We start from the raw sequence: 115,343 nt of genomic DNA on the forward strand, positions 1-115,343 counted from the left end.
ATGACTTCTTTGCGCATCACCGGCGGCGTTCCGCTGTCGGGTCAGGTGACGGTACGCGGCGCCAAGAACCTGGTTCCCAAGGCCATGGTGGCCGCGCTGCTCGGCTCCACTCCTTCCACGCTGGGCAACGTGCCGGAGATCAAGGACGTCAAGGTCGTCACGGACCTGCTGAGCCTGCACGGTGTGGAAGTCACGCGCGACGACGCCCGGGGTGAGTTGACGCTCGACCCCACCAACGTGACTCGTGCCCGCCATGCGGACATCGACGCCCACGCCGGCGACTCGCGGATCCCGATTCTGCTGTGCGGCCCGCTGTTGCACGCCCTGGGAGAGGCGTTCATCCCGGACCTGGGCGGGTGCCGGATCGGTGACCGACCCATCAACTACCACCTCGAGGTGCTGCGCAATTTCGGCGCCAAGGTGGAGAAGCTCGATTCGGGGATCCGGATGAGTGCACCGCACGGGTTGCAGGGCGCCAAGATCGACTTGCCGTACCCGTCCGTGGGGGCCACGGAACAGGTGCTGCTCTCCGCCACGCGTGCCGAGGGCCATACCGAGCTGCGCGGTGCCGCGACCGAGCCCGAGATCATGGACCTGATCGCGATCCTGCAGAAGATGGGCGCGCTCATCACCGTGCAGACGGACCGTGTGATCCGCATCGAGGGCGTTCCTGAACTCACGGGGTACGTGCACAGCGCGCTGCCCGACCGCATGGAGGCGGCGTCGTGGGGTTCCGCGGCACTGGCCACCGGTGGTGACATCTTCGTGGCCGGCGCCAAGCAGGCGGACATGATGACCTTCCTCAACACCTTCCGCAAGGTGGGCGGTGGGCTGGACATCCGCGAGGACGGCATTCGCTTCTACCACCCGGGCGGGGACCTCAACCCCCTGATCGTGGAGACGGACGTGCACCCCGGATTCATGACCGACTGGCAGCAACCGCTCGTGGTCGTGTTGACCCAGGCCAAGGGCGTGTCGATCGTGCACGAGACCGTGTACGAGAACCGTTTCGGCTTCACGCGCGCGCTCAACCGCATGGGCGCCGTGATCCAGTTGCACCGCGAGTGCCTGGGCTCGGTGCCGTGCCGCTTCGGACAGCGTAACTTCCTGCACTCCGCCGTGATCTCCGGCCCCACGCCGTTGCACGCCACCGACATCCACATCCCGGACCTGCGCGGCGGGTTCTCCCACCTGATCGCGGCGCTGTCCGCGGAGGGCGTCTCGCACGTGACCGGTGTGGAACTGATCAAGCGCGGCTACGAGCACTTCACCGACAAACTGGGTGGGCTGGGCGCGAACTTCACCGTCGACGAGCGGTGAGCCCCCGCCCGCACCGCACGGCTCACCCGATCGAGGGAACTGCAATCCGTCCAGCAAGGAGTGACAGCCCGGATGAGTAGGACCTCGCAGCGTTCCACGTTCCGCGTCCTCGCGGGGATGGTGATCCCCGTCTACCGACTGTTCGCCAGATCCCACTGGCGTGGCCGGGAGAACTTCCCGGACTCCGGCGGTTTCGTGGTTGTGGCCAACCACCTCACGGAGCTCGATCCGATCACCGTGGCCTACCCGGTGTACGCGTCCGGGATCATGCCGCGGTTCCTGGCTAAGGAGTCGTTGTTCCGGGTCCCGGTGGTGGGCACCATCATCGCGAAGATCGGGCAGGTCCCCGTGTACCGCGGAACCTCGCGCGCCAAGGACTCCCTGGTGGCCGCCCTGGCCGAACTCGACAGCGGCGGCGCCGTAATCGTGTATCCGGAGGGCACCATCACGCTGGACACCGAGATGTGGCCCATGCGCGGGCGCACGGGAGCCGCTCGTCTCGCGCTCAAGGCCGGCGTCCCGGTGGTGCCCATGGCGCACTGGGGGGACCAGGAGATCCTGTACCGGGACCCCAGCGGTCACCGCACGGTGAGCCTGTGGCCCCGTAAGCGCGTGGACGTGCTCGTGGGAGAGCCGATGCACCCGGAGGACCTCGTCCCCGGCGGTCTCCAGCGCCCTGGTCATCCGTCCTCCGACGAGCTCACGAAGGCCACCGAATCCATCATGGGTGCGATCACCGATCTGCTGGGTGAGTTGCGGCAAGAAGAAGCACCGCGCGAGCTCCTCGACCCGCGAGCCGGGAAGGTGGCCCCGTGACGCCGGATCCGAACGGTCCCCGCAAGGTCACCGTGCTGGGAGCGGGTTCGTGGGGCACCACGTTCGCCAAGGTCCTCGCGGACGCCGCCGCGGATGCCGGCGCCCAGCGCACCGTGTGTCTGTGGGGCCGCGATCCCGAGTCGATGCAGCGGATCGCCCGCGAGCACCGCAACGACCGCTACGTCCCGGAGATCGAGCTACCGGAAACCCTCGAGTATTCGAGCGACCTGCGCTCGGCGCTCGCGGGAGCGGACCTCGTGGTCGCCGCGATCCCCGCCCAATCGCTGCGCGCGCAACTGGGCGCGGCGGCGTCGTACGTGGAACCGGAGGCCGTGATCCTGTCCCTGGCCAAGGGACTCGAATCCGGGGCCGGGCTGCGGATGACCCAGGTGATCGCTCAGGTGCTCGCCGAACACACGCAGCGCACCGCGGAGGAGTGGGCCCGGCGTACGTGCGTGCTCTCGGGGCCCAACCTGGCCATGGAGATCGCGCGGGAGGAACCCACGGCGTCCGTGGTCGCGGCCACCGATCACGACACCGCCGCGTGGGTTGCGCGCTGCTGTGCCGCACCCTATTTCCGGCCCTACACGAACACGGACGTGATCGGCACCGAGATCGGCGGTCTCGTGAAGAACGTGATCGCCCTGTGCGTGGGGATCTGCGACGGCCGCGGCTACGGGGACAACTCCAAAGCTTCGGTCATGACGCGCGGCCTGGCCGAGACCACACGGCTGGCCCTGGCGCTGGGCGGCGACCTGACCACCTTGTCGGGGTTGTCCGGGATGGGCGACCTCGTGGCCACGTGCTCGTCCTCCCTGTCCCGCAACCACACGGCCGGTAGGCTCCTGGGGGCCGGACTGAGCCTCGAGCAGGTGCAGGACGCCATGACCCAGACCGCGGAGGGGATCAAGTCCGCCCCCGCGGTCCTCGCCCTCGCGCGCCACCACGGCGTGGACATGCCCATCACGGAGGCCGTGGTGAGCGTGCTGCGCAACGACGTTCCGGTCCACGAACTGGCGCCCAGGCTGTTGGGCCGCGATCTGAAATCCGAAGGGAACAGCGCATGAGCACCACCCACGAGAACCCCGAGTCCACCGCCGCGGGCAGTAAGCCGTGTGTCGCGGTCGTGTTCGGCGGGCGCTCGTCGGAACATTCCGTCTCCCTCATCACGGCGCGCTCGGTACTGCGGGCCATCGACCGTGACACGTGGGACGTGGTGAGTGTGGGGATCTCCACGGACGGCGCATGGTTCCTGTACTCCCAGGAGGAACTCGAGGCGCTGCTGGACGAGCAGCCCATGGCGCAGCTGCCCGTGGGGCGGCGACGAGTGAGCCTGCCCCTGCAGACGGGGGACAGCCGGCTGCTGATCCACGATTCGGACGAGCACGGTGCCGCCCTGACCCGCGGCCGCCACGTGGACATCGTCTTCCCGTTGCTGCACGGTCCGTTCGGTGAGGACGGGACCCTGCAGGGGCTGCTCGAGCTCGCGGACCTGCCGTACGTGGGGTGCGGCGTGGCGGCCTCGGCGATCGGGATGGACAAGCACTTCATGAAGCTCGCGTTCCAGGCCGCCGGACTCGAGGTGGGTCCGTACACCGTGGTCCACGACCGCACGTGGCGCACCAACCCGCAGGGCGTGCACCGCGCCGTCGCCGAGCTGGGCTTCCCGGTCTTCGTCAAGCCCGCGCGCGCCGGGTCGTCCTTCGGGATCACCCGGGTGGACGACCCCTCCGGACTGGACGCGGCCATCGAGACCGCGCGCGAACACGACCGCAAGCTCGTGATCGAGGCGGGCATCGACGGCCGTGAGATCGAGTGCGCCGTCCTGGGTGGCCACGGCACCGACGATGCCCGCGCATCCCTGCCCGGGGAGATCGAGGTGCAGGGTCACGCGTTCTACGACTTCGAGGCCAAGTACCTTGAGGACGACGGCGCTGCACTTTCGTGCCCCGCGAAGCTCCCGGAGGACGTGATCGACACGCTGCGCCGCGAGGCGGTGCGCGCATTTCACGCCGTGGACGGTGAGGGGCTCGCACGCTGCGACTTCTTCGTGACGCCCGATCACCGCGTGATCATCAACGAGATCAACACCATGCCCGGGTTCACCCCCATCTCCATGTACCCGCGCATGTGGGACGCGAGCGGGCTGCAGTATAGTGCACTGATCGACGAGTTGATCACCCTGGCGCTCGAACGGCCCGTGGGGCTGCGCTGAATCCGCCCACGCACGCCGCGTGAGGGTCGCGTGAACGCCGGGGTCGGAAGGGGCACCCCGTGTGGCACAAACGCGATGACATGATCGTCCACGAGACCGACCCGTACAACGCGGAACCACCCCGGTCGGGACTCCACGATCCGATCACGACCCCCGATTCCTTCTACGTGCGCAATCACGGCCAGGTGCCCGAGAACGACCCCGGGGACTGGGCGGTCACGGTCGACGGGCTCGTCGACGAGTCCGCGAGCTTCACGCCGGAACGGTTGCGGGAGGAGTTCACGCACCACACGCTCACGGCCACGATGCAGTGCGCGGGCAATCGCCGTGCCGGTTTCCTGCCCGTGCGTGACATCCCGGGGGAGGACCCGTGGGGACCCGGGGCCACCTCCACCGCGCTGTGGACCGGGGCTCGATTGTGCGACGTCCTGCGGTCGGTCGGTGTCGCGGACGGCGCCCGGCACGTGGAGTTCACGGCCTCGGACGTCTCCGACCTCGCGGATCCCCCGCAGGCCTACGGCGGGTCGATCCCGCTCGCCAAGGCGTTGTCGTCCGAGGTGCTGCTCGCGTGGACGATGAACGGCGAACCCCTGCCCGCGGTGCACGGGGCGCCCGTGCGCGTTGTCGTCCCCGGGTACGTGGGGGCGCGCAGCGTCAAGTGGTTGCGCGGGATCACGGTGCGCGCGGACCCGTCCGAGAACTACTTCCAGGCCACGGCCTATCGCGTCCTGCCGCCCGAGGCGGACCCGGATCACGCCGGGCCGGGGGACGGCATCACTCTGGGATCCGTCGCGTTGAACTGCGACATCCTGAGCCCGGGGGAGCACGAGCACGTTCCGGGCGGTCCGGTGCGCGTCACCGGGTACGCGTACGCGGGGGACGATCGCACGGTGGCGCGCGTGGACGTCTCCGGGGACGACGGGCGCACGTGGCACCAGGCCGAGCTGGATGCGGCGGCCTCCCCGTGGGCGTGGCAGCACTGGGAGGCACTCGTCCCGGTGACCGGGGCCGGGTCCCACGTCCTGATGGCCCGCGCGTGGGACAGCACCGGCGCGTGCCAGCCGGAGTCACCGCGAGCGCTGTGGAACCCCAAGGGTTACGTGAACAACTCGTGGGCCCGGGTGGAGGTCACGGTCGAGTGAGGCCGCCTTCTAGGGGCGGCCCTGCTGCTCCAGGGTGTCCTTGACGGACAGGCACTGCCGGGTCTGCTCGATGTTCTGCATGGCGGATCCCGTGTCCACGAGCGCGGTCGAGGACGGCACGCGGCTGCTGTCGAAGAGCACCTCCACCGCGGGGGAACGGCCGTAGGTCACCGCGCGCCACTGGTCCTTCTGATCCGGCACCTCGGAGATCAGCCAGTCCACGCCGTTGACGTTCGTGCACGGGTCCGTGGTGGGTCCCGGTTCCTCCGCGCCGCAGCGCACGATCATGGCCGACGGGTCCCCGTAGGCCGTGGTGCCCTGGCTCGAGGTCTCCCGCTGATCCATCCCGCTCACCGACTCGGGCATCGCGAGCATCACGGACGCGCAGTCGGGGTTGGCGTTGTCCGGGGCGCCGTCCACGGTCACGGTCGAACCGCACCCGGTGAGCACGAGCGCACCCACCACAGCCGCGCCGGCCACGCGGCGGCGGGACGACGACGTCGCTCGCGCCCTCCCGCGCCCCGCGGCGGCGTCGTGCCCTGCGCCCCGTACGACGCCGCGCAGCCGCGGCAGAGTCCCGGGGGCCTGCGCGGCGGATGTGGGCGTGGACGGGTGCTGCGAGGCCGGGGGAATCATGGCACCCAGGATAGGTGCTGCACCCGGGAGTTCGGTGACTGTGCCCGTCGGAGTGGCTCGCTAGTGTAAGGGACATGACGCACGAGCCCGCCGCCCCGCCCGGGACCACCGTGTCCCAGCTCAGCGAGACCGAGCTGCTGGACGCGTTCCTCCCGGGCGCCACCACGGACGGACCGCACGTCCTGGTGGGACCCGGGGACGACTGCGCCGTGATCGCGGCCCCCGGCGAGCGGGTCGTGGTCACCACGGACACGCTGACCGTGGACCAGGACTTCGCGACCGTGTGGCCGTGCGGTTACCGCACCACCGGCGCGGACGTGGGGCACAAGTGCGCCGCGCAGAACCTCGCGGACATCGCCGCCATGGGGGCCGTGCCCACGGCCATGGTCGTGTCCCTCACCATGCCGGGGGACACCCAGGTCGCATGGGTTTCCGAGTTCGCGGCGGGACTCTCGCGGGCCTTCGGTGAACTGGGCGCGGCGGAGTGCGCGCTCGTGGGCGGGGACCTCGGGTGGGGGCGGGAACTGTCCGTCACGGCCACGGTCCTGGGCAGGCTCGAGGGTGAGCACGTACTGCGCAGTGGGGCCGGACGGGGCGGGACCCTCGTGCACGTGGGCGTGCTCGGCCGCGCGGCGGCCGGACTGGACGCCCTGCAGACCCCCGTGCCGGGGCGCTGGGATGGCGTCCCCGAGCCCGAACGGACCGCGCTGCACCGCGCCCAACTGCGACCGGCCCCGCCCGTTTCCGTGGGGGCGGAACTCGCTCGGGCGGGGGCGATCGCCATGCTCGACATCTCGGACGGTCTGTTGCGCGATGTCCGCCGGATCGCACGAGCGAGCGGCGTGAGCATCGACCTGGACCCGCAGGCCCTGGAACCCGCGGTGCACACGCTCGCCCACGCGGGGGAGGCCGTTGGGGTGGACCCGTGGCAGTGGGTGCTCACGGGGGGTGAGGACCACGGTCTGCTCGCCGTGCTCCCTGTGGATTCCCCGCTGCCGTCCGGGGTCCGTGCGATAGGCTCGTGTGCGCCCTTGCCCCGCGGGGACGGCCCCCGGGGCGGTGGCTCGTCAGCAGGGAACGGAGCACGGCAGCGGCGCCACGAGCGCGGCACCGTGACCATTGCGGGCCGGAGCCCACGGCAGTGGTTCGGTCGCGACGTCGTCGAAGGATGGGATCACTTTGAGCCATAGAGCCGGCTCGTCCACCACCGAGATACGCAACTGGCTCGACGCCGCGCACCGTCGGCTGCGCGAGCACGCGGACGTCCTAGACGATCTCAACGTCTTCCCCGTCGCGGACGCGGACACCGGGGCGAACCTCAGCGCCACGGTGGGATTCGCGGCGGAGGCCGCGCACCTGATCGAGGGCAGGGACGTGGGCGAACTGCTCGTCTACGCGGGCCAGGCCGCCCTCGAGCAGGCCCGCGGGAACTCCGGCGTACTGGCCGCGGTGGCGTTGACCGCCATGGGCCAGGCGGTGGAGGGTTGCGTGCGGCTGACCGCCGCGCAGCTCAAGGCGGCGCTCATGGCAGCCCAGGTCCGGTGCTGGTCCGCACTCACCGAGCCCGTTCCGGGGACCATGATCTCCGTCCTGCAGGCCGCCGGGGAGGTACCCGTCCCGGACACCGCCGCGGAAGGGTCCAATCAGCAGCTCGTCGAGTGGCTGGACCTCATGGTGCGGGCCGCCACGCAGGCCGTTATCGACACCGTGGACCAGATTCCGGTGCTCTCTGAACGCGGCACGGTGGATTCCGGCGCGCTCGGCATGCTCGTCATCCTCGCGGCGCTGCGCACCGAACTCAGCGGGGAGGACTCGGCCGCGGACCCCGTGCAGGACATCGTCCGGGACCACGCGCTGCCGCTCACGAGTGACGAGCAGGAGCCCTCGGAGGGGTACGAGGTCATGGGCACCATGGACCTCTCCGCCCTGGACGCCGCCGAACTGCGCCACGAGCTCGACGACGCCGGGGACAGTGTGATCGTCAGCGCGGTCAGTGAGAACGAGAACGGGTACACGTGGCGCGTCCACGTGCACGTCGCGGACCCGGACACCGCGCTGGACCTCATGCGCCGGCGCGGCACCGCGCGCAATGTGACAGTGACGTCCCTCGCGGCGGAGCCACGGTGACCAGCCACCGGCCGGACGGGGATGCGCCTGCCGCGCCGCAGGGGTTGCCCGCCTTCGCGGACCTGCTGGACCAGCCCCTGACCCGTTACGTCCCCGGGAAGTCCCCGCGCTCCACGGTGTCCCTGCTGGCCCAGGACTTGGGGATCACCACGGTGGGCCAACTGCTGGACCACGCGCCCCGGCGTTACATCCGCCGGGGGAAGATCCAGGCGCTCACGGACCTGGTGGCGGGGGAGCGGACCTCGTTCGTCGCACGCGTCGAGAGCACAAGCACCCGGCGCATGCGCAGTGATCCTCGGCGCAGTCTCACGGACGTCACGGTCTCGGACGACTCCGGTGCCTACCTGAAGATCACGTTCTTCAACGCGTACTCCGCCCAGAAGGACCTCCCCGTGGGGGCGCTCGCCCTGTTCACGGGGAAACCGGAGTTCTACCGGGGGAACCTGTCGATGGCGGGCGCGGACTACGCCCTCGTGGACACCCCCGAATCGGTGTCCCGTGCCACCTCGGACTCCGGTGAGCTCATGCCCATCCCCGTGTACCCGGAGTCCGGCAAGCTCACCACGCCGCGGATCGGAAAGGTGGTCCAGCAAGTACTGCTCACCGCGGACTTGGACGCGATCCAGGACCCGCTGCCGCCCGACGTCGTCGCCGCGCAGGGACTGCCGGAACCGGGACAGGCCTACCGGGATCTGCACGTTCCCGAGACCGTGGCGGCCTACGAACGGGCGCGCAATCGGTTCCGGTTCCAGGAAGCGTTCGTCCTGCAGGCCGAGCTCGTGCGCCGTCGCGCGGAGCACGCCGCGCATCCGGTGGCCCCGCGACCCCCGCGGGAGGACGGCCTGTTGGCCCGCTTCGACGCCTCCCTGCCCTTCGCCCTGACCCCTGGCCAGCGGGCGGTCGGGGAGGAGATCTCCCGGGAGATCGCGGGCACCGCACCCATGAACCGGTTGCTGCAGGGCGATGTGGGCTCCGGTAAGACCGTGGTCGCGCTGCGGGCCATGCTCCAGGTCGTGGACCACGGCGGTCAGGCGGCCATGCTCGCCCCCACCGAGGTGCTCGCCGCGCAGCACCACGAGAAGATCACGGCCGCGCTGGGCCCCCTCGCCATGGCCGGGCAGCTGGGTGGGGACCCGGAGGCCACACGGGTCACCCTGCTCACCGGCAGCATGTCCGCACCCGCCCGCCGTAAGGCCCTCCTGGACATCGCCAGCGGCGCCGCGGGCATCGTGGTGGGCACCCATGCCCTGATCCAGGACGCGGTGCAGTTCGCGGACCTCGGCTTGGCCGTCGTGGACGAGCAGCACCGCTTCGGCGTGGAACAACGCGACGCCCTCCGGGACAAGGCCGGCCAGGCCCCGCACACCCTCGTGATGACGGCCACACCCATCCCGCGCACCGTGGCCATGACGGTCTTCGGCGACCTGGACGTAAGCACACTGCGGGAGTTGCCGGGCGGGCGCCAACCCATCGGCACGTTCGTCGTGGGCCTCGCCGAGCACGGCCCGGCCTGGGAACGCCGCGTGTGGGCGCTCGCCGCGGAGCACGTCGCGCGCGGTCGGCAGGTCTACGTCGTCGCGCCCAAGATCGGCGATGACGCCGCGGTGCCCCCCTTCGAGAGCCTGCGCGATTCCATCGAGACGCAAGAGGAAGATCTCGAGCCCGCGACCGTCACGTGGCTCACCGAGCTCGTGGCCGCACAGCCCGAACTCCGGGGCGCCCGCGTGGCCGTGCTGCACGGGCGCCAGGACGCGCCACTCAAGGCTCGCACCATGGCGGACTTCGCGGCGGGGAACACCGACGTACTGGTTTCCACCACGGTGATCGAGGTCGGGGTGGACGTCCCCAACGCCACGCTCATGATCATCGCGGACCCGGAACGGTTCGGGATTTCCCAACTACACCAGCTGCGCGGGCGGATCGGGCGCGGTGAGCACCCGGGCACGTGCTTGCTCGTGACCCGCACACCCCCCGATCATCCCGGGCGCGCGCGTCTCGACGCCGTGGCCGCGACCACGGACGGCTTCGATCTCGCGGAAGTCGATCTGAGCCTGCGCAAGGAGGGGGACATCCTGGGCGCGTCCCAGTCCGGGGGCCGCTCCGGCCTACGGTGGATCAGTGCACTGCGGGACGAGGCCCTCGTCGCACGGGCCAGGGCCGCCGCGGAGATCGTGATCCACGACGACCCGCAGCTCACCGAACACCCCGCCCTGCGTGCGGCGATCACACGGGTCCTGGACGAGGACCGACAAGCATTCCTGGAGCGAGGATGACACGGATCATAGCCGGACGAGCCGGCGGCCAACGCCTGAAGTCGGTGCCCGGCTCGGCCACACGACCCACGACCGACCGGGTCAAGGAATCACTGTTCGCCCGGCTCGACGCCTGGGGCATGTGTGAGGGCGCACGCGTCCTCGACCTCTTCGCGGGCTCGGGCGCCCTGGGCCTCGAGGCGGCGAGCCGCGGAGCCGCGACCGTCACGCTCGTGGAACGAGCGGCCGTGGCGGCGGCGGTGTGTCGGGAGAACGCGACGCTCGTAGCGGCGTCGTGCCCGGACACCAAGATCACCACCGTGCAGTCCGCCGTGGCCGGGTACCTGGGTCGCGCCGCGCACCACCGCTGGGACCTCGTGCTCGCCGACCCGCCCTACCCTCTGGACAACGATGAGCTCGCCCGGACGCTCTCGCGGCTCGCGGGTCGGCTGGGGCCGGGCGGGGTGATCGCGGTCGAGCGTTCCACACGCACCGAGGAGCCCGCGTGGCCCCGCGGCCTGCGCCGTTTCGAGGACGGCGAGCATGGCGAGACCCGCTTGTGGTTCCTCGAAGCGGACGACGACGCGCCCGGTGCCTCGGACGCGGACTGACCTCGGCGGTACCCCGGCCCGGGCGTCGTCGACCCGGGCCCCTGCGCGGTCGACCTGGTCAGCTGCACCGGCTCAGGCACCTCGCGAGCCGGAGCTGCGCGAGGCCGAGCGCGCCGTCGTCGGCGCCCGGTAACGGCCTGTCAGACCGCGGCGGCGAGTCCCGCCATGGCCCCGCGCAGCACGTCCGTGCGCTTGCAGAACGCCAACCGCAGCCAGTCCGCGTACAGCCCCCGGTTCGCGGGACCCGCGAACGCCGAGACCGGGATGCCCACCAGACCCGCGTTCTCGGCCCAGTGCCGGCCGAGGTCTGTGGCGTTGTCCACCCCGGCGAGCGCGTAGTGATCGCTCACGTCCGCGACCGCGAAGAACGTGCCCTCGGGAACCGGCGGGGTCAGCCCGGCCTCCCGCAGCCCGGCCACGAGCACGTCTCGGCGCTCGCGGTAGTCCTCGAGCAGCGCATCGTAGAACGCGGGCGGGAAACTCAGTGCATGGGCCACGGCGTGCTGCAGCGGGGCGGCCGCGCTGTGCGAAAGATAGCTCTTCACGGCGATGACCCCGCGCATCAGCTCGGGCGGGCCGCTCACCCAGCCCACGCGCCAGCCCGTGGCGGAGAACGTCTTCCCCGCGGAGGACACGCTCAGGGTGCGCTCCGCAGCCCCGGGCAGGGAGGCGATGGGCTCATGGGGCCCGGCGAACCGGAGGTGCTCGTACACCTCGTCGGTCACGATCACGGCGTCGAACTCCGTGGCGAGCTCCACGAGCAGTTCCTTGAACTCGCGGGACGCCACCGTGCCCGTGGGGTTGTGCGGGTCGTTGAGTATCACGGCGCGGGTGCGGGGGGAGAACGCGGCGCGCACGTCGTCCGGGTCCGGCGTGAAGGTCGGGGGGAGCAGGGGGACGGGCACGGGTGTGGCCCCGGCGAATTCCACGACCGCACCGTAGAGGTCGTAGCGCGGCTCGAACACGACCACTTCGTCCCCGGGTTGCAGCACGGACAGCAGTGCGGTGGTCATACCCTCGGTCGCGCCCGCGCTCACCGCGATCTGCGAATCGGGGTCGAGGTGCAGACCGTAGTGGTCGCGCTGGTGCTTAGCCACCGCCTGGCGCAATGCGGGGACGCCGATGATGGGCGCGTACTGGTGGTGCCCGGTGTGCAGGGCGGCCACCGCGGCGTCGACCATGGGCTGCGGCGGCGCGAAATCCGGGAACCCCTGACCGAGGTTCACCGAGCCGGTGCGCGTGGCGAGCGCCGTCATCTCTTCGAAGACCGTGGAACGGAGGGCCCCGGAGGGATCCAGCAGCCCGCCGCCTGCGGCCATGCGCTGCCATGGCTGGGCGCCGGGCAGCTCCCGGGCGGGATCGGCGCGGGGTGCGGCCGCGGGCGAGTGGTCGTGAGCGTCTGCGATCATGGGCCCAGTCTAGGAACCCCTGCCGCTAGGGTGGTGCCATGCGACGCGCCATCTGCCCGGGGTCGTTCGACCCGCTGCACCTGGGACACTGCGCGGTGATCCACCGCGCTGCCCGCCTGTTCGACGAGGTGATCGTGGCCGTGTCCACGAACCCCCACAAGACCCACCGCTTCAGCGAGGACACCCGGATCAAACTGGTGCGCGAGGTGTTCGCGGACGAACCGGCCGTGATCGTGGAACCGCTCGCATCGGGGCTGATCGCGGACTACGCGGAGCGCCGGGAGGCGGTGGCCCTGATCAAGGGACTACGCAACAGCGCGGACTACGACTACGAACTGCCCATGGCCACCATGAACCGTTCCCTCACGGGCGTGGAGACGGTGTTCCTGCCGGGGGAGCCGTCCCTGTTGCACGTGTCCTCGTCCCTCGTGATGGAGGTCGCGGCACTCGGGGGAGACGTCGCGTCGTTCGTTCCCGACCCCGTCCTGCGGGCCATCGAACGGCGCTGAGGGGCCCGGCGGAATTGCCAGGTTGGGCATGGCCGCGGGGTGGTAGAGCTCGACCCCGTTGATCGAGTCCCTGACCAGCACCTCGGTGGAACGCACCGTGGAAGTGATCCTGTCCGTGTTGCTGTTCATGGACGCTTTGGACATCCGCGACGCCCCGCGTCGCAGCCGCACCCCGGTGCTGCGCGTGCTGTTCCTGGCCCTGCCCCTCAGTCTCATCGCGGTGTTCTTCGCCGCCATGTACCTGCTGCCGGACGTCCGGTTGTCCCTGTGCCTCGTGCTGGCCTGCATCCTGGTCCCGAGCGACCTGGCCCGAACGCGCCACGATCGCGTGGCTGGATCCGCGCGGGATCGATACGCAGATCGGGATCATCCTGGATTGTGTGGTCATGGTCGTGTTCTGCTCCGTGATGCTGCATGGTCTCACCGCGCCGCTGATCGGGCGGGCCGTCGCCCGGCGAGAGCCCGCGGATGCCACGGCCGTGCGTCCGGAGGGCATCCGGACGGGGCCCGTGGGATGAACCGACGAGGGTCGGCATGCTAAGGTGGTCTGTCGGCCAGTGTCGTTAGCCAGGAGTTTCGTGAATCACCGCAACAGTTCAGCCCTCACGTTCAACGTCAGGGATCTCGAACACCGACCGGGGACCATGGAAACCCTGGATGTCGAGGCACCCGCACCGAAGGACTTCGGTACGGCGCTCATCGGCTCGCCGGAGGGCGCGCCCATGGATTTGCAGCTGCGCCTGGAATCCGTCCACGACGGTATTCTGGTGTCCGGAACCGTGATCGTGAGCGTTCACGGGGAATGCAGTAGATGCCTCGACCCCATCGACTACGAACTACCGGTCGACGTGCAAGAACTTTTCGTCTTCGATCCGTCCCCCCAGGGTGACGAGAACGTCGAGGACGAGCAAGTGTATGAAGTGCGGGACGAGGAGATCGACCTCGAACCGATGCTTCGGGACGCAGTGATCACACAACTGCCGTTCCAACCGGTGTGCCGGGCTGACTGCCCGGGCCTGTGCGCCCAGTGCGGCGCACGGCTCGAGAACGACCCGGACCACCACCACGACGTCCTGGATCCCCGCTGGTCCGCCCTGCAGGGGCTGACGACCGAATCGGGGGATCCGCAGGCGTCGGAGCCGACAACCGATACGAGAGAAGAGAGATAGCCGTGGCTGTTCCCAAGCGGAAAATGTCCCGCGCGAATACCCGGATGCGCCGCTCCCAGTGGAAGGCGCAAGCCCCCAAACTGGTGAAGACCGTGGAGAACGGCAAGGTCAGCTACAGCCTGCCGCACCAGGCCAAGCTGGTCTCCGATTCCGCCGGCACCCCCTTGTTCTACGAGTACAAGGGTCGCAAGGTCGCTGACGCGTAAGGTGACCATTTTGCCGGATCCCGGCGAACTGCTTGAGCGTCTCGGTGTCGACCTCGACACCGAGACGCTTCGCATTGCGCTCACACATCGTTCGTACGCGTACGAGCATCCCGGGGAAGTCCACAACGAACGCCTCGAGTTCCTGGGGGACGCGGTCCTGCAGCTCGCGGTCACGGACGAAATCTTCCACCGTTACCCCGAGTGGGACGAGGGGAGCCTCGCGAAACTGCGGGCATCCGTGGTCTCCGCCCGCGCGCTCGCCGCGGTCGCCAAGACCCTCGGCCTCGGCCCCCACATCCGCCTGGGCAAGGGCGAAATCCGCACGCACGGGGCCGAGAAGGCCTCCATCCTCGCGGACACCACCGAGGCCCTGATCGGCGCCGTCTACGAGGCGTGTGGGCCGTTGCCCGCGCGCGATCTCGTGCTGCGACTGATCGTCCCCCTGCTCGAGGACACCCGCGTGCTGCACGAGGGCCGCGACTGGAAGACCCGCGTGGTGGAACTCGCCTCCCAGTACGAGCTGGGGACCGTGCGCTACGAGGTCGAGGGCACCGGCCCGGACCACGCGCGCCGCTTCACCGCGGACGTCGTCGTACACGGTGATGTCCTGGGACACGGCGAGGGGACGTCCAAGAAGGCCGCCGAACGCGCGGCCGCCGCGGTCGCGTGCGAGGCAATTGTCGAACGTTTCGCCACCGAGAACTGAGCGCGCCGTGCCTGAGTTGCCCGAAGTGGAAGTGGTGCGCCGCGGCGTCGCACGCTGGGTCGTGGGGCGCACCCTGGAGGACGTGGAGGTCGTGGACCCCCGGTCCCTGCGGCGACACACCGACGGTCCGGAGGACTTCCGCCGCGAATTGACCGGGGTGACAGTTGTCGACGCGTGCCGGCGCGGCAAGTTCCTGTGGTTGCCCGTGCGCGCTGCGGATGGGTCAGAACCTTCCCGCGCACTGCTCGTGCACCTGGGGATGAGCGGGCAACTGCTCGTGTCCTCCCCGGAACACCCCAGGCCGCGCCACGAGCGCATCCGGCTGGAGCTGTCCCCGGCGCTCGACGAGTCCGGGCAGCCGTTGCCAGAGCAACTGCGGTTCGTGGACCAGCGGATCTTCGGTGGGATGCTGCTGGATCGTCTGGTGCCCGCGTCGGACGGCCACGGCACGGTCCCGGAACACGCCGTGCACATTGCGCGCGATCCGCTGGACCCGCTCTTCGACGTCGCGGCCTTCCACGCGGCGCTGCGGCGTCGTCGGACCGGGCTCAAGCGCGCGCTGCTGGACCAGGGGCTGATTTCCGGGATAGGCAACATCTACGCGGACGAAGCGCTGTGGGCGGCGCGCCTGCACTGGGCCGCGCCCACCGAAACCATGACCGCGCCGCGCACATACACACTCGTGGCGGCGTGCCAGGAGGTCATGCGTCGCGCGCTGGACGCGGGCGGCACGAGCTTCGACTCGCTGTACGTCAACGTCAACGGCGAGTCCGGGTACTTCTCCCGGTCACTCAACGCCTATGGCCGTGCGGGCCAGCCGTGCCCTCGCTGCGAGGCCGGCGGGGACGACGGCGTCATCGTGCGTGAGCGCTTCGCCAACCGTTCCTCGTATCGCTGCTCGCGGTGCCAGCGGCGGCCGAGACGTTTCCGGCCCTGACGAGAGACCCCGCGGGCGGCACGCCCGTCGGGGGTCGAGACCGGCATCGATGTCCCCACACCGCCCAGGCCATCCGGATCACCCGCTGGCCCCGGGGCGACTCCGAGAGCCAATGACGAGAATTGTGCCCATGAACGCTCCCAGTGCACCGGACGAAAACCCGGGGAAGGCGCCCGGCGCCTTCGATGCACCCCGGGTCCGTCGAGCGGTGCTCACGGTCGCCCTCCTGAACTTCGGGTACTTCTTCGTCGAGTTCTTCGTCGCGCTCGGTTCAGGGTCGGTGTCGCTGCTGGCCGACAGTGTCGACTTCCTCGAGGACACCTCGATCAACCTGTTGATCTTCGTGGCGCTTGGCTGGGCCCTGGCCAAGCGCGCCGTCATGGGCAAGGTCATGGCCGTCGTGATCCTCGCTCCGGCCGCGTTCGCGGCATGGGAAGCAGTTCAGCGGTTCGCCGAGCCTATGGCACCGGACGTGCTGCCCGTCGTCCTCGCCTCGCTCGGCGCCATTGTCATCAACGGGACGAGTGCTCTCGTCATCGCCCGCGTCCGCAACCACGGCGGCTCCCTCGGCCGCGCCGCGTTCCTCTCGGCCCGCAACGACGTGCTGGTGAACGTGGCGATCATCGTCATGGCCTTGATCACCGCATGGACGGGCTCGGGAGGGCCGGACCTGGTCCTCGGATGTCTGATCATCCTGCTCGCGTTGCACGCCGCCTACGAGGTGTGGGAGGTCAGCGAGGAGGAGCGCCTGGCCGCCAAGGCCCTCGCCGGCGAAGAGATCGATTGATCCGGGCATCGGTCCCGACCCTGTCCGGACGTCGTACCCGGCCACTCACGCCAGGATGCACCGGAGGCAGAGGCGCGTGGTCGAGGAGAATCACTGCCGAACACCGGCTGGTCTACATGGTCGTGGGTGACGATCTCATCATCCTGCAAGCGCGCTCCCACTACTGAGCAACCGCACGCGGAGGCCGGATAGCGGGGCCTGCACCCTGGTTCGCATCGTGCCCGCGGCTCCACGCCGCGGGCACGACAGCGCCTACTGTGCGCGCACGATCTGCAGGTCGTTGCTCGTCCCGCTCTCTTCTTCGGGGGCGATCGAGGCGTCCTCGGCGCGGATGCGCTGGTCGTCGGCGACCTCCACCACGCGTGACACCGCGACCGATCCCGTGTTGCGCTGCGGGCGCGGTTTGTCGGAGTAGTACGCGGTGAGCCGCGCGAAGCCCTCGTCCAGGCTCACGGACGGCGTCCAGTCCAGCAGTTCGCGGGTCTCGCGCTGGTCGAACCAGTGGGCCGTGGACAGCTGCTCGGCCAGGAACTCGGTCATGGGCGGCTCGCCGTCCCCGCCGCGGAACTTCGCGGGCAGGTACGGCCAGACCTTCTCGATGACGCGGCCGGCGAAGCGTGCCACGCCACCGGGGATCGAGCGCGTGGGCGCGGGGGCGCCCGCGGCGCGGCACATCCGCGCGATGAGTTCGCCCACGGGGCGGGGCTCACCGTTGGTGATCACCAGCGCGCGTCCGCGCACGGTGTCAATGCGCTCGAGCGCCCGCACGATGCCCTCGGACGCGTTGTCGATGTAGGTGGTGTCGATCATGGCCGCACCGTTGTCGAGGTACGGCATCCGCCCGGCCGCCGCGCGATCCGCGACGCGCTCCACGAGCTGGGTGTCCCCGGGGCCCCACACGATGTGCGGGCGCACCGCGGCCACCTTGAGATCGCGCTGGCCGTCCATGCTCAAGGCGAGCAGCTCCGCTGCGGCCTTGGAACGCGCGTAGTTCCCGCGCGCCGTCTGGGGGTTTGCGGGTTCCGCGCCCGCGCCCTCGATCGACACGCCCGCGTGGGCCACGGACGGCGAGGACACGAAGACCACGTTCTGCACCCCGGCGTTCTGCGCCTGGCACAGCAGCACACGCGTCCCGGTCACGTTGACCCGCACGAAGTCCTCCCAGTCCCCGGTGAAGGAGACCTTGGCCGCGAGGTGGATGACGTCGTCCACGCCGTCAAGCGCGCGCGCCACGTCGTCGGGATCGGTCACCGAACCGAGCACCTCGTCGACGCCTTCGCGCTCGGCCACGGATGCGTGACCCCGCTGGAAGACGCGCACGCGCCAGCCGCGCGAGAGCAGGACGCGGGCGACGTCCCCACCGAGCATCCCTGACGCGCCGGTCACCAGCACGGTGCGGCCGTCCCCGGTCAGCTCACCCTGGGTCGCGGTGGCGCCGCCACGCTCGGGATCCGCGATCTGCGCGACACCGGGAGCAGTGTCCTGCCGGTCCCCATTCGTTGCGTTTGCATCGGAATTCCTTGCGTTCTCGTCGTTCCGGGGAGCCGACGACGCCGCCCCGGCCGCGGCGGCCCCGGGAGCCGGCGCAGCGGCGTCGTGATCGTCGGCGCGGCGGCGGCCGGCGCCGGAGCGGTCGGGAGCGGGGGTCTGGTCGTGGCTCACAGGGCACTCATCTTTCCGGTGGCCAGGGCCTGCTCGGCCCAGTCACTCAATTCGGCGCGGTCGATCTTGGAGTTGTGGCGGATGTCCGTGGGCTGCTCGGGGATCACGAGCACGGCGCTCACAGCCAGCCCGGTCGCGAAATCGATCGTAGCGCGCACGCGCTCGGCCAGATCCGCGGGGGCCACGTGGGGCTTGGCGGCCGGGGGCACCGTTTCGATCACGGCCACGGGGGACTGGGAACCGCGGGGGCCCACACCCACGACGGCCACGCGGCCCACACCGGGAACCGTCTGGGCGGCGTGCTCCGCCGCGACGGAAGACACCGGCCCGTCGGACATCGTGATCACATGGGCCAGGCGGCCCTCGTACCACAGCCGCTCACGGGCGTCGAAGTGCCCCACGTCCCCGGTGCGGTGCCAGCCGGGGGTCAGGTCGGAGGCGCGCTCCGTGATCCACAACCGGTCGTAGTGGTCCTTGGCGTGCGGGGCGCGCGCCACGATCTCGCCGGTGACACCAGGGGTGGTCACGATGTCGGGGGAGACGGAGCCGTCCGCGCGCAGCGGCAATACGCCGAGCTGCGCTCCCTCGACCGGGGTGCCCACACACACGCCGCGGCCCGCACCCTCGACGCCGCTCTGGGCGTCCTCCCGTGCCGCGCGGATCACGTCCAAGCTGACGTCGGTCAGGGGCAACGCCTCGGTCATCCCGTAGGGGGTGTGCAGCTCGGCCGCGGGCATCAGCTCCTGCAACCGGGCGAGCAGCTCCTCGGGGATCGGCGCTCCGGCGGAGAGCATGAGGTCCACCCGGGCCAGCGCATCACGCTCGGCGGGGGACAGCTCGTCCGCGGTGGCCAGGACGTTGGCGATGGCCGCGGGGGACGCGAATACCGCGGTGGCGCCGATCGCCATCGTAGCTTCGGTGAGCGCCTGTGCGGTGAGCGTCTTGGGGCTCGTGACGTCCATGTCCGGCGTGACGGACGCGGCACCGAGGGCGGGGCCGAGCAGCGCGAACGGCGCGAACCCGGCCACGAGTCCGGTTCCGGCCCGCAGCCCGTAGGTGTCCCGGATGGTGTCGCGCATCCCGGCCATCTGGCGGTGGGTGTAGACCACGCCCTTGGCGGGTCCGGTGGAGCCGGACGTGAACAGCACGGCGGCCGCGGCGTCCGGGTCCACGGCGGGGATGTCCTCCGGGCGCACGGTGGTCACCGAGTCCATGAGCTCGGCCACGGTGTGTTCCACGCCCAGCAGCTTCTTGGACACGGGGTCCAGCCGGTCCGCGGAGATCCGGCGTCCGGGCCAGCCCAGGGCGCGCGCACCCATGAGGGCCTTGCGGATGCCGATGAACCAGTCGGGGGACGAACCGCGCAGCGCCCGGGTCAGTCCCTTGCGGCCCAGCCCCTGGTCCGCGACCACGATCACCGCGCCCATGCGCAGGCACGAGTAGATCAGGGTGGTGAGCATGGAGCCCGGGGGGACCATGAGGTTCACACGGTCCCCGGGGCGCATGCCCGTGCGCAGCAGGGCCACCGCGAGCTGGTCCACGGACGTGCTCAGCTGGGCCCAGGTCACGGTGCGTTCCACGTTGAGCGCCGGTGCGGAACCGTCCACGGTTCCCATGACGGGTCCCATGTCCACGACGGCGGGGGAGGCGTCGCGGCGTCGTGCGTCGAGTTCGGCGAAGAACGGCACGAAGTCCCCGCGACCGCGCGCGCGGCGCTCACGGTGGGCCTGCACCACGGGCTCGTCCTGACCGAAACGCTCACCGAGCCACGTGAGGATCGCTGGGGCGATGTCCCGGGCCTCGGGCAGCAGGTGCTTGGCGCCTTCGAAGCGGTGGACGTCCGCGTGGGGCGCCCGCCGCATGAGGTCCTCGAGGTAACGCTGCTGGAACACGGGATCGTTGGTGCCCCACAGCAGCAGCGTGGGGACCTCGCGCGCGCTCATCCGCCCGGCGATGCGCTCGTACGCCGCGTTGGAGGGGTGGCCCGGTTCGGCGGGGATGTCGGCGACGAAGTGCGCGATGCCCTCGCGGCGCTCGCGGGAGGTGTACGGAGCCTTGTAGGCCTTCTTGAGGTCCTTGGCCGGGGCGGGATCGCACAGGGCCAGGGTGGTGTCCAGGAACGCGGTGGTCCCGGAGGTGAGGGGTTCGTGCACGGCGCGGTTGAGCGCGAGCCGCAGGGCCGAGGGGATGGGCTCGGCGTTGTCGTGGTGAACGGCGGTGTTGGTCATGATGGTCGCCGCGTGGAGCTGCGGGTGTTCCTGTGCCCAGCCCTGGGAGATGAGCCCGCCCCAGTCGTGGGCCAAGGTGACCACCGGCAGTCCGGCATCGTCGATGCCCAGCGCGTGCGTGAGGTCCCCGAGGTCCCGGACGCGGTCCTCGAGCCGGCGGAACAATCCCGTGCGCTCGGAGAAGCCCATGTCCAGCTGGTCCACGGCCACCACGCGCCACGGCTGCTCGGCCGTCTGGCCGGCGCGCACCACGTCCCGCCACAGGTAGGACCACGTGGGGTTGCCGTGCACGGCCAGGATGATCCCGCGGGGACTGCGGCCCGCCTCGGTGATCGCGTCCCCGTTGTCCAGCACGTGCCAGCGGCGCTTCCTGCCGGGCACGGGTTCCACGACCGCCGTGGTCGGGACGCTCACCGTGGTGGACCACGCGGGGTCCACACCCGGCAGCGGGGTGTCGGTGAAGGGCAGACGCACCGTGGTGGTGCGTTCCGGGGAGGGTGTGGAGAGCACGTTGCTCCTCCGTTCTGTGAGGCGGTGACCGGGGGCTACGGGCGGGCTACCAGGCGATCTCCATGAGGGTCGTGTTCAGGCCCGAGCCCACGCCCAGGCACAGCACGCGCTGGCCGGGTTCGAGCCGCTCGGCCTCGAGCGCGAGTGTCATGGGCAGGGCCGCGGCGGCCACGTTGCCCCAGTACGGGAAGGTGAGGGGGACACGGTCCGCGTCCAGGCCCATGTCCTGGATGAGCTTGTTGGTGTGCGAGTTGGAGACCTGGTGGGTCACGTAGGAGTCCATGTCCCGCCACTGCCAGCCGTCCTTCTCGGCCTCGAGCCACGCCTCGACCACGAGGCCCACCCCGTGGTTGAGCAGCCCGGTGGCGTCCGTGAACATGCCGTCGTCCCCGCCGATGCACAGGTGGTTGAACTCCGTGCCCGCGCGCGTGACGGATCCCACGATGCGGTGCCCGTTCGGGTGGCGGTCCGCGGGGCCCACCACGGCCGCGGCGGCACCGCACCCCAGCGTGAGCGTGGCGAACTCCTGCACCACCTGTTCGCGGGTGATGTCGTCCCCGCGCAACCGTTCCACCGCTGCGTGGTGCCACGGGGAGGGGTCCTCACCGGCGACCACCAGGGCGTACTCGATCGCCCCGGCGTCGATCATGGACGCCGCCACGGTGAGGGCATTGACGAAGCCCAGGCACGCGTTGGTCATGTCGAAGTTCAGCGCGGAGCTCGGCAGGCCCAACCGGTCGTGGATGCCCACGGCCACGGCGGGTTCGAAGTTGTCGCGGGTCACGGACGCGTTGATGAACAACCCGATCTGCTCCGGGGCCACCCCCGATTGCCGCAGGGCCTCCTGGCCGGCCTCCGTGGCGCCGTCCGTGAAGTGGCGTCCCGGTGCCCAACCGCGGCGTTCCTTGATCCCGGCCAGTCGCTCGAGCAGCCCCTTGGGCATGCGCAGCCGCCGGAAGGTCTCTGCCAACTCCTCATCGAACCGAGTAGACGGGATGACCACGTCCGCCTCCGTCTTGGTCACGGATAGGACTGCGGCATTTCGGTTTCTGATGGTGGAGTTACCGGTCAATGTGGCGCTTTCGATCAGACGCCACCCGTACCGTCAAGGAATCGATCGTGAGAGGAGAGCCTCGGCGCTCGGGTGAACTAGCGGGTTGGACCGGCTCAGTCTAACGGTCCCGACTGACAGCTCCCTTCGGATGTACGTGGCGTTTCTCTGCGGGCGCAGGCCGTTCCGGCCCCGGTGAGCCGCGGGTGTGAGCCCCCGCACGCGCCCCACACCGCCGCGGGGCCCGCCCCGGGTAGACTCGGGGGCTGCCCCCGCGCTCGCGATCGCCCAGGTCGGCGCGCCCGTCACCCGCCGGTGCGGGCGCCGAGGGGCGGCGTAAGCGACAACGACATTGGAGACCCCCGCGTGCATCTGAAGACCCTCACCGTGCGTGGTTTCAAGTCCTTCGCGTCCGCCACCACGTTCCACATGGAGCCCGGGGTCACCGCGGTCGTGGGGCCGAACGGGTCGGGTAAGTCCAACGTGGTGGACGCCCTCGCGTGGGTCATGGGGGAGCAGGGTGCCAAGTCCCTGCGCGGCGGGAAGATGGAGGACGTCATCTTCGCAGGCACCTCCGGTCGCTCCGCCCTGGGCCGCGCACACGTGTCCCTGACCATCGACAACGCCGACGGCGCCCTGCCGATCGAATACTCCGAGGTCACCATCTCGCGCACGCTGTTCCGCTCCGGGGGCTCCGAATACGCGATCAACGGCCGTTCGTGCCGGTTGCTGGACATCCAGGAGCTGCTCTCCGACTCCGGGCTGGGTCGGGAGATGCACGTGATCGTGGGGCAGGGGCAGCTGGACCGGATCCTGCAGGCCACCCCCGAGGACCGCCGTGGGTTCATCGAGGAGGCCTCAGGGATCCTCAAGCACCGCCGCCGCAAGGAGAAGACCCTGCGCAAGCTCGAATCGGTGCAGGCGAACCTGGACCGGCTCGAGGACCTCACCGGTGAGATCCAGCGTCAGCTCACGCCCCTGGGCCGGCAGGCGCGCACGGCTCGTAAGGCGCAGCGGATCCAGTACGACGTCCGTGATGCGCGCGCCCGTCTGCTCGCGGACGATCTCGTGGCGGCGCGCGCCGGGATGGACACGGATCAGGACGCGAGCCGCGCGGCGCGCGAACGCAAGGCCGAACTCGAGACCGCGGCCGCGGATCTCGCCCAGCGGCTGCAGGAGACCGAGACCCGTGCCGCGCGCACCACCCCGGAACTGAACGCGGCCCGCACGAGCTGGTACGAACTGAGCACGGTGCGCGACCGCTACCGGGCGCTGGCGGCGCTGGCCGAGGAGCGCCGTCGGCTGCTGGGCAGTACCGAGGAAACCGCCGCCACGAACCGGGACGCGCAGACCCTCGAGGAACAGGCCGCCCGGACACTCGTCGAGGCTGAACAGCTGGCCGAACGGGTCGTGGGGGCGCGCGAGGACCTCGACCGTGCGCATGCGGCGCGTGAGGCCGCCGAATCGACCGCGCGGGACGCGGAAAAGGAATCGGCCGCGCTCGTGCGCCGTGCCGCGGACCGACGCGCGGGGCAGGTCCGGCTCGCCGCGGCGGTCACGGCCGCGCGGTCGGCGCTCACGGCCGCAGAAGCGGACGTGGAGCGTGTTCGCGGGGAGCTCTCCGACGTCGTGACCCGCGCCGAGAGTGCCCGTCTGGACACCGCGTCCCTGCGCGAGACGGCCGAGGCCACCGCGGTCGAGGCGCAGCGCCTCGGGGAACGGGCCCGCGAAGCCCAGGAAACGGCCGACGCCGCTCGCGCCCGCTCGCGGGAGGCGGACGACCACCGACAGCAGACCGCGAGCGCGCTGCACGCCCACATCGTGCGCCTCGAGACTCTGCGCGAGTCCGTGCGGCAACCGGACGGCTCGTCCTCGGTGGCGGACGTCGTCCCCGTGCTGGGGGAGGTGCCGCGGGCCGTGCGCGTGAGCCCGGGGTGGGAACGTGCCGTGGCGGCCGCGCTGGGCCCGTGGTCCGACGCGCTCGCCGTGGCGTCCCACACCTCGGCCGCCCGGGTCTTCTCGCGGTTGCGCGATGCCGGGTCGGGTCGCGTGCACCTCGTGATCGCGCGGGAGGACGGCGCGGCCACCGAAGTCACCGGTCCAGCGCTGCCCGAGGGGTGCGTGCGCGCCACGGAGGTCCTCTCCTCGGCCCCGGAGGAATCCGACACCACGGGCCACGCGGCCGTCGTGGCCGCGGTGCGGGCCGCACTCGCCACCACGGTGCTCGTCCCGGACGCGACCGCCGCGCTCGCGGTCCTCGACGCCGCGGCGCAGGACGGGCGGGCCGACGCCGCGTGGCGCGTGGTCACCCGCGACGGTGACGTGTACGGCGTCCATCGGGTCCAGGGCGGAGCCACGGAAGCGGCCGGCAACCTCGAGATCCTCGCGTTGATCGACCGCGAGGTGGAAAAGACCGCGACCTTGCGGGACGCCGCAGAGACCGCGGCGGAACGGGCCCGGGAGGCCGAGGAACAGCGCGCGGGCGCGGAACGGGAAGCCCGCGAGACCGGCCGGGCCGCGCAGCGGGCCCAGCAGGAGGCCGCGGCGGCCGGGGCGGCGTCGAGCAGGGCGGAGGCCACGGCGTCGTCGGCGGATTCCGAACTGGAACGGCGCCGCGGTGTCCTGGCGACCGCACAGCAGCGTTTGACCCAGCGGGATGCGGAGCTGCGCGAGGCCGTGGAACGCGCCGAGGCCGCGGAGACCGGGGACGAGGAGGACCTCGACCGCGAGCAGCTCGCGGCCGCGTCCGCCAAGGACCGCGCCGAGGAGCAGGCCCGGACCGCCCGCGAGGTCGAGACCGAGGCGCGGCTCGCGCTGCGCGGGCTCGAGGAACAACATCGCCACGCCGAGTCCCGGGCGCAGGCCCAGGCGCGGGCGGCGCGTACCGAACGTCTCGCGCAGGCCGAGGCCGCGCGGCGTGCGGAGCGTCGCCGCGTGCAAGCGGTCGTGGCGCGGGCCGTGGGGGAGGCCGCGCGCTATCTCCGGGAACGCGCCGACGACGCCGCGGCGCGGGCGGCCGCCCAGCGCGACGCCATCGAGACCAGCAGGGCCGGGCTGGACGAGGTCGCGCAGCGATTGCGCTCCGAACGTGACGAGCTCGCCCGGCGGATCGGCGAACTCACCGAACAGCTGCATCGTGCGGAACTGGACCTCGCGCAGCGCCGGGCCCGGCTCGAGGGGCTCGAGACCACGGCCCTCGAGGAGTTGGGGATGACCCCCGACTTCCTCGTGGACTACTACGGCCCCCACCTGCCCGTCCTGGACGCGGACGCAGCGCTCGAGGCGGCCCAGCGCGCCGAGGAGGACGGCGCGCCCGTGCAGCTGGCTCTGCCCCGGATGACCGATGCCGGGACCCCGTTCCGACGCGAGGAGCAGGAGACCCGGTTGCAGCGCGCGCAGAAGCAGCGCAAGGCGCTCGGCAAGGTCAACCCGCTCGCGCTCGAGGAGTTCGCCGCGCTGGAGGAACGCCACAAGTTCTTGGTCACCCAACTCGAGGACGTCAAGAATTCCCGCACGGATCTGCGCAACATCATCCGGCAGGTGGACCAGCACGTCGAAGAGGTCTTCGCGCAGGCCTACCGGGACACCGCGGAGCAGTTCGTCTCGGTGTTCGCGACCCTGTTCCCGGGCGGGGAGGGGCGGTTGCGCCTGACCGACCCGGACGACATGCTCAACTCGGGGGTCGAGGTCGAGGCCCGGCCCGCCGGGAAGAAGATCAAGAGGCTCTCCCTGCTCTCCGGCGGCGAGCGCTCCCTGACGGCACTCGCGTTGCTCGTGGCCATCTTCAAGGCCCGGCCGTCCCCGTTCTACGTCATGGACGAGGTTGAGGCCGCGCTGGACGACCGGAATCTGGGTCGGTTGCTCACCATCTTCGAGCAGCTCAAGGAGAGCTCGCAGCTGATCATCGTGACCCACCAGAAACGCACCATGGAGATCGCGGACGCGCTCTACGGAGTCTCGATGCGCGGCGACGGCGTGAGCCTCGTCGTGGGCCAGCAGCTCTCGCAGTTGCGCTGAGGTCTTCCGCCGACGACGCCGCTCGGCCGCCCAGGGTGGGACGGCTCAGCTTGTCGCCGAGCGGGTGCGGCGCAACATCGCGGTTCCGCAGCGGCGGAAGGTCAGGTCACTCCCGATCCTCGCGGTCAGCGCGGTGCCGTCGGAAGTCAACTCGGTATCGGGATGGGAGAGGGTTTCCCGGATCCGCTCCGGGGCCACTTCCGGTGTCAGGGACGGAACACCATGGCGAGCACGAGCACCGGCGTGGTGATGATCCCGCGGTCCCGTAGCTCCGTGAGGATCGCGTTCGCGACGAATATCGACACGAAAACGACCGTGAAGAGTACCGCCGTGGAACGGGGACGACGTCGCTCGGTTGCCGCCACGGGAGCTCACTTCCGTCGGGGGGCGGGGCCCTGGGTGCGTGGCTCCGGGGGCAGGGTGTCCCTGACCGGAAGCCACGCGACGGCGGCGAGGAGCATGAGCGCTCCCGAGATCCCAAAGGCCCAGCCGAAACCGGCGGCGTCCGCGAGCGCGCCCGCGAGCACGGGGCCGGCGATCTGGCCCGCGTCCGCGCACATCTGATACCGGGACAGTACCCTGCCGCCCGCTCGATCCGGGCCGATGACATCCGCCACGGCGGCTTGCTGCCCCGGGTTGAGGGTTCCGGAGCCCACCCCGGAGAGCAGGGACAGTACGGCGAACGCCACCACGGACGTGCTCAGCCCCACCCCAATGGTCGCGAGGCCGCACACGAGCAGGCCCGTGAGCACGAGCGGTTTGCGCCCCACGCGGTCGGTGAGCCGCCCCGTGACGGTCAAGGCCGCAGCGTTGCCCACGGCGAACAGTGCCAGCGCGAGCCCGGCGACGGCCGGACCCTCACCGACCACCTGGACGGCCAGGAGAGGGACCAGGGCCACGCGTACGCCCATGGCCGTCCAGCCCGTGGAGAAGCTGGACGCGAGCGCGGCACGGTACGCTCCGGCGTCGAGCGCTTCGCGGACGCGCATGGGCGGCTGGGCCCGGCCGGTGCGTCTGGCGCCGATCGTCTCGTCCTTCAGCCGCAGGTACACCACGAGGACGGCGACCAGCAGAGCGCCGGCGTAGATCAGGAACGGGGCGTGCATCCCGAGACCCGCGAGCAGTCCGCCGAGCACGGGCCCCAGGATGCCGCCCAGCAGGAACGCGGTCGCGTAGTACCCGGAGACCCGCCCGCGCATGGTGGGCGGGGCCAACCTCACGATCAGGCCCATCGCGGACACCGTGAACATCGTGGACCCGATGCCCCCGAGACCGCGGAAGATCAGCAATTGCCCATAGGTCTGCGCGAACGCGGTCGCGGCCGAGGACAGTGCCACCACGATCAACCCGATCAGGTACGTGGGCCGCTCACCCAACGTGTTGACCACCGCACCGCTCGCGGGGGCGAAGACGAGCCGGCACAGGGCGAACGCGCTGATCACGGCGGAGGCCGCGGCCACGCCCACGCCGAAACTGGCCGCGAACTGCGGCAGCACGGGCGCCACGATCCCGTAGCCCAGGGCGATCACGAAGGCCGCAGCGATCAGGACCTTGATGGGCTCGGGGACCCTGCCGCGCGGCGCGGGTTTTCCGGCGGCGTCGTCCGATGCAGTGGACGCTGCTGCGGCGGCGTCCGACGCGGTCGCAGCAGCGCGCGCGTCGTCGGGGGAGGCGGGGACGGGATGCTCGGCGGGGTCGCGGGGATCGGGGCGGGACACGCCCTGCAGTTTATGGGACATTAGGAGGGTGATCACGACTGACCTGATGTGGATACTCATTGTCGCCGCCGCGGTGGTGGTGCTGCTCGTGGTGTTTGGCATCCTGCTGCTGCGCCGACCCAAGGCACCGCGGGGAGGTTACACGGACACACGGGACCTGGACGACGTCCCGGAGACCGAGGGCGACACCCTCGTCGAGGACAGACCGGTCAGCACCCTCGAACGCCCGGAGTCCGCCCGCGGGCGCCTGGCCCGGTTGCGCGGACGGCTGGCCAAGTCCAACACCATGCTCGGCAAGGGTCTGCTGGTCTTGCTGTCCCGCGAACGCATCGATCAGGACACGTGGGACGAGATCGAGGACACGCTGCTCATGGCGGACCTCGGCACGGACGCGTCCCTCGAGCTCGTGGAGAACCTCAAGAAGCGCGTGCGGGTCGAGGGCACCAAGGACCCCGCGCAGTTGAAGTCCCTGTTGCGTGAAGAAATGCTCGCGCTCGTGGACCCCACCCTGGACCGTTCCCTGCGCACCGAGTCCGCCCCGGGCAAGCCCGCGGTGGTCCTGGTGGTGGGTGTCAACGGCGTGGGCAAGACCACCACGGTCGGCAAGCTCGCGCGCGTGCTCGTGGCCGAGGACAAGGACGTCTTGCTCGGTGCGGCGGACACGTTCCGCGCGGCCGCCGCTGACCAGCTCGAGACCTGGGGAGCCCGCGTGGGCGTGCCCACGGTGCGCTCCGAGCAGGAGGGCGCGGACCCGGCCTCGGTGGCGTTCGATGCCGTCAAGGCCGGCATCGACCAAGAGGCGGATGTGGTCCTCGTGGACACCGCTGGCCGGCTGCAGAACAAGGCCGGTCTGATGGACCAGCTCGGCAAGGTCAAGCGCGTGATCGAGAAGGCCGCCGAGGTGGACGAGGTGCTGCTTGTGATCGACGCGACCACCGGGCAGAACGGCATGACCCAGGCAAAGGTCTTCGCGCAGGCCGTGGACATCACGGGCATCGTGCTCACCAAGCTTGACGGCACCGCCAAGGGAGGGATCGTGGTCGCCATCCAGCGCGGCCTGGGCGTGCCCGTCAAGCTGATCGGTCTCGGCGAGGGCCCGGACGACCTCGCACCCTTCAACGCCGAGCAGTTCGTGGACGCGATCATCGACTGAGCCTGCTCCCTCTCGCGACGACGACGGCGCCCGCCCCCTTCGTGGGAGTGGGCGCCGTCGTCGTCGGAGCACCGGCACGTGCACTGGCCCCGCCACTGCACTGGAACCGGCATCGACACCGGTACCTGAGGAGTTAACACGATCGTCACACGCGGACGTGACGTGAAACACCGGCGTCACGAACCCGCGCTGTCGCGGTAACACCCGCCCCGTTGACTGTGTGCAAGAGGCGCAAAGGCTGTGCCGACACGAGACAGGGACGAGGTGATCCGGGTGGAGTTGACCGCCGGACACGTGTGGACCGTGGTGGCCGCGGGGTTGGTGTTCTTCATGACCCCCGGACTTGCACTGTTCTACGGAGGCATGACCCGCGCCAAGGGTGTGCTGAACATGATGATGATGAGCTTCGCCGCGCTCGGCGTGGTGGGCGTCGTGTGGGTGCTGTGGGGCGGTTCCATGCTCGCCGGGGACCCGGTGCTGGGCGGCCTCACCGCGGATCCGTTCGCGCACTTCGGTCTGCACGGCCTGATGGGCACCGAGGACTTGCTGTCCTCGGACTTCTCCGTGACGTTCGCGATCATCACCGTGGCCCTGATCTCCGGCGCGATCGCGGACCGCACCCGGTTCGGCACGTGGGTGGTCTTCACGCTCGTGTGGGTCACCCTGGTCTACTTCCCCCTCGCGTACATGGTGTGGGGTGACGGGCTGTTCTCCGAGGACGGCGCCCTGGGCCGGATCTTCGGCGAGCCGATCGACTTCGCCGGCGGGCTCGCCGTGCACATCAACGCGGGCATCGCGGCTCTGGTGCTCATCCTGCTCATCGGCGCCCGCCGCGGCTTCGGCCGCGACTCGGGCCAGCGCCCGCACAACCTGCCGCTCGTGATGCTCGGCTCGGCCATCCTGTGGTTCGGCTGGTTCGGCTTCAACGCCGGCGCCGCAACCACCGTGGAGCAGGCCGCCCTGATCTGGACCAACACGCTCGTGGCCCCGGCTGCGGCCATGCTGGCCTGGCTGCTCACCGAGCGTATCCGGGACGGGCACGCGACGTCGCTGGGTGCGGCGTCGGGCGTCGTCGCCGGGCTCGTGGCCATTACCCCGGCGTGCGCCGACGTGACCCCGCTCGGCGCGATCCTGCTCTCCGCCGTGGCCGGTGCGTGCTCCGCGATCGCCGTGGGCCTGAAGTACCGGATCCACCTGGACGACTCGCTGGACGTGTGCGGCGTGCACCTGGTTTCCGGCATTGTCGGCACCGTGGCGCTGGGCTTCCTGGCGATCCCCTCCGAGGGCCGGGCCGGGCTGTTCTACGGTGGTGGCTGGGGCCTGCTGGGCACCCAGCTCGCCGCGACCCTCTTCGTGACGCTCTACACCAGCGTCCTCACGCTGGTCATCGGGCTCGTCCTGAAGGCCACGATGGGGCTGCGGATCACCCGCCGGGACGAGGTCATCGGCGTGGACCTCACCCAGCACGCGGAGTCCGCGTACTCGCTGAAGGACGAGGCCACCGGCTACTTCGCCGGGCAGGCCCCCGCGCGGCCCCTGCCCGGGACCGCCGAAGCCCCCGTGCCCGCCGCCAGCAAAGGAGACAACCAGTGAAGCTGATCACCGCAGTGGTGCGACCCGAGAAGTTCAGTGACGTCAAAGACGCCCTGGAGAGATACGGCGTGCAGGGCATGACCGTGCTGACCGTCCACGGCTACGGCCGCCAGCGCGGGCACCGCGAGGTCTACCGCGGTGCCGAGTACACGGTGGACCTCCTCGAGAAGGTGCGCATCGAGACGGTCGTGGAGGACGGCGAGGTCCAGGACCTCGTGGACGTCATCGTCACCTCCGCACGCACGGGCGAACCCGGGGACGGCAAGGTGTGGGTCACTCCCGTGGAGAACACCGTGCGCGTGAGCACCGGCGAATTGGGTGACGTCGCGCTCTGAGGTCGCACGCGACGTCGTCGGCACAGGCCCCGTCCGGGCGACCGGGCGGGGCTTCGCTTGCTAACCTGGGACACTGAATTCATCCGTTGTCAGACGAAAGCAGCGACCACCCCGTGTTCAATTCACTGTCCGACCGGCTCACAGCGACCTTCAAGAACCTGCGCGGCAAGGGCCGGCTCTCGGAGGCCGATGTCGATGCCACCGTCCGGGAGATCCGCCGGGCCCTGCTCGAGGCGGACGTGGCCGTGCCCGTGGTCCGGGAGTTCACGGCGATCGTGAAGGAGCGCGCGCTCGGTGCGGAGGTCTCCGAGGCGCTGAACCCCGGCCAGCAGGTCGTGAAGATCGTCAACGAGGAGCTGCAGAACGTCCTCGGCGGCGAGACCCGGCGGATCAACCTCGCCAAGACAGGGCCCACGGTGATCATGCTCGCGGGCCTGCAGGGTGCGGGCAAAACCACCCTGGCCGGCAAGCTTGGCAAGTGGCTCACGGACCAGGGCCACAAGCCCGTGCTCGTGGCCTCCGACCTGCAGCGGCCCAATGCCGTCACCCAGCTGCAGGTCGTGGGTCAGCGCGCCGGGGTACCGGTCTTCGCCCCGGAGCCCGGCGCCACCTCGGAGTTCGACGACCCCACGGGGGATCCCGTGAAGGTGGCCCGCGACGGCGTCGACTTCGCCCGCTCCAAGCTCTACGACGTCGTGATCGTCGACACCGCCGGACGCCTGGGCATCGACCAGGCGCTGATGAACCAGGCGCGCGACATCCGCGACGCCGTGGACCCGGACGAGGTCCTGTTCGTCATCGACGCAATGATCGGTCAGGACGCCGTGAACACCGCCAAGGCGTTCGACGAGGGCGTGGATTTCACCGGCGTGGTGCTCTCCAAGCTTGACGGCGACGCCCGCGGCGGCGCGGCCCTGTCCGTCCGCGCAGTGACCGGCAAGCCCATCATGTTCGCGTCCACGGGCGAGGGCGTGCGAGACTTCGAGCAGTTCCACCCGGACCGGATGGCCTCGCGCATCCTGGACATGGGTGACGTCCTCACGCTCATCGAGCAGGCCGAGCGACAGTGGGACAAGACCGAGGCCGAGCGGATGGCCAAGAAGTTCACCGATCAGGAGGACTTCACCTTCGAGGACTTCCTCGCGCAGATGCAGCAGCTGCGCAAGATGGGGTCCATGAAGAAGATGCTCGCCATGATGCCCGGCGCCGCCGGGATGCGCGAGCAGCTCGAGAACTTCGACGAGCGGGAGATCGACCGCGTGGAGGCCATCGTGCGCTCCATGACCCCGCACGAGCGCGTGGCCCCCAAGATCATCAACGGCTCGCGCCGCGCGCGCATCGCGAAGGGTTCCGGCGTCTCGGTCTCCGAGGTCAACCAGCTCATGGAGCGCTTCGCCCAGGCGCAGAAGATGATGAAGCGCCTGGCCCAGGGCAAGGGCGTGCCCGGGATGCCCGGCGGCATCCCCGGGATGGGCGGCGCCGGCGGGGGTGCTGCCAAGAAGGGCAAGTCCAAGAAGAAGAGCTCGCGCTCCGGCAACCCCGCCAAGCGCGCGCAGGAGAACGCGGCACTCGCCTCCGGTCAGAAGCCGGCGGCGCCGGGCAGCGCGTTCGGTGCCCAGGGCAAGGACCTGGACGCCGAGTCGCTGAACCTGCCCAAGGGCTTCGAGAAATTCCTCGGAAAGTAGGCGGTCATGGGTTCATACCTCCCCGACGACGAACTGCGCAGCTTCATCGCGTCGCTGCCCACCCGGCGGCTCGCGTCCGCCGCGATCATCCGGGACGAGAGCGGTCGCGTGCTCACGGTCGAACCCAATTACAAGGACGACTGGACCCTGCCCGGCGGCACCGTGGAGGCGGGGGAGGATCCCCGCACCGGGTGCTTCCGCGAAGTGGTGGAGGAGGTCGGCCTGCACCTCGAGGGCGGGCGGCTGCTCGCGGTGAGCCACGGCGTGGGCATGGGCATGTGGGGGGACTCCGTGTCCTTCCTCTACGACGGCGGGCAAATCCCCTCCGACACCCCCATCACGGTGCAGGAGGAGGAACTGCTCTCGTACCGGTGGGTGGCACCCGAGGAGCTCGAGACCGTGCTGAGCCCCGGCCTGGCGCAGCACATCCGCGCGGCTCTGGAGGCCTTGCGCTCCGGGACCGTGGTCGAACGCGTCATGGACGGCGGCCGGCGCGCATGAGTGCCGCGCCGCGCACCGCGCTGATCGTGCACGCGGACGCCCCGCAGTTGCCGTTCATCGCCACCGCTCTGGGGACCAGGTTCACGGCGCTCGCGCGCAACGGATGGTCAGTCGTGCTGGTCCCGGACGAGTTGGACCCCGGGGCCCTCGCTGCAGCCGCGGACCCTGACGCGATGGCCGTCCTGATCTCCTCGGACGGGGAGAGCCGCAGCCTGCGGATCTACCCACCCGTGAACTCGTTGAACGCTCGTGAGTCGTGGAGTGCCCAGTTCGCGCGGATCGCGGACGATTCCACACTGCGCTGGGAACCCGCGGAGTCCGCGACCGACCTCGCCCTCGAAGCGCTCCGGGGGCAGGCGAGCCCGGTGCCCACGGCCCAGCCTGCGCGTGACGCGCAGGACACGAACGGCGCTCTGGATTTCAGCGGTGCCCCCGATACCGCCAGCGCCGCGGGCGCGGACGACGCCGCGTCGTCACCCGCCGCGGGCACCGCCGAGGCCCGCATGCTGACCACGGTGGAGTTCATCGCGTCCCTGACCGAGCTGGACGCCGCCGCCACGGCCCGGCTCGAGAACTACGCGCGCACGCCCAGCTCGGGGCTGCTACTGGAATCCGTCCTGCAGCTGCTCGGCCTACCCACCGTGGCCGCGAAGCTCGTGGAGTCCCAGCGCGAGCTGCACGAGGTCGACGGTGTCTCGGACTTCGAGCCCCGGCCCCTGGGTCTGTCCATGCTGGCCGCCGCGAGCGTGGAGCCCAGCGGCGGGGACGTGCTGTCCCGGATCCAGCGGGCCTACGTGCGCAGGCCGGGACTGCTGCTCGCGATCGGGGGAGCGGAGATCGCCCTCGGCGCAGGGCTCGCGGGTCTCGCAGCCCGCGGGGGACGCCGTGCCGCCGTGCTCGGTTCGGCGTCGGCGGCGCTGTTCACGGACGCCGCCCTCCAAGCCGCCCTGTGGGCCTCGGTGCGCGCACGCAAGAACCGCTGACGCGTTCGCCCCGACCGCCCGCGGTTTGACACGTATGGCACAATGGTCGGGTACTCGACCCGTGCGGACCCTCTCACCGCGCGTGCTGTCGCGTCCACAGGAAATCCATTCACGGCCCGCCCCACGGGCAGGTGTGTGCGATGTCCGATTCCATTCGAAACAGGAGTAACCACACAAGTGGCAGTCAAGATTCGTCTCAAGCGTATGGGCAAGATGCGTGACCCTCGTTACCGCGTGGTCGTCGTGGATTCCCGCAAGAAGCGCGACGGTCGCGTGATCGAAGAGGTCGGTGTGTACCAGCCCACCGAGCACCCCTCGTACATCAACCTGGTGTCGGATCGCGTGCAGTACTGGCTCGGTGTGGGTGCGCAGCCCTCCGAGGCCGTGCTGTCCCTCATGAAGATCACCGGTGACTGGCAGAAGTTCAAGGGTGAGCCGGGCGCCGAGGGCACCCTCAAGCAGCCCGAGGCCAAGGCCGAGTTCGTGGCCCCGGACAACGGTTCCGTGATCATCCCCGAGGCCATCACCGCCAAGGCCGACAAGGCCGAGGAAGCTCCCGCCGAGGAGACCGCGGCCACGGAGGACGACGCCGAGAAGGCAGAGTGATCATGCTCGCCGAAGCGCTCGAGCACCTGGTCCGTGGCATCGTGGACAGCCCCGACGACGTGTCGGTGCGCTCCCGCGACGGCCGGCGCGGTCAGACGCTCGAGGTGCGAGTGCACCCGGACGATCTGGGTCGCGTGATCGGGCGATCGGGACGCACGGCCAAGGCCCTGCGCACCGTGGTCTCGGCACTGGCTTCCGGCGAGAACGTTCGCGTGGACGTGGTCGACACCGACCGGCGTCGCTGACGCGAACACACGAGACACACGTATCACGGCCCCCGTTCCTCGCACCGAGGAGCGGGGGCCGTGGTCGTTGCCCGCGCGGTAGCATGCGGGCCCCACACAGCACGAGTCGCCACGAGGAGATGCCATGAGCGTTCGGGTAGCCCGGATCGGTAAACCGCACGGGGTGCGGGGAGAAATCACGGTGGAGTTGTTCACGGACGACCCGCGGGCGCGGTTCGCCCCGGGCTCCGTGCTCGAGGTGCAGCCCGCCCGTGAGCGGGGCAGGGGCGGGGGCAATGCACCGGCCGGGGCCGGCTCCCCGCAGCTCGAGCACGTGACCGTGAGCGGTTCCCGGTGGAACAAGAACGTGCTGGTGGCGCGTTTCGAGGAGATCGAGGACCGCACCGCGGCGGAGGCCGCGCGGGGTCTCGAACTGTTCGCGGAGGCCGCGGACCTCGAGCTCGACGACGACGAGTGGCACCAGGACGACCTGCTGGGTCTCACGGCGGTGGACATCACACGGGACGACGCCCGGATCGGGACGGTCAAGGCGCTGATCCAGGGTGTCGCCCAGGACCTGTTGGAGATCACCCCGGACGGCGGCGGGCGGCCCGTGCTCATCCCGTTCGTGGAAGAAATCGTCCCCGAGGTGGACCTGGACGCGGGCGTCGTGCTGGTGAGCCCGCCCCCGGGCCTGCTCGAGCTCGCGGAAGCGGAGTGAACCGTGCGTATCGACGTGCTGAGCATCTTCCCCGAGTACCTGCAGCCCCTCAACCTGTCACTGATCGGTAAGGCCGTCACGGACGGGGTCCTCCACCTCGCGGTCACCGATCCCCGCGACTTCACCACCGACCGGCACCGCACCGTGGACGACACCCCCTACGGCGGGGGCGCGGGCATGGTCATGAAGCCCGAGCCATGGACGCTCGCCCTCGAGTCGGTGGTGCGCGCAGGGGGCGACGCCGCGGCGTCGTCGTCCGCTCGGACCGCACCGGAGGCCCCGGAGACCGCGGTACCGGCTGTCGTGACGAACCCTGCGCAGACCACAGAGCCGGGTGCCGCAACGTCGTCCTTGACCGTCGGGAAACACTCCGCGGCACCCGTGCTCGTGGTCCCGTCCCCGGCGGGGGAGGTGTTCACGCAGCGGATCGCGTACGAACTGGCAGCGGAGGAACACCTGATCTTCGCGTGCGGGCGCTACGAGGGGATCGACGAGCGCTTCATCGACAACGCTCGGACCGAGGTGCGGGTGCGCCCCCTGAGTCTGGGCGACTACGTGCTCAACGGGGGAGAGGTCGCCGTGCTCGCCATGGTCGAGGCCGTGACGCGGTTGATCCCCGGCGTGATCGGCAATCCGGAATCACTGGCCGAGGAGTCCCACACGGGCGGGCTGCTCGAGTACCCCGTGTACACGAAACCCGCGGTGTGGCGGGAGCGGGCCGTGCCCGAGATCCTGCTGTCCGGTCACCACGGGCGGATCGAACGGTGGCGGCGGGACCAGCAACTCTCACGCACCGCGCAGCGCCGCCCGGACATGATCCTGGCCCTGGACCCCACACAGCTGGACAGGGCGGACCTCGCGGTGCTCGCCGAGACCGGCTTCCACGTGACGGGTGGATCGTGGCGCCGTGACGGCGGGCACGCGGCCACGGAAGGCACGCCGGATATGGCATAATAGAACGCTGTGTGTGCGTCGGGCACGCCCCTGCCGCAGGGGGGAGAGCGACCAACGACGCACCACCCGGCACGGCCATCCCAAGTTCCGTCCCGGATCCTGGAGCGATGCCACCCCGCGCGGGGTGACACGCGGACCACACGTGGGAGACCTGCGGCGATCACGAGGAGTTATGTCATGAACATTCTTGACCAGCTTGATGCCAAGTCGCTGCGCAACGACGTCCCGGACTTCCGTGCCGGTGACACCCTCAACGTGCACGTGAACATTGTGGAAGGCAACCGCTCCCGTGTTCAGGTGTTCAAGGGCTTCGTCGTGGGCCGTCAGGGCTCCGGCGTGCGCGAGACCTTCACCGTGCGCAAGGTCAGCTTCGGTGTGGGCGTGGAGCGTACCTTCCCGGTGCACTCCCCGATCATCGAGAAGATCGAGCTCGTGAGCCGCGGCGACGTGCGCCGTGCCAAGTTGTACTACATGCGCGATCGTCACGGTAAGGCTGCTCGCATCCGCGAGAAGCGCGACTCGAGCGCATCGAGCAAGTAAGACACACCGGGTGCCACAGCACACGGAACACGCGGAGGGCCCGGCATCTGCCGGGTCCTCCGCCGTGAAACGGCCCGTTTCCACGCGCCGGTGGTGGTTGTGGGTCGTGGCCATCGCCCTGCTCACGGCCTTCGTCCTGGCCTCGGTCGTGCGCGGTTTCGTGGCGGACGTCTACTGGGTCGGTTCCGATTCCATGGAGCCCACGCTCCAGGGCGGGGACCGGGTGCTGGTGGACAAACTCGTCTCGGGGAACGACGTCGCTCGGGGCGAGCTGGTGGTCTTCGATGGCCGCGGTTCCCTGGACCCGCTGCACTCAACGGACCCGTGGCACCAGCAGGTCGCCCACACCCTGGGCCGCTGGCTGGGCGTCACCGGTTCAGACACCGCGTACGTCAAGCGGGTCATCGGGGTCGCAGGGGACACAGTGTCCTGCTGCACCGCGGACGGACTGGTCACCGTCAACGGCCGGCCACAACACGAGGACTACGTCTTCCGCGGGGACGAGCCGTCCCGGATCCCGTTCACGGTGCACGTGCCCGAAGGACGGGTGTGGCTCATGGGTGACCACCGCAGCGTGTCCGTGGACTCCCGATCGCTGCTGGGCTCGCCGGGCGGCGGCCTGATCCGCACCGAACGCATCGTGGGCACCGCCGAGCGTGTCGTGTGGCCCCCGGAGCGTGCCCGTACACTGCGGGAGTGACGGTCTCGGTGCTCCGCCCCGCCCCGCGCACCCCCGCGCGGACGGCATCCCAGGCGCGAGCGACGTCGCCAGGCAAACTCCCGCGCGCGAACACGCAACCGTGTCCGTGGGACCCGAGAAGAGGAATGCGTAGTGGCTGAGCAGCATGGATCAGGTGTCGAGGGCGTTCCCGGACCGGGTGAGCCCGCACCGCAGCGCGACCCCGGCGGCGCGGCGGCACCCCGGGACGCGCGGGCGAGCGAATCCGGCGCACGGCGCCGCGGCCACCGGGAGGCCAAGGAGCCCACGACCGGGTGGGGCGCGGTCAAGGAGATCCTGATCGTGGTGGCCCTCGCGCTCCTCATCGCGTTCCTGGTCAAGACCTTCCTGATCCGCGGCTTCTTCATCCCCTCCGGGTCCATGGAACAGACCCTGGAACTCAACGACCGGATCTTCGTCAACGTACTGGACGGCCGCACGGGCAACATCGACCGCGGCGACATCGTGGTCTTCGAGGACACCCAGGGTTGGCTGCCCGAGGCGCCCCGGACCGCGGCCAACCCCGTGCGCGGCGCGCTCGAGTTCGTGGGCCTGCTCCCCGACAACAGCCAGCAGGCCCTGGTCAAGCGCGTGATCGGCGTGGGCGGGGACCACGTGACGTGCTGCGACGCGTCCGGGCGGGTCACGGTCAACGGCGAGGCGCTCGATGAGCCCTACTTGTACCCCGGGGCAGCGCCGTCCGACATCTCGTTCGACGTCACCGTGCCCGACGGCAAGCTGTTCGTGCTGGGTGACCACCGCAACGCCTCCGCCGATTCGCGCTACCACATCGCCACCGGCACCGGGTTCGTGAGTGAGGACGACGTCGTGGGCACCGCGTTCGTGATCGCGTGGCCGCTCGATCGCTTCCAGTTCCTGCACAACCCCGTCGAGGTGTTCCAGGACGTCCCCGCGGCCGGCGGGCAGTGAGCTCCGCGACGCCGCGCACCGTGCCCACGCTCGAACTGGAAACGGAACTCGCGCGCGCCGGGCACCGCTTCGTGGCCGGAATGGACGAGGTGGGCCGGGGAGCCCTCGCGGGCCCCGCGAGCGTGGGCCTCGCGGTCCTGGACCTCGAACGGATGACCGGGGGAGCGCCGTCGGACCCGCCGCCGTGGCACGGCGTGCGTGACTCCAAGGCCCTGAGTCCAGCGCGGCGTGCGGCCCTCGCGGGCACGATCGCGGCGTGGGCCGTGGGCACCGCGGTGGGGCACGCGCAACCGCGCGAGATCGACCAGTTCGGTGTCACTGCCGCGCTGCGCTTGGCCGGGCTCCGGGCACTGGCCACCGTGGCCGCACACGGCACGCGCGTCGATGCCTTGATCCTGGACGGTTCCCACAACTGGCTGGACGCACCCCCGGTGCTGGGGCAGGACGCCGACGACGCCGCGTTGCCGCCGGTCGTGCGCACATTCGTCCGGGCCGATGCGCACTGTGTCAGCGTGGCGGCCGCGTCGATCCTGGCGAAAGTGGAGCGCGACGAACTCATGGTCTCGCTCGGCCGCGAGTTCCCCGTGTACGCGTGGGAGTCCAACAAGGGCTACGGCAGTGCTGTGCATCGCGCGGCGCTGCTCGAACACGGCACCACGCCGCAGCACCGGCTCAGTTGGAACCTGGGCGCGCGGTAGTCCGCTGGTCACCCGCATTCCTTCGCAGGTGAGGTGGGGGCCTGGTACTCGAGGGCCCATAGCGCGTCCTGGACGGATCCGCCCTGCACAGGCGCGCCCCGGCCATGGCCAGGAGTGTCGTCGCGCATCACAGTGGGTCCATGACGACTTCCACTTCTGCCCATGTGCCACGCAATTCCGGTCGTCCGGGCACCGCTCCGCCCGATACCGCCCCGCCCGACACCGCCCCGCCCGACGCCCCGGTCGCGGCCCATGTGAGCGTGGGGAGGGCGGGGGAGGAACTGATCGCGGACCTGTTACAGCGTTCGGGCTGGCGGATCCTGGACCGGAACTGGCGCCCCGCCGTTGGGCCCGGGGCGCCCCGCGGTGAGCTGGACGTCGTCGCCGAGCGACAGGGAACCGTGACCGTGTTCGAGGTCAAGACGCGCTCGGGCGGGGACTTCGGACATCCCGCGGAGGCCGTGGGGTGGGAGAAGCTGCGGCGACTGCACGTCCTCGCGCGCGCCTGGGCCAGGGAACACAGGGCTGTCGCGATCCCCGGCGTGGACGTCGTGGCGGTCCACTGGCCCCGCGGCGGTACCCCGCGCGTGGAACACATAGGCTCCCTCGGCTGGTTGTGAGGCATCCGCGCGATCCGTGCCACGGGGCCCGTTCGCCGCCGACCTCCACCGGGGAGTCACACTCCGGGTCGTCACCGAGAGCATTATGAATTTCCCCCTCCCCGTGCCACGGTATTTTGTGGGATGAGTACAAAGGCTCGGCGATCGGGGGACGCATGAAGAGTCCGGCGTGGCTTCCTCACGTGTTGTCGGCCACGGCATTGGCCGCGGCCGCCTCGCTGATGCTCGTCTCGTGCGCGGACGAGGAGCCGCCCGCCGGATCCGACGCCTCCGCGTGTGCCACCTCAGCCGCGGGTGACCGGGGTCTGCATGCCGGGATCTTCCGGGCGCACCTCCCCAACGGGGCGTCCGTGCGCATCACGCTCCCCGCGCGGGAGATCCCCGATCCTGAACTCGACGAACTGCGCAAGGATGCCCGCGTCAAGCGCGCGACGTACGCCACCGTGGAGATCGACAACGAACGGGGAGATTCCCCCGTGTCGGTGAGTCGTATGATCCTCAAGGCCTCCGACGGCGGGTCCTACCAACTGGAGAACGTCTCACGGGCCCTGGACCGGTGGCGGCCCCGGACGTCCGGGGACCAGTACCGCGCCCATGACGGGTCGCCACTGACCGAGCACGAGGCCCGGCACCTCAAGAATCGCATCGAGGAGGCGGACCGGACCGCCGCGGGGGACATCGCCGCGGGCGAGCGCGGTACGAACATCCTCGTGGGGGACATCTCCCGTGTTCCGGAGAGCTTCGAGAGCCTCGAGCTGATCCCCTCCATCGGTAACCGGGAAGTCACCCCCGTGCGTGCCCAGCCCGAGGACACCGATGACACCCCGAGCGGCGACGGGCCCGCGGGCGGCGGACGATCGGGCAGCGGGAACGGATCGGACGGCGCCGGGGAGAGTGCGAGCCCCGATGCCCCCGCGGAATCGGCTGCTCCCGGTCTCCCCGCTCCGGACGTCCCCGAACCCTCGGCATCGCCCACCGCGGACACCCCTCAGGTGCCCGGGGATCCGGGTGCACCCGCGGTTCCGGACCCCGGGGCGCCCGTTCTCCCGGATCCGGGAGGGATCCCGCCGGTGAATCCCGATCCGGGCGGTCCCGTGCCTCCGAGCCCGGCGCCCACGATCCCGATCCCGCCGGTACCCGCGCCCGACACCTCCGTCTCGCCCCACCCGGCGGTGACCGATCCCATCGTCTCGGTGCCCACGGTGTCAGCACCGGTGATCCCGGACCCCGTGGACCCGGATCCGGGGATTCCGGGCCCGGGATCCCTGGAGCCCGCAGCCCCGGCGGAGTCGCAGGACCTACAGCTCGGTCCCATGAACCTGGAACTGCGGGCCGGAGCCCCGGTCACGGAGCTACCCGACAGCGCCGTCTCCGTGGTGCCGGTGTCGGTTCCCACTGACGTGCTGCCCGTCGAGGACACGGACCCGGCAATTGCCGTCCCCGTGCCCCTGGAGGACCCCGCGCCCGCTGCTCTCTAGTGGGCCGTTCGTTGGGATTCGCCCCGGTACACGGTTCTGTTCAGGGGCGCCTCGCGACGTAGTCTGCTGCGCCCGGCCGGGTCACGGGTCCGCCGTGCCGGCGCTGTTAGGGGCCTCCGCGGGTGATCGTGTTCCACCGGGTCTCTCGGGTCGTGCCTCGCCCGTCTGGCCAGTTCATTTCCGCATTCGGGCCGCGGCATCTGGGCTGCACACTGCTGGGCTGTGCTAGGGCCCGGCGGCCCGGGCGGGAACGCTGGACCCATGATTCGAGATTCGGTGACGTGCAGCGCCAACCCATGGTCCGGACGTGGCTCGTGAACGGGTTCGCGCGCAGCCGCAGTGTGGCGCTGGTCGGGTTGGCGGGGCACCTGGTGGAGGTTGAGGCGGACATCGGCCAATCACTGCCGGCGTTCACGATTATCGGCCTGCCCGATCAAGCGGTGAACGAGTCCAAGGAGCGGATCCGTTCGGCCGCGCGCCATGCCGGGGCCGCCCTCGCACCGCGCAAGATCACGGTGAACCTCTCCCCGGCCACGCTCCCCAAGCGGGGGTCGCACTTCGACGTCGCGGTCGTGATGGCGGTGCTCAGCGCCCAGGGTGTGGTGCGGGTGCCGCCGGACACGGTGTTCTACGCCGAGCTCGGTCTGGACGGTTCCCTGCGTCCGGTGCGCGGTGTCCTGCCCGCCGTGTTGGCAGCGGTGCGGGCGGGGTATCCCCGAGTGGTCGTCGCCGAAGCCAATCGGGCGGAGGCCGAGCTGGTGGCCGGCGCGGACGTGAGTTCCGCCGCCCACCTGTCGCAGCTGCTCGTCGCCCACGGAGCGGATCCTACGTTGCTGGCCCGTGCGACGTCGTCACGGGCCGAAAGCGCGCCGGAGGGCGGGAACCCGCAGGAGCCGGAGGGAACGGCCGTGCCAGACCTGCGGGACGTGGTGGGGCAGGTCGAAGGGCGTCAAGCGCTCGAGATCGCCGCCGCCGGTGGACATCATCTCCTGATGGTGGGTCCACCGGGAGCGGGCAAGACGATGCTCGCGGAACGGTTGCCGGGGATCCTGCCGGACCTCGCGGACGATGACTCCCTGGAGGTCACGTCCGTGCATTCGCTGCGAGGCGACGACGTGTGTTCGTCCCTCATACGGCGGCCCCCGTTCCAGGCCCCACACCACAGCATCACCATGCCCGCGCTGTGTGGCGGAGGCAGCGGGATGCCACGGCCCGGGGCCATTTCCCTGGCGCACCGGGGCGTATTGTTCCTGGACGAGGCCCCTGAGTTCGACCGCCGGGTGCTGGACGCCCTGCGGCAACCGCTCGAATCGGGAACGGTCACGATCGCCCGGGCACAATCCGTGGCCCACTATCCCGCACATTTCCAATTGGTCCTGGCGGCGAATCCGTGTGCGTGCGGCAACGCGGGCGGCACGGACCAGGCATGCACATGCACGGCGGTGCAGCGCCGCAGGTATTTCGGCAAACTGTCCGGGCCCCTGCTCGACCGTGTGGATCTGCAATTGCGGGTCCCCGCCGTGACCTATCACGAGCTCAGCGGGGGCCACGGCCGGACCCCCGAGGACAGCGCAGCCGTCGCGGAGCGGGTTGTGACCGCCCGGGCCGCCCAGGAGGAGCGGCTGCGCCGCTGGGGGTGCCGACTGAACAGCGCGGTTCCCGGTTCACTGTTGCATCGCACCCTGTCACCGGGCACTCGATCCGTGCTACCGCTCAAGGCCGCCATGGACAACAAGACCCTGACGGCCCGTGGATTCGTGAAGGTGTTGCGTGTTGCCTGGACCCTGGCGGATCTGGTCGGGGCCACGGTTCCCAGCCCCGAGCACGTGCAGCTGGCCCTCTACTTCAAGACGACGGTGACGACATGACGGAACACCACCCCGCCGGGTCTGAAAGCTACGAAAGCTCGACAGAGCACCACCCAGCCGGGTCGGACCGCCGCGGCAATATGACGGATCTAGGGGCAACCGCGGGGGACACTGCCGGGGTCGGCACCCCTGGCGATCCATACCACGCCGTCCGGGCGTGCCGCATGCGCTTATCGCGCATCATCGAACCCGGCGACACCGCGGGCTTGATCCTGCTGGCAGCCCTAGGCCCTGAACTGTTGTGGCGCAGCATCGTGGAATTGCAGGCCCCCAGTCCCGCTCTGTGTTCCGTTTATCGCAAGGCCGCCGAGGAGCTGGCGCCGGACTCGTCGGTCCCGAATCTCCTCAAACGGTTCGCGGCCTGGCGCTCGCGGCTGCCCGTCCCGGAGCCCCGCGTGGATGCCCGGCACGCCGAACAGATCGGTGCGTGGACACTCATCCCGGAGGATCCGGAGTGGCCCGCGCAGCTCGACGACCTGGGCCTGCAGCGCCCGGTGGTCCTGTGGGGCCGGGGTCATCGTGATGCGCTGTCCCGGCTGGATCGCAGTGTGGCCGTGGTGGGCGCACGCAACGCGAGCGGTTACGGGGCCGCGGTGACCCGACAGATGGCCCATGAACTGGCCGCTGCCCACTGGTGTGTGGTCTCGGGCGGCGCGTACGGGATCGACGCCGTGGCGCACACGGCCGCCCTTGAAGCAGGCACCGGGGACGGGGCCACGATCGCCGTTCTGGCGTGCGGTGTGGATCGGTTCTACCCGGCGGGCAACGCGGACCTGCTGCATCACATCACGCAGCGTTCAGTGGTGCTGAGTGAGGTCCCCCTGGGCTGTGCTCCCGCGCGCTACCGGTTCCTGCAGCGCAACCGCATCATCGCGGCTCTCACGCGAGCCACGGTGGTCACGGAGGCGGCGTGGCGTTCCGGATCGCTCAACACCGCACGCCACGCAGCGGGGCTCTCGCGGGAGGTCGCCGCGGTCCCGGGGGACGTGCTCGTGGGAGGATCGGCGGGCTGCCATCGCCTCATCCGCGACGATCACGCGGTGCTCGTGAGCAATGCTGCCGAGCTCCTGGAACTCGTGGAGCCCCTGGGCAATGCGGTGGCCCAGGATGCACACCGGGCGGCGAGTACCCGTGACGAGCGCCCCGAGGACGTCCTGGATCCCACGTTGTTGCGCTTGTTCGACGCGCTGCCCCTGCGCACCGACGCGGACCCGTCCCATTTGTGCGCGGTGTCCGGGTTGAGCCCGGGGGAGGTGCTCACGGGTCTCGTAAGGCTCCGTGACGCCGGACTGGCCGCGGACTCGCTGCTCGGATGGCGGCGGGTAGGCTCGCCGCATGGGCGCAGTAAAAGACCGGACGGTCGAATGGGAACCTGGGCACGCGGCGTCGTCGGGCGCGCAGGGGACACCGGCAGCAGGCGCGAAGGATACCCCGCCCGGGCCGCTCGAGGCCTACCTCCCGCAGTTCCGGGCGTATCTGAGCCTTGAGCGGTCCCGCAGCGACCACACCGTGCGCTCCTACGTCAACGACGTCTCGGACCTCTCGCACTGGATGCGGGACCACGGGATCGACGCCATGGACCTGCTGGACCGGGACACCCTGCGCGGCTGGCTCGCCCAGCGCCACCACCGAGGACTCGCCCGCAGTTCCCTGTCCCGGGGGATCGCGGCCGTGCACACGTTCTTCCGCTGGGCCGTGGACACCCAGGGGCTGCGTCACGACCCGGCCGCGGGGTTGCGCGGGCCGCGCCCCGCCAAGCACCTCCCGGACGTCGTGGGCGCCACGGCACTCAACGACATGCTCGACGACCTCGGGGACGTCGCCCTCGGTGGGCACGACGACGCTCACGCGGCAGCGCTCGCGGCGCGCGACTGGGCACTGCTCGAACTGCTCTACGCCACGGGCGCTCGGATCAGCGAGCTCGTGTCCCTCGACGGGTCCCACGTGGACGCCGTGAACCACGTCCTCACGGTCACGGGCAAGGGCAACAAACAACGCCGGGTCCCGTACGGGGAGAGCGCGGGGGAGGCGCTGGCCCTGTGGGGACATCGGCGCGCGGAGCTCGCGGCACCCGAAGCGGGTGACGCCGTCTTCGTCGGGGCCCGCGGTGCCCGGATCGACGCCCGGGTGGCCCGCAGGGTCGTGGCCCGTGCGTTGGAGACCATTCCGGAGACCACCGCCCGTGGGCCGCACAGCCTGCGGCACAGCGCTGCGACCCACTTGCTGGACGGGGGAGCGGACCTGCGCACCGTGCAGGAAGTGCTGGGGCACGCGAGCGTGGCCACCACCCAGATCTACACCCATGTGTCCGTGGAACGGCTCAAACGTGCCTACTCCCAAGCGCATCCGCGAGCTTGACATTTCAGCGCGAGCAGTGATTCGGGTTGACCGGTGAGTAGCCCTGCTGGACAATGAAACGGAATGAGCCACCCTCGCGGCCTCGAATCCGCGAGGGTGTGTACATCAGGTCGCCGAACACCGACCGGACAACTTCATACGGGCGCCGAAACACATAGACCGGGGCCTCCGAGCAGGACGTTGGGGAAGACGTACCTACACAACGGAGGAACAGGCTATGTCTTCACCCACCACGCGGGGTGTGCTGTACGTGCACTCCGCGCCGCAGGCGCTGTGCCCCCACATCCAGTGGGCTCTGGAATCCGTCTCGCGACAGCGCACGGATCTACAGTGGACACCGCAGAACGCCGAGCCCGGTTGCGTGCGCACCGAACTCGAGTGGTCCGGCCGCGCAGGCACGGGGGCGCTGCTCGCCTCCGCGCTCCGGACCCTGGGGCGGGTGAGGTTCGAGGTGACCGAGAACGCGAGCCGCGGTAACGACGGCTCCCGGTGGTCCTTCACGCCGGATCTGGGGATCTTCCACGCGACCACGGACGTCGCCGGGAACATCTGTGTGAGCGAGGACCGGATCCGGTTCGCGTTCGAGGCCTCCGGTGGGGACCCCTCCGCCGTGGTCGCGGAGCTCTCCCTGGCACTGGGGGAGGCCTGGGACGAGGAGCTGGAACCGTTCCGTCACGCCGCCGAGGGCGCACCCGTGCGGTGGCTGCATCGCGTCGGATGACCCCCGCCAGATAGCCACCCGCCGGTAGACCCGCCGGATGACACGGCTCGCCCCGGAGAGGCGTTACCGATGCGGCGTGACGTGGTGGGTGACCTACCCGGGGACCCCCGATGGGTGCCACCCGTACCTACAAGTTTCCGATCTCAGAACTCTCGCTCCGAATCCGTTGCGGAGCACGAACGAACCCCGGTGTCCCACCTCCACAGGGTGGGCCACCGGGGTTCGTCGCTGGGGTGGGCGCCCGCTACAGGGAGCGGAACGCCGCCACCGAGTTGTGCCCGCCGAAACCGAACGAGTTGGAGATCGCGACCATGTCCCCACCGGGGAGATTCCGGGCGGTGGTCACCACGTCCAGATCGATCCGGGGGTCCTGGTTCTCCAGGTTGATGGTGCACGGGGCCTTGCGCTCGGATAGGGCCAGGACGGTGAGTACACCCTCCACGGCTCCGGAACCACCGAGCAGGTGACCCATCATGGACTTGGTCGCGGACACGGCCATGTCGTCCACGGCGGACCCGAATGCGCAGCGCAGTGCGCCGGCCTCGGGGATGTCGCCCACGGGGGTGGAGGTCGCGTGCGCGTTGACGTGCTTGATATCCGAGGGGGCGATGTCCCCGGACTCCATGGCCTCACGCAGCGCGCGGGCGGGTCCGCCCTCATCCCCGGTGGCGGGAGCGGTGATGTGGTGGGCGTCGGCACTGAGACCCGCACCCGCCAGTTCGGCGTAGATCCGCGCGCCGCGGGCCTTCGCGTGCTCCTCGGACTCGAGCACCACGGCACCGGCACCCTCACCCATGACGAACCCGTCGCGGTCCACGTCGAACGGGCGGGAGGCGCGCTGCGGATCGTCGTTGCGCCGGGACAGGGCCTGCATGGAGTTGAACGCGGCAATGGTCATGGGGTGGATCGCACTCTCGGCGCCGCCCACGATCACCACGTCGGCCTTGCCCGAGCGGATCAGATTCAGACCCTGGAAGAACGCCTCGGTGCCGGATGCACACGCGGAGACCGGGGTGATCGCGCACGCGCGGGCCTTGAACTCCATGCTCACCGAGGACGCATTGCCGTTGGGCATGAGCATGGGCACGGTCATGGGCTTGACGCGGCGGGGCCCCTTGGCGAGCAGGGTGTCCCACGCATCCAGGAGGGTCCACACACCGCCGATACCGGTACCGAACGCCACGCCCACGCGGGTGGGGTCCAACTCGTCGCTCGAGTCGGCGTCGGCGCCGGAGAAACCGGCGTCCGTCCACGCCTCACGAGCCGCTGCCACGGACAGCTGACCGGAGGGGTCCAGACGCTTGGCCTGCACCCGGGACACGGCATCCTCAGACGGCTTGGGGGAGGTGGCGCCGATGCGCACAGGGAGGTCGTACTTCTCCACCCACTCCTGTTCCAGAGCGTGGACACCGGAGACACCCTTGAGGGCGTTCTGCCAGGTCTCCTGGACGTTCTCACCGATGGGAGTGATGGCACCCAGGCCGGTGACGACTACTTTGCGGGACATGTTGTGCACTTCCTCGTGTCCGGGGTCGCAGATGTTCCAGGGCTTGCTCGGTCGGCCGCCTGGTGTGACGTGAGGTGACGTGCCCCGCTCACGCTGGAGGGCACGCCACCTGACACCTGGGGATCAGTCCTGGGCGTTGTCGATGAAGTTGACGGCGTCCTCGACGGTCTTCAGGTTCTTGACCTCTTCGTCCGGGATGGTGACGTCGAACTTCTCCTCGGCGTTGACCACGATGGTCATCATGGAGATGGAGTCGATGTCCAGATCCTCGGTGAAGGACTTGTCGAGCTGCACGGCGTCGGTCTCGAGGCCGGTCTCTTCGTTCACGATTTCTGCCAGGCCGGCCAGGATTTCGTCTTTGCTCGCCATATCGGCTTCCTTTCCTTACAGTCGCGGTGCGCGACCTTACTGGGTGAGCACGGGGTTCGGGAGAACTACCGTGCGGACCGCCCGAGTGCTCGAACGGTCCGTGGACAAGAGGTGTGCGGTCTAACCCTACGGCACGCCACGGGTGGGATCAGGGCAGCAGCACCACTTGGGCGCCGTACACGAGACCCGCCCCGAAACCGATCTGCAGGGAGGGCTTCCCGGACAGTTCCGGATGCTCCGCGAGCAAGCGGTGGGTGGCCAGCGGGATGGACGCCGCGGAGGTGTTACCGGCCTCTGCGATGTCCCGGGCGATGATCACGGAGTCGGGCAGCTTGAGCACCTTGGCCATCTGATCGATGATGCGCATGTTCGCCTGATGGGGCACGAATGCTGCGAGGTCCTCGGGCTCGAGCCCGGAGGCCTCGAGGGCTTCCTTGGCCACGCGGGCTCCCTCCCACGAGGCCCACCGGAAGACCGTGGGTCCGTCCTGGCGCAGGGTGGGCCACATGGTGGCGTCCGGGCGCATCTCACCGGTCTCCGGGTCCGCGAGGTCCTTGGCGAAGGTCCGCTCGCCACCCTTCTCGACCGTGCGGATGTCGGTGAGCGGGTGGGTCATACGGATCGCATCCCACTTGGATCCGTCCGAACCCCACACGGACGGGCCGATCCCCGGGACGTCGGACGGGCCGATGACCACGGCGCCGGCGCCGTCGCCGAGCAGGAAGGAGATGGAACGCTCGGTGTTGTCGATGACGTCGGAGAGCTTTTCCACGCCGATCACCAGTACGTTGGTGGAATCCCCGGAGCGCACGAGCGCGTCCGCCTGGGCGATGCCGTAGCAGTAGCCCGCGCACGCCGCGGAGATGTCGTAGGCCGCCGCAGGTGTGGCCCCCAGGCGGTCCGCGAGCTGGGCGGCGAGGGACGGGGTGAGGTACGGGAAGGACACGGTGGACACGATGATGGTGTCCAGCTGCTCACCCGTGAGACCGGCGCTCTCGAGTGCTTCGCGGGCCGAGTGCTCGGCCATCTCCAGGACGGTGACGTCCGCCGGGGCACGGTGGCGGGTGTGGATGCCCGTGCGCTTGACGATCCACTCGTCGGAGGATTCGATCCACTGACAGACGTCGTCATTGGTCACGATCTCGGACGGGCGGTAGGCGCCGATACCCAGGATGCGTGTGTGGGCGTTGGGGGTGTTCTGTTTGATGGTCGCCACGGGAGGCCGACTCCTTACCTGGTGCAGTTCACGAGTTGTCCGGGTGCGTGCGCACACTTGTCAGCTCAGAATACTCCGCACCGTCTCCAGGTCCTCCGGTGTGTTGACGGCGGTTGCGGGCACGCCCTTGAGCCCGCGCTTGGCCAGACCCACGAGGGTCCCGGCCGGCGGCAGTTCCACGATGTGCTCGACCTGCAGCTCGGCCAGGGTCTCCATGCACGCGTCCCACCGCACCGGGCGGCAGACCTGCTCCACGAGCGAGTCCACGGCCGCTGCACCGCCGTCGACCCGGGCACCATCGAAATTGCTCAGCAGGGGGTGCTTCGGATCGTTCGGGGACAGCTGCGGCACGAGCTCACGCAGCGGCTCCAGCGCGGGCGCCATGTGCTCGGTATGGAACGCGCCAGCGACCTTGAGCTTGATGACCTTTGCCCGCGCCGGAGGGTTCTCCGCGAGGGCGTCGAGCTGCTCGATCGTCCCGGCGGCGACCACCTGGCCACCGCCGTTCGCGTTCGCGGCGGTGGCGCCGACGGCGGCGATGGCCTGAGCGACGTCGTCTGGCTTACCGCCCAGCACCGCGGCCATCCCCGTGGGGGAGACGGCGGCTGCGCGGGCCATTTCCTTGGCGCGCACGCGCACGAACTGCATGGCGTCCGCCTCGCTCAGCACGCCGGACAGCGCGGCGGCGGTGATCTCACCGACGGAGTGCCCCGCGAAGACGACGTCGGAGCGGTCCTCCAAGCTCGGCGCGAGCAGCCGCCCGGCCACGAGACCCGCGGCCACGATGAGGGGCTGGGCCACCGCGGTGTCCTTGATGGTCTCCTCGTCCGCCTGGGTGCCGTAGTGCGTGAGATCTAGCCCGGCGGCGTCGGACAGCTCGCTCAGGTGGTCGGACACTCCGGGAACGGACAACCACTCGGTGAGGAAACCTGGCTTCTGGGACCCCTGACCGGGGCAGACAACTGCAATCACCCGTTCATTCCACCAAGAGTGGACCGCGCCACGGACTGGTCGGTGTCACCAACCTGGGGGACGAGCTTTGTGGGAGGTCTACAAGACCATGTCATGGCTGACTGTTCAGCCGGCCCGCGAGCACGGCGCAGTGCAGCACGAACGCGTCCCGGGGCAGCAGGGGGTCCCACCCGGTGATGTCACTGACGCGGCGCAACCGGTAGCGCACGGTGTTGGCGTGGACGAACAGCTCGCGCGCGGTGGCCTCGAGCGAGTGCCCCACGCACAGGTAGGTGGTGAGGGTGTCCACGAGTCCGGTGGAGGACGCCGAGAGCGGTTCCCACACGGCCTCCACCATGGAGCGCAGCGCGAGCGGGTCCCCGCTGATGGCGCGTTCGGGCCACAGGTCCTCGGAGTAGACGGGATGCGGTGCCTGGGGCCAGGCCGCGGCGGCGCGCAATCCTGCCTGGGCGCGATCCGCCGATTCCTTGACCTCGAACACGGAGGACACCGCGGGCCCGTGGACCACCGGCCCCTCACCGAACACCGCCGCGAGCTTGGTCAGGGAACGCATGCGGTCTCGGAGCCCGCCAAGCACGAGTACGAGCCGGTCGGTCTGGATGGCCACGAGGCATTCCGTGGCATGGCGGCCGGCCGCGCGCCGGATGCGTTCCACACCGGCGGGTCCGGTGGTGGCGGGCGCGGGGCCCACCATGACCGTGACGTCACCCTGGTCGGTCCAGCCGAGCGCGGAGACCCTGGAGCGCATGGAGTCGGAGTGGTCGCCGCGCAGGATCCCGTCCACCACGAGCGATTCCAGCCTCGCATCCCACGAGCCTCGGTTCTCGGCGGCCTTGGCATAGACGTCCGCGGCGGCGAAGGCGACCTCGCGCGAGAAGCGCAGCACGGCCTCGCGCAGCGCCACCTCGTCGTTGTGCTGGGCGAGCTCGGGGACCTTCTCCTCGACCACGTCCACGACGATGCGCAGCACCTGCAGTGCGTTCTGCAGCGTGATGGAGCGGGTCAGTTCCGTGGGGGCCTGCTTGAAGATCTCCGTCAGCACCCACACGGGTTCCTGCGGGTTCTCGTACCACCGCACGAAGGACGCGATACCGCGCTGGGCGAGCAGCCCGAGTTCCGAGCGTTCGTCCGCGCGCAGCTGGGAGAACCACGGCAGGGACGTGCTCAACCGCTGCACTGCCACGGTCGAGACCTGCCCTAGATTGGCCGTGAGGTTGTCCAGCGTCTTGGGGTGCGGTGTGCCCTGTTGCCGACTGCGGAGCGGCCAGGTCACCCGGCGCGTGGAGCGTGCTTTGCGGGCGGCGGAGCCGGAGGTGTCGGAGGGCATGAGTCGAGGGTAGTCCATGCCGTTCGCCCGTCCGGGGGGATGTCCCCGGACGACGACGCCGCACGCCGGGGCGGGTGCCCCGCGTCGAGTTGCAGGCGGTTTGCGCGCGTCCGCGAATACGGGTCAGGGCGAGCCCGCCGTGGGTTCGGTCTTCGAGGTTTAACGCGTTTGCATGGTACGACGGCGCCCCCGCACTGTCCCGTCCGTGTGTGGGTGGGTGGGTGGTGTGGGGGCGCCGTGGTGGTGGGTTGGTGGGTTGGTGGGTTAGGCGTCGCCTCCGGTGTTACCGCTGGTGCCGGCGGCGGGGTTGGTGAGGTCGTAGCGGGTGATGGCTTCTGCGGGGGCGGACCAGTCGATCTCTCCGCGTTTGGCCAGCATTTCCAGGGCGCGTACGACCATTGAGTGCGCATCGATGGTGAAGTACCGGCGTGCTCCGGCGCGGGTGTCAGCGAACCCGAACCCGTCAGCGCCCAACGAGGCCCAGTCGTTGGGTACGTACTGACGCACGGAGTCCGGTAGGGCCGAGGTGTAATCACTGGTAGCGATCACCGGTCCCGTTGCCCCTGCTAGTGCTTGGGTGATGTAGGGGGTGCGGGCTCCTTCACCGGGGTTGAGGAACGCCTCATGTTCGGCGGCGTGAGCATCCCGGCGTAGGTTCGTCCACGAGGTCACCGACCACACGTCGGCGGAGACCGACCATTCCTCGGCGAGGATCCGTTGGGCTTCTAACGCCCAGGGCACCCCGACCCCGGAGGCCAGCAACTGGGCGCGCGGGCCTTCGTTGGTGGCGGGTTTGAGCAGGTAGATACCGTTGAGGATCCCGTCCACATCGACGTCTTCGGGTTCGGCGGGTTGGTGGATGGGTTCGTTGTAGACGGTGAGGTAGTACATCACGTTGTGATCCTCATCCGCGTGCCCGTACATGTGTTCGATCCCGCGTTTGACGATGTGGGCGATCTCGTACCCGTAGGCGGGGTCGTAGTGGATCACCGCGGGGTTGGTCGAAGCCAGGATCGGGGAGTGCCCGTCAGCGTGTTGCAGGCCCTCACCGGTGAGTGTGGTACGCCCGGCGGTGGCGCCGATCACGAACCCGCGGGCCATCTGATCGGCTGCTGCCCAGAACTCATCCCCGGTGCGTTGGAACCCGAACATGGAGTAGAAGATGTACACCGGGATCATGGTTTCACCGTGGGTGGCGTAGGAGGTGCCCGCGGCGGTGAACGCAGCGGTGGCCCCGGCCTCGTTGATCCCCGGGTGCAGGATCACACCCTGGGCGGATTCCTTGTACGCGAGCATCAGTTCGCGGTCCACGGAGAGGTAGTTCTGCCCGTTGGGGTTATAGATCTTCGCGGTCGGGAAGAAGGAGTCCATCCCAAACGTTCTGGCCTCGTCCGGGACGATGGGTACGATGCGGTGCCCGAAGTCCTTCTCCCGCATCAGGTCTTTGAGGATCCGCACGAACGCCATGGTCGTGGCCGCCAGTTGTTTGCCCGAGCCCTTCTTCCCCGAAGCGAAGGCTTTGTCCGAGGGCAAGGTGAGCGCCTGCTGGGTGTGGGGGCGATCCGGGAGGAACCCACCCAACTCCTGACGGCGTTCCAACAAATACTTGATTTCGGGGGAGTCGGGTCCGGGGTGGTAGTAGGGGGCGTTGTAGAGATCCGAGTCCAGTTGCTCATCACTGATCGGGATCCGTAAGTGATCCCGGAAGGCCTTGAGGTCTTCGAGGGTGAGTTTTTTCATCTGGTGGGTGGCGTTACGGGCCTCGAAGTGCGGACCCAACCCGTAGCCCTTGACGCCTTGGGCCAGGATCACCGTGGGCTGGCCGGTGTGTTCCACCGCCGCCTTGTACGCCGCGTACACCTTGCGGTAGTCATGGGCGCCGCGCTTGAGGTTCCAGATCTGCTCATCCGTGTAATCGGCCACCAGTTCTTTGGTGGCTGCGGAGCGGGCGAAGAAGTGATCGCGGACGAACCCACCGGATTCGGCTTTGAAGGTCTGGTAGTCCCCGTCCAGGGTCTCGTTCATGATCCGCACCAGCTCCCCGGTGTGATCCGCTTCCAGTAGGGCGTCCCATTCCCGGCCCCACACGACCTTGATCACATTCCACCCCGCACCGCGGAAGAACGCTTCCAGCTCCTGGATGATCTTCCCGTTCCCGCGTACCGGACCATCCAAGCGTTGCAAGTTGCAGTTGATCACGAAGGTGAGGTTGTCCAACTTCTCATTCGCCGCTAACTGCAGCACACCACGGGATTCGGGTTCATCCATCTCCCCGTCGCCCAAAAACGCCCACACGTGCTGGTCCGAGGTGTCCTTGATACCACGGTTGTGCAGGTACCGGTTGAACTGGGCCTGGTAGATCGCGTTCATCGGCCCGATCCCCATCGACACGGTGGGGAACTGCCAGAAATCCGGTAAACACCGCGGATGCGGGTACGAGGGCAACCCGTTGGGGGCGTGGGTCTTCTCCTGCCGGAACCCATCCAACTGCTCCTCCGTGAGCCGGCCCTCGAGGTAAGCGCGGGCGTAGTTACCGGGGGAGGAATGACCCTGGAAGAACACCTGATCCCCGCCCCCGGGATGACCAGGTCCGCGGAAGAAGTGGTTCAACCCCACCTCATACAACGTCGCCACCCCCGCGTACGAGGAGATATGCCCGCCAACAGAGACTTCCGGGCGTTGAGCGCGGTGGACCATCACCGCCGCGTTCCAGCGCAGGAAAGCCCGGTAGCGGCGCTCGATCTCCTCATCACCGGGGAACTCGGGTTCTTGATCCACCGGGATCGTGTTCACATAATCCGAGGTCGTCACCATCGGCACACCCACCGAATGCGTGCCCGCGTGCTGCAACAACGCCCGCATCACGTACTGCGCCCGCGCGGTACCCTGCGCCTGGATCAACGCGTCAAACGACTCGATCCACTCCTGCGTCTCCTGAACATCAGCGTCCTGAAGATTATTCGTCAACCCACTCAAAATGTGGTGATTGCTGTCGGAAGACACGAGAACCTCTCTATCGTCAGCTCCGTGTCACGGGATCCCCGGTGTCGGAGCGGTGTGTCAGGCGGCGGGTGCTCGGGCAGGCCGATGCCGTCGTCCTTTCATCGTGTCACACGCGATGGCGTCACCGGCAGTGACCACACCGTTTCACGCGTCACACCGCCTGCGCCGGGCCGCCACGGGTGTGGAATGTGTCACAAGTCACCCGATTCGCCCCGCGGTTCGTGGTGTGGCTTGAACGCGGGGACAATCCGGTGTTGTCTTTATTACGCACCGTTGACATCCCCGTCACGGTGAGGGTGAGGTCAGGCAGCGTCGTTGAGCCGACGGTCCGGCCCCGCGCGAGACAGCAGTGAAGGAGAGTTACGGTGAGCGAGGCGAAAGCCCCCGAGGAGAGCATTGCGGTGCAACTGAATCTGAAGGACGGCGACTACGTCCAGGAATTCGGTTACGACGACGATGTCGACGCGGATCTGCGCGGGCGGATCGAGGACGCGATCGGCTCGGAGCTCTTCGACGAGGACGCGCAAGAGGTCGTGGACGCCGTCGTGCTGTGGTGGCGTGACGGGGACGGCGATCTGGTGGACGAGCTCGTGGACGTCCAGACCACCCTCGACGACGGCGGTGTCGTGTGGTTGCTGACGCCCAAGGCCGGCCGCCAGGACCACGTCTCTCCCGCTGACATCCAGGAAGCGGCCTCGACCGCCGGTCTGCACGTCACGAGCGCGGCACGGGTCTCCCCGGACTGGTCCGTCTCCCGCCTGACCCCCAAACGAAACTTCTGAACGCGCGCCGCGGCGCTCCCGCGAGGCAGGAAGGGCTCCCATGAGTGCCATCGGATCCACCGCGCCGGACTTCACCCTCCAGGACCGTTACGGCGAGTCCCGCTCCCTGGGCGACTACCGGGGTGCGCCGGTCGTGCTCGTGTTCTTCCCCTACGCGTTCTCGCCGATCTGCACGGACGAGCTGTGCCATCTGCAGGATCACGCGGACATGTTCGATGAGTTCGACGCCGTCGTGGTGTGCATTTCCACGGACAGCCACTTCGCATTGGACGCGTTCGCGCGGCAGGAGTCCTACGACTTCCAGATGCTCTCCGATCACTGGCCCCACGGGGACGTGGCCCGCCGCTACGGTGTCCTGGACGAGGACGCAGGGTGCGCCCAGCGCCACACCATCACCATCGACGCCTGCGGGATCATCCGTGACGTCAGCTCCGCCGACATCACCCAGGCCCGGGAATGGGATCGACTGCGGGGCGTCCTCGAGAACCTGCCCCGGTCCTGATGCCCCTGCGAGTACTGCGCGCCGGTTACGGCGCACCCGTGGACGAGAGCCTCTTCCCCGATCCCCATGCACTGAACGCCCGGGACGGTCTGCCGCGCGTTCTCGAGGTGCTACGGGGCAAGCAGATCGCGGTGCTCACGGGCGCGGGGGTGAGCACCCCGTCCGGGATCCCCGACTACCGCGGCCCGGGCGCCAAACCTCGTTCCCCCATGACGTACCAGGAGTTCATGGGCAGTGTGGCGAGTCGCCGGCACTACTGGGCCCGCAACCAGTACGGCTGGCACTTCGTGGCCCGGGCACAACCGTCCGCCGCCCACGAAGCGCTGGCCCGGCTCGAGGCCGCCGGTCTGGTGGACGGGATCATCACCCAGAACATCGACCGGCTGCACCAGAAAGCCGGCTCCGTGGCCGTGGTGGACCTGCACGGCACCTACGCGTGGGTGTTGTGCACCTCGTGCTCGTCCCGGTTCCCCCGGGAACAGGTCTCGCGCTACCTGGACGAGTTGAACCCCGGGTTCTACGACGGCATGGCCTCGGCGGACGACATCGAATACGCCCCGGACGCGGACGCCACCGTGGAGCACACCGGCGGTTTCCGTGTGTGGGACTGCCCCGTGTGCCAGGGGGTGCTGAAACCGGACGTCGTGTTCTTCGGGGAGAACGCGCCGTCGCACCGCGTGGCCCTGGCGCGGCGCATGGTCGCGCGGTCCGAGGCGCTACTCGTGGCGGGATCGTCGCTGACCGTGAACTCCGGACGCCGGTTCGTGCGGCAAGCAGACCGAGAGGGGATCCCCGTGGTGATCGTCAACCACGGCGTCACCGGAGGGGACTCGATGGCCACCGTGAAGGTGGACGCTCCCGTGGGGGAATTCCTCACCGACCTGGGCGAACACCTGACGGCTTGATCCGAATGCGTTGAGTACTTAGACTCTCGATACGAGACCCCGAGGGTCCGCGGAGGGGAAGCCGCGGTCACCTTCGGGGTCTCACCCATGTCCGGGGCGGGTCAGTACCGTCCCGAGCGCGGAGGATCTCCACGGCCCGGGACGGGCGTCCGTCACTTCACGGGGTCGATGACCGGCTTGGCGGCCTGGGCGTCCCGGCACTGCTGGGCCCACAGCGCAGCACCCACGATGCCGGCGTTGTTGCGCAGCGCGGCGATCTCTACCGGTGTCCGCAGTTCGAGGTAGGGCAGGAACTTCTCCGAGTTCTTGGACACACCGCCCCCGATCACGAACAGGGACGGGGAGAACAGGAACTCCACGTGGGAGAAGTACCGCTGCAGCCGCTTCTTGGCCCACTTCTTCCAGGGCAGCTGCTCGCGTTCCCGGGCGGCGGCCGAGGCCTTGGTCTCGGCATCGAAGCCGTCGATCTCCAGGTGACCGAGCTCGGCGTTGGGGACCAATTGGCCGTTGAGGATCATCGCGGAACCGATCCCTGTGCCCAGGGTGATCACCATGACCAGGCCTTCCTTGCCCTTGCCTGCGCCGTAGTGCGCTTCGGCGAGCCCGGCGCCGTCGGCGTCGTTGAGGGCCTCGACCTCACGGCCCAGCGTCTCGGTCATGAGGGCATCCACGTTCGTGTTGATCCACGACTTGTCCACGTTCGCCGCGGACAGCGCCACCCCGTTCTTGATGATGGCGGGGAAAACGATGCCCACGTGGCTGTCCGGGGCCGGGGCCTCGGGGCGGGACTGCAATTCGTCCACGATCTGCTTGACGACGCCGGCCACGGCTTCCGGCGTGGCGGGCTGCGGCGTGGGGATGCGGAACCGTTCACCCACGAGTTGGCCGGTGGCGAGATCCACGATCCCACCCTTGGTGCCGGTACCACCAATGTCGATTCCGATGCCACACTGCGATACGACACCCTGCGGAGTACCTGAGCTCATGAACGGTCCCTTCGGTTCACGGTGGAAACTATGCGGAGGTGGACGCGATGCAGCCCGCCTCGTCGCTCGATCTTACGGGAGGGTGAGGATCTCCACGCCGTCATCGGTCACGACCATGGTGTGTTCGAACTGCGCAGTGCGCATCTTGTCGTGGGTCGTGATGGTCCAGTCGTCGGACCACTGGTCCCACGTGATGGAACCGAGGGTCAGCATGGGTTCGATCGTGAAGATCATTCCCGGGACCATCTCGGTGGCGTAGGACGGGGCGGCGTCGTAGTGCGGGACGATCAGACCCGTGTGGAACTCGCGCCCCACGCCGTGCCCGGTGAAGTCGCGCACGACCCCGTAGTCGAAACGCTTGGCGTACTTCTCGATGACGCGCCCGATCACGTTGATCTCACGCCCGGGACGCACGGCCTTGATCCCGCGGTTCATCGCTTCGTGCGTGCGTTCCACGAGCAGGCGGGAGTCCTCGTCCACGTCACCCACCAGGAACATGGCATTGGTGTCCCCGTGCATGCCGTTCTTGTATGCGGTGACGTCCAGGTTGATGATGTCCCCGTCCTCGAGCACGGTGGAATCGGGGATGCCGTGACAGATCACCTCGTTGAGTGACGTGCAGATGGACTTGGGGAACCCGCGATACTCGAGGCACGAGGGGTATGCCCCGTGATCACACATGTACTCGTGCGCGATCCGGTCCAGTTCATCCGTGGTCACGCCGGGCTTGGCCTCCGCGCCCGCGGCCTGCAGCGCACGGGCGGCGATCCGGCCGGCCTCGCGCACCAGCTCGATCTCTTCGGGGGTGTACACGTTGGAGGCGTGACCCTCGTTCGCGTCCCGGCGTCCCACGTACTCCGGCCGCTCGATCCCGCCCGGGACGTGGCGCCGCGGGGTGAGGCTCCCGGGGCGCAGCGCGCCGCGCGGTGCGGTGGATCCGGGTGCTGGTGCGAGATTGTGCGTGGTCACGATGGGTCATTGCCTCCTGCGGCGATCGCGGGCGTGTTCGTGCTGTGAGGCGTCAAGGCGCCCCGAACACCTGGTTCAGCAACTAGCCTAATCCTTGAGTCCCGGGCCCGTTCGGCCGGGAAGGTTCGCGACCCCGCCGCGGGGCGGGTGTACGGCGCACGGCGCCGCACAGGGAGGAAGATCATGGCCGAGTACTGGTATAACCTCTACACCAAGCAGGTCGAGGAAGGCCCCAAGGACGACTACCGCAAGCTCATGGGCCCCTACGCGACCCGCGAGGAGGCCTCGCGCGCCCTCGAGCGCGCCGCGGAGAACACCAAGCGCTGGGACGACGAGGACGCCGCGTTCAAGGGTGACTGACCCTGTAGGGCCGGGCGGCGACGTCGCTCGGTCCCATTCTCGTTCGGGGCGACCCGGGCGTCACCCCCGGTAGGAGTGCTCCTCGGCCGGGAACGCACCGGAGCGGACGTCGGCCACGTAGCCGCGCACGGCGTCGTCGGCGACCTGAGCGAGCTGCGCGTACTGCTTGACGAAGCGCGGCATCTTCCCGGTGCGCAACCCCAGCATGTCCTGCCACACGAGCACCTGGCCGGTGGTCACATTCCCGGCGCCGATCCCCACCGTGGGGATCCGCAGCTCGTCCTCCACACGTGCCGCGGCGTCCGCGGACACCATTTCCAGGACGACGGCGAAGCACCCGGCGTCCTGCACGGCACGGGCGTCGCGCAGTAGCTGCTCCCCGGCCTCGCCGCGGCCCTGGATCCGGAACCCGCCCAGCGCGTGCTCGGACTGCGGGGTGAATCCGACGTGACCCATGACAGGGATCCCAGCGCGCACCACGGCGGCCACATGCTCCGCGAGCGCTTCCCCCGCCTCGATCTTCACTGCGTGCGCGCCGGACTCCTTCATGATCCGCACCGCGCTGCGCACGGCCTGAGCCGGGGACTCCTCGTACGAGCCGAAGGGCAGGTCCACGACCACGAGGCTGCGCTGTACGCCGCGCACGACCGCGGCGGAGAACGTGATCATGTGCTCGAGCGTGACCGGCAGGGTGGACTCGTGTCCGAGCACCGTGTTGCCGAGCGAATCACCCACGAGCAGGACGTCCACGCCGGCTCGGTCGAAGATCCCCGCGGTGAGCGTGTCGTAGCTCGTGAGCATGGAGAACTTCTCCCCGGCGTCCTTGGCGCGCTGCAGGTGCAGGGTCCGCACGCGGGCGATCTGGGCGAGGGATTTCTCGGCGGGGGAACCGGACGAAGGCTGCGTTTCGCTCATGGTGTCAGGGTACCGGCCGGTCGGGCCCAGGGGTTTCGGGCGGGGAGCGGCACTGGCTCGGCGACCCGATCGCCGTGCGGACCGGGGCGGGAACACGCAAGCGGACAGATGGGGGAGACGGGCGCGAGGAACGGTGCTGCGACCGATACAGTTGTGACGTGGCTCGTCCCGGGCATGGCCCCGGTGCGTGAGCCCGCAGCCGCTGTGTCACACGCCCCAGGAATCCGAGGTGGACCCATGGACCGTCAGCAAGAATTCGTTCTGCGCACCATCGAGGACCGGGACGTCCGGTTCGTCCGGTTGTGGTTCACGGACGTCGTGGGGACCCTCAAGTCCATTGCGCTGGCACCCGCTGAGGTGGAGGCCGCGTTCGAGGAGGGCCTCGGGTTCGACGGCTCCTCGATCGAGGGGCTGTCGCGGATCTTCGAGTCCGACATGCTCCTGCAACCGGATCCCTCCACGTTTCAGTTGCTGCCGTGGCGCGGGGAGGACGAGCCGACCTCCCGGATGTTCTGCGACCTGAAGACCCCGGACGGTGAGCCCTCCGCGGCGGATCCCCGCGGGGTTCTGCGCCGCGTGCTCGCCAAGGCCTCGGACATGGGCTTCACGTGCTACACCGCTCCCGAGATCGAGTTCTACCTGTTGCGCTCGCCCGAGCTGGACCCGAGCACCGGCGAACCCGTACCGGTGGACTACGAGGGGTACTTCGATCACGTCCCGGGGGGAGTGGTCCAAGACTTCCGCCGCACCGCGGTGAACATGCTCGAATCGGTGGGCATCTCCGTGGAGTTCTCGCACCACGAGGCCGGACCGGGTCAGAACGAGATCGACCTGCGCTACGCGGACGCGCTGCAGACCGCGGACAACATCATGACGTTCCGCACCGTGGTGCGCGAGGTGGCCCTGTCCCAGGGGATCTACGCGACCTTCATGCCCAAGCCGTTCTCCCGCCACCCCGGCTCGGGGATGCACACGCACTTCTCCCTGTTCGAAGGGGACACCAACGCGTTCTACGAGGCCGGGGCCGAGTTCCGGCTCTCCGAGACCGGGCGGCACTTCATCGCCGGGCTGCTGCGCCACGCCCCCGAGTTCACGTCCGTGACCAATCAGTTCGTGAACTCCTACAAGCGACTGTGGGCCGGTGACGAAGCGCCGTCGTACATGTCATGGGGCCACAACAACCGCTCGGCGCTGGTGCGTGTGCCGCTCTACAAGCCGGACAAGGTGCAGTCCTCCCGGATCGAGTACCGGGGGATCGACTCCGCGACGAACCCGTACCTGTCCTACGCCGCGCTGCTGGGGGCGGGGCTCAAGGGGATCGAGAACGAGTACGAGCTGCCGCCCGTGGAGATGGACGACGTGTTCGCCATGAGCAGCGCCGAGCGCCGCGCCGTGGGCCACCAACCCCTGCCGGGCAGCCTTCACGACGCGATCCGGCTGACCGAGGAATCGGAGTTCATGGCGGAGCTGCTGGGCGAGCAGGTCTTCGAATACTTCCTGCGCAACAAGCGCCGCGACTGGGACCAGTACCGCCAGGAGGTCTCGCCCTACGAACTGCGGACCAACCTGGGCATCCTGTAGGGGCAGACCATGACTGACACCCCGGGCACCGCCAAGGAGCGCGCGGAGAACATCTCGGCCAAGCAACTGATCTCGATCGGTTTCTCGGACGTCACGAATGCCCGGCGCTGGCTGGGGTTCCGGGAACTGGACGGCGTGGACCTGTCCGCGCTGCTCGCGGGACTGGCCCACGCGGCGTCGCCGGACGTGGCGCTGCAGCTCATCGTGCGGCTCATCGAGAACCACCCGGAGGTCGCGCGGCGAATCAATGGGGACCCCCGAGAGTCCGAGACCATGTTCCGCTTGCTGGGTGCGTCCGAGGCGCTGGGGGAGTTCCTGCTGCGCGCCCCAGAGAACCTGGACCTGCTGGACATCCCGCCCGTGGACGAGCCGAGGGCGGACCGCGCGGAGGTCTTCCGTGCGGCGCTACTCGAATCGGTGGGCGCCGATCCGCAGGCGGACACCCCGGTGGCATCGCTCACGGGACAGGACGCGCACAAGGCTTTGCGCGTGGCCTATCGCCGCGGGCTCGCGCGCGTGGCCGTCCGGGACGTCGGGGCCGTGGACCCGGTGGCCTACATGCCCGCCGTCGGCCGGCAACTCGCGGACCTCGCCGGGGCCGCCCTCGAGGCCGGCCTGGCGGTGGCGCGCGCTCACGCCGCCGAGCGCTGGGAGCCCGCCCTCGTGGAGCAGGTACGGCTCGCGGTGATCGGCATGGGCAAGTGCGGCGCCCGGGAGCTGAACTACATCTCGGACGTGGACGTGGTCTACGTCGGGGAGACCCGGGCCTCCGACGCCGGGGACACCCCGGACGAGAGCACGAGCACGGAGATCGCCACCGAGATGGCCCACACCCTCGCGCAGGCCATGATGGCCGCCGGTCCCGAGCCGGCGTTGTGGGAAGTGGACGCGAACCTACGGCCCGAGGGCAAGGACGGGCCGCTCGTGCGGACACTGGACTCCCACGTGCGCTATTACAAGCGCTGGGCCAAGTCCTGGGAGTTCCAGGCGCTGCTCAAGGCCCGGTGCGTCGCGGGCGATCAGGACCTCGGGAGGCGCTACGAGGCGGCCATCGCGCCGTTCATCTGGTCATCCGCCGAGCGCGAGGGCTTCGTGGAATCCGTCCAAGCCATGCGCCGCAGGGTCACGGAGAACATCCCTGAGGCGGACCGGGACCGGCAGATCAAGCTCGGACCCGGGGGACTGCGGGATGTCGAGTTCACGGTGCAGTTGCTACAACTCGTACACGGACGCTCGGATGAGACCGTCCGCACGCGTGCCACCACCGAATCCCTCGCGGCGCTGAGCGCGGGTGGCTACATCGGCCGCGCGGACGCCGAGGAGTTCGGACTCAACTACCGATGGCTGCGGTTGCTCGAGCACCGGATCCAGTTGTTCCGCATGCGGCGGACGCACCTGATGCCGCGCGACGAACGGGAACTGGCCGTCGTCGCCCGGTCCGTGGACGGCGCCGCCGAGCGCACGCACCCCACGGCCCAGAATCTCGTGAGCGACTGGAACGCGGCCAAGCGCTCCGTGCGCAGCATGCACGAGCGGATCTTCTACCGTCCCATGCTCGCGGCGCTCGCCAACGCGCCCGCGGACACCACCCTCACGACCGACGCCGCTCGGGACCGCCTCGCAGCACTCGGGTACCAGGACACCAAGGCCGCGATGCGACACATCGAGGCCCTCTCGCGCGGCGTGAGCCGGCGAGCCGAGATCCTGCGCACGCTGCTGCCGGTGCTGCTCGACTGGCTCGCTGAGGGCGTGGACCCGGACGCCGGTCTACTCAACCTGCGCAAGGTGTGCGAGGCCTTGGGCAACACACCCTGGTTCTTGCGATTACTGCGGGATTCCAACGCCGCGGCCGAGCGGTTGTGTCACATCCTCTCGAGTTCTCGGTACGTCTCGGACCTGCTCGAAACCTCTCCCGAGGCGACGGCGTGGTTGGGCGACGACTCGCAGCTGGCCACCCGGTCCCTGGACGAGCTCGTGTCACAGATGCGCGCGCAGGTCGCTCGGCACCACGACCCGGGCGAGGCCATCCGGGCCGTGCGCCAGATCCGGCGCCGCGAACAGTTGCGCATCGCGCTCGCGGACACGAGCGGCGTCGCCAGCGTGGAGACCACAGTGACGGGTCTTTCGGACGTGGACCAGGCCACCGTGATGGCCGCGCTGTACCTTGCCCGCACCGAGTACGCGGCGGAGCACGACGGCGCTGTCCCCGCCGAGGTGCTCGTGATCGCCATGGGGCGCCAGGGCGGGCGCGAGATCGGTTTCGGCTCGGACGCGGACGTGATGTACGCGTACGCACCCGCCCCGGACGCGGACCCCGGGGAAGCGCGCAGTGCCGCGGAAACCGTGCTCAACCGCATGGTCAAGCTCCTGAAGCAACCGTGCACGCCGCCCGTGATCGCCGAACGGGTCCTGGAGATCGACAACGACCTGCGTCCGGAAGGGCGCTCGGGCACCATGGTGCGGTCGGTGGCCTCGTACGCCGAGTACTACGAGCGCTGGGGTCAGACCTGGGAGTTCCAGGCCCTGACCCGCGCCCGGTACATGGCCGGTTCCGAGGACGTGGCCCAGGCGTTCTTCCGTGTGGTGGACCGCTTCCGGTACCCGGCCGAATTCACGGACCGTCAGCTCGTGGACATCCGGCGCATGAAGGCGCGCGTGGAGAGCGAGCGGATGCCCCGCGGGGCGGATCCCACCCGGCAGGTGAAGCTGGGCAGGGGCGGGCTCTCGGACGTGGAATGGCTCGTGCAGTTGCTGCAACTGCAGCACGCGCACGAGGTCCCCGAGCTGCGCACCACCTCCACGCTGCCCGCGCTGAACGCCGCGGTGGCCGCCGACCTCGTGGGCCCGGAGGACGCCGCCGTACTGGAGCACGCGTGGAAACTTGCCACGGACATCCGCAACGGCAACGTCCTGCGCTCCGGGCGGGCCTCCGATTCCGTGCCGTCACGCCGGGTGGACCTCGAGGCCGTGGCCCGGTGGATCGGCTACGAACCCGGTTCCGCCGCGCAGCTCGAGGAGGACTACCTGCGGATCACCCGGCAGTCCCGCTCGGTGTTCGAGCGGTTGTTCTACGGCCGCTAGTTCTGCGCCCGACCGTTCGTGCCGTCCTCGTAGGCCGCGTCCCGCGAGCCCACCTGACGCGCGACCGACAGGTGCCCGCCCAGGTAACCGCCCAGGCCGGCGGCGGACATGCCGCCCAGGGCGAGGACGCGCCCCAGCCCGTGGCGTCCGGTGCGGCGGGCCACCCACGAGGCGAGTTGCAGACCCGTGGCCAGGCCGTTGGACCCGGCGTGGATCACGGCCACACGTTTGTCCCGGTTCTGCAGCCCGTGGTACTCGGCCCATCCGGTCAGGGCAGATGGCACCGCCGAGAGGACACCCACGCCCGTGAGCACCCGCGCGGCACGGGCGGAGTCACGGCCACCCATGAGGTCGAGCACGAGCGCGCTCATCCACGTGCCCATGGGCACCTCGATGAGCAGCGGGTGCAGCGCGTGGCCCACCTGCTTGCCCTGCAGGAGGTCGCGAACGGTCGGATTCCCGGCCACCGCGGTGGCCACGGAATCGGCCGAGCTCACCAAGGGGTCCAGGGCACTGCTGCCCTCGACCGTTTTCATCAGGGGAGTCAGGGGGCTCTCGGCATTCGAGGCGGGGGAGTGGGTGGACTCGTTCATGGTCGGTCCTCTCAGATGTGGGATGTCCCGCCATCCTCGCACCCCGCGGCGAGGAATGCACCCGCCCCTCGGGGTGTCCCGGTCCTGCGTGGAGTGGGCCAGTCAGCCCGGCGCTGCCTGTTGTGGTAGACCCGCCCGCTTCAACTGAGCAAAAGTAACCCGGGGCGCCCCTGGGCTGCTTTTGCTCCACGGGATTTTCGGTGGAACGGGCCTGGTGAGTGGTGCCCCAGGAGGGAGTCGAACCCCCGACCAAGAGATTAGAAGGCTCCTGCTCTATCCACTGAGCTACTGAGGCGGGTCGCCGAAGCGACGACTCAGTTTAGCAACGCCTCCGAGCCGCTCGCGCACGTGAGTTGCTCCGCCACCCCGTGCGGTCCGGGCTGCACAGATGGCCGACGTCGCCCGGCCGGGCATCGGGCTCTCCACACCTCCTTGAACGGACCGCCGACGCCGCGTCCCACGCGTCACGCTGGGCTCACCCCGATGCGGGGTTCACCCCTCACCCGCCGGCCTTCGGGCCGTGGGTGACCGAATGAAGGAGCACCCCATGAGCGAACACGTGACACTGCGCGGATTCGTGGGCAAGGACCCGCAGTCGCACCTCTTCGACGACGGCACGATGGCCGCCCGCTTCCGCCTGGCCACCACGTCCCGCCGTTTCGACGCCGCCACCCAGACGTGGCACGACTCCGGCACCAACTGGTACTCGATCCGGTGCTTCCGCGCCCTGGCCATGCACGTCATGGCGAGCGTGCACTGCGGTCAACCCGTGGTGGTCACCGGCAAGCTCAGCATCAACGAGTGGCAGTCGGATTCCGGCCCGCGCACGATCGTGCAGGTGGATGCGGCGGCCGTGGGTCATGACCTGAGCTTCGGCACGGCCAACTTTGCCCGCTCGGGCGGGCGGAATCCGGGGGCCGGTACGGCAAGTGCCGCGCCGGGTGACGGACAGGGGTCTGACGACATCGGCATGGACGGCGCCGGGGAGGACTCGAACGAGAACGCCGGGACCGCCGGGCACGATCGGTACCGCTCCGCTCGGTCGATGGGACTGTCCGACGAGGGGTTCGTGGATCTCACCTCCGGGGCGGTGATCGCGGTGGGGGAGCAGGACCACACGTTCGACGGCCTGACCCCGGCCGCTCCCGACGCCAGTGCCGCGGTCGGGGGCACCCTGGGTGACACGGAGGGGATGGACGAGGACGCCGAAGACGAGCCCCGTGACGGCGCCGACCGGACGCGTGAAACCTCCGACCTGGAGGGGGCGACCACGGGTGGCTGACTAGTAGGGGGCAGGCGGTGTCGTCGCACCAGGGAGCGATTCCGGAACGGGGACCGCACGGCCGGGGGACCGCGGCGCGGCGACGCCGGGAGGTGAGGGAACGACGTCGCTCCGTGGCTCGCGCGGGTGCGGCGGCGCGGTAGCCTGGAGGGTATGGCGGAATTTATCTACACCATGAACAAAGCCCGCAAGAAAGTGGGCGACAAGGTCATCCTCGATGACGTCACCATGTCGTTCTTCCCCGGCGCCAAGATCGGCGTGGTGGGGCCGAACGGCGCAGGTAAGTCGACGATTCTGAAGATCATGGCGGGGCTGGACCAGCCCTCCAACGGCGAGGCGCGCCTGAGCCCCGGCTACTCCGTGGGCATCCTTTTGCAGGAACCCCCGTTGAACGAGGACAAGACCGTCCTGGGTAACGTGGAGGAGGGCGTCGGCGAGATCAAGGCCAAGCTCGACCGCTTCAACGAGATCTCCGCCGAGATGGCCGAGCCGGACGCCGACTTCGACGCCCTGATGGAAGAGATGGGCAAGCTGCAGGAAGAGATTGACGCCGCCAACGCGTGGGATCTCGACTCCCAGCTCGAGCAGGCCATGGACGCGCTGCGGTGCCCGCCGCCGGACGCGGATGTGAAGGTGCTCTCCGGTGGTGAGCGCCGTCGTGTGGCGCTGTGCAAGCTGCTGCTCGAGAAGCCGGACCTGTTGCTGCTGGACGAACCCACCAACCACCTGGACGCCGAGTCCGTGCTGTGGCTCGAGCAGCACCTGGCCTCCTACCCCGGTGCGGTGCTGGCCGTGACCCACGACCGGTACTTCCTGGACCACGTGGCCGAATGGATTTGCGAGGTGGACCGCGGCCGCCTCTACCCCTACGAGGGCAACTACTCCACGTACCTGGACACCAAGGCCAAGCGTATGGAGATCCAGGGCAAGAAGGACGCCAAGCAGGCCAAGCGTCTCAAGGACGAACTCGAATGGGTCCGTTCCAACGCCAAGGGCCGCCAGACCAAGTCCAAGTCCCGTCTGGCGCGTTACGAGGAGATGGCGGCCGAGGCCGAAAAGACCCGGAAGCTGGACTTCGAGGAGATCCAGATCCCGCCGGGGCCCCGCCTGGGCAACCAGGTCATCGAGGCCAGCAACCTCAAGAAGGGCTTCGGGGACCGCTCCCTGATCGACGGGCTCTCGTTCTCGCTGCCGCGCAACGGCATCGTGGGCGTGATCGGTCCCAACGGCGTGGGCAAGTCCACCCTGTTCAAGACCATCGTGGGTCTCGAACCGCTCGACGGCGGCGAGCTGAAGATCGGCGATTCCGTGCAGATCTCCTACGTGGACCAGAACCGCGAGAACCTGGACCCGGAGAAGACCCTATGGGAGGTCGTCTCGGACGGGCTGGACTACATCAACGTGGGCAAGGTCGAGATGCCCTCGCGCGCGTACGTGTCCGCGTTCGGCTTCAAGGGCCCGGATCAGCAGAAGAAGGCCGGCGTGCTCTCCGGTGGTGAGCGCAACCGCTTGAACCTCGCGCTGACCCTGAAGCAGGGCGGCAATTTGTTGCTGCTGGACGAGCCCACCAATGACCTCGACGTGGAGACCCTCGGCTCCCTGGAGAACGCCCTGCTCGAGTTCCCCGGTTGCGCCGTGGTCGTCTCCCACGACCGGTGGTTCCTGGACCGCGTGGCCACCCACATCCTCGCGTGGGAGGGCACCGAGGAGAACCCCGACCGCTGGTACTGGTTCGAGGGCAACTTCGACGCGTACGAGGAGAACAAGGTGGAGCGCCTCGGCGCCGACGCCGCTCGGCCCAAGCGCCTCACGCACCGTCGTCTCACGCGCGACTGACATTCGCGCCACCGCGGGTCCTGTGCCCGCACCGGCCCGGCGCCCCCGGCCACCGCACACGCGGTGACCGGGGGCGGCGTCGGTTCGGGAGCGGGCCGGACCGCGGTGTCCGTGGACCGCTCTGCCCCGGGTGAAACCCATGAAGCCAGGCTCGTGCGACCGCCCGGTCAGCCCACAAGGATGCGGCGGCTCGCAACGTCAGTCCCCGAATCGACCGCCGGTCGTGCTCAGCGGGACTCGATGAGCCCGTCAAGGCGAAGGAACGCCAACTGCCCGGTCTTCCCCGGTAACCGGATGGTCGGGCCGAGCTCGAAACCCGTGGCGATGAGTCGGGCCACGGCCCGGTCGTTGGACACATCCGGTTCCGCCACGATTCGTCGGGTGCCGCAGCGTGCGAGTTGCGCGATGATGAGGCGCCCGAGTGCCGCGGTGAGTCCCGGGCGGCGGGTGCGCACGGGCGCCAGCAGGACATGCACCCCCAGGTCCCCGGGTTCCACCCGATACGTCGCGCCCACCGGATCGGCGTGGGGTTCGTAGCTCTGGAAGATGCCCATGGGGGTGCCGTCGAGTTCCAGGAGCCACGCATGATGCGTGGGCGAGGCATCCAGGTACTCGTACACCTCGCGCACCCGCTCGCGGGTCCACCCCGTCATGCCCCAGAAGCGGGCTCGCGGCGCACGGACCCATTCGTGGATCACGGCCGTGTCCTGCCCCGGCTCCACGGGCCTCAGCGTCACGCGCGGGCCCGGCGCGGACTGATCTGGTAGCGGTGGCAGCGCGCCCAGGTCGATGGATCCACCGGACGAGCTGGCCGAGCCGGCCGGACCGGTCGGACCCATCGCGCCGGACCTCCCCACGGAACCAGCCGGAACCCACGGCAGAGCGTGATCCATCTCCCCGCGCGACCACCGGTACAGCGGCGGTTCCGTGCACTCGCCCCGGGCCACGGGGTCGGGTGTGATCCACCATGACGCCGCGGGGTCGGCCAGATCCCAGAGCACCCGCGCGGCGGGGACACGCACGCACGCGGGTCCCGTGCCCGGTAGTGTCCCCGCCGCGAGCAGGCAGTCCGCGTCCCCGCCCACGGGAACGGGGTCCGCCGCGGTCAGGGCCGGGTCACTGCGCCACGGGGTGTACACATGCAGTGCGCCCCACGGCGGGAGCGCCGTACCCGGGTGCTCGTGGGCGACCCGTTCGAGGGCCGTCCTGGCGCACCAGCGGACGTCCACTCCCAGGTCAGGGCCGTGACGCACGATGTTCTCCACCGCGAGTCCCACTCGTCCGGGCCCGTGCAGGAACGGGTCCCACACGGTCGGCATGCCTGTGGGTCCCGAGAGCACCGATAGCGGGGTGGTCCGCATGAGCTCGTGAACGAATGCGTCCCGCCACACGGCGAACAACGACGCTGTCCAGGACCCCGCCGCCATCGACCCGTCCCAGTCGAGCAGCGCCGCACGGACGGAGTCAGCCGCCTCCGCCGATGCATTCGTCGTTCGGGACTCCCCCTTCCGTTGCGATGCCGCACCGGCCGCCGACGGGTCATCCGCAGGTCTCGACGGCGCACCCACAGGTCTCGACGCCACGTCCGGCTCCGGCGCCGTCCGCACCGGCCCCGTGGAACCCACCCGCGCCACGGTGGCGACCGGGTCCGACACGGCGGTCGGAGACGCGTCCGCGAACAGCTCCCTCAACAGCGGGGGCCAGTGCGGAGCGGCGGTGTCCAGCTGGGCCGCCAACAGGTCCTCATGACGCACGGCACCGTGTTCGGCCACGGCGGCGTCGAGCAGGTGCGTTGCCCGCCGGGCCCGGTGCGGGGGCGCGCACGCGAGCCGCGCGGCCGAAGCGCAGGGGTCCGAGGGGCGCTGATTGGCGCGCACGGTGATCCCGTGCAGCGGTCGGGACGGTTCGGCGGCCCCCAGGAACGACCCCGTGACCGTGTGCCGGCATGAGCCGTCGCGGTCCGCGGCCACCACGTCGTTGCACGGCACGGCCCACCCGGACACCGCCTCCATGACGTTGCCCGCCGTGCGCGCCGAGAGCAGCTCACGACATGCCGAGAACGCCCGCGCAGGGTCCGCCGTGGGCGCGGGGAACACTACGGTGACGGTGGCCGCGGTGCCGGGCACGGCGGCGTCGAGCACTGCTTCCGCCGCGGGAGTGCCCGGCAGCACGAACCCCGCCGCGCACGAGCGGAGCAAACAGGCCCGTTCGACGCTGCCGCGCGCCCGCAGCACCACCGAGCGGTGCTCGAGCCGTTCACCCGTGGTCGCGACGTACCACGCGCCGTCACGGTTCTCGACAGCTAGGTCCGCGATGTGTTCCGTCGTCGTCATGGCGGCCGTAATGGCCCACGCGGCGCTTTCGGTGCGCCCGAAGTGCGGGACCCCTGGCAACCCCACGAGCGCGAGACCCCGCACCCGGACGTCCGGCGTGGAGAGGCACACGGGCTGATAGGGCCCCGATTCCTCCACGACGCGGTGCGGGTCCGCCGCGAGCAGCGGTGCGCCGCTCGCGGACAGCTCGCCCGGAATGAGCCACGCATTGGATCCGGCCGCCGCGGGGGATTCGGCATCGAGCACGGGGACCCAGGCGTCGCCGAGTTCGCGCCGCACGCGGCGTCGCCACAGCTGCTCGGGGAGACTCCCCGTGAGCAGGTGCGCATCGAGGTGCACGGCCATCGGGGTCCAGGGGTCCCACGGCCGCACGGTCCGCTCGGTGAGACCGAGCTCGCGCACCTCGGGGGTCCCGGGCCAGGTCTCGGCCAGTGCCTCGCTGATCCCGCGCGCGTACGCGGCGAAGAACTCCCGGTCCTGCGCCGACGCCGCGTCCCACCACCGTCTGGCCGTGCCGGGGACATCCGCGGCCAGGGTGAGGTGATCGCCGTCGAGCCCGTCCGGTCCCACGAGCTCCGCCGAGCGCCCCTCGGCGCGGTGACGCAGCACCTCCACATGCCAGGCCCTGTCCACACCGGTCACGTAGCCGTGGCCGTGTGCCAGCGCGGTGAGATCGTCCGCCTGCACGTGGGGCACACCGAAGGGATCGCGCCACAACCGCCAGCCGGGACCGGACCGTTCAGGGCCGGGCCGCCCGGCATCAGACTGCTCAGAACCGGTCCGCGCGGGGGCAGAGAGCATGACACTCCGTGACCCGCGAGAGGCACGCCCCGGCTCAGCACCGTCGGTGCGCGCTCCCGCGGATCCGCCGCCGGAACACCGTGCGCTCACGACGCGGGGCCCGCATCAGGGGAGCGGAATGCGGCCAGCGGATTGGTCAACCGACCGGCGTAGGTCAGGGACGCCGACTGGTCGGCCAGATCCACCATGCGCTGCGGGTTGCGCAGTTGCAGCCGGTTCAGGCACGAGTGGGCGAAGGTCTCCCGGAACAGGTCCAGCTCGCGCCAGTGTTCGGGGAAGCGCTCGCGGTGCTCGTCCAGGACCTTGGCCCCGAGCGCCCAGAACTCCTGTTCGGGGAGCACACCGGAGGTGTGCAGGAGCACCGCGAGGTGCCGCAGGACGCCGTCGACCACGTCCGTGTGGATGGACAGCTCCCGCTGCTCCGGCTCCACCACGGAACGGATGCGTTCGATTCCCTCGGGCAGGGGCCGGTCGCTGAGCACCGCGACTTCCTCCCCGATGTCCTTCCAGAACGCACCGACCGGGAACCCGTCGCGCAGGCGCAGGATCACGTTTTCGCTGTGGGGCATGAGCGCGATGTCCTGGGACAGCAAGAGGTGCGCGACCGGGACCAGGTACACGTCGAGCAGGGCGCGCACCCAGTCCCTCGCGGTGACTCCCGAGCGCTCGATCCACGCTTCCGCGAGGGGCCGCCCGGCGCAGTCCCGGTGCAATACCCCGGCCAGGCTGGCGGCGTGCTCCCCGGGCTCAAGCATCGGCACCGGGGACTCACGCCACAGCGCAGCCAACTGTTTGGTGTGGTCGGAGGCCACACCGCTGCGGTGGTGGGCGTCCCCGGTGTAACCCACCGCGGCGTGCTCGCGCAGCACTCGGATCCCGCGTGAGCGCAGGAACGGATCCTCCCGGGTGATCCCGTGCAGCCAGTCGCTCACGGCGGGCATCGTGCGCATGTAGGCGGGGGAGAGCCCGCGCAGGAACCCCATGCTGTGCACCCCGAGCGCGGTCTTGGCGTAATCCCGCGCCGGGTCGCTCACGTCCAGGAACGTGCGCACGGACTGTTGCGCGCGCCACTCGTGCTCACTGCGGCCCACCAGGATCAGGTGGTGCCGCAGCACGTCCGGGAGCATCCCGGGCAGGATGCGGTGCTCCCACTGCCACGGGTGCACCGGGAGGAACGTGTACTCGTCCGGGTCCTCGCCGGCCTCGGTCACCGCCGCGCGGAAACGGTCGCGCTCACCGGCGGTGAGGTGCCGGTCCTCATGGTCGCGTTCGTTCACGTGCTGCCCCAGGGACACGGTGCACAGACTGCGGCGCGCGGCGAGCCACGTCAACCGGGCGGGGTATGCCGCCTCGGGAGCCCATGACGTCTGTTCGGACGCACCCATGCCCACCCGGCCCGAGCTCGCGACGAATCCGGGGTGTCCCCGGTCCAGGAAACGTTCCACCTCGGCGAGGTCCGCGGTCGCCAGTTCCGCGGCGGTCGGTGCGGGTACGGCACGACGACGCGCCATCGAGTACATGGTTGCGGACAGGTCCTCGAGGTACAGCGGGAGCATCTCGTCGGTGAGTCCCAGGACGTCCTTGAGGTCCAGCACGGCCTGCTGGGCGTCCGGTTCCTCGCCGGCGTCCCCGGGGATGATGCGCCGCACCGAAGCGGGGTCCACCTCCCAGTGCTCGAGCGGGTGCCGGGTGGCCTCGAAGTACCAACTCGGGCGCCCGGCGGCGTTGGCCACGGTCCAACCGTCGCCGTGCGGGGCGGGATGCAGCAGCCGTTCGTGACTGAACTCGGAGAACATCTTGGCGAGCACGTCCCGCTGCAGTCGCCGTGCGGCCCGGCGGTCCAGCCCGGGCTCGGGCGTCGGGGCGACGTCCCGCTGTTCATCGGGGATGCGGGTTTCGACGACGGCGCTCATCGGGTCACCTCCGCGCGCTCGGCCACGGAGGCTTCCGTGTCCGCGGTCCGTTTGTGGTCCTGCGGTCCGTCCCCGCGGACGACGACGCTCACGGACGCGGTCTTCTCCGCCAGGTGGCACTCGCCCACCTCACGGAACCCGGCCCAGCGGTTGATCGCGCGGATCCGCTCGTTGCGGACGTCGGGTTCCACGAGAACGCGCTGCACCGCGGGGTCCGACCACAGCAGGTTCAGCGCCGCCGCCATCACGGCTCGCGTGGTCCCCGGAACCGGACGGGACGTGGGGGCCACGAACAGGTGCAGACCGGCGTCGCCGTCGCGGACCGGCCACACCGCGGCCAGGGGGCTGCGGGCGGGGTCGTACGTCTCGAGCAGCGCGAGCGGGCGGTCGTGTTCGCTGACGATCCAGGCGTCCTCTCCGTCCGCCGCGGTCATCCTGTGGTACTCCCGGGAAATCGTCTGCTCGTCCGCGCCCACGAGTCCCCACGCGTGCGCACGCGGGGAACTCAACCACGCGTGCAACAGCGCCGCGTCCCCGTCCGGATCCACCGGCCGCAGCGTGAACGCGCGCCCGAGAGCGCGGGTCTCGAACGCGCCGTCGGGCCCCACGGCGGGGGCGACATGACGCTGGGGGACGTGACCGAAACTCTGGAACGTCGTGTGGTCCTCGGTGATGTACGGTGTGCGGCCCGTGACGTGCGCGAGCACGTGCGCGTTGCGCAGCGGTCCCATCCCCAGGTCGGGTGCCGTGAGCGCATGCGTGTGCTCGCCGTGGTTGAGTACGTGCACGGTCCCGTCCGGGCTGGCCCGGTGGTACCGGTCGGGGCTGAGACGCCCTGAGGCGTCGAGCGAGAGCTGACCCCGGACCGGTGCGAGCCAGTCCGGGGCCGCGGACCGGTAGCCCGTGGCCGCGACGACGGCATCGGTCACGGTCTCGCGCACGTGGTGGTTCTCCGAATTGCGCCAGCGCAGGACGGTGCGCCCGGCCTCGTGCCACGCGTCCACGAGTTCGGTGGCCGCGACGAGGCGCACGGGCGGCGCGTCCGGGTCGTTGCGGCGCACGTACAGGGCCTCGTGGATCGCGTCGATCGTCGCGTCCGAGATGCCGCGGTGCAACTGGGGTTGGGACGCGTTGAGCCGGTCCCGCTCGGCCTCCGGGAGGGACCGGAAGTGGTCGAGGTAGTCGGGCGACGTCAGTTCGAGGCTGAGCTTGGAGTACTCCATGGGGTAGAACCGTGGTGAACGGGTGAACCAGTCCACGGCCGGCCCGCCCGGGGTGTGCAGCAGGTCCAGGAACACCTCCGCGGCCGACTGCCCCGAGCCGATCACGGTCACGTGCTCCTCACTCACCAGGGTCTCCCGGCGGGACAGGTACTCACTCGCGTGCACCGTGGTGTCCGGGACGCCGGACAGTTCGCCCGGCGTGCGGGGGACCGTCCCCGTGCCCACGACCAGGTGGCGCGCCCACCACGAGTGCTCGACGCCGCGGGCGCGGGCCGTGACGCGCCACGGACCCTCACCCGTCGGGCGGGTGACCTGGGTGACCCGGTGTCCCCAGTACACCCCGCGGACTCGCTGCGCGGCCCACCGGCAGTAGGCGTTGTAGTCCCGCCGCAGCGGGAAGAAGGACTCACGGACGTAGAACGGGTACAACTCGCCGGTCTCCTTGAGCCACTGCAGGAACGAGAACCGCGAGGTGGGATCCGCCATGGTCACGAGGTCCGCGAGGAACGGGACCTGCAGCGTGGCGTCGTCGAACAGCAACCCGGGATGCCAGTTGAAACCGGGGGCCGCGTCCAGGAAGGCGGCGCGGACGTCCGGCAGAGGGTCGGTGAGGCATGCGAGTCCGAGTCCGAACGGGCCCACCCCCACGCACAGCAGGTCCAGGGGGGCGTCCGGGGTGCCACGCTGAACGGTGCCCGGGGCGTCAGTGGGAGTCGACGTGGCGTCCGACGGCGTCGATCCCTGGTCCGCGGGCCTGGAGTCGTCGTGTGCCGGTTCGGTTCCGTGCCGACGGTCGGGGTGGGATGCGGTCGTGCGGGGGGTCATGCGCGGGCCTTTCCGGTGCGATCGTGGGCGGTGAGGGACAGGGCGGTCTCGTGGATGAGGTCCAGGACCTCCCGGACGTCGTCGAGGGTCGTCTGCGGGTTGAGCAGGGTGAATTTCAGGCAGGGACGCCCGGCCACCTCGGTCTCCGCCACGGTGGCGCGGCCGGTGTCCCACACCGCGCGGCGGATCGGGCGCACCCAGCGGTCCGCGGTCTCATCGACCGCGTCCGGGCCGTTCCCCGTGGTGGAGGAGGCGTGCGCCGTGGAAGAGGCATGCGCGGCAAGCGGGGCCCCCGCGGCGTCGTCGTTCCCCGCATCCGGAGGTGTCCAGCGGAACAGCACGGTGCTCAGGGACGGGTCGCACACGAGCTCGAAGCGCGGGTCCGAGCGCAGCTCGTGGGCCACACGCGCCGCGAGGTCGATGACGGCGTCGAACATCGCGCCGATCGCGTCCGGGCCCATCGTGCGCAGCGTGACCCACAGCTTGAGCGCCTCGAAGCGGCGCGTGGTCTGCAGGGAGCGGTCCACCTGATTGGGCTCGGGGGTGTCCGCCGGGTTGAGGTACGCGGCGTGATGCGCGCAGTGGCGCAGCGTGTGGCCGTCCCGCACGATCACGGCGGAGCACCCGATGGGCTGGAACCACGCCTTGTGGAAGTCCACGGTTACGGAGTCAGCGCGGTCGATCCCGGCGAGCCGGTCGCGGCGCGTGGGGGAGACCAGCAGCGCGCCGCCGTAGGCCGCGTCCACGTGGAACCAGACCCCGTGCTGCGCACACACCTGCGCGACGTCCTCGAGCGGGTCGATCGCGCCGCGGTCCGTGGTGCCCGCGGTGGCCACCACGGCCATGGGGATCAGCGACTGGGTCGCGAGGTCCGCCAGCACTCGACGCAGCGTCGGCACGGACAGTGCCCCCGCGGCGTCGACCGGGACCGGGACCACGCAGTCGTCGTCGAGTCCCAGGATCCGGGCGGCCGTGCTGACCGAGAAGTGGCTCTCCGCGCTCGCGAGGATGCGCAACGACGCCGCTCGCACCGGCCGCGGGGCCGCGTGCGGGGTGCGCGCGGAGCGTTCGAGGCATTCGTCGCGGGCGAGCATGAGCGCCTGCAGGTTGGAGGTCGTCCCGCCCGGGGTGAACATGCCGTCCGCGGCGGCGGGGAAGCCGATACGCCGCGCCGTCCACGTCAGCAGCGAACGTTCCATCACGGTCGCCGCCTTGGACTGGTCCCACGTGTCCATCGAGACGTTGACGGTGGCGGCCAGGGTCTCCGCGGCGACCGCGGGCACCGCCACCGGGCAATTGAGGTGCGCGAGCGTCCGGGGGTGATGGAACCACACCGCGTGGCGCAACCACGTACGGTCGAGCTCGTCCACCGCGGCGCCGAAGTCGTGCAGCGGGGTGTCCAGGTCGATCCGCGACAGTGCCCGGTCGATCTCGTCGTGGCTCGCGGGTTCGTGGGGTTGTCGCGCGCCGGCCAGGCGCGCCGCACCGGCGGCCGCGGCTGCGGTGACATCGCGCATGAGGTCCGTGACGGTGTCCGCGTGGAGCAGGGATGAACTCATGGAACGGTTCGGCTTTCGTTCGGGGGCACTCGGATGCAATAAGCTACACGGTGGTAACCAATTACTGATAGGTTAGGCTAACCTAAGAGTCAGCACTTGTGTACCGTCCGATCCACCCCGGAACACGCAGAACTGCCTCGCGACCTGCCGGTTCCTTCCGGGCTGGTGTCCCGTGACCCGCCCGCCGAACGAGGAGAACGCCCGTGCCCCACTGGGAACGTCTGGCCGTCCGAGCCCTCGGGGCTTCCGAGACCGTGCTCACGGTGGTGAGTCGCCGCGACGTCGGCCCCGCCTACACGCGCATCACCGTGCGGCACGAGGGGTTCCTCGCGCGCCACACGCCGTTCCCGACCATGTGGTTGCGGTTGTGGTTCACGTCCCGCGGCAAGGACCACCAGCGGGCGTTCACGGTGGTCGACCCACGCCCGGACGAGGGCGTCTTCGACATGGAGTTCGCCCTGCACGACGGCGCCTCCTCCGACTGGGCTCGCACGTGCGCACCCGGCGACACCATCCGGGCGTCGCTGCTCGGCAGCACCCCGCCCTGGCCGCCGCGCAGGACACCGCGCCGCGGTCACGGGTCCGAACCCGCTCCGGGGCTCGATGCCGATTTCCCGGGACGCACGGTGCTCGTGGGCGACCCCGCGAGCTTGCCCGCCCTGAACTCCATGCTCCCGCTGTTGGGAACCCACGACGTCGAGGTGTGGTTCGAGTACCGCGACCCGCGGGACGCCGACCTGCCCCTGGCCGCAGCGAAGCGCCACCAGGTGCACACGGTGCACCACATCGGCGCGGGGGAGGACGTGGCCGCGGCCGTGCTCGCGCACTGGGAGACGCATCCGCCCGCACCGGGGGACCGGTACTGGATCGCTGTGGAGGCGCAGCAGAACCGCCTGCTGACCTCGGCCCTGCGCACCCGCTACGGCGTGCCCCGCACACACATCGACGCCACCGCCTACTGGAGGAATGTATGAGCACCATGACCCTGTCCGCGCCCGCGGGGATCCGCACGAACCGTGGGTTCTGGGGGCTGCTGTGGGCGCTATACACCACGCAGTTCATCGGGGCGGCGTTCCTGTCCACCGGCCTGGTGGGCATCCTGCGCGACGGCGGCACGGACCTGGGGACCCTGGGCGCCCTGCAGCTGCTCGCCCTCGTGTGGCCCGTGAAGTTCCTGTGGGCACCCCTGATCGATCGGTGGGCGCCGAACCGGGCGCGCGGGCACTACAGGTCGTGGTTGCTCGTGCTGCAACCCCTCATGGTGCTCGCCCTGCTGGCCATGGCCGTGTTCGCCGACCCGCAGGACAGTCTGAGGGTCCTCGTGATCCTTGCCGCGGCGTTCGTGCTCTTCTCCGCGACGCAGGACATCGCGGCGGACGCGCTGTCCGTAAGGGGTCTCGATCGCTCCCAGCACGATCTCGGTGCGGGGGTCCAGGTGGGGGCGAGCTACATCGGGACCGTGATCGGCGGCGGATTGGCCTTGCTGATCTACGACGCATGGGGATGGCGGGCCGCGGTGATCGCGCTCGCACTGTGCACCGCGGCCGCGATGGTCCCCGTGCTGCGGCACCGGGAACCGGAGCGCGCGGCGTCGAACGCGCAACCCCGCGGGCTCTCCGGGATGTTCGGCATGCTGGCCGTACCGGGGGCCAAGGCCTGGGCGCTCGGTGGTGTCCCCCTGGTGACGTTCGGCTCCGCAGCCGTGTGGTCCCTCGTGACCCCGGCACTCGTGGACGCGGGGTGGTCACTGGCCTTCATCGGCGCGGTCACCTCCATGATCGCGGCGGCGCCCGCCCTGGCCGCGGCACTCCTGGGCGGCCGGTTGTGCCGACGGCGCGGGCGCGGCGTCACGCTGTTGCTCGGCGCCGGGATCCAATTGCTCGGTGGGGTGTGTCTGGCACCCGTCGTGTGGCCCGGTGCGGGCGTGGACCAGTGGCTGCAGGTGCCGCTGGGCGTGGTGGGAGCGTGCGGCGTGCTCGCGGGCTACACCGTGATGAACACGGGCATCTACGCGGTGAACCTGGACCTTGCGCGTCCCGGGTGCGCCGGCGCCGACTTCACGCTCCTGAGCTCCATCGGCATGCTCGGCGGGAGCGTCGGTGCGTGGGCGGCCCTGTTCCTGGCCGGCATGGCCGGCTACGGCGCGTCACTCGTGTTCGGACTCGCGGTGTCCGTGGCGGGCGTGATCGTGTGCCGGTCGCACCCGCTACTGGCACGCCGCGTGTGAGGGCCCCGCTCAGTGGAACTCGGGCAGGCGCATCATGCCCTCCTGCACCGTGGTGGCGATCATCGTGCCGTCCCGCGTGAACATCTTGCCGATGGCCAGACCCCGGGACGAGGATGCGCTGGGGGAGGTCTGGGTGTAGAGGATCCACTCGTCCGCGCGGGCGTAGCGGTGCCACCACATCGCGTGGTCCAGGGACGCCACGTTCATCCCCGGTTCCACCCAGGACTTGCCGTGGCAGCGCAGGATGGGCTCCATCATCGTGTAGTCGGAGACGTAGGCCAGGGCCGCCCGGTGGATGTTCGGGTCGTCCGGCAAGGGGGCCAGCGCCTTGATCCACACCGCGTTGTACGCATCCTGCGCACCCTTCCACGGCAGGAACAACGGCTCGGTCACGTAGCGCATGTCGAAGGGCCGCTCGAACGCGGTCGCGCGGGCCTCGGGGATGTCCAGTGCCCCGAGCGTCTCGCGCAGCGCGGGCAGCGACTCCGGATCGGGCACGTTCTCGGGCATGGGCTCCTGGTGCTCCAACCCCTCGGCGGGATCCTGGAAGGACGCGATCACGGACAGGATGGTCTTCCCGTGCTGGTAGGCGTGGATCCGCCGGGCGGAGAACGAGCGACCGTCGCGGACCCGTTCCACCCCGAACGTGATGGGGACCTCGATGTCACCGCCACGCAGGAAGTAGGCGTGCAGGGAGTGGATGTGCCGGTCCGGCTTGACGGTGCGCATGGCCGCCATGGCCGCTTGCGCCAGGACCTGCCCCCCGTACACCCGCGCTCGCGGCGAGGTGATGGTGTTGCCCACGAAAATGTCTTCCGTGGTGCGGGCCCCCCCTCCGTCCGCGAGTTGGAGCATCTGGATGAGAGCTTCCACGGGGTCCTGCAACGGGTCGACTGTCATGGCACCACTCTAAACCGGGCATCGGGTGTGATCTGATAGAGCCATGACTTCCCTCAACGTTCCCGTCCAGATGCGGTTCTTCGACCAGGACCAGTACGGCCACATCAACAACGTGACCATGCTGCGCTACTTCGAGGACGCCCGTGTGCGGCTCACGGCGTCCCCCATCAAGGCGGACGCCCAGCACGGCATCCCCGAGGACACGACCTTCCGCGAATCGGTGGGCAAGAACCGCACCGTGGTGGTCCACCAGAGCGTGGACTACAAGGAGCAGCTGTTCTTCCGCCAGGAGCCGGTGTACGTGCGCACGTGGATCTCGCGCGTGGGCGGTTCGTCGTTCACGATCTCCTACAGCCTGCAGGAGGAGGACGGTTCGCACGTCTACGCCGAGGGCGAGTCGGTCATCGTGGTCATGGACCCGGACACGGGGAAGAGCATGAAGCTCACGGATGACCAGAAAGCACTGCTGGCCACGCTCGAGGACGAGGTCAAGGAGCCGGACGAGCGATGAGCGACCCTGGTGATACCCGCACGGACGGCTTCCTGCTGCAGGACCGGCAGGACGCCGCCGACCTGGCCACGTACCTGAGCCGCGCCCGCTCGGTGGATCCGCAGGCGGCCGTCCGGTTGCAGGGCTTGGACCGGGTGCTCGCGGCGTGGGTGTCGGTCATCCACCCGGCCGGACTCCTGGACACCGCACCCGTGGTGCTGGGGCTGCGCACGATGTCACTGGCGCAGTCGTGCGAGCTGGACGTCACCGTGGCCGTGGCCGCCATCACGGACCGGCTCGCGCGCGAGACGGGCGCTCGCGGGTCCGACGACGACGCCCCGGTGTGGATCAGTGCCCCGCCGCAAGAGGTCTCGGCCTCCTGGGCGGGGATCGTGGCCCCCCGCACGGGGTGGCGCTCCCTGGGGTCCGTGCCCGCCCACCGCGTTCGCGACGTGGCGCACCGCGGTATCCGGACCGTGTCCGATTCCGTGCCCACCAACTCCGGCGCCGCCGTGGTCCAGAAGGTCCGCGCGCGGGTGTGGGGTGCCGGGTCCGGTTGGGGTCCCCTGGAGGGCCCGGAGATCCCCGACGGCGCCGCGTTCGCCCTGGACGTCCTGGGGTTCATCCCGGCGTCCGAATCGGACGTGCACGTCGCGGCCGAGGCCTCGGGCCAGTGGGTGCGCCTGAGCACGGGCGCGGGTCACGTGCTCGTCAAGGTCTCCCGCTGAGACCCGGCCCCGCCCGGTAAGGCAGTGCCGGGACCGGGCCCCCGCACGCGAGGAGAACGCCTCAGCCGGGGCGGTTGACCATCGCGTGGGCGGCGCGGTCGAAGTAGTCCCACATGATGCCGTCGTGTAGCGGGGACAGCTCCAGGGTGTCCATGGCCGCGCGCATGTGCGTCAACCACGTCTCGCGCGCCCACGTGTCCACGGGGAACGGGGCGTGGCGCATCCGCAGTCTGGGGTGCCCGCGCTGTTCGGAGTACGTGGTGGGTCCGCCCCAGTACTGCTCCAGGAACATCCGCAGCCGCTCCTCCGCGGGTCCCAGGTCCTCCTCGGGGTACAGCGCCTTGAAATCGGGGTCCTGCGCCACGCGCGCGTAGAACTCCCGGGTGAGCTTGGCGAACGTCTCGTGCCCGCCCACCTGGGCGTAGAACGAGTCCGACGACGCCGCTTCGGCCACGCCCCGCGCGTCCCCCACCTGTTGTGGGGGCTGGGTCACCGAGCCGGCGGCCGACCGGGAACCCACCGCACCCAGCGTGAAGGTGCGCCGCCCCGCCGGAGCAGCGGCCTGCGGGTCGAGTGGCTGGGAAGAGTCCTGCGTCCCACTCATCGGTCGGCCTCCGGGGCGTCACTCGCTGAGTCCTGCAGCGCCGCGGCGTCCACGGCCTGGGCGCGCACGGCGCGGCGCGCGGCGTCCTGGCGTTCCAACACGATCCGCCGCAGCCCGGACAGGGCCGGGTCCAACCGGTCGAGGAACGCCTGGGCGGCGTCCACTGTGTCCTGGCCGACGGCCCGGGGGAACAGTCCCACGGCGATCTGCTGCGCGAGTTCGTGCGTACGCTCGGTCCACACACCCGTGACGGCGTCGAAGTAGCGAGAGGCGTACGGGGTGACCAGGGCGTCGTCGTGCACGCGGAAGAAGCCGGCGATCGCCGCTTGTTGCTGGGAATTGGGCAGCGCGCCCTCGCTCACGACGAGCCGCCACGCCTCGGCCTTGGCCTCCGGGGTGGGGATCGCGGCGCGCGCGGTGGCCGCGGCGATCGCACCGGTTTCGGTGTTGTCCTCGGCCAGCGCACGGTCGATGTCCTCGGCGCCCTTGCGGCCGGCCGCGACGAGCGCGATCAGCACGGCCCAACGGGTGTCCGTGTCCAGTTCGATCCCCTCGGGGACGCCCCCGTCGAAGAAACCCTCGATGCGATCGAAATGCGCCTCGGTGCACGCCCGGCGCAGGAAGGCCCGGAAGAACTGCCACTGGTGGTCGGAGCCCGCCTCCGCGGCGGCCGTGAGATCCCACAGGGTGTCCGCGGCCCGGGCCCGGACCTCGTCCGCGTGCTCGGGGGCGAGGTAGCGGTCCAGGGCCACGTCCAGCTGGCGCAGCTGCACCTGCACGGCCGTGGAGTCGGTCTCGTGGCCCACGTTGGAGAGCACGAGGTCCACGTAGTCGCGCGCCGGGCTCACGCCGTCGTGCACGGAGTCCCACGCCGCGGCCCACACGAGCGAGCGGGGCAACGACTCTTCGAAGTCTCCGAGGTGGGTGGTGGCCGTGGCCAGGGAGCACTCGTCCAGGCGGATCTTGGCGTAGGCGAGGTCGTCGTCGTTGAGCAGCACCAGGTCCGGGAGTTCGCGACCCACGAGCTGCGGGACGTCGGTGAACTCGCCGTCCACGTCCAGCTCCACGCGGAACGTGCGGCTCAGCAGTCCGGTGTCCTCACGGTGGTCGTAGAAGCCCACGGCCACGCGGTGGGGCCGCAGGGTGGGATGGCCGTCCTGGCCCAGCTGCTCGATCCGGAAGGACGTGATGACGCCATCGTCATCGGCCTCGACCTGCGGCACCAGGGTGTTCACGCCCGCGGTCTCGAGCCAGCGCGTGGACCAGTCGGTCAGGTCGCGCCCGCTGGCCGCCTCGAGCTCGACCATCAGGTCCGAGAGCTCCGTGTTGGACCACGCGTGCTTGCCGAAGTAGCGGTTGAGCCCCGCCATGAACTCCTCCTGGCCCACCCAGGCCACGAGCTGCTTGAGCACCGAGGCACCCTTGGCGTAGGTGATGCCGTCGAAGTTCACGAGCACCGCCTCGAGGTCCGGGATCTCGGCCTTGATGGGGTGGGTGGTGGGCAGCTGGTCCTGTTCGTAGCCCCAGGACTTCTCCCCGGCCGCGAACGTGGTCCACGCGTTGGTGTACCGGGTGTTCTGCGCGCACGCGAGGGTGGACATGTACTCGGCGAAGGACTCGTTGAGCCACAGGTCGTTCCACCAGCGCATGGTCACGAGGTCCCCGAACCACATGTGCGCGAGCTCGTGCAGCACGGTGATCGCGCGGCGCTCCACGCGGGCCTGCGCCGGCTTGGAGCGGAAGACGTAGGACTCCACGAAGGTCACCGCGCCCGCGTTCTCCATGGCGCCGGCGTTGAACTGCGGCACGAAGAGCTGGTCGTACTTCTCGAAGGGGTAGGGCACCCCGAACTGGGACTCGAAGAACTCGAAGCCCTGCTTGGTGACCTCGAACATCTCCTCGGCGTCCACGTACTCGAACAGGGAGCGGCGCGCGAACAGGCCCAGCTCGATGGTGCGTCCGTCCGAGGAGACCAGGCTGTCCGTGGTCTTGACGTAGGGGCCCGCGATCAACGCGGTGATATAGCACGAGATCACGGGGGTGGGGGAGAACTCCCACCGGGCCACGCCGTCTGCCACTGGGAAGGGTTCCGGGGTGGGCTGGTTGGACACCACGTCCCAGTCGGCGGGTGCGGTGACCGCAAACTGGAACGTGGCCTTGAGATCGGGCTGTTCGAACACCGGGAACATCCGGCGGGTGTCCGCGACCTCGAACTGGGTGTAGAGGTACACCTGCTCGTCCACGGGATCCACGAACCGGTGCAGGCCCTCACCCGTGTTCATGTAGTACATCCGGGAGTCCACCACGAGCTCGTTGTGCTCGGCGAGATCGGGCAGGTCGATGCGCTCGCCGTCGCTGACCTTCGCGGGGTCCAGGAAGGTGCCGTTGAGGGTCACGGAATCCACGGACGCGGTGATCGCGTCGATGAACGTGTGCGCTCCCGCTTCGGCATCGAACGTCACCGTGGTGCGCGCCCGGAAGGTCTCGGGGTCCCCCGTGAGGTCCAGATCCACGTGGTAGGACTCAACCGAGATGATCCGCGCGCGCTCGGCGGCCTCCGCTCGGGTCAGGTTCGTTCCGGGCACAGCGGCGTTCCTCTCCTCGACGACAATTCGATGCCCGCGCGGGGCATCTTGCCATTATGGCAGCCGTCGCAAGTCCCGCCGCGGGCCCCACGCCGCCGACTCGGGCCCGCGTTCTTCCTCGCACGCATACCGCGACGGCACGGCCCCTCCGCCGGTCCGATCGTTGCCCGGGCGCGAGCCGGGGGAGCGCCCGCGCCGGTGGGATCGGCGGCTAAGGTGGAGGCGACCCTTTCCCCGTCGCGGAGCAGACGTGCCGGTTGCCCCGCGACCACCCCGTCCAGGAGTTGCTGACGTCCCATGCGCGTGCACATTGCCACCGACCACGCAGGCCTCGAGCTGTCCCACTTCCTCATGCAGCGGCTGAGCGAGGACGGTTACGAGATGATCGACCACGGCCCCGCGGTCTACGACGCCGCGGACGACTACCCCGCGTTCTGCATCAGTGCTGCCCAGGGGGTCCGCGAGGACCGCGAGAACGGTCTGGACTCGCTCGGCATCGTGCTGGGCGGTTCCGGTAACGGCGAGCAGATGGCGGCCAACCTGGTCCGGGGGATCCGCGCGGCCCTCGTGTGGAACGAGGACACCGCCCGGTTGGCCCGGCAGCACAACGACGCCCAGGTGATCGCGATCGGCGGGCGCCAGCACGGCAACGACGAGGCCCTGGAGCTCGTGCGGATCTTCCTCGCCGAGCCGTTCTCGGGGGAGTCCCGGCACGTGCGCCGAATCGAGCAGCTCGCCGAGTTCGAGCGCACCGGGGACATCGTGGGCCACCTCTCCGAGGTCCCAGTCCGCCCGTACACGCAGGACTGAGCGGGGGCGTCGGACGTGCCCGAGGGCCACTCGATCCACCGCCTCGGGCGTCAGCTCGGGGACCTGTTCGTGGGCCAGCGGTTGCGCGTCACGAGTCCCCAGGGCCGCTTCGCCGCGGGTGCCGCCGTGCTGGACGGGCGCGTCCTGACGTGCGCCCGCGCCCACGGCAAGCACCTCTACCTGGACTTCGCGGCGCCCTGTGACCCGGACGACGTCGTGGTCATGCGTTCGCACCTCGGCATCTACGGCGCGTGGAGTTTCGCGGGGGACGAGCAGTTCGCGGCGGCGTCCTCTATTGGCGCCCCGCGCCGCGTGGGGGAGCGCGAGTCCGGCTCCGCGGAGGAATCGGCAGTGGCGTACGACGACGCCGGACGGGTCGTTCCCGAGCCCCCGGTCGGTGCCGTGCGGGCCCGGTTGGCCGGCGAGCACGGGTGGGCGGATTTACGCGGGCCGGCCCTGTGCACGGTGGAGACACCGGAGGAAGCGCGGGCCGCGGAGGCCAAGCTGGGACCGGACCCCCTGGACCCGCAGGCCGATCCGGAACCGTTCCTGCGCGCCGCGGGCAAGAGCAAGCGGGCGATCGGCGTGCTGCTCATGGAGCAGAACGTGGTATCGGGGATCGGCAACATCTTCCGGGCGGAGTCCCTGTTCCGCCGGGGTGTGAACCCCATGACGCCCGGAGCCTCGCTGACCCGCGAGGACCTGCTCGGGCTGTGGGAGGAGAACGTGACGCTCATGGCCGTGGGGGTGCGCGTGGGCCGGATCATCACCACGGATCCGGCGGACCGCCCCGACATCCCGGACCTCGAGGCATGGCCCGAGCATGCGAACTACGTCTACCACCGCCACGGGCAGCCGTGCCTGCGGTGCGGGACCACCGTGCTCAAGCGCGACCTCAACGGGCGGGGGCTCTACTGGTGCCCGAGCTGCCAGGCGTGATGCGGCCTCGCACCCACCGTGTGCCCGGTCCGGTTCGACGCGGCGTCGTACTGCGAGAGTCTTCCGGGGGGGGGGTGTCGGGAGAAGGGTCGCGGGAACGACAAAACCCCGCGGCGCACACGGGTACGGCGGGGTTTCGGGGATCGCTGAGGGGATGACGGGAATCGAACCCGCGTAGCCAGTTTGGAAGACTGGGGCTCTACCATTGAGCTACATCCCCGGGGACGTTGAAAGAGTACACGAGCCCCAGAAACCGTGCCAATCACCGGGTTCTACCACCCGGTTGCCGGGTGCGGGGCCGCGACACGATAGACTGTCGTGATGTCGGCTCGCCCGCGGGCGAGCCGTCGACCTCGTTCCGTCCACGGGCGGAGACGAAACGGAGCGCGTGTCGGGCACGTGATCACGGGGTGTAGCGCAGTGGCTAGCGCGCCTGCTTTGGGAGCAGGAGATCGCAGGTTCGAGTCCTGTCACCCCGACGTCTGAGCGTTGCAGCGCGTCGCGTTGCGGCGCTCGTTGACCGACCGGACCGACCCCGGTCCGTTGTAGCAAGTACCCATCGACCCCAGGAGTGACAGCGGAAGTGAAGAGCGCCGTCGAGAAACTCAACCCCACCGAGGCGAAGATCACCATTGACATCGCTTACGCGGATCTGAAGCCGTTCGTCCAGAAGACCTACAAGGAACTGGCCGAGCAGATCCAGATCCCCGGCTTCCGCAAGGGCAAGGTGCCCTCCAAGCTCATCGACCAGCGCGTGGGCTTCGACTTCGTGGTGGAGAACGCCCTGAACGAGGGGCTCAACGACTTCTATCAGCAGGCCCTCGCCGAGCACGAGCTGACCCCGCTGTCGCAGCCCCAGGTCGAGGTGCTTTCCAAGCCGGAGGGTGACGACCGCGAGGCCGACAGCCAGGTGGAGATCTCCGTGGCCATCCGTCCCGAGATCGAGCTGCCCGACTACAAGGGTCTGAAGATCGAGGTGGACGCCCGTGAGGCCTCCGCCGAGGACGAGCAGAAGGCCCTGGACGAGCTGCGCGGTCGCTTCGGCACCCTCAAGACCGTGGATCGCCCCGCGGCCGAGGGTGACCACGTGACCCTCGACCTGCAGGCGCTCGTGGACGGCGAGGAAGTGGACGCCGCCAACGACCTGTCCTACGAGGTGGGCTCCGGCACCATGCTCGAGGGCATCGACGAGGCCGTGACCGGCCTGTCCGCCGGTGAGGACGCCACGTTCGAGACCACGCTGGCCGGTGGCGAGCACTCCGGTGCCGAGGCCACGGTCAAGGTCAAGGTCACGGCCGTGAAGGAACGCGAACTGCCCGAGGTGGACGACGAGTTCGCCCAGCTGGCCTCCGAGTTCGACACCGTCGATGAACTCAAGGAGGACCTGAAGAAGCAGGCCGCCGAGTCCGTCGCCGTCGAGCAGGGCATCGAGGCCCGTGACAAGGTGCTCGAGAAGCTCGTGGAGCTCATCGAGGTCCCGGTCCCCGAGAACGTCATCGAGGAGCAGGTCACCCAGCACTTCGACTCGCCGCAGGCCCAGGCCTCCGCCGAGCCCGGTCACGACACCGAGGAGCACCGTGCCGAGGTCCGTGAGAACGCCGCGACCGCGTTCCGCAACGAGATCATCCTGGACGCCGTGGCCGAGGCCGAAGAGGTCGGCGTGGAGCAGTCCGAGCTGATCGACTACATCGTTAACATGTCCCAGCAGTACGGCATGGACCCCAACCAGTTCGCACAGATGCTGGACGGCTCCGGCCAGGCCGGGATGATGGTCGGTGAGGTGCGCCGCCGCAAGGCCCTGGCCAAGGTCCTCGAGTACGCCACCGTCACCGACTCCAACGGCAAAGCCGTGGACCTGTCCAAGTTCGTGGGCTCCGCGGACGACGACGCCGCCGACCAGGGTGCCGAGGCCGAGTCCGCTCCGGCCGTCTCCGAGGAGACCGCCGCGGACGAAGCTGCCACCGACGAGGCCGCCGAGACCAAGTGAGTCACCCGTTGGCACCCGGGTGAACCGGGTGCCAACGGCCTCCGCGCAACGCCACGACGAGCCCCCCACCGAGGGGACGTCGTGGCGTTTCGCTGTCCGCGTGCCACCATGCGCCAGAAGCGAACACCGCGGAACACCGGGCGTGCACGGGGAGACGGCGCACTACGCTGCTGAGACAGAACGTGTTCATGGGTTCGGTTCGGCGGCGCTCGTTCGACCCGGACCCGTCCAGCAGAAAGAGGGCATTCATGACCTCCACTCCCATTCAGCCGTACGGTGCCGCACCGGCCACTCCGCGTATGGAGGACATGGCGCCGGGCGGTCAGGACGACTACGTCTACAACCGACTGCTCAAGGAACGCATCATTTGGTTGGGTTCCGAGGTGCGGGACACCAACGCCAACCTCATCTGCTCGCAGATGCTGTTGCTCTCCGCCGAGGACCCCGAGGCGGACATCTACCTCTACATCAACTCCCCGGGCGGTTCCGTCACGGCGGGCATGGCCATCTACGACACCATGCAGTTGATCCCCAACGACGTCGTCACGGTCGCCACGGGCCTCGCCGCGTCCATGGGCCAGTTCCTGCTGTCCTCCGGGACCAAGGGCAAGCGCTATGCGACCCCCAACGCGCGCATCCTCATGCACCAGCCCTCGGGCGGCATGGGCGGCACCGCGTCCGACATCCGCGTGCAGGCCGAGCTGATCCTGTCCATGAAGCAGCGGCTCGCGGAACTGACCGCGGAGCAGACCGGTCAGACGCTCGAGACCATCCTGCGCGACAACGACCGTGACAACTGGTTCGACGCTCAGCGCGCCCTGGAGTACGGATTCTTCGACCAGATCGCCCAGTCTGCCGGCAACGTGACCGGTGGCGGCGGAACCATGAAGGACTCCCAGTAAGCAGCGCGCGAGCTGCCAGAACCACCCATAGACTTTCAGGACGGACCAATGAACTTGCCTCACGCCACTGCACCGCAGTTGCCCACCAGCCGCTACGTGATCCCGGACTTCGAGGAACGCACGCCGTACGGCTACCGCCGCCAGAACCCGTACACCAAGCTGTTCGAGGACCGGATCATCTTCCTGGGCGTCCAGGTGGATGACACCTCCGCGGACGACATCATGGCGCAGCTGCTCGTGCTCGAGTCCCAGGACCCGGACCGGGACATCACCATGTACATCAACTCCCCGGGCGGTTCGTTCACGGCCATGACGGCCATCTACGACACCATGCAGTACATCCGCCCCGAGATCCAGACCGTGTGCCTGGGCCAGGCGGCCTCCGCGGCGTCCGTGCTGCTCGCGGGCGGTACTCCCGGTAAGCGCCTCGCGCTGCCCAACGCGCGCGTGCTGATCCACCAGCCCGCCATGGAGGGCCAGGGCGGCGGTCAGGCCTCGGACATCGAGATCCAGGCCAACGAGATCATGCGCATGCGCACGTGGTTGGAGGAGACCATGGCGCTGCACACCAACAGGGCTGCGGAGGAGATCAACCGCGACATCGAACGCGACAAGATCCTCACGGCCAAGGAGGCCCAGGAGTACGGCATCATCGACCAGGTGCTGGACTCCCGCAAGATCAACAAGCCCTCCACGGTCACGCAGGCCTGAGCGGCGACCCGGAGGCGCAGCTTCCGGGGGTGACGAGGGGGCCGACGGCCACGGTGCACGGATATGCGGCGTGGCCGTCACGCGCCTCGGCATGATTGGGCGGGCCGTGAGAAGCTCGCTTAGAGTGGACCCAGCATCCGTCAAGACGAACTGTGAGGCTGATACATGGCGCGCATCGGGGAGAGCGTTGACCTGCTCAAATGCTCCTTCTGCGGCAAAAGCCAGAAGCAGGTGCGCAAGCTCATCGCGGGCCCGCGGGTCTACATTTGTGACGAGTGCATCGAGCTGTGCAACGAGATCATCGAGGAGGAGCTCACCGAGGTCACGGAGACGGACCAGACGGAGCTGCCCCGCCCGCAGCAGATCTACGATCACCTGCGGGAGTACGTGATCGGCCAGGAGCCCGCCAAGCGTGCGCTGGCCGTGGCCGTGTACAACCACTACAAGCGCATCCGCGCGGGCGTCTCCGGGCACACGCTCACCATTGCGGGCTCCGAGGGGGACGAGGAGGCCATCGAGGTGGCCAAGTCCAACATCCTGTTGGTAGGACCCACGGGGTCCGGGAAGACCTACCTCGCGCAGTCCCTCGCCAAGAAGCTGGACGTGCCGTTCGCGGTCGCGGACGCCACCTCCCTGACCGAAGCCGGATACGTGGGGGAAGACGTTGAGAACATTCTTCTCAAGCTCATCCAAGCCGCTGATTTCGATATCAAGAAAGCGGAGCAGGGGATTATTTACATTGACGAGATCGACAAGATTTCTCGTAAATCTGAGAACCCCTCGATCACGCGGGACGTATCGGGCGAAGGGGTCCAGCAAGCGCTCCTGAAGATCCTCGAGGGCACGGTGGCCTCCGTGCCGCCCCAGGGTGGCCGCAAGCACCCGCAGCAGGAGTTCCTGCACCTGGACACCACCAACGTGTTGTTCATCGTGGCGGGAGCGTTCGCGGGTCTCGAGGAGATCGTGCAGCAGCGCACGGGCAAGAAGGGCATCGGTTTCGGTGCGCCCATCCGGGACACCGCGGACGTGGATCTCACGGGTCAGGTCCAGCCCGAGGACCTGCTCAAGTTCGGACTGATCCCCGAGTTCATCGGGCGGCTGCCCGTGGTGGCCACGCTGTCCAAACTGTCCGTCGCGGATATGGTACGCATCCTCACCGAACCCAAGAACGCGCTGGTCAAGCAGTACCGCAAACTCTTCCAGCTCGACGGTGTGGAACTCACCTTCGACCCGCAGGCACTCGAGGCCATCGCGGAACTGGCCATCGAACGCGGCACCGGCGCGCGCGGTCTGCGCGCGATCCTCGAGGACATCCTCATGCCGGTCATGTTCGAACTGCCGGGCCGCGACGACGTCGCCGCGGTGCTCGTCACCGAGGACGCCGTGGCCAAACTGGCCGACCCCGAGATCTTCACGCACGAGATGATCGACGCCGAGCGGCGTCGCCACAAGTCAGCGTGAGCGAAAGAACCGAACGCCCGAAAGGACACCTCATGGCCGAGAAGCAACACGTCGATTTCTGGTTCGATCCCCTGTGCCCGTGGGCCTGGATGACCTCTCGCTGGATGGAGGAGGTCGTGCGCATCCGGGACGTGGAGGTGGACTGGAAGATCATCTCGCTGGGCATCCTCAACGAGGACAACCCCGAGAACCACCACCACGGCCACGACGAGTCCATGTGGCTCGTGCGCGTGATCCAGGCCGCGGCCGAGCAGCACGGCGGCGAGTACTACAAGAAGCTCTACGACGCCATGGGCTCCCGTCGTCACCCCGGTGGCATGCAGGACCTCGAGGCGATCATCACCGAGTCCCTCGCAGAGGTCGGTCTGCCGGCAGACCTCGCTGCGGCCAAGAACTCCACCGAGTACGACGACGCCATCCGGGCGTCCACGGACGAGGCCCGTGCCGTGGCGGGTCAGGACATCGGCACCCCGTGCATCGCCGTGAACGGCGTGGGCTTCTTCGGTCCCGTGTTCACCCCGGCGCCCAAGGGCGAGGAGGCCGGCAAGGTCTGGGACGGCGCCCTGGCGCTGGCGTCCTACCCCGGCTTTTACGAGCTCAAGCGCGGGCGCGAGAAGGGCCCCGACTTCAGCTGACGTCCCGCGGCGGCGCGTGCGCCCGACCGCTGCAGGCATGAACGAACCCCGTCACGCACGTGGCGGGGTTCGTTCATGCGCTGGGTGCAGCGCAGAGGGCCCGGTGTGCCGGTGCCGCCCGTCGGACCGGGCAAGGGCGGCTCCGCGGGGGCGACGGCGTTCGTGATGTGCCGAGGGGCCCGATCCCGCACGAGGCAGGACGGGGCCCCTCCATGTCGACTCAGGCCTGTGGTGCTTCCTCGAGCTGGACGTCACTCACGGCCAGCTCACCCTCGGCGTCGGTGAGCGTGAGGTCTGCGGCGTTACCGGCGGCCTGGAGGTCCTCCAGCCCGGCGCGCAACTGCTCGAGCTGAGCGGCCGGGCCCGAGATCACCGCGGAGGTGACCGCGGTACGCTGCTTGACCTTGGCCTCGGACTTGGCCTTGCGCAGCCCGGACAGCGCCTCGCCCACCACGGTGAGCACCTCGGGATCACCCGCGCGAGCGGGCTCGGCGAACCCGTCAGTCACGGGCCAGGCCGCGCGGTGCACCGAACCGGAGCGCCACCACGACCACACCTCTTCCGTGGCGAATGGGATGAACGGGGCGAACAAGCGCAGCAGGGTGTCGAGCGTCGTCGCGAGGGCCGCGTGCACCGAGGCCTGCGAGGCCTCCCCGCGGGAACCGTATGCGCGGTCCTTCACGAGCTCCACGTAGTCGTCCGTGAAGGTCCAGAAGAAGGACTCGATCAACTGCAGGGCGCGCGCGTACTCGTACTCCTGGAACGCGGTGCTCGCGCGCTCCACGACGTCCGCGAGCTGGGCCAACAGGGAGCGGTCCAGACCGTTGGTCACCACGGAACCGTCCGTCCCGGAGCCCAGCACGGAGGCCTCGGTCACGCCCTGGGCCAGCACGAACTTGGATGCGTTGAGCAGTTTGATCGCCAGGCGACGGCCGATCTTCATCTGGCCCTCGTCGTAGGCGGTGTCCGCGCCCAGGCGGGCCGACGCCGCCCAGTAGCGCACCGCGTCCGAGCCGTACTTCTCGAGCACCTCGGTGGGGATCACCACGTTGCCCTTGGACTTGGACATCTTCTTGCGGTCCGGGTCCAGGATCCACCCGGACAGTGCCGTGTGCTTCCACGGCACGGTCTGCGCCAGCGTCTCGGCGCGTACCACGGTCGAGAACAGCCACGTGCGGATGATGTCGTGACCCTGCGGGCGCAGGTCCATGGGGAACGTGTTGGCGTGCAAGGTCTCGTCCACGGCCCAGCCGGTTGCGATCTGCGGGGTCAGGGAAGAGGTTGCCCAGGTGTCCAGGACGTCCGGGTCCGCCATGAATCCACCGGGCTGATCGCGCTGGTCCTCGGTGTAGCCGGGGGCCACGTCCGTGGTGGGATCCACGGGCAACTGGTCTTGGGCGGGGAGCACGGGGTGGTCGTAATCCGGTTCACCGGACTCGTCCAGCGGGTACCACACCGGGAACGGCACGCCGAAGAAGCGCTGACGGGAGATCAGCCAATCCCCGTTGAGACCCTCGATCCAGTTCTCGTAGCGCGCGCGCATGAACGAGGGGTGCCACGAGATCTCACGGCCCCGTTCGATCAGGGCGTCGCGGCGCTCGGCGTCCCGACCGCCGTTGCGGATGTACCACTGGCGGGAGGTGACGACCTCGAGGGGCTTGTCGCCCTTCTCATAGAAGTTCACGGGGTGGGTGATCTTCTTGGGCTCGCCCTCCATGTCACCGGAGGCGGCGAGCAGTTCGACCACGGTCTTCTGCGCGGAGAACACGGTCTTGCCGGCGAGCTGCGCGTAGTTCTCGGCCGGGGCGCCGTCGGCGATCCATGCGGGCTGCTCCGAGGCGAAGCGGCCGTCGCGGCCGATCAGGGCGCGCGTGGGCAGATCGAGCTCGCGCCACCACGTGACGTCGGTGAGGTCACCGAACGTACAGATCATGGCGATACCCGAGCCCTTGTCCGGCTTGGCGAGCGGGTGGGCCTTGACCTCGACCTCGACGTCGAACAGCGGGGAACGCACGGTGGTGCCGAACAGCGCCTGGTAGCGCTCGTCGTCCGGGTGGGCCACCAGCGCCACGCACGCGGGCAGCAGCTCGGGGCGGGTGGTCTCGATGAAGACCTTCTCGCCGTCCGGTCGGTGGAACGCCACGCGGTGGTAGGCACCTTCGCGTTCGCGGTCCTCGAGCTCGGCCTGGGCCACGGCGGTGCGGAACGTGACGTCCCACATGGTGGGGGCCTCGGCCATGTACGCGTTACCGGCCTCGTAGTCCTTGAGGAATGCGAGCTGGGAGACCTTGCGCGAGTGCGCGTCGATCGTGCGGTACGTGCGGGTCCAGTCCACGGACAGACCCAGGGTGGAGAACAGGTGCTCGAAGACCTTCTCGTCCTCGACCGCGAGTTCCTCGCACAGCTCGATGAAGTTCTGGCGGGACACCACGTCCCAGTCGCGCTGGTTCTTGGCCGGCTTCTCCGGAGGCTGGTAGCCCTCGATGTACGGCTTGCCGGGCTCGCAGCGCACGCCGTAGTAGTTCTGCACGCGGCGCTCGGTGGGCAGGCCGTTGTCGTCCCAGCCCAGCGGGTAGAACACGTTCTTGCCGGACATCCGCTGATAGCGGGCGATCACGTCCGTCTGCGTGTAGGAGAACATGTGTCCCACGTGCAGGGAGCCGGAGGCCGTGGGCGGGGGAGTGTCGATCGAGTAGACGTCCTCGCGCGTGGTGTCCTCGCGGAACGCGTACGTACCGTTCTCGCGCCACTGCGCGGAGTACTTCTCCTCCAGGCCCTCCATGGCCGGCTTGTCGGGGACGTTCACCGCGGTGGTGGACGCAGCGCTGTCGATGATTTCGGGCGTGTCTGTACCCTCGAGGTTCTGTGCCATGTGCTCCAGTCTCTCATGCACGCGGGCACGGACCGTCGTAGCGTGGGGGCATGGCACGTTTGCACATCCACCGCATTCGCGAAGACGCCGCGCGAGACGATGGCGCTCGGATCCTGGTCGATCGCTTGTGGCCGCGCGGGGTCAGAAAGGACCATGCAGCCCTGGACCACTGGTTCAAGGGGGTCGCCCCGAGCGACGAGTTGCGCAAGTGGTTCGGTCACGACCCCGAGAAGTTCGACCGCTTCGCGCAGCGCTACCGCGAGGAACTCGACGAGGATGCCTCCGGGGAGGTCGCGCAGCTCAGGAGCGTGCTGCGGGACGTAGACTCCGCGACCCTGCTTTATGACGCGAAGGACGAGGAGCACAACAACGCCGTTGTGCTCCTGGGCTGGTTGCGCGATCACCGCAGTGGTTTCTGAAACGTCCTAATCGAGCCGATCCGGATTGTTCTAAGTCATAATTCCGCGCGCTACGGTGGAAGCATGACTCAGAACACACATCCCACCTACAAGGATCCCAAGCCGCTCGGCAACGGCAAGGTGGCCGTGGTCACCGGTGCCTCCACGGGCATCGGCGAGGCCACGGTGCGCCGCCTGCGCGAGAGCGGGTGGACGGTGTACGCCGTCGCCCGTCGCGCGGAGCGTCTCGAGGAATTGGCCCGGGAGACCGGCGCGAGTGCCGCGCCCACCGACATCACCGACCAGGCGCAGGTGGATGCGCTGCGCGATCGGGTGCTCGGCGAGCAGGGCACCGTGGACGCGATCCTCAACATCTCCGGCGGAGCACGCGGCACGGACACGGTGGCCGACGCCAAGGACGAGGAGTGGCAGTGGATGTACGACGTCAACGTGATGGGCACCCTGCGGGTGGTCCGCGCGTTCCTGCCCACGTTGCGGGCCAACGGTGAGGGCACGGTGCTGAACCTGACCTCGATCGCCGCCCAGCGCGCCTACGAGGGCGGAGCGGGCTACAACGCCGCCAAGTACGCCGAACGCGCCATGACCGAGGCGCTGCGCCTCGAGGAGGCTGAGCACAACGTGCGCGTGGTGGAGGTGGCGCCCGGTCTGGTGCACACTCCCGAGTTCTCGCTCATGCGCCTGGGTGGTGACCAGGCGGCCGCGGACAAGATCTACGCGGGCGTGGAGAAACCGCTCTCGGGCCAGGACGTGGCCGAGGTCTGCGCCTTCGCCGTGGAACTGCCGCATCACGTGGACCTGGACACGATCACGGTCAAGCCCGTGGCCCAGGCTGCGCCGCACAAGATAATCCGCACGAACAACTGACAGCGTGCATTGCGGTGACCGGCCGCCGGTGCCTCGGAGCACCGGCGGCCGGTTGCCCTTGGTGGGCCGGTCCTGCCCATCCGCCCGGCGCCCCACGACCGGTCAGCGGAATACCCTGGCTCTGCTCGGTCCGGTCGCACCCGCGAGAGCGCGCACGGAGCGGTTGCGGCCGAACGGGAGCATGAATTAGGTTAGGCTTGCCTTATCAAATTCAGTGACCCAGGAGTGTCCATGTCCCCTCACCGGTCCGGGAACGCGTCCCGGCAGTTCAACCGTCGCACCCTGCTGGGCTCCGGCCTGGCCGTGGCCTCCCTCATGGGGCTCGCGGCGTGTTCCACGGGCGTGCGGGACGGGGACGGGCAGGCGCAGACCCCCGGTGCCACGGCGTCGTCGAGCCCCACGGACACGTTCCCCGTGGAGGTGACACACGCCCTGGGCACCACGAAGGTCGAGGCCGCGCCGCAGCGGGTCGTGTGCGTGGGCGCGAGCAACACGCAGGACTTCGTGGCCGCCCTCGGCGTGGTGCCGGTGGGCATGACCAAGGTGGCCTGGGGCGGCAACGCGAACGGGTCCACCGACTGGTTCGACGCCAAGGTCTCAGAACTCGGCGGGAAGACGCCCAAGGCCATGGACGAGTCGGACGGTGTGAACTTCACGGACATCGCCGAGCTGAGCCCGGACCTGATCGTCGCGGTGAACTCCGGGGTCACCCGGGAGGAGTACGACCGCCTCACGAAGATCGCCCCGGTGGTCGCGTACCCCACGGGCCCGTGGGTCAACTCGTGGCAGGACATGCAGCGTGTCACGGCCAAGGCCCTGGGCCGTTCCGCGGCCGGTGACGAACTCGTGAGCCGCACCGAAGAACTCGTCTCCCGGCGCTCCGACGAACTCGGCGCGGCCAAGGGCAAGACCTTCATCTACGGTGACGTCTCCCAGAGCCTGGGGTTCTACGGCCCCGCGGACGGACGCCCCCGCTTCTTCACCGAGCTGGGCATGAATCTCGCGGACGCGGTCAAGGACAACATCACGGAGGATCAGTTCTGGCGCGAATGGCCCCGCGAACGTGCCGACGAGCTCACGAGCGACCTGTTCGTGGCGGCCGCGGAGGACGACGCCCAGGCCGAGAAGTTCCGCACGGACCCGATCCTCAAGACCATCCCCGCGATCGCGAACGGGCGGGGGATGTTCCTCACGGACAAGCAGGACGTGCTCTCCGGGTACTCGTCCTCTCCGCTGTCCATGCCCCACGCGCTCGACGCCCACATCCCGGCGATCAAGACCACGCTGGGGGCCTGACCCTTCGTGCCCGGCAGTTCCACGTTCGCCCGTCCCGACGCCGCGCCGTCCGCCCCGCGCGGGCGCACGCGGGGTCGGGGTATGTCCTGGCTCGCCATGGCGGCACTGCTGCTCGTGGCCGTGTTCCTCTCGATCTCGTACGGGTCCCGGCCCATCGGGCTGGGTGTCACGTGGCACGTGGTCCCGCACGTGTTCTCGGGTGACCCGGGGGCCGTCCCCGGGGTTCCCGCGCTCGACGGCGCCGTGGTCGAGTCCCGCGTGTGGCGCACCGGGGCGGGCCTGCTCACCGGGGCCGCGCTCGCCGTGGCCGGGGCGTTGCTACAGGGTGCCACGCGCAACCCCCTGGGCGATCCGGGCATCCTGGGGCTGACGGCCGGGGCCGCGTTCGCGGTCGTGGCCGGCGGCGCGTTCCTGGGTCTGACCGGCGTCACGCACCAGTTGTGGCTCGCGGCGCTGGGCTCCGCCGTGGCCGTGGCCGCCGTGTACGCGCTGGCCTCCGCGGCCCGGGGCGGGGCGCGTCCGGTGACCCTGGCCCTCACGGGGGCGGCGGTCTCCGCGGGTCTCACGGCGCTGACGAGCGCGGTGCTGTTGAGCAACCAGGCCACGTTCGACACTTTCCGGCGCTGGCAGGTCGGTGAACTGACCCGGCCGGACGGTACGTTCCTGGTGCTCGCGAGCCCCGTGATTCTCGTGGCCCTGCTGCTCGGGTGGACGCTGGCCCGTTCCCTGGACACCCTGACCCTGGGCGAAGCTCTGGGTCGCGGACTCGGGGTGAACCCGGCGCTCGTGCGCGGCCTCGCGGGCCTGGCCGTGGTGCTGCTCTCGGGCACCTCCACCGCACTCGTGGGCCCGCTAGTGTTCTGCGGACTGCTCGTACCCCACGCGGTGCGTTCGCTGGTGGGCATCTCCTACCGCAGGATCGTCCCGGCGTGCCTGCTCGCGGGCCCGTTCATCGTCCTGCTCGCGGACGTCGTGGCGCGCGTGCTCGTCCCGGACCGGGAGATCCAGGTGGGGATCGCACTCGTGGTGATCGGTGCCCCCGCGCTCGTGGTCGTGATCCGACGCAGGGGAGTGGTGGCCGCGTGAGTCCCGCCGTTTCCCCTTTTCCCAGGACGACGTCGCTGCCCGCCCCCGCGACCGTGGCCACCGTGCGCGCGGGACGCTCCCGCTCCCGACGCCGCACCCGCCGGGTCACGGCGCTGCTCGTGCTCGTCCTGGTCCTCGCCTCCTTCGCGCGGATCGCACTGGGCAAGTATGTCGTGGCCGTGCCCGACCTGGTCGCCGTGCTCACCCACGACTACTCCGGCCCCGCCGCGTACATCGTGTGGGACATCACTCTGCCGCGCACGGTGCTCGGGATCCTCACGGGGATCGCCTTCGGGATCGCCGGTCACCTGTTCCAGCGCGTGCTGCGCAACCCCCTGGCCTCCCCGGACATCATGGGTGTCTCCTCCGGGGCCGGGCTCGGCGCGGTCGCGGCCATCACGCTGGGCGGGCTCTCTGGCGTCGCGGTGACACTCAGTTCTCTCGCGGGTGGTTTCGGCCTCATGGTCGCGGTGGTCCTGGCCGCCGGGGGCACGAGGGCCAACATCGGCAAACTCGTGCTGACCGGCGTCGCGGCGGGAGCACTGACCGCCGCGGCGATCAACGCGGTGCTGACCCGCGCGGACATCTATGCCGCCCAGGACGCGATGCAGTGGCTCACGGGTTCACTCAACGCTGCCCGGTGGGTGGACATCGCGCAGGTGGGGATCTGCCTCGCGATCCTGCTGCCCGTGTGCGCGGTGTTGGCGCCCGCGGTGGACACGCTCGGCGCGGGGGATCCCCTGGCCGCCGGGCTCGGGGTGCACGTGCGGGCCACGCGGCTCGCGGCCCTCGGGCTCGCCGTGGTGCTCGTGGCCGTGGCGGCCTCCGCCGTGGGGCCCGTGGCGTTCGTGTCGTTCATGGCCGCACCCATTGCGAGGGGGCTGGGTGGCGGTGCGGGTCACGCCCGGCACGCCGCGCTCGTGGGCGCGGTGCTCATGGTGGTCTCAGACTACGTGGCCGCGGAGACGATCCCCGGGCTGGCCCTGCCCGTGGGTGTGGTCACCGCGGCGGCCGGCGCGCCCGTGCTGCTGTGGTTGTTGATCGGGCGAGGAAAGGCGGAAGCATGACGTCCAGGACCGATCCGAACCGGGCCGGGGGGACCGAGCACGGCGAGGACGCGGCGTCGCCGTCCGAGCTCGCGGTGCGTGGGCTGACCGCGGGCTACGGCGAGACGCCGGTGCTGCGGGACGTGAACGTGAGGTTCCCCGCGGGGGCCGTGACCGCGCTCGTGGGGGCCAACGGTTGCGGGAAGTCCACGCTGCTCAAGGCGTGCGCGCGCCAGCTCACCCCGTCCGCCGGAGAGATCCTCGTGGGCGGGGCGGACGTGAGTCGGTGGCACCGCACCCGGTTCGCGCGCACCGTGGGTTTCCTCCCACAGGACCCCGTGGCACCCGAGGGCGTGACCGTGCAGGAGCTCGTGGCGCGCGGACGGCACCCGTACCGTGGCGCCTTCGGACGGTGGCGTGCCCAGGACGACGACGCCGTGGCGGAAGCGGTCGAACTCACCGGGTTGGGGGAGCTGCTCGAACGCCGCGTGGGGGACTTGTCCGGCGGTCAACGCCAACGCGTGTGGATCGCCCTCGCGCTCGCGCAGCACACGGACGTACTGTTGCTCGACGAACCCACGACGTATCTGGACATCGCGCGCCAGGTCGAGATCCTGGACATCCTCACCGCACTGCAACGCTCCCGAGGGATCACCCTGGTCATGGTGCTGCATGAACTCTCGCTCGCGGCGCGATACGCGGACGTGCTCGTGGCACTCAAGGACGGGGCGGTCGCCGCGACCGGTTCGGCCGCGCAGGTCATGACCGATGAGGTGGTCAGCGACGTCTTCGACATGTCCGCGCGGGTGCTCCACGACGCCCCCACGGACGCCCGGCTCGTGATCCCGTGGACGGGACCGGCGAACACCCCGCCGCGCACTCCAAGATCACCCGAGGAGGTACTACCATGACGGAACTCGCATGTGTGACGGCCACCGTCACGGGACGCACGAAGCTCAGCGAACACCTCGTGCGCGTACGTGTGGCGGGGCAGGAATTGCGGATCATGCCGTGGGGTGACCAGGGACCGGGCCCCCGCACGGACGCCTACCTCAAGGTGCTGATCCCACCCACCCCCGGGGCCACCGTGGCGGTGGACGTGAGCGACATGACCCGGTGGCGGCGCGAGTTCATGGCCGCCCCGCCCGAACGCCGGGGTTGGCTGCGCACGTACACGGTGCGCGATGCGGCCGAGGTGGAGCTGGCCGGGCACACGGTCCCGGAGCTGGCCATCGACGTGGTGCTCCACGACGACCCCGAGCATGGGATGGGCCCCGGGGCCGCGTGGGGTGACACCGTGCGCGAGGGTCAGGACGTGCAGCTGCTCGTGCCCTCGGGCGGGTCCCCCTGGTGGGCCGCGTGGGACGAACGGCGTGCGGCGGACCAGGACGTCGTGCTCGCTGGGGACGAGACTGCCCTGCCCGCGCTCGCCGCGATCATCGACGGCATCGAGCGGGGGGTGCACGTGGGTGCGCCTGCCCCTTCCGCCCCGCCCCGCAGCGTGACGATCGCGGTGGAGGTTCCTTCCGAGGACGACGCCGTGGCCGCGGCCGGCCCGCGCGCCCTCGCCCGGGCGACGTCGTCCGACGGGCACACCCTGACCGTGACGCTGCGCGGCGGCACCGAACTGCACTGGACGTGGCTGCCCCGGCGGGGACGCCCGCGCGGACTAGACCTGGAGCTATGGCTGTGGCACCGGTTGTCCGAGCGCGCCCGCCGCTACTGGGAGGTCGGTCATGGCGAGCCCGAGGCCGCCCCGTCGGAGGAGTCGGACTTCGTATGGGACGTCGCCCGCCCGGAGGGCCGCGGTACCTACTGGTTCTTCGCGGCGGAATCCGCCACGGTCAAGTCGCTGCGCCGGATGTGCGTGAGCGGGGGAGTGCCCAAGACGGACATCTCGTTCATGGGCTACTGGAAACAGGGAGCGGCCACGGAGTGACCCCGCGGATGTGACGTCCGAGGTCAGGAGAGGCGGCCCGCGGCGTAGCATGGCGATGATCCGCCCGCACCCGAGGAGAGCTCCCGACCATGACCTACCCCCTGGGGCTGAACCTCGCCGGACGCGCCGTGCTGGTGGTCGGTGGGGGACCGGACGCCGCGCGTCGGACGCGGTCCTTGCTCGCCGAGGGCGCCCTCGTGGACCTCGTGGCACCTGATCTGCATGACACGTTGCGGGACCTCACGAGCTCACCCGGTCTCACGTGGCACGAGCGCGCGTTCCGCCCCGACGACCTCGGCGGCGCGTGGCTCGTCTTCCTCCACGTCTCGGACTCCGGGGAACGGGAGCGGGTGGCGCTCGCGGCGGAAGAGCGTCGGGTCCTGTGCGTCGCGGACGACGCCGCGCCCGGGCCCGATCGCGCAGCCGACACTCGGGCACCGGTCACTCAGGTGCCGGTTACCGAAACACGGGTTGCTCAGGATCGGGTCTTTCAGGCCCCGGTCACTCAGGAACCCGGGACAGTGGCGCTGGTGGGCGGAGGACCCGGCGACCCCGGACTGCTCACGGTGCGCGGACGGCAACTGTTGGCGGACGCGGACGTGATCGTCGCGGACCGGCTCGGCCCCACGGACCTCCTACCAGAGCTCGCCCGGCACGCCCGCATCATCGACGTGGGCAAGCGCGCCGGGTACCACAAGTACACGCAGGACCGGATCAACGAGACCCTCGTGGAGCAGGCGAAACTCGGACTGCGGGTCGTGCGGCTCAAGGGTGGGGACCCGTACGTGTTCGGCCGCGGTGGCGAGGAAGTCGAGTTCTGCCGGGCCCATGGTGTGGCCACCCAAGTGGTGCCGGGTGTGACCTCGGCGATTTCCGTCCCCGCCGCGGCGGGGATCCCCGTGACCCACCGGGACATGACCCACGGGTTCACCGTGATCACCGCGCACCAGCACTTGCGTCACGTGCCGTACCGGGACGGGCACACCCTGATCCTCATGATGGGCGTGCGGGGTCTCGGACGTAACGCCGAGCTGCTCATGGCCGCGGGCTACCCCGCAGACACCCCGGTCGCGGTCGTGGAGCGGGGCTGGACCCCAACCCAGCGCACGACCGTGGCGCAGCTGGACACGATCGCCTATGTGGCCCGCGCGCGCGAGGTCACTGCTCCCGCGGTGATCGTGGTGGGTCGGGTCGCCGCGCTCGCGCACGAGTCATCCGCGATCCCCGGCCCCCAGGAGTCGGATCAGGAGGGCTGACCCACCGGGATCCTCGCCCCGGACACCAACAGCTTGTGCCCCTCACCGGCCTCGGACCGGGCGATCTCCTCGGGGGTGGCCGGGCGGATCTGTTCGCGCTCGAGCACGTACATGCGCGCGTTCACGTCCTCCGGCGCACTCTCGGGGTGGTTCACGAACGCGCGGAAGCGGCGCAGGCGATCGGGGTCCGCGAGGGTCGCAGCCCACTCGTCCTCGTACGCGTCGATGTGGCGGGCCACCTCCGCCTCTAGGTCCGCGCAGATGCCCAGGGAGTCGTGCTGGATTACGTCCCGCACGTGCTGCATCCCGTCCCCGTACCGCTCGTCCAGGTCCTCCAACCAGCGGGCGGTGCGCTGGAGCTTGTCCGCCGTGCGGATGTAGTACATGAGGTAGCGGTCGATGTACCGGAACACCTGCTCGCGCGTGAGGTCCTTCGCGAACAGGCGGCCGTGGGCGGGGTTCGAGCCACCGTTGCCTCCCAGGAACAGGTTCCAGCCGTTGGTGGTGGCGATCACACCCACGTCCTTGCCCTGGGCCTCGGCGCACTCGCGGCTGCAGCCCGAGACCCCGAACTTGAACTTGTGGGGTGAGCGCAGCCCGCGGTAGCGGTTCTCCAGGTCCACGGCGAGCGCCACCGAGTCCTGCACACCGAAGCGGCACCACGAACTGCCGATGCACGACTTCACGTTGCGCAGCGCCTTGCCGTACGCGGAACCGGACTCGAAACCGGCGTCCACGAGTTCCTTCCAGATCGTCGGCAGCTGCTCCAGGCGGGCCCCGTAGAGCCCGATGCGCTGGGCACCCGTGATCTTGGTGTACAGCCCGTACTCCTGGCCCACCCGGGCCAGCACGCCCAGCTTCTCGGGAGTGATCTCGCCCCCGGGGATGCGCGGGATCACGGAGTAGGTGCCGTCCTTCTGCATGTTGGCCATGTTGCGGTCGTTGGTGTCCTGCAGGGTCCCTCGGCCGCCGTCGAGCGAGTACGCGTGGACCTGCGAGTGCAGGATGGACGCGACCGCCGGCTTGCACAGCGCGCAACCGTCCTCGCCCGTGCCGAAGCGGGCGAGCACGGACTCGAAGTCCTCGAGCGCCGTGGAGCGCACCGCTTCGTAGAGCTCGGGCCGGGACATAGGGAAGTGCTCGCACAGGGCCTTGGAAACCGTGAGCCCCATGGCCTTCATGCGCTGCTCCAGCGTCTTCTGCAGCATGGGTACGCACGAGCCGCACTGCGTCCCGGCCGTGGTGCAGGCCTTCAACGACGCGACGTCGTGGGCGCCGTCGTCCACCGCGGCACGCACCGTGGCGAAGTCCACGTTGTTGCATGAGCACAGGATCGCGTCCCCGGGCAGCTCGGTGTCCGGGACGCCGTCGCCGCCGGCCGCGCTGAGGTACGCGCCGGGCTCGGCGGGCAGTTCGCGCCCGAGCAGGGGCTTCAAGGAGTCGAACGGGGAGGCGTCCCCCACGAACACCCCACCGAGCAGGGTCTTGGCGTCCTGCGAGACCACGACCTTCTGGTACATCCCGCGCGCCGGGTCCGCATAGAGCACCTCGAGGCTGCCGGGGGTGCGGCCGAGCCGGTCGCCGAATCCCGCGACCTCCACCCCGGAGAACTTCAGCTTGGTCGCGACGTCGAACTCCGCGACCTCCGCGTCCCCGCCCGTGAGATTGCGCGCGGTGGCCTCGGCCATCGCGTTCGCCGGCGCCACGAGGCCCCACGTACGGCCCAGGATGTTGGCGACCTCGCCGATGGCCCATACGTGCGGGTCCGCCGTGCGGCAGTGATCGTCCACGAGGATGCCGCCGCGCTCGCCCAGGCGCAGGCCCGCGGCCTTCGCGAGTTCGTCGTTCGGGCGGATGCCGGCGGCCATCACGACCATGTCCGCGGGAAGCGTGCGCGCCGCGGACTCGTCACCCAGGGACTGCGCGAGGGAGACGGAAACGACTTCCCCGGTGTTGTCCGAGTTCACGGAGGAGATGAACGCACCGCACTCCACCTCGATCCCCGTGGCGCGGATCGCCTCGTTGACCGCGTATCCGCCGGCCTGGTCCAGTTCCACGGACAGCAACCACGAGGCCACGTCCAGGATCACGGGGTCCGCTCCCACGCGCTGCAGGCCCTCGGCCGCCTCGAGCCCCAGCAGGCCGCCGCCCACGACGACGGCGCGCGGTCGCCTCCCGAGCCGCTCCTGCAAACGGGCGGCCTCCGAGACCATGGTGCGGACGTCGTCGACCGTGCGGAAGACGTGCGCGTGCTGTGAGCCCGGGATGGGGATGACCGCCGCGCGGGACCCCGTGGCGAACACGAGCTCGTCGTAGGGATGCTCGGTGCCCCCCTGATCGGTCACGACGCGACGGTCGCGGTCCACGCGCGCGGCGCGGGTGTTGGTGAGCAACTCGATGGCCGGTTCATTCCACAGGCTCCCGTCCCCGAGGGTCAGGTCCTTGTCCGGCTCGGCGAACAACTGCTCGAGCGCGACCCGGTCATACGGGTCGTACGGCTCGTCCATGAGCACTCGGATCCGGTCCGCGGGACCGCTGCGCTCGGCAAGCGCACGGACCAGGCGGAACGCCGCCGGGCCACCTCCCAGGACGAGGATCGTGCGGGGTGTGCCGGGGGCGGTGGGTGTCTCGTGCGCTGCCATGGGGACCTCCGTCGGGCGATCGGTTGCGCCGCGACCGTACGGGGCACGGCACTGCTAATATTAGCCGGGAAAATACGTAATTCCCGGCATGTCAGCCCCCCGGCAGGAGGCCCCCGATGAACGATTCGTCACATCCCACCGCCGAGTCCGTGAATGCCGAGTGGACGGACGTGTGCGGCGTCGAGGACCTCGAGGTCAACTGGGGTGAGGCAGCCCTCGTGGGTGGACGCGAGATCGCGGTGTTCCGCACCCATGACGACCTCGTGTTCGCGACCGACCACCGGGACCCCCGCTCCCGGGCGCTCGTGATGGCCCGGGGGATCGTGGGGCGCACGGGGCAGTACCACACGGTGGCCTCACCCCTGTACAAGGAGACCTACGACCTCGCGACCGGGCGGTGCGTGTCCGGCGCGGAGTACACGCTGCCCGTCCACCCGGTGCGCGTGCAGGACGGCCGGGTCCTGGTGGTGGTGTCCGGGGGAGACGAACAGGGCGGCGGCGAGCAGGGCGGCGGCGAGCAGGGCGAGTAGTCCCTCCCGTCGGGGTATCATGGCGGGGTGCGCCCTGCGCGCACGGGTGTCGATCCGGCCATCACCGGGGAGCCCTTCCGGAAGAACAGGCACCGCGCCCCAGTAGAACCGGACGACTCGGGCCCGTGACAGCCCCCAACGAGCGACTCGCGGCGTCGTCGGCTGTGCCGATGCCACCGCGGGTAAGCGAGGTGGTACCGCGCCACCGGCGCCCCGCGCGCCCGAGCGTCCTCGCATCCTGAACCACACACCCCTCAGGATGGAGCACCGTGACCGAATCCTTCGTGTATCCCAAGGCGAGCACCGACCCCAGCGCACACGGGGTGCCCTCCGCGCCGCGTTTCCCCGCGGTCGAGGAGCGCGTCTTGGATTACTGGAAACAGGACCACACCTTCCAGGCGAGCATCGACCAGCGCGACCGCGGGGACCACGGGTCCAACGAGTTCGTGTTCTACGACGGCCCGCCCTTCGCCAACGGCCTGCCCCACTACGGCCACTTGCTGACCGGCTACGTCAAGGACCTCGTGGCCCGCTACCAGACGCAGCAGGGCCGGCGCGTGGAGCGCCGCTTCGGGTGGGACACCCACGGACTGCCGGCCGAACTCGAGGCCATGAAGCAGCTCGGGATGACCGACAAGCAGGACATCGAGGCCATGGGCATCGACAAGTTCAACGACGCCTGCCGCGCCTCCGTGTTGAAGTACGCGTCCGAGTGGCAGGACTACGTGACCCGCCAGGCCCGCTGGGTGGACTTCGACAACGACTACAAGACCCTGAACGTGGACTACATGGAGTCCGTGATCGGCGCGTTCAAGGCCCTGGACGACAAGGGCCTGGTCTACTCCGGCTACCGCGTGCTGCCGTACTGCTGGAAGGACGAGACGCCCCTGTCCAACCACGAGTTGCGCATGGACGACGACGTCTACAAGAACCGCCAGGACCCCTCCGTGACCGTGGCGTTCACGCTCTCCGAGGACACCTCGTGGGCCACCGATCCCGCCGTGGCCGCCGAACTCGCCGGCGCGGAGGCCATCGCCTGGACCACGACCCCCTGGACCCTGCCCACCAACGAGGCGCTCGCGGTCGGTCCGCACATCGACTACGTCCTGGTCCCCGGTGCCGGCGACCTGGCCGGGCGCCGCTTCCTCGTGGCCGCGGAGCTCGCGGGCGGGTACGCCAAGGAGTTCGGGTACGACGACGCCGCGACCGTCGCGGATGCCGTCACCGCCCACTACAAGGGTGAGCAGCTGGGCGGGATCCGGTATCGGCCGCTGTGGGACTACTTCACGGACGCCGAGCGCTTCGGGACGCAGAACGCGTGGCAGATCCTCGTGGCCGAGTACGTGTCCACCACGGACGGCACGGGCATCGTGCACCAGGCCCCCGCGTACGGCGAGGACGATCAGATGGTGTGCGCCGCCCACGACATCCCCGTGGTGCTCTCCGTGGACGAGAGCGGACGGTTCTACGATTTCTTCACGGACGAGTCCCTCGCGCAGGGCGCGCCGCTCGGAGAACTCGCCGGGCACAACGTGTTCGACAAGGACGTGGCCCGCACCGTGGTCCGGGACCTCCGAGCCCGCGGCGCGCTGCTGCGGGAGGCCTCCTACGAGCACTCGTACCCGCACTGCTGGCGCTGCCGTAACCCTCTGATCTACCGCGCGGTGTCCTCATGGTTCGTGAGCGTGACCGTGTTCAAGGACCGGATGGTCGAGTTGAACCAGCAGATCAACTGGATCCCCGAGAACGTCAAGGACGGCCAGTTCGGCAAGTGGCTCGAGAACGCCCGTGACTGGTCCATCTCCCGCAATCGCTACTGGGGTTCACCCATCCCGGTGTGGGAATCGAGCGACCCCAATTACCCGCGCCGGGACGTCTACGGTTCCCTCGCAGAGCTGGAGCGGGACTTCGGCCGACTTCCGCGCAACGCCCAGGGCGAGGTGGACCTGCACCGGCCGTGGATCGACGACCTGACCCGGCCCAACCCGGACGACCCCACGGGCGAGTCCGTGATGCGCCGCGTGCCCGAGGTGCTGGACGTGTGGTTCGACTCCGGGTCCATGCCGTACGCCCAGGTGCACTACCCCATGGAGAACCGGGAGTGGTTCGAGACCCACAACCCGGGTGACTTCATCGTGGAGTACATCGGTCAGACCCGCGGCTGGTTCTACACGCTGCACATCCTGGCCACCGCGCTGTTCGACCGCCCCGCGTTCCGCAACGTGATCTCCCACGGGATCGTGCTGGGTTCGGACGGGCAGAAGATGTCCAAGTCGCTGCAGAACTACCCGGACGTCAACGAGGTCCTGGACCGGGACGGTTCGGACGCCATGCGCTGGTTCCTGATGTCCTCGCCCATCCTGCGCGGCGGCAACCTGATCGTCACCGAGCAGGGCATCCGCGACGGCGTGCGCCAGATGATGTTGCCGCTGTGGAACGTGTACCACTTCTTCGGTCTGTACACGAACGCCGCGAACGGGGGAGCCGGCTACGACGCCCAGTTGCGCCACGACGCCGATCACGTGATGGACCGCTACATCCTCGCGGAGACCGGCGCGCTCGTCACGGACGTCAAGCGGTTGTTCGACGACTACGACATCTGGGCCGGTGCCGAGCGGTTGCGCTCCTACATGGACACCCTCACCAACTGGTACGTGCGCCGTTCCCGCGAGCGGTTCTTCGAGGAGGACACCCAGGCCTTCGACGTGCTGTACACGTGCCTCGAGACGGTGTGCCGCGTGGCCGCCCCGCTGCTGCCGCTCGTCACGGAGGAGATCTGGCGCGGTCTTACGGGTGGGCGCTCCGTGCACCTGACCGACTGGCCGGATGCCTCCCTGTTCCCCCGGGACGAGGCCCTACTCACGGCCATGGAGCGCACGCGCGCCATCTGCTCGGCCGGGTCCGGTCTGCGCAAGACCCACAACCTGCGCGTGCGGCAACCGCTCGCGGGGATGACCGTGGCCGTGCCCGGGGCGCATGCCCTCGAGGGCACGTTCCAAGAGATCATCGCCGATGAGTTGAACCTCAGGTCCGTCACGCTCGAGGACTCGGAGCAGGTCAGCGCCGCGGACCACGGTATCTCCCAGGAGCTGAAGGTCAACGCCCGCGCGGCGGGCCCGCGCCTGGGCAAGCAGGTCCAGCAGGTCATCAAGGCCACCAAGAACGGTGACTGGTCGGTCTCCGCGGACGGCGTCGTCGTCGCCGGCTCCGTGCCCCTGCAGGAGGGCGAGTACGAACTCGTCACGGTCGTGGACGACGCCGCGGCGGACTCCGCGCGCGCCGTGACCGTTCTGCCCGGCGGCGGGTTCCTGGTCCTGGACACCGAACTGACGGATGAACTGCGCGCCGAGGGCGTCGCGCGGGACATGATCCGTGCGATCCAGCAGGCCCGGAAGGACGCGGACCTGCAGGTCTCGGACCGGATCCGCACCCACGTCGCCGCGGACGCGCAGACCGTGGCCGCCGTGGCCGCGAACCGCGAGCTCGTGCAGTCCGAGACCCTGTCCCGCGAGCTCGAGCTCGTGGAAGCGGACGAGCCGTCCGTGACCGTGGCGGTGATCGACGCGTGAGCGGGGCCCAGGAGCACGAGGACTTCGCATCGGTCGAGAATATCTACCAGCACCTGCTGAGTCGGGCGCCCGAGGACAGGATGGCGCCGCGGCTGGACGCCGTGGCCGCCGCGGTCGCCGCGCTCGGGGATCCGCACCGCAGCGCACCCGTGGTGCACGTGACCGGGACCAACGGCAAGACGTCCACGGCCCGGATGATCGAGTCGCTGTTGCTCGCCCACGACCTGCGCGTGGGCCGGTACACGAGCCCGCACCTCGAGCGCGTCACGGAACGGATCAGCATCGACGGCGAACCCGTCCCGGACGAGACGTTCGTGCGGATCTACTCGGAGATCGCCCCGTACCTCGAGCTCGTGGACCGACAGCTCGAGGCCGACGGCGCTCCCCGCCTCACGTACTTCGAGACCCTTACGGTCCTGGCGTTCGCGGTCTTCGCGGACGAACCCGTGGACGTCATGGTCCTTGAAGTCGGCATCGGTGGCACGTGGGACGCGACCAACGTGGCGGACGCCGCGGTGTCCGTGGTGACCCCGATCGGGCTGGACCACACAACCATGCTCGGGGACACCGTGGGGCAGATCGCCCGGGAGAAGGCCGGGATCATCAAGCCCCAGGGCTTCCTCGTGAGCGCGGCGCAGCAACCCGAGGCCGCGCAGGTCCTGCTGGACCGGGCCCGGGAACTCGGTGACCCGTTCCGGTTCGAGGGCGTGGAGTTCGCCGTGACCGGGCGTTCCACCGCGGTGGGCGGCCAGGTCATCACCGTGCAGGGGCTCGCGGGGGAGTACCCGGATCTCATGTTGCCGCTGTTCGGGGCCCATCAGGCCCAGAACGCCGCGGTGGCCGTGGCCGCCGTCGAGGCGTTCGTGGGGGGAGGGGACAAGCCCCTTAACCCAGAGCTCGTGGCCACGGGACTGGGTGCGGTCTCCTCGCCGGGCCGGCTCGAGCTCGCCCGCAAGGCACCGCCGGTGATCCTGGATGCGGCCCACAACCCGCACGGTCTGCTGGCCTCGGCGACCGCGGTGCGCGAGGCCTTCACGTTCACCAAGCTCAACCTGGTGGTGGGCGTTCTGCGAGACAAGGACGCTGCGGAGATGATGCGCGTGCTCGTGGACGAGTACCACGAGTTCGAGCTCGAACTGTGGTGCACCCGCTCCCAGTCCCCGCGCGCCGTGGCACCCGAGGAACTCGCGGAGATCGCCGAGGACATGGGCTTCGACCAGGACGCCGTGCACGTGAGCGAGCGACTGGACGATGCGTGTGCCGCGGCCATCCAGGACGCCGCGGCCCGCGAGCAGTTCGACGGCGCGGTGCTCGTCACCGGGTCCATCACCGTGGTGGGTGAGGCCCGTGTGCTGCTCGGACTCTGAGCCCGCCGCCCCGACCATGGAAGGAGCCCGATGGCCCGCCTGACCAAGGCCCAGCGCGAATGGCGCCCTGGCCAACCCAAGAAGCCACGCTCGATCAAGACGATGTTCGCCTCGAGCGTGCTCTCCATCGAGGCGTTCATCGTGTTCTTCGCCGCCCTCGCGGCGTTCGGACTCACGGCGCGGGACTGGAGCACGGCCGGGAAACTGTGGCTCATGGGCGGATCGGTGGTGCTCGCCCTGGTGTTCCTGCTGGCGTGCGGCCTCCTGCGCAAGCCGTGGGGGTACACCCTCGGGTGGGTGCTGCAGGTCGTGCTCATCGCCACGGGAGTGCTCGTGCCCTCAATGTTCGTGATCGGCGTGTTGTGCGCCCTGGCCTGGTGGTACGCCGTGGTCAAGGGTGGCGCGATGGATCGTGAGAACGTGCGGCGCGCGGAGGAACAACGCCGCTGGGAGGTCGAGAACCCCCTGACGTGATCACCGTCTCCCGGCCGCGGTCCCCGGGCGTAGCCGCGCGGGGACCACAGGCCGTTAGGCTCGGAGCGGAACCTGATCGACCGAGGACTCCGCGTGGGTCCACAGCAAGGAGAAGCACATGACGCAACGCACCCTCGTCCTCGTGAAGCCGGACGGCGTCCAGCGCGGCCTGACCGGGCAGATCCTGGCCCGCATCGAGGCCAAGGGCTACACGCTCGCGCAACTTGAGCTCGTGACGGCGACCCGCGAAATTCTCGAGCGGCACTACGAGGAGCACCAGGGCAAACCGTTCTTCGAGCCGCTCGTGGAGTTCATGCTCTCCGGGCCCGTCGTGGCCGCCGTGGTCGAGGGGGACCGGGTCATCGAGGGCTTCCGCAGCCTCGCCGGTGCCACCGAGCCCACCACGGCCGCCCCCGGTACCATTCGCGGCGATTTGGGTCGGGACTGGGGCGAGAAGGTGCAGAAGAACCTCGTGCACGGCTCCGATTCGCCTGAGTCCGCCGAGCGGGAGATCGGCATCTGGTTCAGCTGAGCTGAACGCGGGATCCATGACCGACTACGACCCGCGGATCGTCGACCTGTACGACGGGGACAACCCCGACGGGCCGGACCAGGCCTTTCGTGGCCGCGGCATCCTGACCGATCAGTTACGGCGCGCCGGGTTCGAGGTCGACGCGGTTCGGGGCGACTGGCAGCGGACGCCACTCGACGGCACGCACCCCATCATGGTGTTCGAGGCGCACGCCGTCTGAGCGCGGCGTCGGTGAACGGCTCAGGCGAAGATCGCGGTCGAGAAGCGCACCGCGATGATCCCGAAGACGATCACGAGCACCCCGATGCCCAGGAGCCACGCCCACGCGGCGGAACCGGCGGCGGTGCCACGCGAGGAACCGATCAGGCCGGCGCGGCGCATCCGCGCCGTCGTATGCGCGAGCAACAGGGTCTGGGCGCACCACACGATCATGCAGTACAGGCACAGGGCGTTGATGTGGAAAGTGGTCTGCCACCACAGCCACAGGGTGAACACCGAACCGGCGGCGATCCCCAGCCACAGCAACCACCAGAACCAGCTGGCGTAGCGTGCGCCGGCGAGCACGCCCACGGCCACGGCGATCACCACGGCGTACGCCACGATCCCGATGAACGGGTTGGGGAAGCCGAAGAGCTCCGCCTGCGGGGTGCGCATGACCGTGCCGCACGAGAGCCACGCGTTGATGTCGCAGCTCGTGCGGTGTCCCGCGTCCTTGTAGATCGCGAGCCGTTCCGCCACGAGCACGGCCGATGCGGCGAAACCCACGATCGAGAAGATCACCGCGAGCACGGCCCACGAGCGGTCCGAACGGGTGGCGGGGGCCGGAGTCGTCTCGGGTGTCCGGTCGGTCAGGAGGGCGGTCGCGGAAGTTGGGCTCACGCGCCCGATCGTAGACCATGCGCATGACGACCCACCGGGCGCGGGCCGCCCGTGGCGGCGGGTGACGCCGGCACACACCCCGTACACGCGCTGTGGTCCGGCCGAGGGAATGTGGTGCGGACCACCCGGAATGCGCCCCGGCCCGGGGTGACTGTGAGATACTGCCAATGGTCGGGCCTCAGCCGCACGTGAGGAACCGGCCCGGCAGGAACACCGATCTCCCTTGGTACGGACTCGCGCTCTCACAGGATCGAGCGCGTCCGGAGCGGGGCAAGTTCGCGGTCCCCACGGACCCAGCGACTCGGGCATCCGCCGGCTCGCGGACAGTGCGCGTGACACACGTCGCGCCCGCGAGTACGACTTTGACTTCCGGCGGCCGCGTGGCGAACACCGGCTCGACCGACCGAGCACACCTCGGGCCCGGGTGCGGGCGGTGTCCCGAGCAGGAGCACAACTTCACATGGAACCTGAGAAGGACAACGCGGAACAGTCACCCCTCGAGACTGCCGCCACCACCCCCGTCGAGGACAGCACCACCACCGATCCCGCCGTCACGCCTGATGCACCGGCCGACGACGCCGCCGTTCCCCATTCCGAGCCCGACGCCGCCGTGCCCGCCGAGACCGCTACCGGGCAACCCGCGACGACCGACGCTCCCGCCGAGGATCCGGGGACGTCCGATTCCGCGGCCACCGCTTCCGACGATGCTGGCGTCGCGGACACGCCCGCGCGCGAGATCCCAGTGGCCGAGATCCCCGAGGCCGAGCAGCCCGCGGAGAGTATCGAGGACGAGATCGCGCTCGATGTCGAGGACGCAGCCGGTGACGCCGCTGAGAGCGCCCGCAATACGGATGAGCAGGCTGCTCTGCGCGCCGACGGGCCCGAGCAGACGACGCAGGCCGGCGAAGGAACCGGCTCGGCCGAGGCGAGCGACGAGCAGACCGACACCTCGGAACAGACGGACGCGCAGACTGTACAGGCCGAGGAGTCCGCGAACGACCAGCCCAGCACCCAGGAGAACTTCGGGGCCTTCGGTCCCGGCGCCTCCCTCATGTTCCATGCCCCGGACCCGGACGAGATCCGCCGTGCCGCCGAGGAGCAGGCTGCCCGACTGCGCGAGGCCGCCAAGGAACGCGACGCCCAGCGCGAGGCCGAGCGGGCCGCACGCAAGGACGTGAACAGCGAGGACGACGTGGACAGCGAGGACGACAAGTCCGGCGAGGTCACGAGCAAGCGGCGTCGCCGGCGGCGTCGCGGTGACGAGGACATGGAACTCGTGGACGAGTCCGACGGCTCGGTGACCCGGGTCCGCGCCCCGCGCGGTGCCGGTGAGGGCACGGGCAGCGACGAGGTGACCGGGGTCAAGGGCTCCACGCGGCTCGAGGCCAAGCGTCAGCGTCGTCGTGAGTCCCGGCAGTTCGGCCGCCGCCGCCACGTGATCACCGAGGCCGAGTTCCTGGCCCGGCGCGAATCCGTGGAGCGCAAGATGCTCGTGCGGCAGAAGGACGACCGGATCCAGATCGGTGTGCTCGAGGACGGGATCCTTGCCGAGCACTTCGTCTCGCACACCCAGCAGGACTCGCTGATCGGCAACGTGTACGTGGGCAAGGTGCAGAACGTGCTGCCGTCCATGGAGGCCGCCTTCGTGGACATCGGCCGCGGCCGCAACGCCGTGCTCTACGCAGGTGAGGTGGACTGGGACGCCGCCGAGCTGGGCAGCAAGCCCCGCAAGATCGAGAACGCCCTGAAGTCCGGGGACACCGTGCTCGTGCAGGTCACCAAGGACCCCGTGGGGCACAAAGGTGCTCGGCTCACGAGCCAGGTGTCCCTGCCCGGTCGCTACCTCGTCTACGTCCCGGGCGGTTCCATGACGGGGATCTCCCGCAAGCTCCCGGACGTGGAGCGCCAGCGGCTGAAGAAGATCCTCAAGGACCGGTTGCCGGAGGGCGCGGGCGTGATCGTGCGCACTGCGGCGGAGGGTGCCTCCGAGACCGAGCTGACCAACGACATCAACCGGCTGCGCTCGCAGTGGGAGCAGA

General features: G+C 69.8%; 97 protein-coding genes, 3 tRNA genes and 1 pseudogene (1 of these 101 only partly in view). 73 read left to right on the forward strand and 28 right to left on the reverse strand.

Features of this window, described 5'->3' with window-relative positions; genetic code table 11:
• From murA to ACW9PK_RS11250, 5 genes are all read left to right on the forward strand, one after another.
• Entirely contained in the window at nucleotides 1-1,320 is a 1,320-nt protein-coding gene (murA, locus tag ACW9PK_RS11230) for a UDP-N-acetylglucosamine 1-carboxyvinyltransferase (protein WP_064845678.1), read from the forward strand.
• Nucleotides 1,321-1,392: 72 nt separating this feature from the next.
• A complete protein-coding gene (locus tag ACW9PK_RS11235; RefSeq protein WP_457015900.1) occupies nucleotides 1,393-2,136 on the forward strand; it encodes a lysophospholipid acyltransferase family protein in 744 nt (247 codons plus the stop codon).
• Nucleotides 2,133-3,203, forward strand: a complete 1,071-nt coding sequence (locus tag ACW9PK_RS11240) for an NAD(P)H-dependent glycerol-3-phosphate dehydrogenase (protein ID WP_457015902.1) — start codon at nucleotides 2,133-2,135, stop codon at nucleotides 3,201-3,203. Before ACW9PK_RS11235 ends, ACW9PK_RS11240 begins: the two co-directional genes overlap by 4 nt.
• A complete protein-coding gene (locus ACW9PK_RS11245) occupies nucleotides 3,200-4,351 on the forward strand; it encodes a D-alanine--D-alanine ligase family protein (RefSeq protein WP_085106304.1) in 1,152 nt (383 codons plus the stop codon). Before ACW9PK_RS11240 ends, ACW9PK_RS11245 begins: the two co-directional genes overlap by 4 nt.
• A 59-nt stretch (nucleotides 4,352-4,410) precedes the next feature.
• Nucleotides 4,411-5,493, forward strand: a complete 1,083-nt coding sequence (locus ACW9PK_RS11250) for a sulfite oxidase (RefSeq protein WP_457015904.1) — start codon at nucleotides 4,411-4,413, stop codon at nucleotides 5,491-5,493.
• 9 nt (nucleotides 5,494-5,502) lie between these two features.
• Here the strand turns inward: ACW9PK_RS11250 and ACW9PK_RS11255 are convergent, their stop codons facing one another.
• Nucleotides 5,503-6,129 (reverse strand): DUF3515 family protein, encoded by a 627-nt coding sequence (locus ACW9PK_RS11255; RefSeq protein WP_367404735.1) that lies wholly within the window; start codon nucleotides 6,127-6,129, stop codon nucleotides 5,503-5,505.
• A gap of 74 nt (nucleotides 6,130-6,203) precedes the next feature.
• On the opposite strand from ACW9PK_RS11255, the gene thiL reads away from it, so the two are divergent.
• The 4 genes from thiL to rsmD are packed head-to-tail and all read left to right on the forward strand — an operon-like array spanning nucleotide 6,204 to nucleotide 11,119.
• The gene (gene thiL / locus ACW9PK_RS11260; protein WP_457015907.1) at nucleotides 6,204-7,319 is read left to right on the forward strand and encodes a thiamine-phosphate kinase; all 1,116 of its coding nucleotides are present in this window, start codon (nucleotides 6,204-6,206) and stop codon (nucleotides 7,317-7,319) included.
• Nucleotides 7,309-8,256 carry a DAK2 domain-containing protein gene (locus ACW9PK_RS11265; RefSeq protein WP_368844401.1) on the forward strand — a complete coding sequence of 316 codons (948 nt, stop codon included), beginning with the start codon at nucleotides 7,309-7,311 and terminating at the stop codon, nucleotides 8,254-8,256. The genes thiL and ACW9PK_RS11265 overlap by 11 nt, the downstream gene beginning before the upstream one ends.
• A gap of 44 nt (nucleotides 8,257-8,300) precedes the next feature.
• Entirely contained in the window at nucleotides 8,301-10,529 is a 2,229-nt protein-coding gene (locus tag ACW9PK_RS11270) for an ATP-dependent DNA helicase RecG (RefSeq protein ID WP_457017208.1), read from the forward strand.
• Complete coding sequence (gene rsmD / locus ACW9PK_RS11275) at nucleotides 10,526-11,119, forward strand: 16S rRNA (guanine(966)-N(2))-methyltransferase RsmD (RefSeq protein WP_064845671.1); 594 nt, start codon at nucleotides 10,526-10,528, stop codon at nucleotides 11,117-11,119. The genes ACW9PK_RS11270 and rsmD overlap by 4 nt, the downstream gene beginning before the upstream one ends.
• A gap of 140 nt (nucleotides 11,120-11,259) precedes the next feature.
• On the opposite strand, the gene ACW9PK_RS11280 is transcribed toward rsmD, so the two are convergent.
• Nucleotides 11,260-12,438, reverse strand: a complete 1,179-nt coding sequence (locus ACW9PK_RS11280; protein ID WP_457017210.1) for an aminotransferase class I/II-fold pyridoxal phosphate-dependent enzyme — start codon at nucleotides 12,436-12,438, stop codon at nucleotides 11,260-11,262.
• A gap of 128 nt (nucleotides 12,439-12,566) precedes the next feature.
• Between ACW9PK_RS11280 and coaD the strand changes: the two genes are divergently transcribed.
• The 8 genes and pseudogenes from coaD to ACW9PK_RS11320 form a co-directional block, all read left to right on the forward strand.
• Nucleotides 12,567-13,037, forward strand: a complete 471-nt coding sequence (gene coaD / locus ACW9PK_RS11285) for a pantetheine-phosphate adenylyltransferase (protein WP_457015910.1) — start codon at nucleotides 12,567-12,569, stop codon at nucleotides 13,035-13,037.
• Nucleotides 13,038-13,095: 58 nt separating this feature from the next.
• Nucleotides 13,096-13,578 carry a hypothetical protein gene (locus ACW9PK_RS11290; RefSeq protein ID WP_457015912.1) on the forward strand — a complete coding sequence of 161 codons (483 nt, stop codon included), beginning with the start codon at nucleotides 13,096-13,098 and terminating at the stop codon, nucleotides 13,576-13,578.
• 37 nt (nucleotides 13,579-13,615) lie between these two features.
• Nucleotides 13,616-14,206 (forward strand): YceD family protein, encoded by a 591-nt coding sequence (locus ACW9PK_RS11295; protein ID WP_144930776.1) that lies wholly within the window; start codon nucleotides 13,616-13,618, stop codon nucleotides 14,204-14,206.
• A 2-nt stretch (nucleotides 14,207-14,208) separates the two neighbouring features.
• Nucleotides 14,209-14,412, forward strand: coding sequence for a 50S ribosomal protein L32 (rpmF, locus tag ACW9PK_RS11300; RefSeq protein WP_012398114.1), 204 nt, complete (start codon nucleotides 14,209-14,211; stop codon nucleotides 14,410-14,412).
• 1 nt (nucleotide 14,413) lies between these two features.
• A complete protein-coding gene (gene rnc / locus ACW9PK_RS11305) occupies nucleotides 14,414-15,118 on the forward strand; it encodes a ribonuclease III (RefSeq protein ID WP_457015914.1) in 705 nt (234 codons plus the stop codon).
• Nucleotides 15,119-15,125: 7 nt separating this feature from the next.
• The gene (gene mutM / locus ACW9PK_RS11310) at nucleotides 15,126-16,055 is read left to right on the forward strand and encodes a bifunctional DNA-formamidopyrimidine glycosylase/DNA-(apurinic or apyrimidinic site) lyase (RefSeq protein WP_457015915.1); all 930 of its coding nucleotides are present in this window, start codon (nucleotides 15,126-15,128) and stop codon (nucleotides 16,053-16,055) included.
• Nucleotides 16,056-16,185: 130 nt separating this feature from the next.
• Entirely contained in the window at nucleotides 16,186-16,842 is a 657-nt protein-coding gene (locus ACW9PK_RS11315) for a cation transporter (protein WP_167318386.1), read from the forward strand.
• Between the two features lie 62 nt (nucleotides 16,843-16,904).
• A pseudogene (locus ACW9PK_RS11320) lies at nucleotides 16,905-17,009 on the forward strand (type II toxin-antitoxin system YoeB family toxin); the annotation flags it as partial.
• A gap of 85 nt (nucleotides 17,010-17,094) precedes the next feature.
• On the opposite strand, the gene ACW9PK_RS11325 reads toward ACW9PK_RS11320, so the two are convergent.
• The 3 genes from ACW9PK_RS11325 to ACW9PK_RS11335 all read right to left on the reverse strand — a co-directional run bounded on the left by ACW9PK_RS11325 (nucleotide 17,095) and on the right by ACW9PK_RS11335 (nucleotide 22,314).
• Nucleotides 17,095-18,210, reverse strand: coding sequence for an NAD-dependent epimerase/dehydratase family protein (locus tag ACW9PK_RS11325; protein ID WP_457017212.1), 1,116 nt, complete (start codon nucleotides 18,208-18,210; stop codon nucleotides 17,095-17,097).
• Between the two features lie 290 nt (nucleotides 18,211-18,500).
• Nucleotides 18,501-21,242: an alpha/beta fold hydrolase gene (locus ACW9PK_RS11330; RefSeq protein WP_457015917.1), complete on the reverse strand. Its 2,742-nt coding sequence runs from the start codon at nucleotides 21,240-21,242 to the stop codon at nucleotides 18,501-18,503.
• A gap of 46 nt (nucleotides 21,243-21,288) precedes the next feature.
• A complete protein-coding gene (locus tag ACW9PK_RS11335; protein WP_098056099.1) occupies nucleotides 21,289-22,314 on the reverse strand; it encodes a 3-oxoacyl-ACP synthase III in 1,026 nt (341 codons plus the stop codon).
• Between the two features lie 345 nt (nucleotides 22,315-22,659).
• Between ACW9PK_RS11335 and smc the strand changes: the two genes are divergently transcribed.
• On the forward strand, nucleotides 22,660-26,310 hold the full coding sequence (gene smc / locus ACW9PK_RS11340; RefSeq protein ID WP_457015919.1) for a chromosome segregation protein SMC: 3,651 nt from the start codon (nucleotides 22,660-22,662) through the stop codon (nucleotides 26,308-26,310).
• A gap of 371 nt (nucleotides 26,311-26,681) precedes the next feature.
• Here the strand turns inward: smc and ACW9PK_RS11345 are convergent, their stop codons facing one another.
• The gene (locus ACW9PK_RS11345) at nucleotides 26,682-28,049 is read right to left on the reverse strand and encodes an MFS transporter (RefSeq protein WP_457015920.1); all 1,368 of its coding nucleotides are present in this window, start codon (nucleotides 28,047-28,049) and stop codon (nucleotides 26,682-26,684) included.
• A gap of 25 nt (nucleotides 28,050-28,074) precedes the next feature.
• Between ACW9PK_RS11345 and ftsY the strand changes: the two genes are divergently transcribed.
• From ftsY to ACW9PK_RS11445, 20 genes are all read left to right on the forward strand, one after another.
• A complete protein-coding gene (ftsY, locus tag ACW9PK_RS11350; protein ID WP_207387888.1) occupies nucleotides 28,075-29,181 on the forward strand; it encodes a signal recognition particle-docking protein FtsY in 1,107 nt (368 codons plus the stop codon).
• Between the two features lie 273 nt (nucleotides 29,182-29,454).
• A complete protein-coding gene (locus ACW9PK_RS11355) occupies nucleotides 29,455-30,774 on the forward strand; it encodes an ammonium transporter (protein WP_239321680.1) in 1,320 nt (439 codons plus the stop codon).
• Nucleotides 30,771-31,109, forward strand: a complete 339-nt coding sequence (locus ACW9PK_RS11360) for a P-II family nitrogen regulator (protein ID WP_064846134.1) — start codon at nucleotides 30,771-30,773, stop codon at nucleotides 31,107-31,109. Before ACW9PK_RS11355 ends, ACW9PK_RS11360 begins: the two co-directional genes overlap by 4 nt.
• A gap of 113 nt (nucleotides 31,110-31,222) precedes the next feature.
• Complete coding sequence (gene ffh / locus ACW9PK_RS11365) at nucleotides 31,223-32,794, forward strand: signal recognition particle protein (protein ID WP_064846133.1); 1,572 nt, start codon at nucleotides 31,223-31,225, stop codon at nucleotides 32,792-32,794.
• A gap of 6 nt (nucleotides 32,795-32,800) precedes the next feature.
• Nucleotides 32,801-33,295 (forward strand): NUDIX domain-containing protein, encoded by a 495-nt coding sequence (locus ACW9PK_RS11370; protein ID WP_206399008.1) that lies wholly within the window; start codon nucleotides 32,801-32,803, stop codon nucleotides 33,293-33,295.
• On the forward strand, nucleotides 33,292-34,278 hold the full coding sequence (locus ACW9PK_RS11375; RefSeq protein WP_206399009.1) for a hypothetical protein: 987 nt from the start codon (nucleotides 33,292-33,294) through the stop codon (nucleotides 34,276-34,278). Before ACW9PK_RS11370 ends, ACW9PK_RS11375 begins: the two co-directional genes overlap by 4 nt.
• 177 nt (nucleotides 34,279-34,455) lie before the next feature.
• Nucleotides 34,456-34,884 carry a 30S ribosomal protein S16 gene (gene rpsP / locus ACW9PK_RS11380; protein ID WP_064846130.1) on the forward strand — a complete coding sequence of 143 codons (429 nt, stop codon included), beginning with the start codon at nucleotides 34,456-34,458 and terminating at the stop codon, nucleotides 34,882-34,884.
• Between the two features lie 2 nt (nucleotides 34,885-34,886).
• The gene (locus ACW9PK_RS11385) at nucleotides 34,887-35,129 is read left to right on the forward strand and encodes an RNA-binding protein (protein WP_035964545.1); all 243 of its coding nucleotides are present in this window, start codon (nucleotides 34,887-34,889) and stop codon (nucleotides 35,127-35,129) included.
• 124 nt (nucleotides 35,130-35,253) lie between these two features.
• Nucleotides 35,254-35,829, forward strand: a complete 576-nt coding sequence (gene rimM, locus ACW9PK_RS11390) for a ribosome maturation factor RimM (RefSeq protein WP_457015923.1) — start codon at nucleotides 35,254-35,256, stop codon at nucleotides 35,827-35,829.
• A gap of 3 nt (nucleotides 35,830-35,832) precedes the next feature.
• Complete coding sequence (trmD, locus tag ACW9PK_RS11395) at nucleotides 35,833-36,783, forward strand: tRNA (guanosine(37)-N1)-methyltransferase TrmD (protein ID WP_457015924.1); 951 nt, start codon at nucleotides 35,833-35,835, stop codon at nucleotides 36,781-36,783.
• 177 nt (nucleotides 36,784-36,960) lie between these two features.
• Nucleotides 36,961-37,323 (forward strand): 50S ribosomal protein L19, encoded by a 363-nt coding sequence (gene rplS, locus ACW9PK_RS11400; protein ID WP_064846126.1) that lies wholly within the window; start codon nucleotides 36,961-36,963, stop codon nucleotides 37,321-37,323.
• 10 nt (nucleotides 37,324-37,333) lie between these two features.
• Complete coding sequence (lepB, locus tag ACW9PK_RS11405) at nucleotides 37,334-38,023, forward strand: signal peptidase I (RefSeq protein ID WP_144998190.1); 690 nt, start codon at nucleotides 37,334-37,336, stop codon at nucleotides 38,021-38,023.
• A gap of 132 nt (nucleotides 38,024-38,155) precedes the next feature.
• Nucleotides 38,156-38,971 carry a signal peptidase I gene (gene lepB / locus ACW9PK_RS11410; protein ID WP_457015925.1) on the forward strand — a complete coding sequence of 272 codons (816 nt, stop codon included), beginning with the start codon at nucleotides 38,156-38,158 and terminating at the stop codon, nucleotides 38,969-38,971.
• Nucleotides 38,972-38,991: 20 nt separating this feature from the next.
• The gene (locus ACW9PK_RS11415; protein ID WP_457015926.1) at nucleotides 38,992-39,669 is read left to right on the forward strand and encodes a ribonuclease HII; all 678 of its coding nucleotides are present in this window, start codon (nucleotides 38,992-38,994) and stop codon (nucleotides 39,667-39,669) included.
• 140 nt (nucleotides 39,670-39,809) lie between these two features.
• Nucleotides 39,810-40,289, forward strand: a complete 480-nt coding sequence (locus ACW9PK_RS11420) for a YraN family protein (RefSeq protein ID WP_085106283.1) — start codon at nucleotides 39,810-39,812, stop codon at nucleotides 40,287-40,289.
• Between the two features lie 155 nt (nucleotides 40,290-40,444).
• A complete protein-coding gene (locus tag ACW9PK_RS11425; RefSeq protein WP_457015927.1) occupies nucleotides 40,445-41,767 on the forward strand; it encodes a hypothetical protein in 1,323 nt (440 codons plus the stop codon).
• Nucleotides 41,768-42,063: 296 nt separating this feature from the next.
• On the forward strand, nucleotides 42,064-43,635 hold the full coding sequence (locus tag ACW9PK_RS11430; RefSeq protein WP_457017215.1) for a YifB family Mg chelatase-like AAA ATPase: 1,572 nt from the start codon (nucleotides 42,064-42,066) through the stop codon (nucleotides 43,633-43,635).
• Nucleotides 43,636-43,799: 164 nt separating this feature from the next.
• Nucleotides 43,800-45,122, forward strand: coding sequence for a DNA-processing protein DprA (dprA, locus tag ACW9PK_RS11435; protein WP_457015929.1), 1,323 nt, complete (start codon nucleotides 43,800-43,802; stop codon nucleotides 45,120-45,122).
• A gap of 22 nt (nucleotides 45,123-45,144) precedes the next feature.
• Nucleotides 45,145-45,993 carry a tyrosine-type recombinase/integrase gene (locus ACW9PK_RS11440; protein ID WP_457015930.1) on the forward strand — a complete coding sequence of 283 codons (849 nt, stop codon included), beginning with the start codon at nucleotides 45,145-45,147 and terminating at the stop codon, nucleotides 45,991-45,993.
• 217 nt (nucleotides 45,994-46,210) lie between these two features.
• On the forward strand, nucleotides 46,211-46,714 hold the full coding sequence (locus ACW9PK_RS11445; protein WP_085106278.1) for a DUF3145 domain-containing protein: 504 nt from the start codon (nucleotides 46,211-46,213) through the stop codon (nucleotides 46,712-46,714).
• A gap of 244 nt (nucleotides 46,715-46,958) precedes the next feature.
• Here the strand turns inward: ACW9PK_RS11445 and ACW9PK_RS11450 are convergent, their stop codons facing one another.
• The 6 genes from ACW9PK_RS11450 to aceE all read right to left on the reverse strand — a co-directional run bounded on the left by ACW9PK_RS11450 (nucleotide 46,959) and on the right by aceE (nucleotide 55,108).
• Entirely contained in the window at nucleotides 46,959-48,221 is a 1,263-nt protein-coding gene (locus ACW9PK_RS11450) for a beta-ketoacyl-[acyl-carrier-protein] synthase family protein (RefSeq protein ID WP_064846119.1), read from the reverse strand.
• 123 nt (nucleotides 48,222-48,344) lie between these two features.
• Nucleotides 48,345-48,590: an acyl carrier protein gene (locus ACW9PK_RS11455; protein ID WP_035964527.1), complete on the reverse strand. Its 246-nt coding sequence runs from the start codon at nucleotides 48,588-48,590 to the stop codon at nucleotides 48,345-48,347.
• A 148-nt stretch (nucleotides 48,591-48,738) separates the two neighbouring features.
• On the reverse strand, nucleotides 48,739-49,806 hold the full coding sequence (locus ACW9PK_RS11460) for a beta-ketoacyl-ACP synthase III (protein ID WP_064846118.1): 1,068 nt from the start codon (nucleotides 49,804-49,806) through the stop codon (nucleotides 48,739-48,741).
• Between the two features lie 60 nt (nucleotides 49,807-49,866).
• Nucleotides 49,867-50,778, reverse strand: a complete 912-nt coding sequence (locus ACW9PK_RS11465) for an ACP S-malonyltransferase (RefSeq protein WP_457015932.1) — start codon at nucleotides 50,776-50,778, stop codon at nucleotides 49,867-49,869.
• A 91-nt stretch (nucleotides 50,779-50,869) separates the two neighbouring features.
• Complete coding sequence (locus ACW9PK_RS11470; protein WP_064846116.1) at nucleotides 50,870-52,105, reverse strand: PucR family transcriptional regulator; 1,236 nt, start codon at nucleotides 52,103-52,105, stop codon at nucleotides 50,870-50,872.
• A 264-nt stretch (nucleotides 52,106-52,369) separates the two neighbouring features.
• On the reverse strand, nucleotides 52,370-55,108 hold the full coding sequence (gene aceE / locus ACW9PK_RS11475; protein WP_457015934.1) for a pyruvate dehydrogenase (acetyl-transferring), homodimeric type: 2,739 nt from the start codon (nucleotides 55,106-55,108) through the stop codon (nucleotides 52,370-52,372).
• A 365-nt stretch (nucleotides 55,109-55,473) separates the two neighbouring features.
• Between aceE and ACW9PK_RS11480 the strand changes: the two genes are divergently transcribed.
• From ACW9PK_RS11480 to ACW9PK_RS11490, 3 genes are read left to right on the forward strand one after another with little or no spacing between them, the layout of a single operon-like run.
• A complete protein-coding gene (locus tag ACW9PK_RS11480; protein ID WP_457015935.1) occupies nucleotides 55,474-55,890 on the forward strand; it encodes a DUF3052 domain-containing protein in 417 nt (138 codons plus the stop codon).
• A gap of 40 nt (nucleotides 55,891-55,930) precedes the next feature.
• Complete coding sequence (locus tag ACW9PK_RS11485; protein ID WP_457015936.1) at nucleotides 55,931-56,392, forward strand: redoxin domain-containing protein; 462 nt, start codon at nucleotides 55,931-55,933, stop codon at nucleotides 56,390-56,392.
• Nucleotides 56,392-57,297 (forward strand): Sir2 family NAD-dependent protein deacetylase, encoded by a 906-nt coding sequence (locus ACW9PK_RS11490; protein WP_144930811.1) that lies wholly within the window; start codon nucleotides 56,392-56,394, stop codon nucleotides 57,295-57,297. The genes ACW9PK_RS11485 and ACW9PK_RS11490 overlap by 1 nt, the downstream gene beginning before the upstream one ends.
• Before the next feature lie 152 nt (nucleotides 57,298-57,449).
• Here ACW9PK_RS11490 and ppgK read toward each other — a convergent pair whose 3' ends face one another.
• The gene (gene ppgK, locus ACW9PK_RS11495; RefSeq protein WP_064847240.1) at nucleotides 57,450-58,283 is read right to left on the reverse strand and encodes a polyphosphate--glucose phosphotransferase; all 834 of its coding nucleotides are present in this window, start codon (nucleotides 58,281-58,283) and stop codon (nucleotides 57,450-57,452) included.
• A 72-nt stretch (nucleotides 58,284-58,355) separates the two neighbouring features.
• Entirely contained in the window at nucleotides 58,356-59,252 is an 897-nt protein-coding gene (map, locus tag ACW9PK_RS11500; RefSeq protein ID WP_270256322.1) for a type I methionyl aminopeptidase, read from the reverse strand.
• Between the two features lie 183 nt (nucleotides 59,253-59,435).
• On the opposite strand from map, the gene ACW9PK_RS11505 reads away from it, so the two are divergent.
• A complete protein-coding gene (locus ACW9PK_RS11505) occupies nucleotides 59,436-59,612 on the forward strand; it encodes an SPOR domain-containing protein (RefSeq protein ID WP_121544375.1) in 177 nt (58 codons plus the stop codon).
• A 60-nt stretch (nucleotides 59,613-59,672) separates the two neighbouring features.
• Here ACW9PK_RS11505 and panB read toward each other — a convergent pair whose 3' ends face one another.
• Nucleotides 59,673-60,527: a 3-methyl-2-oxobutanoate hydroxymethyltransferase gene (gene panB, locus ACW9PK_RS11510; protein ID WP_457015938.1), complete on the reverse strand. Its 855-nt coding sequence runs from the start codon at nucleotides 60,525-60,527 to the stop codon at nucleotides 59,673-59,675.
• Nucleotides 60,528-60,764: 237 nt separating this feature from the next.
• On the opposite strand from panB, the gene ACW9PK_RS11515 reads away from it, so the two are divergent.
• Together ACW9PK_RS11515 and ACW9PK_RS11520 are read left to right on the forward strand one after the other, a co-directional pair.
• Nucleotides 60,765-62,108, forward strand: a complete 1,344-nt coding sequence (locus ACW9PK_RS11515; protein WP_312919047.1) for a glutamine synthetase family protein — start codon at nucleotides 60,765-60,767, stop codon at nucleotides 62,106-62,108.
• Between the two features lie 9 nt (nucleotides 62,109-62,117).
• Nucleotides 62,118-65,189, forward strand: coding sequence for a bifunctional [glutamine synthetase] adenylyltransferase/[glutamine synthetase]-adenylyl-L-tyrosine phosphorylase (locus ACW9PK_RS11520; protein WP_457015940.1), 3,072 nt, complete (start codon nucleotides 62,118-62,120; stop codon nucleotides 65,187-65,189).
• Here the strand turns inward: ACW9PK_RS11520 and ACW9PK_RS11525 are convergent.
• Nucleotides 65,186-65,782, reverse strand: coding sequence for a DUF2231 domain-containing protein (locus tag ACW9PK_RS11525; RefSeq protein WP_457015942.1), 597 nt, complete (start codon nucleotides 65,780-65,782; stop codon nucleotides 65,186-65,188). The genes ACW9PK_RS11520 and ACW9PK_RS11525 overlap by 4 nt on opposite strands.
• Nucleotides 65,783-66,001: 219 nt before the next feature.
• Nucleotides 66,002-66,077 (reverse strand) — tRNA-Arg (locus tag ACW9PK_RS11530).
• A gap of 252 nt (nucleotides 66,078-66,329) precedes the next feature.
• Here ACW9PK_RS11530 and ACW9PK_RS11535 point away from each other — a divergent pair.
• Nucleotides 66,330-67,064 carry a single-stranded DNA-binding protein gene (locus ACW9PK_RS11535; RefSeq protein WP_144930824.1) on the forward strand — a complete coding sequence of 245 codons (735 nt, stop codon included), beginning with the start codon at nucleotides 66,330-66,332 and terminating at the stop codon, nucleotides 67,062-67,064.
• A gap of 153 nt (nucleotides 67,065-67,217) precedes the next feature.
• A complete protein-coding gene (gene ettA, locus ACW9PK_RS11540; protein ID WP_035962235.1) occupies nucleotides 67,218-68,900 on the forward strand; it encodes an energy-dependent translational throttle protein EttA in 1,683 nt (560 codons plus the stop codon).
• Nucleotides 68,901-69,127: 227 nt separating this feature from the next.
• On the opposite strand, the gene ACW9PK_RS11545 is transcribed toward ettA, so the two are convergent.
• The 4 genes from ACW9PK_RS11545 to ACW9PK_RS11560 all read right to left on the reverse strand — a co-directional run bounded on the left by ACW9PK_RS11545 (nucleotide 69,128) and on the right by ACW9PK_RS11560 (nucleotide 77,554).
• Entirely contained in the window at nucleotides 69,128-72,034 is a 2,907-nt protein-coding gene (locus ACW9PK_RS11545; RefSeq protein ID WP_457015943.1) for a GNAT family N-acetyltransferase, read from the reverse strand.
• Between the two features lie 86 nt (nucleotides 72,035-72,120).
• On the reverse strand, nucleotides 72,121-73,947 hold the full coding sequence (locus ACW9PK_RS11550) for an IucA/IucC family protein (protein WP_457015944.1): 1,827 nt from the start codon (nucleotides 73,945-73,947) through the stop codon (nucleotides 72,121-72,123).
• Nucleotides 73,944-75,995 carry a GNAT family N-acetyltransferase gene (locus ACW9PK_RS11555; RefSeq protein ID WP_457015945.1) on the reverse strand — a complete coding sequence of 684 codons (2,052 nt, stop codon included), beginning with the start codon at nucleotides 75,993-75,995 and terminating at the stop codon, nucleotides 73,944-73,946. Before ACW9PK_RS11555 ends, ACW9PK_RS11550 begins: the two co-directional genes overlap by 4 nt.
• Nucleotides 75,992-77,554, reverse strand: coding sequence for a pyridoxal phosphate-dependent decarboxylase family protein (locus ACW9PK_RS11560; protein WP_457015947.1), 1,563 nt, complete (start codon nucleotides 77,552-77,554; stop codon nucleotides 75,992-75,994). Before ACW9PK_RS11560 ends, ACW9PK_RS11555 begins: the two co-directional genes overlap by 4 nt.
• Nucleotides 77,555-77,757: 203 nt before the next feature.
• On the opposite strand from ACW9PK_RS11560, the gene ACW9PK_RS11565 reads away from it, so the two are divergent.
• Together ACW9PK_RS11565 and ACW9PK_RS11570 are read left to right on the forward strand one after the other, a co-directional pair.
• Complete coding sequence (locus ACW9PK_RS11565) at nucleotides 77,758-78,528, forward strand: siderophore-interacting protein (protein ID WP_270259549.1); 771 nt, start codon at nucleotides 77,758-77,760, stop codon at nucleotides 78,526-78,528.
• The gene (locus ACW9PK_RS11570; RefSeq protein WP_270259546.1) at nucleotides 78,525-79,781 is read left to right on the forward strand and encodes an MFS transporter; all 1,257 of its coding nucleotides are present in this window, start codon (nucleotides 78,525-78,527) and stop codon (nucleotides 79,779-79,781) included. Before ACW9PK_RS11565 ends, ACW9PK_RS11570 begins: the two co-directional genes overlap by 4 nt.
• Before the next feature lie 9 nt (nucleotides 79,782-79,790).
• Here the strand turns inward: ACW9PK_RS11570 and ACW9PK_RS11575 are convergent, their stop codons facing one another.
• The gene (locus ACW9PK_RS11575; RefSeq protein WP_098055004.1) at nucleotides 79,791-80,681 is read right to left on the reverse strand and encodes an acyl-CoA thioesterase; all 891 of its coding nucleotides are present in this window, start codon (nucleotides 80,679-80,681) and stop codon (nucleotides 79,791-79,793) included.
• Between the two features lie 43 nt (nucleotides 80,682-80,724).
• Between ACW9PK_RS11575 and ACW9PK_RS11580 the strand changes: the two genes are divergently transcribed.
• Both ACW9PK_RS11580 and ACW9PK_RS11585 read left to right on the forward strand, forming a co-directional pair.
• Nucleotides 80,725-81,192 carry an acyl-CoA thioesterase gene (locus ACW9PK_RS11580; RefSeq protein WP_064847268.1) on the forward strand — a complete coding sequence of 156 codons (468 nt, stop codon included), beginning with the start codon at nucleotides 80,725-80,727 and terminating at the stop codon, nucleotides 81,190-81,192.
• The gene (locus ACW9PK_RS11585) at nucleotides 81,189-81,899 is read left to right on the forward strand and encodes a hypothetical protein (RefSeq protein ID WP_085107751.1); all 711 of its coding nucleotides are present in this window, start codon (nucleotides 81,189-81,191) and stop codon (nucleotides 81,897-81,899) included. The genes ACW9PK_RS11580 and ACW9PK_RS11585 overlap by 4 nt, the downstream gene beginning before the upstream one ends.
• A 61-nt stretch (nucleotides 81,900-81,960) precedes the next feature.
• Here ACW9PK_RS11585 and ACW9PK_RS11590 read toward each other — a convergent pair whose 3' ends face one another.
• On the reverse strand, nucleotides 81,961-82,353 hold the full coding sequence (locus tag ACW9PK_RS11590) for a globin (RefSeq protein WP_035962646.1): 393 nt from the start codon (nucleotides 82,351-82,353) through the stop codon (nucleotides 81,961-81,963).
• A gap of 146 nt (nucleotides 82,354-82,499) precedes the next feature.
• Nucleotides 82,500-85,088, reverse strand: coding sequence for an aminopeptidase N (gene pepN, locus ACW9PK_RS11595; protein ID WP_457015949.1), 2,589 nt, complete (start codon nucleotides 85,086-85,088; stop codon nucleotides 82,500-82,502).
• A 297-nt stretch (nucleotides 85,089-85,385) separates the two neighbouring features.
• Here pepN and ACW9PK_RS11600 point away from each other — a divergent pair, with 297 nt between their 5' ends.
• Nucleotides 85,386-85,898 carry a ribose-5-phosphate isomerase gene (locus ACW9PK_RS11600; protein WP_085107757.1) on the forward strand — a complete coding sequence of 171 codons (513 nt, stop codon included), beginning with the start codon at nucleotides 85,386-85,388 and terminating at the stop codon, nucleotides 85,896-85,898.
• A gap of 15 nt (nucleotides 85,899-85,913) precedes the next feature.
• Nucleotides 85,914-86,837: an Fpg/Nei family DNA glycosylase gene (locus ACW9PK_RS11605; protein WP_457015950.1), complete on the forward strand. Its 924-nt coding sequence runs from the start codon at nucleotides 85,914-85,916 to the stop codon at nucleotides 86,835-86,837.
• 149 nt (nucleotides 86,838-86,986) lie between these two features.
• Here the strand turns inward: ACW9PK_RS11605 and ACW9PK_RS11610 are convergent.
• A tRNA-Gly gene (locus ACW9PK_RS11610) sits at nucleotides 86,987-87,057 on the reverse strand.
• A 186-nt stretch (nucleotides 87,058-87,243) separates the two neighbouring features.
• Here ACW9PK_RS11610 and ACW9PK_RS11615 point away from each other — a divergent pair.
• The 6 genes from ACW9PK_RS11615 to ACW9PK_RS11640 all read left to right on the forward strand — a co-directional run bounded on the left by ACW9PK_RS11615 (nucleotide 87,244) and on the right by ACW9PK_RS11640 (nucleotide 92,533).
• Nucleotides 87,244-87,316: transfer RNA gene (locus ACW9PK_RS11615), tRNA-Pro, on the forward strand.
• A gap of 104 nt (nucleotides 87,317-87,420) precedes the next feature.
• Nucleotides 87,421-88,824: a trigger factor gene (gene tig / locus ACW9PK_RS11620; protein WP_035962210.1), complete on the forward strand. Its 1,404-nt coding sequence runs from the start codon at nucleotides 87,421-87,423 to the stop codon at nucleotides 88,822-88,824.
• A 299-nt stretch (nucleotides 88,825-89,123) separates the two neighbouring features.
• Nucleotides 89,124-89,726 (forward strand): ATP-dependent Clp protease proteolytic subunit, encoded by a 603-nt coding sequence (locus ACW9PK_RS11625; protein WP_035962642.1) that lies wholly within the window; start codon nucleotides 89,124-89,126, stop codon nucleotides 89,724-89,726.
• Nucleotides 89,727-89,774: 48 nt separating this feature from the next.
• Nucleotides 89,775-90,437, forward strand: a complete 663-nt coding sequence (locus ACW9PK_RS11630; RefSeq protein ID WP_035962208.1) for an ATP-dependent Clp protease proteolytic subunit — start codon at nucleotides 89,775-89,777, stop codon at nucleotides 90,435-90,437.
• 165 nt (nucleotides 90,438-90,602) lie between these two features.
• Nucleotides 90,603-91,898: an ATP-dependent Clp protease ATP-binding subunit ClpX gene (clpX, locus tag ACW9PK_RS11635; protein WP_064847274.1), complete on the forward strand. Its 1,296-nt coding sequence runs from the start codon at nucleotides 90,603-90,605 to the stop codon at nucleotides 91,896-91,898.
• A 32-nt stretch (nucleotides 91,899-91,930) separates the two neighbouring features.
• A complete protein-coding gene (locus ACW9PK_RS11640; protein ID WP_098055016.1) occupies nucleotides 91,931-92,533 on the forward strand; it encodes a mycothiol-dependent nitroreductase Rv2466c family protein in 603 nt (200 codons plus the stop codon).
• Between the two features lie 220 nt (nucleotides 92,534-92,753).
• On the opposite strand, the gene valS is transcribed toward ACW9PK_RS11640, so the two are convergent.
• A complete protein-coding gene (valS, locus tag ACW9PK_RS11645; RefSeq protein WP_167318415.1) occupies nucleotides 92,754-95,405 on the reverse strand; it encodes a valine--tRNA ligase in 2,652 nt (883 codons plus the stop codon).
• A 50-nt stretch (nucleotides 95,406-95,455) separates the two neighbouring features.
• Here valS and ACW9PK_RS11650 point away from each other — a divergent pair, with 50 nt between their 5' ends.
• From ACW9PK_RS11650 to cobA, 8 genes are all read left to right on the forward strand, one after another.
• Nucleotides 95,456-95,824, forward strand: coding sequence for a DUF488 domain-containing protein (locus tag ACW9PK_RS11650; RefSeq protein WP_064846141.1), 369 nt, complete (start codon nucleotides 95,456-95,458; stop codon nucleotides 95,822-95,824).
• Between the two features lie 63 nt (nucleotides 95,825-95,887).
• Nucleotides 95,888-96,688, forward strand: a complete 801-nt coding sequence (locus ACW9PK_RS11655) for an SDR family oxidoreductase (protein WP_457015951.1) — start codon at nucleotides 95,888-95,890, stop codon at nucleotides 96,686-96,688.
• 231 nt (nucleotides 96,689-96,919) lie between these two features.
• Nucleotides 96,920-97,984 (forward strand): ABC transporter substrate-binding protein, encoded by a 1,065-nt coding sequence (locus tag ACW9PK_RS11660; protein WP_144996511.1) that lies wholly within the window; start codon nucleotides 96,920-96,922, stop codon nucleotides 97,982-97,984.
• An 81-nt stretch (nucleotides 97,985-98,065) separates the two neighbouring features.
• Entirely contained in the window at nucleotides 98,066-99,070 is a 1,005-nt protein-coding gene (locus tag ACW9PK_RS11665; protein WP_318281383.1) for a FecCD family ABC transporter permease, read from the forward strand.
• Nucleotides 99,067-100,137, forward strand: coding sequence for a FecCD family ABC transporter permease (locus tag ACW9PK_RS11670; RefSeq protein WP_240919117.1), 1,071 nt, complete (start codon nucleotides 99,067-99,069; stop codon nucleotides 100,135-100,137). Before ACW9PK_RS11665 ends, ACW9PK_RS11670 begins: the two co-directional genes overlap by 4 nt.
• On the forward strand, nucleotides 100,134-101,027 hold the full coding sequence (locus ACW9PK_RS11675) for an ABC transporter ATP-binding protein (protein WP_457015953.1): 894 nt from the start codon (nucleotides 100,134-100,136) through the stop codon (nucleotides 101,025-101,027). The genes ACW9PK_RS11670 and ACW9PK_RS11675 overlap by 4 nt, the downstream gene beginning before the upstream one ends.
• On the forward strand, nucleotides 101,024-102,055 hold the full coding sequence (locus tag ACW9PK_RS11680; protein WP_167318421.1) for a siderophore-interacting protein: 1,032 nt from the start codon (nucleotides 101,024-101,026) through the stop codon (nucleotides 102,053-102,055). Before ACW9PK_RS11675 ends, ACW9PK_RS11680 begins: the two co-directional genes overlap by 4 nt.
• Before the next feature lie 89 nt (nucleotides 102,056-102,144).
• Nucleotides 102,145-103,311 (forward strand): uroporphyrinogen-III C-methyltransferase, encoded by a 1,167-nt coding sequence (gene cobA, locus ACW9PK_RS11685; RefSeq protein WP_457015954.1) that lies wholly within the window; start codon nucleotides 102,145-102,147, stop codon nucleotides 103,309-103,311.
• On the opposite strand, the gene nirB is transcribed toward cobA, so the two are convergent.
• The gene (gene nirB / locus ACW9PK_RS11690; protein ID WP_085107788.1) at nucleotides 103,299-105,953 is read right to left on the reverse strand and encodes a nitrite reductase large subunit NirB; all 2,655 of its coding nucleotides are present in this window, start codon (nucleotides 105,951-105,953) and stop codon (nucleotides 103,299-103,301) included. The genes cobA and nirB overlap by 13 nt on opposite strands.
• 116 nt (nucleotides 105,954-106,069) lie before the next feature.
• Between nirB and nirD the strand changes: the two genes are divergently transcribed.
• The 6 genes from nirD (at nucleotide 106,070) to ACW9PK_RS11720 (ending at nucleotide 112,645) form a co-directional block, all read left to right on the forward strand.
• Nucleotides 106,070-106,483 (forward strand): nitrite reductase small subunit NirD, encoded by a 414-nt coding sequence (nirD, locus tag ACW9PK_RS11695; protein ID WP_457015955.1) that lies wholly within the window; start codon nucleotides 106,070-106,072, stop codon nucleotides 106,481-106,483.
• 269 nt (nucleotides 106,484-106,752) lie between these two features.
• Nucleotides 106,753-110,052, forward strand: a complete 3,300-nt coding sequence (ileS, locus tag ACW9PK_RS11700; RefSeq protein WP_457015956.1) for an isoleucine--tRNA ligase — start codon at nucleotides 106,753-106,755, stop codon at nucleotides 110,050-110,052.
• Nucleotides 110,049-111,419 carry a bifunctional folylpolyglutamate synthase/dihydrofolate synthase gene (locus ACW9PK_RS11705; protein ID WP_457015957.1) on the forward strand — a complete coding sequence of 457 codons (1,371 nt, stop codon included), beginning with the start codon at nucleotides 110,049-110,051 and terminating at the stop codon, nucleotides 111,417-111,419. Before ileS ends, ACW9PK_RS11705 begins: the two co-directional genes overlap by 4 nt.
• 30 nt (nucleotides 111,420-111,449) lie before the next feature.
• The gene (locus ACW9PK_RS11710) at nucleotides 111,450-111,893 is read left to right on the forward strand and encodes a DUF4233 domain-containing protein (RefSeq protein ID WP_368844746.1); all 444 of its coding nucleotides are present in this window, start codon (nucleotides 111,450-111,452) and stop codon (nucleotides 111,891-111,893) included.
• A gap of 118 nt (nucleotides 111,894-112,011) precedes the next feature.
• Nucleotides 112,012-112,425, forward strand: coding sequence for a nucleoside-diphosphate kinase (gene ndk / locus ACW9PK_RS11715; protein ID WP_064846151.1), 414 nt, complete (start codon nucleotides 112,012-112,014; stop codon nucleotides 112,423-112,425).
• A 16-nt stretch (nucleotides 112,426-112,441) separates the two neighbouring features.
• Complete coding sequence (locus tag ACW9PK_RS11720) at nucleotides 112,442-112,645, forward strand: hypothetical protein (RefSeq protein ID WP_457015958.1); 204 nt, start codon at nucleotides 112,442-112,444, stop codon at nucleotides 112,643-112,645.
• A gap of 20 nt (nucleotides 112,646-112,665) precedes the next feature.
• On the opposite strand, the gene ACW9PK_RS11725 is transcribed toward ACW9PK_RS11720, so the two are convergent.
• The gene (locus ACW9PK_RS11725) at nucleotides 112,666-113,304 is read right to left on the reverse strand and encodes a vitamin K epoxide reductase family protein (RefSeq protein WP_457015959.1); all 639 of its coding nucleotides are present in this window, start codon (nucleotides 113,302-113,304) and stop codon (nucleotides 112,666-112,668) included.
• A 460-nt stretch (nucleotides 113,305-113,764) separates the two neighbouring features.
• Between ACW9PK_RS11725 and ACW9PK_RS11730 the strand changes: the two genes are divergently transcribed.
• A protein-coding gene (locus ACW9PK_RS11730) for an Rne/Rng family ribonuclease (protein WP_457015960.1) crosses the window boundary here: on the forward strand, nucleotides 113,765-115,343 show its 5' portion. The gene runs 1,757 nt beyond the window's last position; the window shows 1,579 of its 3,336 coding nt (coding positions 1-1,579); it begins with the start codon at nucleotides 113,765-113,767; its stop codon lies beyond the right edge, outside the window.

The organism is Kocuria sp. MNB10 (genome assembly GCF_054073685.1).

What these genes read in the sequence shown, in the direction of transcription:
- rimM (WP_457015923.1), top strand. Translation starts at nt 35,254, where the DNA reads ATGAGCGTTCGGGTAGCCCGGATCGGTAAACCGCACGGGGTGCGGGGA.
- ACW9PK_RS11370 (WP_206399008.1), top strand. Translation starts at nt 32,801, where the DNA reads ATGGGTTCATACCTCCCCGACGACGAACTGCGCAGCTTCATCGCGTCG.
- ACW9PK_RS11665 (WP_318281383.1), top strand. Translation starts at nt 98,066, where the DNA reads ATGTCCTGGCTCGCCATGGCGGCACTGCTGCTCGTGGCCGTGTTCCTC.
- ACW9PK_RS11570 (WP_270259546.1), top strand. Translation starts at nt 78,525, where the DNA reads ATGAGCACCATGACCCTGTCCGCGCCCGCGGGGATCCGCACGAACCGT.
- ACW9PK_RS11430 (WP_457017215.1), top strand. Translation starts at nt 42,064, where the DNA reads ATGGTCCGGACGTGGCTCGTGAACGGGTTCGCGCGCAGCCGCAGTGTG.
- coaD (WP_457015910.1), top strand. Translation starts at nt 12,567, where the DNA reads ATGCGACGCGCCATCTGCCCGGGGTCGTTCGACCCGCTGCACCTGGGA.
- ppgK (WP_064847240.1), bottom strand. Translation starts at nt 58,283, where the DNA reads ATGAGCTCAGGTACTCCGCAGGGTGTCGTATCGCAGTGTGGCATCGGA.
- ACW9PK_RS11280 (WP_457017210.1), bottom strand. Translation starts at nt 12,438, where the DNA reads ATGGCCGCAGGCGGCGGGCTGCTGGATCCCTCCGGGGCCCTCCGTTCC.
- ACW9PK_RS11470 (WP_064846116.1), bottom strand. Translation starts at nt 52,105, where the DNA reads ATGCCCTCCGACACCTCCGGCTCCGCCGCCCGCAAAGCACGCTCCACG.
- ACW9PK_RS11325 (WP_457017212.1), bottom strand. Translation starts at nt 18,210, where the DNA reads ATGCTCGGTGGGGACGTCGCCCGCGTCCTGCTCTCGCGCGGCTGGCGC.
- rsmD (WP_064845671.1), top strand. Translation starts at nt 10,526, where the DNA reads ATGACACGGATCATAGCCGGACGAGCCGGCGGCCAACGCCTGAAGTCG.
- ACW9PK_RS11255 (WP_367404735.1), bottom strand. Translation starts at nt 6,129, where the DNA reads ATGATTCCCCCGGCCTCGCAGCACCCGTCCACGCCCACATCCGCCGCG.
- ACW9PK_RS11505 (WP_121544375.1), top strand. Translation starts at nt 59,436, where the DNA reads ATGGCCGAGTACTGGTATAACCTCTACACCAAGCAGGTCGAGGAAGGC.
- valS (WP_167318415.1), bottom strand. Translation starts at nt 95,405, where the DNA reads ATGGCACAGAACCTCGAGGGTACAGACACGCCCGAAATCATCGACAGC.
- ACW9PK_RS11450 (WP_064846119.1), bottom strand. Translation starts at nt 48,221, where the DNA reads ATGTCCCGCAAAGTAGTCGTCACCGGCCTGGGTGCCATCACTCCCATC.
- ACW9PK_RS11455 (WP_035964527.1), bottom strand. Translation starts at nt 48,590, where the DNA reads ATGGCGAGCAAAGACGAAATCCTGGCCGGCCTGGCAGAAATCGTGAAC.
- ACW9PK_RS11385 (WP_035964545.1), top strand. Translation starts at nt 34,887, where the DNA reads ATGCTCGCCGAAGCGCTCGAGCACCTGGTCCGTGGCATCGTGGACAGC.
- ACW9PK_RS11720 (WP_457015958.1), top strand. Translation starts at nt 112,442, where the DNA reads ATGACCGACTACGACCCGCGGATCGTCGACCTGTACGACGGGGACAAC.
- ACW9PK_RS11235 (WP_457015900.1), top strand. Translation starts at nt 1,393, where the DNA reads ATGAGTAGGACCTCGCAGCGTTCCACGTTCCGCGTCCTCGCGGGGATG.
- ACW9PK_RS11580 (WP_064847268.1), top strand. Translation starts at nt 80,725, where the DNA reads ATGACTTCCCTCAACGTTCCCGTCCAGATGCGGTTCTTCGACCAGGAC.
- ACW9PK_RS11525 (WP_457015942.1), bottom strand. Translation starts at nt 65,782, where the DNA reads ATGAACGAGTCCACCCACTCCCCCGCCTCGAATGCCGAGAGCCCCCTG.
- nirD (WP_457015955.1), top strand. Translation starts at nt 106,070, where the DNA reads ATGAACGATTCGTCACATCCCACCGCCGAGTCCGTGAATGCCGAGTGG.
- ACW9PK_RS11630 (WP_035962208.1), top strand. Translation starts at nt 89,775, where the DNA reads ATGAACTTGCCTCACGCCACTGCACCGCAGTTGCCCACCAGCCGCTAC.
- ACW9PK_RS11555 (WP_457015945.1), bottom strand. Translation starts at nt 75,995, where the DNA reads ATGACCCCCCGCACGACCGCATCCCACCCCGACCGTCGGCACGGAACC.
- ACW9PK_RS11545 (WP_457015943.1), bottom strand. Translation starts at nt 72,034, where the DNA reads ATGCTCTCTGCCCCCGCGCGGACCGGTTCTGAGCAGTCTGATGCCGGG.
- ACW9PK_RS11655 (WP_457015951.1), top strand. Translation starts at nt 95,888, where the DNA reads ATGACTCAGAACACACATCCCACCTACAAGGATCCCAAGCCGCTCGGC.
- ACW9PK_RS11315 (WP_167318386.1), top strand. Translation starts at nt 16,186, where the DNA reads ATGAACGCTCCCAGTGCACCGGACGAAAACCCGGGGAAGGCGCCCGGC.
- ACW9PK_RS11245 (WP_085106304.1), top strand. Translation starts at nt 3,200, where the DNA reads ATGAGCACCACCCACGAGAACCCCGAGTCCACCGCCGCGGGCAGTAAG.
- murA (WP_064845678.1), top strand. Translation starts at nt 1, where the DNA reads ATGACTTCTTTGCGCATCACCGGCGGCGTTCCGCTGTCGGGTCAGGTG.
- ACW9PK_RS11520 (WP_457015940.1), top strand. Translation starts at nt 62,118, where the DNA reads ATGACTGACACCCCGGGCACCGCCAAGGAGCGCGCGGAGAACATCTCG.
- ACW9PK_RS11560 (WP_457015947.1), bottom strand. Translation starts at nt 77,554, where the DNA reads ATGAGTTCATCCCTGCTCCACGCGGACACCGTCACGGACCTCATGCGC.
- ACW9PK_RS11345 (WP_457015920.1), bottom strand. Translation starts at nt 28,049, where the DNA reads ATGTCCCATAAACTGCAGGGCGTGTCCCGCCCCGATCCCCGCGACCCC.
- panB (WP_457015938.1), bottom strand. Translation starts at nt 60,527, where the DNA reads ATGAGCGAAACGCAGCCTTCGTCCGGTTCCCCCGCCGAGAAATCCCTC.
- ACW9PK_RS11515 (WP_312919047.1), top strand. Translation starts at nt 60,765, where the DNA reads ATGGACCGTCAGCAAGAATTCGTTCTGCGCACCATCGAGGACCGGGAC.
- ACW9PK_RS11425 (WP_457015927.1), top strand. Translation starts at nt 40,445, where the DNA reads ATGAAGAGTCCGGCGTGGCTTCCTCACGTGTTGTCGGCCACGGCATTG.
- ettA (WP_035962235.1), top strand. Translation starts at nt 67,218, where the DNA reads ATGGCGGAATTTATCTACACCATGAACAAAGCCCGCAAGAAAGTGGGC.
- ACW9PK_RS11575 (WP_098055004.1), bottom strand. Translation starts at nt 80,681, where the DNA reads ATGACAGTCGACCCGTTGCAGGACCCCGTGGAAGCTCTCATCCAGATG.
- ACW9PK_RS11445 (WP_085106278.1), top strand. Translation starts at nt 46,211, where the DNA reads ATGTCTTCACCCACCACGCGGGGTGTGCTGTACGTGCACTCCGCGCCG.
- ACW9PK_RS11640 (WP_098055016.1), top strand. Translation starts at nt 91,931, where the DNA reads ATGGCCGAGAAGCAACACGTCGATTTCTGGTTCGATCCCCTGTGCCCG.
- ACW9PK_RS11420 (WP_085106283.1), top strand. Translation starts at nt 39,810, where the DNA reads ATGACGACTTCCACTTCTGCCCATGTGCCACGCAATTCCGGTCGTCCG.
- clpX (WP_064847274.1), top strand. Translation starts at nt 90,603, where the DNA reads ATGGCGCGCATCGGGGAGAGCGTTGACCTGCTCAAATGCTCCTTCTGC.
- ndk (WP_064846151.1), top strand. Translation starts at nt 112,012, where the DNA reads ATGACGCAACGCACCCTCGTCCTCGTGAAGCCGGACGGCGTCCAGCGC.
- ACW9PK_RS11650 (WP_064846141.1), top strand. Translation starts at nt 95,456, where the DNA reads ATGGCACGTTTGCACATCCACCGCATTCGCGAAGACGCCGCGCGAGAC.
- ACW9PK_RS11490 (WP_144930811.1), top strand. Translation starts at nt 56,392, where the DNA reads ATGCCCCTGCGAGTACTGCGCGCCGGTTACGGCGCACCCGTGGACGAG.
- ACW9PK_RS11600 (WP_085107757.1), top strand. Translation starts at nt 85,386, where the DNA reads ATGCGCGTGCACATTGCCACCGACCACGCAGGCCTCGAGCTGTCCCAC.
- thiL (WP_457015907.1), top strand. Translation starts at nt 6,204, where the DNA reads ATGACGCACGAGCCCGCCGCCCCGCCCGGGACCACCGTGTCCCAGCTC.
- nirB (WP_085107788.1), bottom strand. Translation starts at nt 105,953, where the DNA reads ATGGCAGCGCACGAGACACCCACCGCCCCCGGCACACCCCGCACGATC.
- ACW9PK_RS11675 (WP_457015953.1), top strand. Translation starts at nt 100,134, where the DNA reads ATGACGTCCAGGACCGATCCGAACCGGGCCGGGGGGACCGAGCACGGC.
- ACW9PK_RS11680 (WP_167318421.1), top strand. Translation starts at nt 101,024, where the DNA reads ATGACGGAACTCGCATGTGTGACGGCCACCGTCACGGGACGCACGAAG.
- ACW9PK_RS11535 (WP_144930824.1), top strand. Translation starts at nt 66,330, where the DNA reads ATGAGCGAACACGTGACACTGCGCGGATTCGTGGGCAAGGACCCGCAG.
- dprA (WP_457015929.1), top strand. Translation starts at nt 43,800, where the DNA reads ATGCGCTTATCGCGCATCATCGAACCCGGCGACACCGCGGGCTTGATC.
- ACW9PK_RS11660 (WP_144996511.1), top strand. Translation starts at nt 96,920, where the DNA reads ATGTCCCCTCACCGGTCCGGGAACGCGTCCCGGCAGTTCAACCGTCGC.
- ACW9PK_RS11710 (WP_368844746.1), top strand. Translation starts at nt 111,450, where the DNA reads ATGGCCCGCCTGACCAAGGCCCAGCGCGAATGGCGCCCTGGCCAACCC.
- ftsY (WP_207387888.1), top strand. Translation starts at nt 28,075, where the DNA reads ATGTGGATACTCATTGTCGCCGCCGCGGTGGTGGTGCTGCTCGTGGTG.
- rplS (WP_064846126.1), top strand. Translation starts at nt 36,961, where the DNA reads ATGAACATTCTTGACCAGCTTGATGCCAAGTCGCTGCGCAACGACGTC.
- ACW9PK_RS11550 (WP_457015944.1), bottom strand. Translation starts at nt 73,947, where the DNA reads ATGAGCGCCGTCGTCGAAACCCGCATCCCCGATGAACAGCGGGACGTC.
- cobA (WP_457015954.1), top strand. Translation starts at nt 102,145, where the DNA reads ATGACCTACCCCCTGGGGCTGAACCTCGCCGGACGCGCCGTGCTGGTG.
- ACW9PK_RS11485 (WP_457015936.1), top strand. Translation starts at nt 55,931, where the DNA reads ATGAGTGCCATCGGATCCACCGCGCCGGACTTCACCCTCCAGGACCGT.
- ACW9PK_RS11625 (WP_035962642.1), top strand. Translation starts at nt 89,124, where the DNA reads ATGGAGGACATGGCGCCGGGCGGTCAGGACGACTACGTCTACAACCGA.
- ACW9PK_RS11375 (WP_206399009.1), top strand. Translation starts at nt 33,292, where the DNA reads ATGAGTGCCGCGCCGCGCACCGCGCTGATCGTGCACGCGGACGCCCCG.
- ACW9PK_RS11585 (WP_085107751.1), top strand. Translation starts at nt 81,189, where the DNA reads ATGAGCGACCCTGGTGATACCCGCACGGACGGCTTCCTGCTGCAGGAC.